This window comes from Trichococcus ilyis (assembly GCF_900109135.1).
GTDB classification, from domain to species: Bacteria; Bacillota; Bacilli; order Lactobacillales; family Aerococcaceae; genus Trichococcus; species Trichococcus ilyis.
In genome coordinates this window covers 1-103,704 of sequence record NZ_FNYT01000008.1, presented here as the reverse complement: position 1 = coordinate 103,704, position 103,704 = coordinate 1, and the positions used below count along the sequence as shown (strand labels likewise).

At 50.2% G+C, this 103,704-nt stretch carries 84 protein-coding genes, 2 tRNA genes, 1 pseudogene and 1 riboswitch; of the genes and pseudogenes, 58 read left to right on the top strand and 29 right to left on the bottom strand.

Annotated elements, in window-relative coordinates:
- Window positions 1-199, bottom strand: a 199-nt coding sequence (locus tag BMX58_RS05700; protein WP_093088799.1) for a helix-turn-helix domain-containing protein, incomplete at its 3' end; no start/stop codon positions are given.
- 260 nt (window positions 200-459) lie between these two features.
- Here BMX58_RS05700 and yidD point away from each other — a divergent pair.
- The 6 genes from yidD to BMX58_RS05670 all read left to right on the top strand — a co-directional run bounded on the left by yidD (window position 460) and on the right by BMX58_RS05670 (window position 3,393).
- Window positions 460-741 (top strand): membrane protein insertion efficiency factor YidD, encoded by a 282-nt coding sequence (gene yidD, locus BMX58_RS05695; RefSeq protein ID WP_068623040.1) that lies wholly within the window; start codon window positions 460-462, stop codon window positions 739-741.
- Window positions 742-786: 45 nt separating this feature from the next.
- Window positions 787-1,068: a phasin family protein gene (locus BMX58_RS05690; RefSeq protein WP_068623039.1), complete on the top strand. Its 282-nt coding sequence runs from the start codon at window positions 787-789 to the stop codon at window positions 1,066-1,068.
- Between the two features lie 28 nt (window positions 1,069-1,096).
- Window positions 1,097-2,680 (top strand): ABC1 kinase family protein, encoded by a 1,584-nt coding sequence (locus BMX58_RS05685; RefSeq protein ID WP_068623038.1) that lies wholly within the window; start codon window positions 1,097-1,099, stop codon window positions 2,678-2,680.
- Between the two features lie 127 nt (window positions 2,681-2,807).
- Window positions 2,808-2,891 (top strand) — tRNA-Tyr (locus BMX58_RS05680).
- A gap of 1 nt (window position 2,892) precedes the next feature.
- Window positions 2,893-2,964 (top strand) — tRNA-Gln (locus BMX58_RS05675).
- Between the two features lie 228 nt (window positions 2,965-3,192).
- Entirely contained in the window at window positions 3,193-3,393 is a 201-nt protein-coding gene (locus BMX58_RS05670; RefSeq protein WP_068623037.1) for a hypothetical protein, read from the top strand.
- Between the two features lie 68 nt (window positions 3,394-3,461).
- On the opposite strand, the gene BMX58_RS05665 is transcribed toward BMX58_RS05670, so the two are convergent.
- Window positions 3,462-3,884, bottom strand: coding sequence for a cupin domain-containing protein (locus BMX58_RS05665; protein WP_068623036.1), 423 nt, complete (start codon window positions 3,882-3,884; stop codon window positions 3,462-3,464).
- Between the two features lie 222 nt (window positions 3,885-4,106).
- Between BMX58_RS05665 and cdaA the strand changes: the two genes are divergently transcribed.
- The 10 genes from cdaA (at window position 4,107) to glmS (ending at window position 17,744) form a co-directional block, all read left to right on the top strand.
- On the top strand, window positions 4,107-4,949 hold the full coding sequence (gene cdaA / locus BMX58_RS05660; protein WP_068623035.1) for a diadenylate cyclase CdaA: 843 nt from the start codon (window positions 4,107-4,109) through the stop codon (window positions 4,947-4,949).
- On the top strand, window positions 4,946-6,055 hold the full coding sequence (locus tag BMX58_RS05655; RefSeq protein ID WP_068623034.1) for a CdaR family protein: 1,110 nt from the start codon (window positions 4,946-4,948) through the stop codon (window positions 6,053-6,055). Before cdaA ends, BMX58_RS05655 begins: the two co-directional genes overlap by 4 nt.
- 57 nt (window positions 6,056-6,112) lie before the next feature.
- The gene (gene glmM / locus BMX58_RS05650; RefSeq protein WP_068623033.1) at window positions 6,113-7,465 is read left to right on the top strand and encodes a phosphoglucosamine mutase; all 1,353 of its coding nucleotides are present in this window, start codon (window positions 6,113-6,115) and stop codon (window positions 7,463-7,465) included.
- Between the two features lie 210 nt (window positions 7,466-7,675).
- Complete coding sequence (locus tag BMX58_RS05645) at window positions 7,676-9,367, top strand: PTS transporter subunit EIIC (RefSeq protein ID WP_068623032.1); 1,692 nt, start codon at window positions 7,676-7,678, stop codon at window positions 9,365-9,367.
- A complete protein-coding gene (locus BMX58_RS05640; RefSeq protein ID WP_068623031.1) occupies window positions 9,351-11,384 on the top strand; it encodes a BglG family transcription antiterminator in 2,034 nt (677 codons plus the stop codon). Before BMX58_RS05645 ends, BMX58_RS05640 begins: the two co-directional genes overlap by 17 nt.
- Window positions 11,385-11,401: 17 nt before the next feature.
- The gene (locus tag BMX58_RS05635) at window positions 11,402-11,836 is read left to right on the top strand and encodes a PTS mannitol transporter subunit IIA (protein WP_068623030.1); all 435 of its coding nucleotides are present in this window, start codon (window positions 11,402-11,404) and stop codon (window positions 11,834-11,836) included.
- A gap of 293 nt (window positions 11,837-12,129) precedes the next feature.
- On the top strand, window positions 12,130-13,884 hold the full coding sequence (locus BMX58_RS05630) for a PTS mannitol transporter subunit IIBC (protein WP_068623029.1): 1,755 nt from the start codon (window positions 12,130-12,132) through the stop codon (window positions 13,882-13,884).
- Between the two features lie 16 nt (window positions 13,885-13,900).
- Entirely contained in the window at window positions 13,901-14,338 is a 438-nt protein-coding gene (locus BMX58_RS05625; protein WP_068623028.1) for a PTS mannitol transporter subunit IIA, read from the top strand.
- 12 nt (window positions 14,339-14,350) lie between these two features.
- A complete protein-coding gene (locus BMX58_RS05620) occupies window positions 14,351-15,499 on the top strand; it encodes a mannitol-1-phosphate 5-dehydrogenase (protein ID WP_068623027.1) in 1,149 nt (382 codons plus the stop codon).
- 436 nt (window positions 15,500-15,935) lie between these two features.
- A complete protein-coding gene (glmS, locus tag BMX58_RS05615) occupies window positions 15,936-17,744 on the top strand; it encodes a glutamine--fructose-6-phosphate transaminase (isomerizing) (protein ID WP_068623026.1) in 1,809 nt (602 codons plus the stop codon).
- Between the two features lie 350 nt (window positions 17,745-18,094).
- Here the strand turns inward: glmS and BMX58_RS05605 are convergent, their stop codons facing one another.
- Both BMX58_RS05605 and BMX58_RS05600 read right to left on the bottom strand, forming a co-directional pair.
- Window positions 18,095-18,361 carry a Txe/YoeB family addiction module toxin gene (locus tag BMX58_RS05605; protein ID WP_068623024.1) on the bottom strand — a complete coding sequence of 89 codons (267 nt, stop codon included), beginning with the start codon at window positions 18,359-18,361 and terminating at the stop codon, window positions 18,095-18,097.
- Window positions 18,346-18,600, bottom strand: a complete 255-nt coding sequence (locus tag BMX58_RS05600) for a type II toxin-antitoxin system Phd/YefM family antitoxin (protein WP_068623023.1) — start codon at window positions 18,598-18,600, stop codon at window positions 18,346-18,348. Before BMX58_RS05600 ends, BMX58_RS05605 begins: the two co-directional genes overlap by 16 nt.
- Window positions 18,601-18,833: 233 nt before the next feature.
- A riboswitch (TPP riboswitch) is annotated at window positions 18,834-18,960 on the top strand.
- A gap of 145 nt (window positions 18,961-19,105) precedes the next feature.
- Here BMX58_RS05600 and tenA point away from each other — a divergent pair.
- Genes tenA through BMX58_RS05580 form a run of 4 tightly spaced genes read left to right on the top strand, consistent with a single transcriptional unit; the run spans window position 19,106 to window position 22,659 of the window.
- On the top strand, window positions 19,106-19,780 hold the full coding sequence (gene tenA, locus BMX58_RS05595; protein WP_068623022.1) for a thiaminase II: 675 nt from the start codon (window positions 19,106-19,108) through the stop codon (window positions 19,778-19,780).
- 34 nt (window positions 19,781-19,814) lie between these two features.
- On the top strand, window positions 19,815-20,393 hold the full coding sequence (locus tag BMX58_RS05590) for an ECF transporter S component (protein ID WP_068623021.1): 579 nt from the start codon (window positions 19,815-19,817) through the stop codon (window positions 20,391-20,393).
- A gap of 14 nt (window positions 20,394-20,407) precedes the next feature.
- Window positions 20,408-21,895, top strand: a complete 1,488-nt coding sequence (locus tag BMX58_RS05585; protein WP_068623020.1) for an ABC transporter ATP-binding protein — start codon at window positions 20,408-20,410, stop codon at window positions 21,893-21,895.
- Complete coding sequence (locus tag BMX58_RS05580) at window positions 21,892-22,659, top strand: energy-coupling factor transporter transmembrane component T family protein (protein ID WP_068623019.1); 768 nt, start codon at window positions 21,892-21,894, stop codon at window positions 22,657-22,659. Before BMX58_RS05585 ends, BMX58_RS05580 begins: the two co-directional genes overlap by 4 nt.
- A gap of 285 nt (window positions 22,660-22,944) precedes the next feature.
- Here BMX58_RS05580 and BMX58_RS05575 read toward each other — a convergent pair whose 3' ends face one another.
- Complete coding sequence (locus tag BMX58_RS05575) at window positions 22,945-23,301, bottom strand: hypothetical protein (protein WP_068623018.1); 357 nt, start codon at window positions 23,299-23,301, stop codon at window positions 22,945-22,947.
- A gap of 167 nt (window positions 23,302-23,468) precedes the next feature.
- On the opposite strand from BMX58_RS05575, the gene BMX58_RS05570 reads away from it, so the two are divergent.
- Window positions 23,469-24,170 (top strand): response regulator transcription factor, encoded by a 702-nt coding sequence (locus BMX58_RS05570; protein ID WP_068623017.1) that lies wholly within the window; start codon window positions 23,469-23,471, stop codon window positions 24,168-24,170.
- Window positions 24,160-25,701, top strand: coding sequence for a sensor histidine kinase (locus BMX58_RS05565; RefSeq protein ID WP_068623016.1), 1,542 nt, complete (start codon window positions 24,160-24,162; stop codon window positions 25,699-25,701). The genes BMX58_RS05570 and BMX58_RS05565 overlap by 11 nt, the downstream gene beginning before the upstream one ends.
- Before the next feature lie 35 nt (window positions 25,702-25,736).
- Here the strand turns inward: BMX58_RS05565 and BMX58_RS05560 are convergent, their stop codons facing one another.
- Window positions 25,737-26,318, bottom strand: coding sequence for a GNAT family N-acetyltransferase (locus BMX58_RS05560; RefSeq protein ID WP_068623015.1), 582 nt, complete (start codon window positions 26,316-26,318; stop codon window positions 25,737-25,739).
- 112 nt (window positions 26,319-26,430) lie between these two features.
- Between BMX58_RS05560 and BMX58_RS05555 the strand changes: the two genes are divergently transcribed.
- On the top strand, window positions 26,431-26,982 hold the full coding sequence (locus BMX58_RS05555; RefSeq protein ID WP_084253913.1) for a P-loop NTPase family protein: 552 nt from the start codon (window positions 26,431-26,433) through the stop codon (window positions 26,980-26,982).
- 59 nt (window positions 26,983-27,041) lie between these two features.
- On the opposite strand, the gene BMX58_RS05550 is transcribed toward BMX58_RS05555, so the two are convergent.
- Complete coding sequence (locus tag BMX58_RS05550) at window positions 27,042-27,854, bottom strand: helix-turn-helix domain-containing protein (protein WP_068623014.1); 813 nt, start codon at window positions 27,852-27,854, stop codon at window positions 27,042-27,044.
- A gap of 1,014 nt (window positions 27,855-28,868) precedes the next feature.
- Here BMX58_RS05550 and BMX58_RS05545 point away from each other — a divergent pair.
- Window positions 28,869-30,272, top strand: coding sequence for a hypothetical protein (locus tag BMX58_RS05545; RefSeq protein WP_068623013.1), 1,404 nt, complete (start codon window positions 28,869-28,871; stop codon window positions 30,270-30,272).
- Window positions 30,273-30,661: 389 nt separating this feature from the next.
- Here the strand turns inward: BMX58_RS05545 and BMX58_RS05540 are convergent, their stop codons facing one another.
- The gene (locus BMX58_RS05540; RefSeq protein ID WP_068623012.1) at window positions 30,662-32,683 is read right to left on the bottom strand and encodes an ABC transporter ATP-binding protein/permease; all 2,022 of its coding nucleotides are present in this window, start codon (window positions 32,681-32,683) and stop codon (window positions 30,662-30,664) included.
- Window positions 32,684-32,776: 93 nt separating this feature from the next.
- A complete protein-coding gene (locus BMX58_RS05535) occupies window positions 32,777-33,439 on the bottom strand; it encodes a TetR/AcrR family transcriptional regulator (RefSeq protein WP_068623011.1) in 663 nt (220 codons plus the stop codon).
- Window positions 33,440-33,600: 161 nt separating this feature from the next.
- Here BMX58_RS05535 and BMX58_RS05530 point away from each other — a divergent pair, with 161 nt between their 5' ends.
- The 7 genes from BMX58_RS05530 to BMX58_RS05505 all read left to right on the top strand — a co-directional run bounded on the left by BMX58_RS05530 (window position 33,601) and on the right by BMX58_RS05505 (window position 41,141).
- The gene (locus BMX58_RS05530; RefSeq protein ID WP_068623010.1) at window positions 33,601-34,584 is read left to right on the top strand and encodes a lactate/malate family dehydrogenase; all 984 of its coding nucleotides are present in this window, start codon (window positions 33,601-33,603) and stop codon (window positions 34,582-34,584) included.
- A gap of 218 nt (window positions 34,585-34,802) precedes the next feature.
- Window positions 34,803-35,735: an ABC transporter ATP-binding protein gene (locus BMX58_RS05525; RefSeq protein WP_239420552.1), complete on the top strand. Its 933-nt coding sequence runs from the start codon at window positions 34,803-34,805 to the stop codon at window positions 35,733-35,735.
- On the top strand, window positions 35,732-36,553 hold the full coding sequence (locus tag BMX58_RS05520) for an ABC transporter permease (protein WP_068623009.1): 822 nt from the start codon (window positions 35,732-35,734) through the stop codon (window positions 36,551-36,553). The genes BMX58_RS05525 and BMX58_RS05520 overlap by 4 nt, the downstream gene beginning before the upstream one ends.
- A 56-nt stretch (window positions 36,554-36,609) precedes the next feature.
- Window positions 36,610-38,418 (top strand): DUF4153 domain-containing protein, encoded by a 1,809-nt coding sequence (locus tag BMX58_RS05515; protein ID WP_068623045.1) that lies wholly within the window; start codon window positions 36,610-36,612, stop codon window positions 38,416-38,418.
- Between the two features lie 294 nt (window positions 38,419-38,712).
- Window positions 38,713-39,933 (top strand): MalY/PatB family protein, encoded by a 1,221-nt coding sequence (locus BMX58_RS05510; protein WP_068623008.1) that lies wholly within the window; start codon window positions 38,713-38,715, stop codon window positions 39,931-39,933.
- A gap of 33 nt (window positions 39,934-39,966) precedes the next feature.
- On the top strand, window positions 39,967-40,095 hold the full coding sequence (locus BMX58_RS15000; RefSeq protein WP_275425220.1) for a hypothetical protein: 129 nt from the start codon (window positions 39,967-39,969) through the stop codon (window positions 40,093-40,095).
- A gap of 155 nt (window positions 40,096-40,250) precedes the next feature.
- On the top strand, window positions 40,251-41,141 hold the full coding sequence (locus BMX58_RS05505) for a DMT family transporter (RefSeq protein ID WP_131814049.1): 891 nt from the start codon (window positions 40,251-40,253) through the stop codon (window positions 41,139-41,141).
- A gap of 272 nt (window positions 41,142-41,413) precedes the next feature.
- Here BMX58_RS05505 and BMX58_RS05500 read toward each other — a convergent pair whose 3' ends face one another.
- From BMX58_RS05500 to BMX58_RS05455, 9 genes are all read right to left on the bottom strand, one after another.
- Complete coding sequence (locus tag BMX58_RS05500; protein ID WP_068623007.1) at window positions 41,414-41,785, bottom strand: hypothetical protein; 372 nt, start codon at window positions 41,783-41,785, stop codon at window positions 41,414-41,416.
- Between the two features lie 411 nt (window positions 41,786-42,196).
- Window positions 42,197-43,054: a MurR/RpiR family transcriptional regulator gene (locus tag BMX58_RS05495; protein WP_068623006.1), complete on the bottom strand. Its 858-nt coding sequence runs from the start codon at window positions 43,052-43,054 to the stop codon at window positions 42,197-42,199.
- Window positions 43,055-43,218: 164 nt separating this feature from the next.
- Window positions 43,219-44,139, bottom strand: a complete 921-nt coding sequence (locus BMX58_RS05490) for an exonuclease domain-containing protein (RefSeq protein ID WP_068623005.1) — start codon at window positions 44,137-44,139, stop codon at window positions 43,219-43,221.
- Window positions 44,140-44,192: 53 nt separating this feature from the next.
- The gene (locus tag BMX58_RS05485) at window positions 44,193-44,483 is read right to left on the bottom strand and encodes a hypothetical protein (RefSeq protein WP_068623004.1); all 291 of its coding nucleotides are present in this window, start codon (window positions 44,481-44,483) and stop codon (window positions 44,193-44,195) included.
- Window positions 44,484-44,753: 270 nt separating this feature from the next.
- Entirely contained in the window at window positions 44,754-45,464 is a 711-nt protein-coding gene (locus tag BMX58_RS05480) for a Crp/Fnr family transcriptional regulator (protein ID WP_068623003.1), read from the bottom strand.
- An 84-nt stretch (window positions 45,465-45,548) separates the two neighbouring features.
- Window positions 45,549-47,423 (bottom strand): heavy metal translocating P-type ATPase, encoded by a 1,875-nt coding sequence (locus BMX58_RS05475; protein WP_068623002.1) that lies wholly within the window; start codon window positions 47,421-47,423, stop codon window positions 45,549-45,551.
- Window positions 47,424-47,803: 380 nt separating this feature from the next.
- Window positions 47,804-49,198, bottom strand: coding sequence for an L-cystine transporter (locus BMX58_RS05470; protein ID WP_068623001.1), 1,395 nt, complete (start codon window positions 49,196-49,198; stop codon window positions 47,804-47,806).
- 594 nt (window positions 49,199-49,792) lie between these two features.
- On the bottom strand, window positions 49,793-50,014 hold the full coding sequence (locus tag BMX58_RS05460) for a heavy-metal-associated domain-containing protein (protein WP_068622999.1): 222 nt from the start codon (window positions 50,012-50,014) through the stop codon (window positions 49,793-49,795).
- Window positions 50,015-50,098: 84 nt separating this feature from the next.
- Window positions 50,099-51,484 (bottom strand): alanine/glycine:cation symporter family protein, encoded by a 1,386-nt coding sequence (locus BMX58_RS05455; RefSeq protein ID WP_068622998.1) that lies wholly within the window; start codon window positions 51,482-51,484, stop codon window positions 50,099-50,101.
- Window positions 51,485-51,961: 477 nt separating this feature from the next.
- Between BMX58_RS05455 and BMX58_RS05450 the strand changes: the two genes are divergently transcribed.
- On the top strand, window positions 51,962-52,945 hold the full coding sequence (locus tag BMX58_RS05450) for a hydroxyacid dehydrogenase (RefSeq protein ID WP_068622997.1): 984 nt from the start codon (window positions 51,962-51,964) through the stop codon (window positions 52,943-52,945).
- Between the two features lie 361 nt (window positions 52,946-53,306).
- Here BMX58_RS05450 and BMX58_RS05445 read toward each other — a convergent pair whose 3' ends face one another.
- Together BMX58_RS05445 and BMX58_RS05440 are read right to left on the bottom strand one after the other, a co-directional pair.
- Window positions 53,307-53,663: a YtxH domain-containing protein gene (locus tag BMX58_RS05445; protein ID WP_068622996.1), complete on the bottom strand. Its 357-nt coding sequence runs from the start codon at window positions 53,661-53,663 to the stop codon at window positions 53,307-53,309.
- A gap of 136 nt (window positions 53,664-53,799) precedes the next feature.
- A complete protein-coding gene (locus BMX58_RS05440; RefSeq protein ID WP_068622995.1) occupies window positions 53,800-54,672 on the bottom strand; it encodes a MurR/RpiR family transcriptional regulator in 873 nt (290 codons plus the stop codon).
- Window positions 54,673-54,837: 165 nt separating this feature from the next.
- Between BMX58_RS05440 and BMX58_RS05435 the strand changes: the two genes are divergently transcribed.
- From BMX58_RS05435 to BMX58_RS05410, 5 genes are all read left to right on the top strand, one after another.
- The gene (locus tag BMX58_RS05435) at window positions 54,838-56,247 is read left to right on the top strand and encodes a glycoside hydrolase family 1 protein (protein WP_068622994.1); all 1,410 of its coding nucleotides are present in this window, start codon (window positions 54,838-54,840) and stop codon (window positions 56,245-56,247) included.
- Window positions 56,248-56,299: 52 nt separating this feature from the next.
- Window positions 56,300-57,637, top strand: coding sequence for a PTS sugar transporter subunit IIC (locus BMX58_RS05430; protein WP_068622993.1), 1,338 nt, complete (start codon window positions 56,300-56,302; stop codon window positions 57,635-57,637).
- Window positions 57,638-57,691: 54 nt separating this feature from the next.
- A complete protein-coding gene (locus BMX58_RS05425) occupies window positions 57,692-59,182 on the top strand; it encodes a glycoside hydrolase family 1 protein (protein ID WP_068622992.1) in 1,491 nt (496 codons plus the stop codon).
- Window positions 59,183-59,511: 329 nt separating this feature from the next.
- Window positions 59,512-59,844, top strand: coding sequence for a hypothetical protein (locus BMX58_RS05415; protein WP_068622990.1), 333 nt, complete (start codon window positions 59,512-59,514; stop codon window positions 59,842-59,844).
- 445 nt (window positions 59,845-60,289) lie between these two features.
- A complete protein-coding gene (locus BMX58_RS05410) occupies window positions 60,290-61,720 on the top strand; it encodes a 6-phospho-beta-glucosidase (RefSeq protein ID WP_068622989.1) in 1,431 nt (476 codons plus the stop codon).
- Window positions 61,721-62,018: 298 nt separating this feature from the next.
- Here BMX58_RS05410 and BMX58_RS05405 read toward each other — a convergent pair whose 3' ends face one another.
- Window positions 62,019-62,699: a response regulator gene (locus BMX58_RS05405; RefSeq protein ID WP_068622988.1), complete on the bottom strand. Its 681-nt coding sequence runs from the start codon at window positions 62,697-62,699 to the stop codon at window positions 62,019-62,021.
- The gene (locus BMX58_RS05400; RefSeq protein WP_068622987.1) at window positions 62,699-64,267 is read right to left on the bottom strand and encodes a Spo0B domain-containing protein; all 1,569 of its coding nucleotides are present in this window, start codon (window positions 64,265-64,267) and stop codon (window positions 62,699-62,701) included. The genes BMX58_RS05405 and BMX58_RS05400 overlap by 1 nt, the downstream gene beginning before the upstream one ends.
- 235 nt (window positions 64,268-64,502) lie before the next feature.
- Between BMX58_RS05400 and BMX58_RS05395 the strand changes: the two genes are divergently transcribed.
- A complete protein-coding gene (locus tag BMX58_RS05395; protein ID WP_420855198.1) occupies window positions 64,503-65,801 on the top strand; it encodes a 2-hydroxycarboxylate transporter family protein in 1,299 nt (432 codons plus the stop codon).
- A 51-nt stretch (window positions 65,802-65,852) separates the two neighbouring features.
- A complete protein-coding gene (locus BMX58_RS05390; RefSeq protein WP_068622986.1) occupies window positions 65,853-67,025 on the top strand; it encodes an NAD(P)-dependent malic enzyme in 1,173 nt (390 codons plus the stop codon).
- Between the two features lie 262 nt (window positions 67,026-67,287).
- On the opposite strand, the gene BMX58_RS05385 is transcribed toward BMX58_RS05390, so the two are convergent.
- Complete coding sequence (locus BMX58_RS05385) at window positions 67,288-68,010, bottom strand: Fic family protein (RefSeq protein ID WP_068622985.1); 723 nt, start codon at window positions 68,008-68,010, stop codon at window positions 67,288-67,290.
- Window positions 68,011-68,254: 244 nt separating this feature from the next.
- Here BMX58_RS05385 and BMX58_RS05380 point away from each other — a divergent pair, with 244 nt between their 5' ends.
- Complete coding sequence (locus BMX58_RS05380; protein WP_162268620.1) at window positions 68,255-68,938, top strand: RraA family protein; 684 nt, start codon at window positions 68,255-68,257, stop codon at window positions 68,936-68,938.
- 428 nt (window positions 68,939-69,366) lie between these two features.
- Window positions 69,367-70,464 (top strand): DgaE family pyridoxal phosphate-dependent ammonia lyase, encoded by a 1,098-nt coding sequence (locus BMX58_RS05375; RefSeq protein ID WP_068622984.1) that lies wholly within the window; start codon window positions 69,367-69,369, stop codon window positions 70,462-70,464.
- Between the two features lie 502 nt (window positions 70,465-70,966).
- Here BMX58_RS05375 and BMX58_RS05370 read toward each other — a convergent pair.
- From BMX58_RS05370 to BMX58_RS05360, 3 genes are read right to left on the bottom strand one after another with little or no spacing between them, the layout of a single operon-like run.
- Window positions 70,967-72,592, bottom strand: coding sequence for a glycoside hydrolase family 13 protein (locus BMX58_RS05370; RefSeq protein ID WP_068622983.1), 1,626 nt, complete (start codon window positions 72,590-72,592; stop codon window positions 70,967-70,969).
- Window positions 72,589-74,214 (bottom strand): glycoside hydrolase family 13 protein, encoded by a 1,626-nt coding sequence (locus tag BMX58_RS05365; RefSeq protein ID WP_068622982.1) that lies wholly within the window; start codon window positions 74,212-74,214, stop codon window positions 72,589-72,591. The genes BMX58_RS05370 and BMX58_RS05365 overlap by 4 nt, the downstream gene beginning before the upstream one ends.
- Window positions 74,215-74,256: 42 nt before the next feature.
- On the bottom strand, window positions 74,257-76,020 hold the full coding sequence (locus BMX58_RS05360) for a glycoside hydrolase family 13 protein (RefSeq protein WP_068622981.1): 1,764 nt from the start codon (window positions 76,018-76,020) through the stop codon (window positions 74,257-74,259).
- Between the two features lie 295 nt (window positions 76,021-76,315).
- Here BMX58_RS05360 and BMX58_RS05355 point away from each other — a divergent pair, with 295 nt between their 5' ends.
- From BMX58_RS05355 to BMX58_RS14645, 7 genes are all read left to right on the top strand, one after another.
- The gene (locus BMX58_RS05355; RefSeq protein ID WP_068622980.1) at window positions 76,316-77,590 is read left to right on the top strand and encodes an extracellular solute-binding protein; all 1,275 of its coding nucleotides are present in this window, start codon (window positions 76,316-76,318) and stop codon (window positions 77,588-77,590) included.
- 80 nt (window positions 77,591-77,670) lie between these two features.
- Window positions 77,671-79,020 (top strand): carbohydrate ABC transporter permease, encoded by a 1,350-nt coding sequence (locus BMX58_RS05350; protein ID WP_068622979.1) that lies wholly within the window; start codon window positions 77,671-77,673, stop codon window positions 79,018-79,020.
- Window positions 79,021-79,023: 3 nt separating this feature from the next.
- Entirely contained in the window at window positions 79,024-79,896 is an 873-nt protein-coding gene (locus tag BMX58_RS05345; protein WP_068622978.1) for a sugar ABC transporter permease, read from the top strand.
- Window positions 79,897-80,131: 235 nt separating this feature from the next.
- Window positions 80,132-80,965: an AraC family transcriptional regulator gene (locus tag BMX58_RS05340; protein WP_068622977.1), complete on the top strand. Its 834-nt coding sequence runs from the start codon at window positions 80,132-80,134 to the stop codon at window positions 80,963-80,965.
- Between the two features lie 96 nt (window positions 80,966-81,061).
- A complete protein-coding gene (gene melA / locus BMX58_RS05335; protein WP_068622976.1) occupies window positions 81,062-82,372 on the top strand; it encodes an alpha-glucosidase/alpha-galactosidase in 1,311 nt (436 codons plus the stop codon).
- Between the two features lie 382 nt (window positions 82,373-82,754).
- On the top strand, window positions 82,755-82,991 hold the full coding sequence (locus BMX58_RS05330; protein ID WP_131814047.1) for a hypothetical protein: 237 nt from the start codon (window positions 82,755-82,757) through the stop codon (window positions 82,989-82,991).
- Complete coding sequence (locus tag BMX58_RS14645; protein ID WP_157077228.1) at window positions 82,991-83,164, top strand: hypothetical protein; 174 nt, start codon at window positions 82,991-82,993, stop codon at window positions 83,162-83,164. The genes BMX58_RS05330 and BMX58_RS14645 overlap by 1 nt, the downstream gene beginning before the upstream one ends.
- A gap of 520 nt (window positions 83,165-83,684) precedes the next feature.
- Here the strand turns inward: BMX58_RS14645 and BMX58_RS05320 are convergent.
- Together BMX58_RS05320 and BMX58_RS05315 are read right to left on the bottom strand one after the other, a co-directional pair.
- Window positions 83,685-84,503: an endonuclease/exonuclease/phosphatase family protein gene (locus BMX58_RS05320; protein WP_068622973.1), complete on the bottom strand. Its 819-nt coding sequence runs from the start codon at window positions 84,501-84,503 to the stop codon at window positions 83,685-83,687.
- A gap of 15 nt (window positions 84,504-84,518) precedes the next feature.
- A complete protein-coding gene (locus BMX58_RS05315; protein ID WP_068622972.1) occupies window positions 84,519-86,189 on the bottom strand; it encodes a PTS transporter subunit IIBC in 1,671 nt (556 codons plus the stop codon).
- A 244-nt stretch (window positions 86,190-86,433) separates the two neighbouring features.
- Between BMX58_RS05315 and BMX58_RS05310 the strand changes: the two genes are divergently transcribed.
- The 7 genes from BMX58_RS05310 (at window position 86,434) to yghU (ending at window position 100,871) form a co-directional block, all read left to right on the top strand.
- Entirely contained in the window at window positions 86,434-88,710 is a 2,277-nt protein-coding gene (locus tag BMX58_RS05310; protein WP_068622971.1) for a glycoside hydrolase family 65 protein, read from the top strand.
- 23 nt (window positions 88,711-88,733) lie between these two features.
- Window positions 88,734-89,408: a beta-phosphoglucomutase gene (gene pgmB / locus BMX58_RS05305; RefSeq protein ID WP_068623041.1), complete on the top strand. Its 675-nt coding sequence runs from the start codon at window positions 88,734-88,736 to the stop codon at window positions 89,406-89,408.
- Window positions 89,401-90,414, top strand: coding sequence for an aldose epimerase family protein (locus tag BMX58_RS05300; RefSeq protein ID WP_068622970.1), 1,014 nt, complete (start codon window positions 89,401-89,403; stop codon window positions 90,412-90,414). The genes pgmB and BMX58_RS05300 overlap by 8 nt, the downstream gene beginning before the upstream one ends.
- A gap of 37 nt (window positions 90,415-90,451) precedes the next feature.
- Entirely contained in the window at window positions 90,452-91,465 is a 1,014-nt protein-coding gene (locus BMX58_RS05295; RefSeq protein ID WP_068622969.1) for a LacI family DNA-binding transcriptional regulator, read from the top strand.
- A gap of 717 nt (window positions 91,466-92,182) precedes the next feature.
- Window positions 92,183-94,978, top strand: a complete 2,796-nt coding sequence (locus BMX58_RS05290) for a hypothetical protein (RefSeq protein ID WP_068622968.1) — start codon at window positions 92,183-92,185, stop codon at window positions 94,976-94,978.
- Window positions 94,979-94,993: 15 nt separating this feature from the next.
- Complete coding sequence (locus BMX58_RS05285; protein ID WP_068622967.1) at window positions 94,994-99,724, top strand: DEAD/DEAH box helicase; 4,731 nt, start codon at window positions 94,994-94,996, stop codon at window positions 99,722-99,724.
- 358 nt (window positions 99,725-100,082) lie between these two features.
- Complete coding sequence (yghU, locus tag BMX58_RS05280) at window positions 100,083-100,871, top strand: glutathione-dependent disulfide-bond oxidoreductase (RefSeq protein ID WP_068622966.1); 789 nt, start codon at window positions 100,083-100,085, stop codon at window positions 100,869-100,871.
- A gap of 663 nt (window positions 100,872-101,534) precedes the next feature.
- Here the strand turns inward: yghU and BMX58_RS14640 are convergent.
- Complete coding sequence (locus tag BMX58_RS14640) at window positions 101,535-101,696, bottom strand: hypothetical protein (RefSeq protein ID WP_157077227.1); 162 nt, start codon at window positions 101,694-101,696, stop codon at window positions 101,535-101,537.
- A 110-nt stretch (window positions 101,697-101,806) separates the two neighbouring features.
- Here BMX58_RS14640 and BMX58_RS05270 point away from each other — a divergent pair, with 110 nt between their 5' ends.
- The 3 genes and pseudogenes from BMX58_RS05270 to BMX58_RS14910 form a co-directional block, all read left to right on the top strand.
- Complete coding sequence (locus BMX58_RS05270; protein ID WP_068622964.1) at window positions 101,807-102,859, top strand: AraC family transcriptional regulator; 1,053 nt, start codon at window positions 101,807-101,809, stop codon at window positions 102,857-102,859.
- A gap of 272 nt (window positions 102,860-103,131) precedes the next feature.
- Window positions 103,132-103,422 (top strand): MFS transporter, encoded by a 291-nt coding sequence (locus BMX58_RS05265; protein ID WP_068622963.1) that lies wholly within the window; start codon window positions 103,132-103,134, stop codon window positions 103,420-103,422.
- A gap of 123 nt (window positions 103,423-103,545) precedes the next feature.
- Window positions 103,546-103,704 (top strand): annotated as a pseudogene (locus tag BMX58_RS14910) (IS5/IS1182 family transposase); the annotation flags it as partial.

The window sequence follows — 103,704 nt, the reverse complement described above, 5'->3', positions numbered from 1 at the left end:
ATTGGCGATGGATGCAGCGATTGGGGACGCGGCCCTGGCCCACGTAATATCTACTCTGGCGGTGCCGTCTGACTTCTTTTGAAATGGAGGTCGGGTCTTTGTCCAGGGAGCGGGCTATGGTGCGGAAGGAGTGGCGTTTTTCAAGTGAGTGTTGAATGGCGTAACGATCTTCAAGGGTTAAATGTTTCTGTGTTGTCATAGGTGAACACTTCCTTCTTTTTGTAAGTGAGGAAGCAAAACATTATCCACCTTGAATTATAGGCTGTTTGCAGGAGTGAATTCCACTCCCAGCTTTGCAGAAGTTAATTCCGTATTTTGAACCAGTCAACTGGAATTTAGTTTTTCAAATAACACGAAAAAAAATAGCGCCAGCGGGATGCCTTTTGTAGCATCGTATTATTTTATTTTGCGGAGAAAAAGGGTAAAATAGCAGTATAGAGCCAGAAAGGACAGCGCGCCATGAAGAAATTATTTATCGGTTTGATACGCGGTTACCAGAAAGTGATATCCCCTTTGTTTCCGCCGAGCTGCCGGTATTACCCGACCTGCTCGAACTATGCGGTCCAAGCCATCCAAAAACATGGCGCAATCAAGGGCAGCATCATGGGGATCGCACGCATCCTAAGATGCCATCCTTTCGTCAAAGGCGGGTATGATCCAGTGCCGGAGCAATTCAGCATCCGCCGCAACAATGAAGATGCAGACAGTCACTCAGAACACGAACATTCCCATGAGCACTAAGATTTTTCGGATTTTCCCATTTCAGCAATCAAAGGAGCGATTAAAATGGATGAATTAAAGAAGATTTTCTTAGCAGGTGTCGGTATGACCTCGACTTCGATCGAGAAGGCTGAAAAGCTGATCAACGAGATGGTCGAAAAAGGGCGCGTTACGGTCCAGGAAGGAAAAGAACTGCAGACGGAGCTGACCCGGAAAGCCACAGGCCTCGTGCCGGCAACGAAAGCGGAGCTTGATCAGCTGCCGTTCGCCAAAAAAGAGGATGTGGAGGCGCTGGAAGCCAAGATGGATGCCATCAACGCCAAACTGGATCAATTGTTGAGCAAATAAGCAATCGGAAGATGAAGGAGGGATCAGGATGGCAAGAGACGAACGGTTGCATGAAATAGTCCGGATCTTGTCCTCCTACGGGCTTCAATTCCTTTACCATAACCAGGTGAAGCCCAGCCAAAAAGATCAGGATCCGGAGAACCTTCGTCTTGCTTTCGAAAAATTGGGACCGAGCTTCATCAAAATCGGACAGATCCTATCCACCCGCATTGATATTCTCCCGCAGGCCTTCGTCGAAGAACTGGCGCACCTGCAGGACAAAGCGCCGGAATTTCCGTTTGCGGAAGTCGAGCGCATTTTTATGGAAGAAACCAAACTGTCACTGGGCGAAGCTTTTTTGTCCATCGACGAAAAACCGCTCGCCAGTGCCTCGATAGCACAGGTCCATCGGGCGGTTCTCCGGACCGGGGAGGAAGTGGTCGTGAAAGTGCAGCGCCCGATCATCGATGATCTGCTGATCCGCGACCTGGACATCCTGATCCGTCTCAGCCGGAAAATCCCGAAGGAACTGGTCGAGGTGGTCGATCCCAAGGAAGCATTGGAACAAGTGAAGGCGAACACATTGATCGAACTGGACTTCCGCAATGAAGCCCAGCTCCTGCAACGTTTCCGCGATCTCAATGCCAACATTGCTTGCGTCGGAGTCCCAAAAATCTATCCCGGACTGACGACGCGCCGGATCTTGGTGGAAGAGTACATCGAGGGCACGAAAATCACGAACCGCGACCAGTTGGACTTGCTTGGCTATGATTCGGACGACATCAGCCGCAAATTGATGCTGGCCTATCTGAAGCAAGTATTCCACGACGGCTTTTTCCACGGAGATCCCCATCCCGGCAACCTGATCATCAAAGAAGGCAAAATCTATTTCATCGATTTCGGCATCATGGGGGATCTGTCGGAGACCACGAAAAAGTCGCTGAACGATATTCTCCAAGGATTGGCCTCAAAGGATCTCGATCGGATGGTGAAAGTCTGTCTGGAACTGGGGACTCCGAAAGGCAGGGTGGACAAACGCAGCCTTTATGCCGACGTTGAGATGCTGTTCGATATGTACCTTTCGAACAACATGCTGAATGTGAATATGGGCACTTTCATTACGGACTTCATCCGGATGTTCAAACGCCATAACATCGCCATTCCGAGTGATCTGACGATTCTCGCGAAGTCTTTGTCGATACTGGAAGGTGTTTTTCAGGAGATTTCCCCTGAATTGAACCTGATCTCGATTGCGAAGGACTATCTGAAGGAAAACTTTACGCTCACAACGCTGCTGCAGAAGTTTTCTGCGGAAAAACTGGCTTTGAGGGGGTATGCCTTCCTCAAGGACAGCAGCGAAATTCCGTCGAGTCTGCTGGCTTTATTGAAGCAGACGGCAAGCGGCAGGACCATGCTTCGGATCGATGTCGATCAGCTGGATGACAAATGGAAAGATGTCAAGAAGATGTCCAACCGAGTCGTCATCTCCTTGGTTGTTGCCGGCTTGCTGTTGTCATCCGCCATCATGTCCGGTACACCGGGCGGGCAATTTCTTGGGCAAGGAGGCTTTGTGATTGCTGGCCTGTTCAGCATCTGGCTGCTGATTTCCATTTTCCGGTCCGGGAACCTGTAAGTGCAAAAGTAGCCGCTTTTTCTGGCGGACCCCTGAATTAGAAACTGGTAAAAATTGAAAATCGCCTCTTGAAAATCGCTGGCTGCTGTTATATTATATGTTGGTCAGCTTTTCAAGGAAAGCGCACGGAGGGATAGCGAAGTGGCTAAACGCGGCGGACTGTAAATCCGCTCCTTCGGGTTCGGCAGTTCGAATCTGCCTCCCTCCACCATTGGGCTATCGCCAAGCGGTAAGGCAACGGACTTTGACTCCGTCATTCGTTGGTTCGAATCCAGCTAGCCCAGTAAGAAAAGCGGAGAAGCGTTCCGGAATCATACTGATGATTTCCGGAACGTTTTTTTTAACAGTCAGCATCGGCGACAACAAGCAGGAGGTTGGGCAATCGGTCCAGTCTTTTTTGAGATAAAAGTTCATAATTTGGAAAAAAGTTTCATCGTAAAAACGTGATATGATGGATGAAGTGGTTGTTCCAAAAAAGTAGACATTATCGAAGAGAAAGCAGGGGAAATACGATGGCTAAATGCACAGATTGCAACGTTGATTTGATTGAAGGCTTAGGTCTGTATTCGCAAGGGGTTTACCTTGTTGAACTGGCGAAAGAAAAAACATTGAACGGATATGCAAAGGCGGCTTTGGAAGCGGCAGTATGCCCACAATGCGGCAAAGTATCATTCTACATGCCGGAAGAGCAATTAGCGAAACTGGTAGATTGATTCTTAATGATTATAACCAAAAAACGGAGCTGTCGGCAGATGATGCGACAGCTCCGTTTTTTGGTTGTTTAATGTTCGTTTGGATCGTTTTTTGCGTCCTCATGAGTCGGGTGTACCGTTCCGGGCAAGTGGTCAGGGCCTGCATAGATTGTATACAGTTTGAGCGGTTTATCCCCGGTATTTGTGATGTTGTGCCATTTGTCGGCAGGGACAAAGACAGCGTCATCATCGGAAACTTTTTGTTCGAAATCCAGATTGTCCTCCGAATCGCCCATCACGCACAGACCGTCCCCTTCTTCGATGCGGATGAATTGGTCGATGCCATGGTGGACTTCCAAGCCGATGTCATCGTTCGGCTGGATGGTCATGACGGTCACCTGCAATTTTTTGCCGGTCCAGATGGTTGTGCGGTAGTTCTCATTCTGTAGGGTTGCATCCTCGATGTTGACTACGTAAGGTTGTTTTCCGTGATCTTTAAAATCGATACTCATTTGAACTCCTCCTAATTTAAATTAATCATCTTGTTGTAATTATTATAAACTAAGCATAACAAAGTGAGTCGGATTTGCAAACGATACGCTTCAACTGGGATCGGTTGCCCATCTTCTTCCATTGTAACGCGCATCAAGCGTTTTCTCAAGGAAACAATACCGTAGGGTCAGATTATTTGTGATATAATTGACGATAATAACTTTGAACGTGGAGGTGCGCATGTGTCAATCGATTGGGGAGAAGTGATCACTTGGAGCAATGCCTTTAATATAGTGGATATCCTGTTGGTGTGGTATCTGGTGTACAAGCTGATCATGATTTTTAAAGGTACGCGATCCATTCAGTTGCTGAAAGGTATCGGCATCATCGTGCTGATCAAGTTGGCCGCGGTCACGCTGCAGTTGCAGACGATCGACTGGATCATGAACCGCGTCATCCAATGGGGCGTCGTGGCAGTCATCATCGTATTTCAGCCGGAAATCAGAAAAGGATTGGAGCACCTCGGAAAAACGGGATTCAGGAAAAAAACCAAGCGCTCCGTCAATACAAGCGAGCATTTGGTAATGGAGTTGGACAAAGCTGTCCAATATATGGCGAAACGAAAAATCGGCGCTTTGATTTCCATCGAACAGCAAGACCTGCTGGATGAGTATGCAGCAACAGGGATAAAAATCGGCGGAGAGGTAACCAATCAGTTGTTGATCAATATCTTCATCCCGAATACGCCTTTGCATGATGGAGCGGTCATCATCCAGGATTACAAAGTTGCGACGGCAGCCAGCTATCTGCCGTTGTCGGAAAGTTCGTTCATCCCGAAGGAATTGGGGACAAGGCATCGTGCCGCAATCGGCCTCTGCGAGGTCAGTGACGCCATCACGATCATCGTATCGGAAGAGACCGGGGGCGTCAGCATTGCCCATAAGACAAGTCTCTTGCGGGAAATGAGCCGTGATGATTTTGTGGCCTATCTGACGGATCAACTGGTTGTGGAGGAAGAGGAAGAAAAGACTACCAATTTCATTCAGGATTTCTTTGACAATACGAAGTGGGGTGGTTCTGAATGAAGAAGCAACAAGATGATAAGTTCCTGGAGAACAAATGGGTCGTGCGTGGCCTTTCTTTCTTGATTTCCTTATTGTTGTTCGCCTATGTCTATTCAGAAAATTACGGCTGGTCCACAAGCACGAGCAACAGTTCCATCAGCACCAGCAAGCGCGAAACCATCTCAAATGTGCCGATCCAAGTGAACATCGACACGGACAAGTATTTCATTTCAGGATTGCCGGAAACGGTTGTGTTGACCCTGACCGGGCCGGAGAGTGTGCTCGTGCAGACGATTTCCGCTGCCGATTACCGGATCGTCACAGAAGACCTGGACGAACTGGGGCCAGGCAACCATACGATCCAATTGACCGCTGAGAATCTGTCGAATGAAATCGATTATGCGATAACGCCGTCGCGCGTGAATGTCGTCGTCGAGGAACGGGTTGCCATCGAGAGCCCGGTCGAAGTCCGCTTCGATGAATCGTTGGTCGATCCGCAATATCAGGCAGGCGTTCCGGAGCTGAGCGCGGATACGGTAACGCTGACCGGGCCGGCTTCGACCATCAAGCGTGTGGACAGTGTTTACGTGACGGTTGCGGCTGAAAATGGCTTGACAAATACTGTGAATATGAATACTGTAGTACAAGTAGTGGACTCGGGTGGGAACAAGCTGAATGTTTCCGTCGATCCCCAGGAAATTTCCGTCAGGATCCCGATTTCTCTGTATGGAAAAGAAGTGCCGTTGGTCATCCAGCAAATCGGCGTTCCGCTTGAGGGCAAAATCTATACGATCGAAGTGGACGGGAAAGCCAGTGTGACCTTGACGGGTGATAAGTCGGTGCTGGCTGGAATCGAGGAAGTGATCCTGCCGGTGAGTGTCACCGGGGTGGAGAGCAACACGACCCAAACACTCACGATTCCGGTCCCGAATGATGCTTTGACGGCCACGCCGACCACAATCAAGGTGAACATCCGCGTCTCGGATGCTTCCGCGGCCGCAACCGATTCGGAGGAAACCGCTGATGAAGGCGCATCCTCTTCTTCAGACGAAGCAAGCAGCGCAATCGCTTCTTCGATCCCGGACAGTGCGGGCAGCGGGACGGGTCAATCGGAGAGCAGTTCATAAAAATAAACCAATCCATGAAAAGAAAATAAATGAAAAATCTAAAGGAGATTACAGGTAATGGGTAAATATTTTGGAACAGACGGTGTCAGAGGCGTTGCTAATAGCGAATTGACGCCGGAATTAGCTTTCAAACTAGGCCGTTTTGGAGGATATGTCTTAAGACAGCATGCTAAAGATATCGCGCATCCGCTTGTTTTGGTTGCTCGTGATACAAGAATTTCAGGTCAATTGTTGGAGTATGCGCTGGTTTCCGGTTTGTTGTCGGTCGGCATCGAAGTGCTGCAATTGGGCGTCATCCCGACACCCGGCGTTGCCTATCTGACACGCATCCAAGGCGCTGTGGCCGGCGTCATGATTTCGGCGTCACACAATCCGGCCGGGGACAACGGCATCAAATTCTTCGGGGCGGACGGATTCAAGCTGTCGGATGAACAGGAATACGAAATCGAAGCCTATTTGGATCAAGAAGGCGACGACTTGCCAAGACCATCCGCGGACGGTTTGGGCACAGTGGATGAATATCCGGAAGGTGTCCTGAAATATGCCCAATACTTGCAGACGACCATCCCGGATGACCTTTCCGGCATCACAGTCTGTCTGGATGCGGCAAACGGGGCAGCCTCACCGGTCGTCAATCGTTTATTCGCGGACTTGGAAACAGACTTTTATACAATGGGTGCAAATCCGGACGGCATCAACATCAACAAAGGCGTCGGGTCCACACATCCGGATGTCCTGGGCAAATTTGTCGTCGAGAAAAAAGCGGATGTCGGCTTGGCATTCGATGGCGACGCCGACCGTTGTATCGCAGTGGATGAGAATGGGCGCATCATCGACGGCGACCGGATCATGTTCATCTGCGGAAAATATTTGAAGGACCGCAACAAACTGAACCAGAACACGATCGTCTCCACTGTCATGAGCAACTTGGGTTTCCATTTAGCCGTGGAAGCTGAAGGCATGACTGCCTTGAAGACGCAAGTCGGCGACCGTTATGTCGTGGAAGAAATGCGCAAGAATGGTTACAATTTGGGCGGAGAACAATCCGGACACGTTGTCTTCCTTGACATGAACACGACCGGGGACGGCCTTTTGACCGGGATCCAACTGCTGAACGTCATGAAACAGACCGGCAAAAAACTTTCCGAATTGGCTGATGAAGTGACCATTTACCCGCAAGAATTGGTGAACGTACGCGTTTCCGATAAAGAAGGCGTAATGGACATCCCGGCTGTGAAAGCTGTCATCGAAGAAGTCGAAGCCGAAATGGCCGGCAAAGGCCGCATTTTGGTGCGTCCGAGCGGAACCGAACCGTTGCTGCGCGTCATGGCTGAAGCCGAAACGGATGAAAAATGCCATGAGTACGTTATGCGCATCGTCGATGTCGTAAAAGCGGAAATCGGCATCTAAGATTGAGAGCATTTAAATAGATCCGTTGCCGTGGAACACCGCTGTCAGGTGTTCCACGGCTTTTTGTTGTCAGCCATCCGCTCAGATAAGGCATGCGGATATATACAACCGCATGATTATATGTATAATGAGTTAGAAGCATCACCCGGAGTGTAAGCGGAACCAAAAGGGTCCGGCCTGTCGGGATGGACTGGGGAAGGAGGGCTGATCATGGGGAAAAGGGAACAAACCTCTGCAAAAGAAGAACTGTTTGAGTTGCCGAAAATAAGGCGGGTGGGTCATTATCTCAGCGGCATGATCATGCCGAATGTGAGTGTCTTCATCACTTGGGGAATCATTACGACGCTGATCCAATACATTCAAGGGCCTCTCCAGCAGTCCTTTATTGAAATGGATCAGCTCATGATCCGCTTCCTTCTTCCGATGCTGATCGCCTACACCGGCGGCCGGATGATCCAGAAGAGGGCTGGGGTCGTGGCGGCCATTGCGGTGATCGGAATGCTTGTGGATTCGGGGGACCCGCAAATATTGGGGGCCATGGTGATAGGCCCTTTGATAGGCTGGAATGTGTTTCTTTTCGACAAATATGTTTTGCCGAGAGTCAGGCCAGGCTATGAAATGCTGGTCTGCAATTTTTCGGCGGGAACCTTTGGCATGCTGTTCGGCTATTTAAGCTTGCTCTTTATCGGTCCGTTTATTGCGGGTGTCACGAAACAGATCAGCCTGTTTGTCGGATGGCTGATCCAGCGCAATCTGCTGCTGTTGACGAATGTTTTTATTGAACCGCTGAAAGTGTTGTTCCTGAACAATACGCTCAACCACGGCATCTTGACGCCGCTGGGCATCGAACAGGCTGAGGATGCCGGGACATCGCTGCTGTTCCTGCTCGAAACGAACCCCGGTCCGGGACTGGGGATCCTGTTGGCTTTCATTCTGTTCAGCCGGAAGGATCTGAAGGCCACAGCCAGTGGGGCCTTCATGATCCACCTGTTTGGCGGGATCCATGAGATCTACTTCCCGTTTGTCCTGCTGAACCCGAGATTGTTCGCGGCGGTCATTTTCGGCGGGATGAGCGGCACTTTGGTTTTTGAATTGTTCCAAGTGGGCTTGAAAGTTCCGGCATCCCCGGGTTCGCTCGTGGTGATTTTGGCCAACACGCCGCATGAGATGCTGCTGGGAGTTGCCAGCGGCATCGCGGTGAGCACACTGATCAGTTTTTCGCTAGCGGGCATTGTGCTCAAGAAAGATCACGCCCACAAAGAAATTTCAGAAAAGGTGACGAAAGTGACGGAAATTCAGAAGATTTTGTTCGCCTGCGATGCGGGCATGGGTTCAAGTGCGATGGGGGCGAGCCTGATGCGCCAACAACTGAAAGAGAGCGGTCTTTCGATTCCGGTGGACTACACGTCAATTTATCGCGTGCAGGATGACCCGCATCTGTTGCTGATCACCCAAAACGAACTGAAGCATTTGGCGGAAATCCAAGCCCCTCACGCCCAACTGGTCACCATCGGAAATTTTTTGGATCAGGAGGAGTATGCGAAAGTTGTGAGGCTGCTGACGGATGGGCAAGAGCAGCCTGCCGCTACGGAACAGCCGGAGGATAAACTGCCTTATCAAAAGATCGTCTTTCTGTATGCGGACGGCGTCAGGGGTTCACAAACGATGGCAGTCCAGGCATTCCGCAATTTGGCTGAAAAGCATGCTGTCCGGATTGACGTTGAAAAGCAACCCTTGGAAGGATTGGAAGGGGATCAAAGCAATCTGTACATCGTCTCCGAAGTTTTTGCTTCCGGACACATGTTGCCAAAAGCTCCGGTTATGATCGTCGAACATCTTATCGCAACGAAGAAATACGAAAAATTATTGAGGGGGGACTTGTCGGATGTTTCTGACGCCTAGAGAAACCATCATTTTGAAAGAATTGCATCAGAGCGGATCGCCCGTAACCGTCGAACGTTTGATGAGCCTGCTGAAAATCAGTAAGCGCACCGTTTACCGCGAATTGGCAAACCTGGAGCTTTCTTTGGAATCCATCGGCGCCAAACTGGAGAAAGCCGGCAGGGGCCGCTTCCAGCTGGTTGCCGGAGATGCGGCCAAGGCGGAAATACTCTCCATCGTCTCTGAGGAGGAACCTTCCGAATTATCCGCACTGGAGCGGCAGCATGCCATTTTGCTGCAGCTGTTGAACAGTGAGGAACCGATCAGCATGCAGACTTTTCTGGATGAATATCTGATCAGCAACACGACATTCTTTGCCGACATCAAACAGTTGGAAACACGCTTGGCGCACTTGCCGCTGACGATCACAAGAAACCGCGGCTATGCGCTTGCCGGCAACGAAAAGCACCGCAGGCTCCTGTTGGCAAATATTTTAGGAATAGAAATCAACGAATATCACTTTTTCCATTTTTCGGAACTGAAGGACAAGGAAAGCTTCTTCCTGCAGTTCGTCGATCAGGAGCATCTGCTTTTTGCGCAGGAACTGGTGCGCGACATAGTAGAGCCACGCTTTCCCGAGTTGAGCGACCGGAAATTGGAATTTTTGATTCTGATGCTGACCCTTTCCATGGATCGCGTTCCGCGGGACTGCCAGCTGATGGAAGATTCCTACGCCGGCCAGATCAACAAAGAGCTTCTGGATTTGGCGAAGCAGATTTTCGCCAAAATCGCGGCGCGCACGAAGCAACTGTATGCGGTCAGCGAAGTCGTCTTCTTCGCGAACCTGTTGGGCGATTTTTCCAATTCGTTGGACAGTGATTTTTTTAATGAAAGCTTTGACACGCGTTTGGCCTATCAAGTGAAGCAACTGATCGAAATCGTCAGCCGTGATACTGAAGTCAATTTCTTTGAGGATCCCAATCTTTACAAAATGCTTTTGACGCATCTGTCCGCAGCTTTGAGCCGCGCCATCCTGAATCAAGGCAGCCTCAATAATCCGATCCTGGAACGGATCATGGACCAGTATTCGGAGGTTGCCGGTGCGATCCGCAACGCCTTGCCGAAAGTTTTCCCGCAGCAAGAATTTTCCGAAGAAGAGGTTGCCTACATGGTGCTGCACTTCGCCAATTCGCTGGAACGCAGCCCGAAAGTCATTGCAGTGGATATCGCCGGCATTTCCCCGAGCGGTCTGGCCTCGACGCGGATGCTGGAAATGCGCTTGCGGAAACATTTTCCGTTCATCAATGAGATCGTCTTTTTCCGCATCGCCGATTTGGGAAAACTGAATCTGGAAGAGAAATTCGATTTGACCATCTCGACTTCATTGTTGCCGGGATACAGTGGCAAGTACCTGTTGGTTTCTCCGCTGCTGTTGGAGGACGAGATCAAGCAGCTCAAAGAAGCGTTCCGCGCAATCGATCATACAAAGCGACATGTCCCATCCGCTCCAAAGCCGAGCTTGCCCGAAAATGACGATTATCAGGAAGTCATGACGTTCATTGATGAAATCAATCAACTGTTGCGGTATTTCTTCGTCAAACCGTTGGAAAACAGCGCCAACATCTCCGAAACGGTCGCTTTGGCGGTGCAGAGCATTTCGGCAGATATCATCGCGGATCCTGCAAAAGTCCAGAATAAATTGATGAGCCGGTACCAGCAAGCTCCGATCGGGATCCCCAATACCCATTTTGCCTTGTTCCATGCTTCCCATGCTGCGGTCCGGCAGCCCTGTTTTTGTGTCTTCGATCTGCACACGCCTTTGGAAATAGTCGGTATGGATAAGGAGCCGATGACCTTGACGCGGATGTTGGTCATGCTGGCGCCTGATCCGATCGAAGAGAATGTCGCCAAGATGCTCGGGAAAATCAGCGGAGCGATCATCATGAATGATTTGGGCATGGAAATCTTCAATTCCGGCAATGAAGCGATCATCTATCAGTTGCTGTCCGCCCTTTTGATCGAAGAAGTAAAAAAATGAAGAAATGAGGGATCATGATGATTGCAATCAAAAAGGAGCATATTCTGTTGGACCAGACCTACAATACTGCTGAGGAAGCGATCATCGCCGCCGGGGAATTCCTTGTTGCGCAAGGCCTGGTTTCCCCGCCGTATATCCAATCGATGCTGGCGCGCCACCGGAAAGTCAGTGTCTACGTCGGCAATTTTGTCGCTCTGCCCCACGGCGACAGCGAGGGGCAGGTGCATATTGAAGAAGAGGGCATCTGTCTGATCCAAGTGCCCGACGGCGTCAACTTCGGCAATGACCTGGACCCGCAGATCGCCACGGTGCTTTTTGTGGTGGCCCTCAAGGAAAGACAACTGGAAGCTCTGCAGGACATCGCTTTTTTCTGTTCGGACATCGAAAACGTGATGGCGTTGAGCGATGCCAAAGATCTGCAAGCAATCCAGGACATTCTCCAAAACAGTTAGTGCAACCAAATCCAAACAAAGGCAAGTGCCGTCTCAAAACGAGGCGGCACTTGCTTTTTTTTTACGCCCGCAAGTTGCCGGCCGGAGGAGCGCGAAGGAATGCATCCTGAACTCCGGCGAAGCCTCCGTTCGCCGGAGAAAAACAGTGCGGATCCTGGCACCGGCACCGGCGCGCCGAATTCGCCGATCAAGTCCTGGCACAAATAAACGTGCCAAAGCACGACTATAAACCGGATGCGGAAGCGCATACAATAAAGACATCAAAAGAAACAGTCTGAAGGGAGAAACAAAAAATGGAACAGACACAACAAGCCTCGCTGAAGGCAAAGGTTCAAAAGTTAGGCAGTACGCTTTCAAGCATGGTGATGCCGAATATAGGGGCACTCATCGCTTGGGGAGTACTGACCGCGTTATTTATCCCAGATGGTTATTTGCCGAATGAGGCCTTCGCTTCGATGGTCGGCCCGATGCTCGTGTATTTGATTCCCTTGTTGGTCGGCTATACAGGCGGGAAAGTGATCGCAGGCGACCGCGGTGCAGTAGTCGGTGCCATCGCAACGATGGGTGTGATCGTGGGGACAGAGATCCCGATGATCTTGGGTGCCATGATCATGGGGCCGTTGGGCGGTTTCGTGATCAAGAAATTCGACGGTCTGTTCCAGAACAAAATCAAGACCGGATTCGAAATGCTGGTCAACAACTTCTCGGCAGGCTTGATCGGCTTCGCTTTGGCGCTTGTAGGCTTCCAGGCGATCGGCCCGGTAGTGGACAGTTTGACAAAAGCGATGGCAGCCGGCGTTGAAACAATCCTGAACGCACAATTGATTCCGTTGACAAACATCTTCATCGAACCGGCAAAAATCCTGTTCCTGAACAATGCGATCAACCACGGTATCCTGACACCGTTAGGAACGGAACAAGTCACCGCAACTGGACGTTCGATCCTCTTCTTGCTGGAAGCAAATCCTGGACCAGGATTAGGCATCCTGCTGGCATTCACGTTGTTCGGTAAAGGTTCAGCAAAATCGACAGCGCCTGGCGCAATGATCATCCACTTCCTTGGCGGGATCCACGAAATCTATTTCCCGTACGTCATGATGAAACCGCTGTTATTCCTGGCGGTCATCGCAGGCGGCGTTTCCGGAAGCTTTGTGTTCCAACTGTTAGGTGCAGGTTTACGGGCTCCGGCTTCACCAGGTTCGATCATCGCAATTTTGGCCATGACACCGATGGGTTCGTACTTGCCTGTCATTTTGGGAGTCATCGCCGGTGCGGCAGCATCCTTTGCGGTAGCGGCAGTCATCCTGAAAGCCGACTCCAAAGAAGCAGTCGATACTTTTGAAGAAAGCGTCAAAGCGACCCAAGCAGCAAAATTAAGCGCAAAAGGTTTGGCGGGACAATCAAGCTTGACGAGCACGAACATGGCCGGCATCCAGCACATCATCTTTGCTTGCGATGCAGGGATGGGATCCAGCGCAATGGGCGCCTCGATCCTGCGCAAAAAAATCACTGCAGCCGGTTTGCCGCAGGACGTAACGAACCGTGCAATCAACAATCTGACGGATGCGGCGAATACACTGATCGTCACCCAGGAAGAACTGAAAGTAAGAGCCCAACAAAAAGCACCGAATGCAACGTTTGTGGCGATCGAGAACTTCCTGAACTCGCCGAAATACGATGAAATCGTGGCAACTTTGTCCGGCACCGCGCCAAAAGAAACAGCCGCTGCAACGCCGGCGCCAGTCCTTGACTTTGATTTGGCGAACATCAACGAAATCGTGCTGGTCCACGATGACCGCAAAGGCTCCGCCACGATGGGCCAAAAAGTAGTGGAACGGATTTTGGAAAGGGAAGCATTGGAAATCCCTTTAAGAAAAATGCACATCAATGAACTGCAAGCGTCGCCACAAACGTTGGTGATCAGCAAAAACAGTCTGACGCAAGCGGCCCAGCAAAAAGTTCCTGCAGCCGTCCATCTGTCAGTCGACAGCCTGATCACGACACCTAAATACGAAAGCGTCGTTGCCAACTTGAAGCAGATCGCCTAAGGAGAGGAAGAATAAAATGAATAATTTGGATACGGAAATGATCGTTTTGAATAAAGCTTTTGCCTCGAAAGAGGAAGCCATCCGCTTCTGCGGCCAAAAACTGGTGGATGCCGGCTGCGTGGATACGGATTATGTGGAGGCAATGGTGCAACGCGACCAGCTGCTGTCGGTATACATGGGGAATTTCATCGCGATTCCCCACGGCACCGATGCCGCCAAAGAGCACGTGAAAAAATCAGGTATTTGTGTGGTGCAAGTGCCTGACGGAGTCGATTTCGGCGACGAGCAGGAAGAAAAAGTGGCAACCGTTTTGTTCGGCATCGCAGGAGTCGGGGATGACCACTTGGAATTGATCCAGAAAATCGCGCTGTATTGCAGCGATGTAGATAACGTCGTTACTTTGGCGGACGCTTTGACAAAAGATGAAATCACTGGCAGCTTAGCCATTGCATAGGGAGAGATGAAAATGAAAGCAGTACACTTTGGTGCCGGAAATATCGGCCGCGGCTTTATCGGGGAAATTTTGAATCACAACGGGTACGCAATCACTTTTGTGGATGTGAACGATACAATCATCGAAGCTTTAAAAACACGTGGCGGCTATACGATCGAGTTGGCTGACGAATCCCGCGAACAGATCCAGATCGCGAATGTGACCGGACTGAACAACGCCAAGGAAGCCGACAAAGTCGTGGAAGCGATCGCGGGAGCAGACCTTATCACGACCGCCATCGGTCCGAATATTCTGCCGAGAATCGCGCAATTGATCGCGGAAGGGATCGCGGCGCGTGCCGCCCAAAACATCAACCAGCCGATCGACATCATCGCCTGCGAAAACATGATCGGCGGCTCGACGTTCCTGGCGGCGGAAGTCAAGAAATATTGCACGGATACGGCTTATCTTGACGCCTACGTAGGCTTCCCGGATGCGGCGGTCGACCGGATCGTTCCGATGCAACAGCATGCGGATCCGCTCTTTGTGCAAGTGGAGCCCTTCAGCGAGTGGGTCGTGCAAGGGACTGCCTGCAAGAGCCCGATCCGTCTGGAAGGCGTCGCCTATGTGAACGATCTGGAACCGTATATCGAACGCAAGCTGTTCAGCGTCAACACCGGCCACGCTACAGTAGCCTACACCGGCGCGCTTCAGGGTTATGAAACAATCGATGAAGCGATGCAGGACAATCTGGTCGTCATCCAATTGCGTTCGGTTTTGCATGAAACCGGCAAATTGCTGATCAAGAAATGGGGCTTCGATGAAGCTGAGCACGAAAAATATATCGAGAAAATCATCGGCCGTTTCCAAAACAAATACATTTCCGATGCGATTTCCCGGGTGGCGCGCACACCATTGCGGAAATTGGGCAACCACGAACGCTTCATCCGTCCGATGGTCGAATTGACCCAAATCGATGAAATGCCGTTCCACTTGCTGGAAACGATCGGCATGGTCTTCAACTATTTCGATCCGGAAGACGAGCAATGCCAAGAACTGAAGCAAATGATCCTGCAAAAAGGTCTGGATAAAATCATTCCGGAAATCACCGGGATCGACAACCAAAAGATCCTGGGCAGCATCAAACAGAACGTCGAGAAGTACGCCTATAAGGTGGCTTGATCGTCGTCTGGCAATTTTGGTATACGAACTGTACTCGTTGGGCGGGTTGAATCGGTCAAACCGGTCAAACCGGCCAACGAGTATAAGTTTTTCTTAAAACGCGCCCCAAACCGGCGCTGCAACTGAAAGAGGATTAAAAACATTTTGACAATGTCACTGTTTGTAGGATAAAATGCATGTATTCTGGAAAATAAACAGCAAGGAGGATAGAGGAAGAGCAAACGGATAGCGCCAGACTTCAGGGAGCACAGGAACAACGGCCCTGAAGTGACGAGGATTGGGTTTATCGAAGATTCGGCGGATGACCCAAGGCACGTGTAGTCTACAGGATTGAAGCAAAAAAGACCCTTCTGCGGCCCGAGCGCCCGGATCGGTCTTACAGAGATCAATCCCCACACCCAGAAAAAAACCAAAATAAAAGGGGATTTTTACGCTTATGTGTGGAATAGTTGGATATGTAGGAAAAGGCAATGTACAAGAGATTTTATTGCATGGATTAGAGAAATTGGAATACCGCGGTTACGATTCGGCCGGCATTTTTGTCGTGGATGCTGAAAACCAAGGCCATGTCTTCAAGGAAAAAGGCCGCATCGCGGATTTGCGCGCAATCGTCGACAGACAGATCGATGCACATGTCGGTATCGGACACACAAGATGGGCAACGCATGGCGTGCCGAGTGCAGAGAATGCGCACCCGCACCAATCTGCGGATGGACGCTTCACTCTGGTACACAACGGCGTCATCGAAAACTTCAAAGAAATCAAAGACGAATACTTCCCTGGTGTGACTTTCGTCAGCCAAACGGATACGGAAATCGTCGTGCAACTGATCGGCAAACTTGCCGCTGAAGAAAACCTGGACGGAAAAGAAGCTTTGCGCCGCGCTTTGTCGATCGTAAGAGGTTCTTACGCTTTCGCGTTGGTGGATGCAAAGACCCCGGATGTCCTTTATGCAGCCAAAAACAAGAGCCCGTTGCTGATCGGCTTGGGCGATGACTTCAATGTCGTTGCCAGCGATGCGATGGCTACTGTCCAGATCACAAGCCAATACGTGGAAATCCATGACGGCGAAATGATCACCTTGACGGCTGATGGCGTCACTATCGAAACTCTGGACGGAAAATCATTAACACGCAACGCATACACAGCCCAAATCGATGCCAGCGACCTGGAAAAAGGGACTTACCCTTACTACATGCTGAAGGAAATCGACGAACAGCCAGCAGTCATGCGCAACATCGTGCAAAAATACCAAAACGAAGATGGCCGCTTGACGGTTCCTGAAGATTTGGTTGCCGCTATGTTGGATGCGGACCGTATCCATATCGTGGCCTGCGGAACGAGCTACCACTCCGGTTGGGTAGGCAAACATTACTTGGAAAAAATTGCACAGATCCCTACGGAAGTGCACGTCGCCAGCGAATTCTCCTACAACCCGCCGTTGTTGACAGGCAAGCCGTTCTTCATCTTCCTAAGCCAAAGCGGGGAAACTGCGGACAGCCGCCAAGTGTTGGTGAAAGCCAGAGAGTGGGGATACCCGGCTTTGACGATCACGAACGTTGCCGGTTCGACATTGTCGCGTGAAGCGGATTACACATTGCTGTTGCATGCAGGTCCGGAAATCGCGGTTGCTTCGACAAAAGCCTACACAGCGCAAATCGCCGTATTGGCTGTCTTGTCGGATGCTTTGGGAGCAAAACTGGGTCATGACATGGGCATCGATATGGTCCATGAATTGGGTATCGTCGCAAATGCGATGGAATCGATCATCACGCAGAAAGAATTGATCGCCGAATTGGCTGACATCTACCTGCCGAACACCCGCAATGCTTTCTACATCGGACGCGGTTTGGATTACTTTGTATCGATGGAAGCTGCCTTGAAACTGAAAGAAATTTCTTACATCCAGACAGAAGGCTTCGCTGCCGGCGAATTGAAGCACGGCACGATCGCTCTGATCGAAGAAGGCACACCGGTATTGGCGATCATCACCCAAGCTGACGTCGCCAGCCATACGCGCGGAAACGTCGAAGAAGTGCGTTCGCGCGGCGCGAACACTTGCGTCTTCGCGATGGAAGGTTTAGCCAACGAGAACGACCAGATCGTTCTGCCTGCTGTTCACCCGGCGTTGGCACCGTTGTTGACGGTCGTACCGACACAATTGATGGCTTACTACGCAACACTTCACCGTGGTTACGATGTCGACAAACCACGTAACTTGGCCAAATCGGTTACGGTTGAATAAAAAAACCAAAATTTGTCGCAATTGAATGAACTGACTTGAGCAGTACGGAACCCTTTCGGGGGATCCGCACTGCTCTTTTTTTGTTTGCGGTTCGGGGCCGACTGCGCTTCCCGGAGGAGCGCGCCGGGTGCGGGCCCCAGCTCCGGTAAGCCGCCGGCCGCCGGAGCACACCGGTAATAGTCAGCCGCAGCTCCGACGAAGCTTTGCTCATCGGAGCAGGCAAAGATGACTAACAGCGGAACTCCGGCGAGGCCTGCGTTCACCGGAGGACACCACCTGGTTACCCGTTAATCCGATCCCGGGCGAAGCTTCAGACAAAAAAGATAGTAGCTGCCTTGATGCGGCAGCTACTATCTTTCGTAATGCGTCCAAGCAGACCAGATAATGACTTCTTTTGTGTCAACGTCGACAGAATAGACTACCCGGTGTTGGATATTTAACCGTCGTGAATATTTATCACTCAAATTTCCGACTAATTTCTCATAAGGCGGTGGATTTTGAAAGGGATTCTCTTTCAAAACATCCATTAACCCGATGAATTTCTGATCTAAATGAGCGGCTTTTAAATTTTTTAGGTCTTTCATAGCGGATTTTGCTATTTTTACAGAGTATTCCAATCGATATCCTCCAGTGCAACAAATTCATGTTCTTTTTCACGTTGTTGGACGACATCGGCTACTCCGGAAGATTGAAGGTACAGAGTTTCTTGAATAGCGTCCCAATCTTTTTTGCTGACCATAACCGCTTCGCTTTCTTCCTTTTTACCTGATATGTAGACGGGTTCATGGGTTTCGTTGACATCTTTCAGTAATTGATAAAAGACTTTGCGTGCCTGACTTGGATTTACGATAGACATAGGATTTCCTCCTTTTAAGTTTCTTACATTATTATAGCGTACTTGATTAAGTACGTCAAAGAGGTGCGAATAATGTAATCAATCCTGTTTATTCTGTTAGGTATTCTGTCGTTTTTTGATAAGTTTCCCGCATTCCTATTTCCGTGTTGAAAAGCAAATCTGCTCAAGTTCGGTTTGACTTCCGGGAAAATTATGATACGATTAGAACAACAGCAAACAAACTGAATATTCTTTTTAACCACTAGGGGTGCTTTACCGGCGGATGACTGTCCGCCAAAAAGCTGAGATCGAAGTAGGACTTCGAGACCCTTAGAACCTGATCTGGTTTGTACCAGCGTAGGGAAGTGGCGGCCTCTTTTGGCCAGGTAAGTCCCTGTCAACTAAGGAACGTACAACCACTTTTTTCCGTTGGGAAGAGAGTGGTTTTTTGTTTGCAAAAAAATAAGAGCGGCCGTCCGGATGGATCGGAACCTGGCGGATGCTCCCAACATATGGAGGGACAGCAATGACTTTTTCAGCAGAAATCCGCCAGGCGGTCGAACCGATCTGGGCGGCCAGCATGGTGCATCCGTTCGTCAAAGGGATGGGGGACGGCAGTTTGCCTTTGGAGAATTTCCGTTTCTATATCCAGCAGGATTCCTATTACCTGACGCGCTTCGCCAAAATTTTGGCGCTCGGCGCGGCCAAAGCGCCGGATATCGCGACGACCAATCAATTCGCCGACTTCGCGAAGCATACGTACAGCGCCGAAATCGGCCTGCATGAACAATTTGCAAAACGGCTGGGCATCACCGCGGAGGAAAAAGAGTTTTTCAAACCGGCACCGACCACTTACGCCTACACTTCCCACCTTTACCGGGCCGGACACGCGGGCCATCTGGGGGACGTCATCGCCGCCGTGCTGCCGTGCTATTGGCTCTACGCCGAGATCGGGGACGCCTTCCAGAACGCGGCGCCGGAAGAGCCGATCTATCAGGAATGGATCGCTACCTATGGCGGGAAGGATTTTCAGGACCGGGTGGATGAGCAGATCGCGCATCTGGATAAGATCGCTGCAGCGGTGAGCGAAGCGGACCGCGAAAGGATGAAAGAGCATTTTATCATCAGCAGCCAATACGAATACGCTTTTTGGGAAATGGGCTACCGGATGGAGACCTGGCCGGTGCCATTGGAAAAATAACCGACAAACAAAACGACGATAAGGGGACAAAAAAATGAAAAAAGAATTGAAGCTTACAGATATTTTGGTGACGATCGTCATCGCCATCGCATTCGGAATCGTCTACATCCTTTGGGGAACGGTCTATTACGCCGTGCAGCCGTTGGGTCTGCACCTTGATCAGCTGCTTTACGGCATGTGGTTCATCGCCGGAACTGTCGCCTATTTCATCATCCGCAAACCGGGTGTGGCGCTGTTGGCGGAAATCGCTGCGGCTTCAGGCGAATTCCTGTTGGGTTCGCCTTGGGGGTTGACCGTTTTGCTTTCCGGCGTGGTGCAAGGCTTGTTTGCGGAATTGGTGTTCATGGCCTTCCGCTACAAACGCTTTGACCTGAAGGTTGCCGCTCTGGCTGCCTCGGCGTCTTGTGTGGGATCGCTGCTGGTGGATGCGTTGAACGGCCAGATCGCCGAGCTGGCTCCATGGAACTTGGCGCTTTACCTGTTGGCCCGCTTTGCCGGCTCGATTTTCTTCGCTGGCGTGCTGGCTTATTACCTGGCGGAAGTCCTGGAGGACACTGGCGTGACGAACCTTGTCCGCCCGTTGACGAGTGAAGATTTCACAGAGTTGGATTAAGGAGGATGACGGAAATGGGCAAGCAAGCTTATGTCGAGAAACTGAAGCTGAAATTTCCCGGGGATGCCGATTTGCTGTTCCGCGACTTGGACTTTTCGGTCGCTGCCGGCGAGAAAGTGCTGCTGTTGGGACCGAGCGGCTGCGGTAAATCCACACTGCTGCAGGTGCTGAGCGGGCTGATTCCGCAATCGATCGAAGTGCCGCTGAAGGCCGACAAGATCGTTACGCCGGCTTCCTGGGGCTACGTTTTCCAGGATCCCGACAGCCAGTTCTGCATGCCCTACGTTGATGAAGAGCTCGCGTTCGTGCTCGAAAATCTGGCGGTTCCGCGCGCGGAGATGGAGGCCAAAATAGATTTTGCGCTCCGTCAGGTCGGCTTGGATTTGGCGGACAGCCACATCCCCATCGCGAGCCTGTCCGGCGGGATGAAGCAGCGGTTGGCGATCGCCTCGGTCCTGCTTTTGGATCCGGAAGTGCTCTTTTTGGATGAACCGTCCGCCATGCTGGATCCGCAAGGGACCGAGACGATCTGGGAAGTGCTGCAGGAAGTCTGCCGGGACAAAACCGTCGTCATCGTGGAGCATAAAATCGATCATGTGCTCGCCTTCGCCGAACGACTTGTTTTGTTCGATGCGTCCGGCCGCATAATCGCCGATGGACCGAATGCAGCAATCTTCTCGGCCTGCAAGGAGGAGATGAAGGAGCAGGGCATCTGGTTTCCGGGCGTATGGGACCGGCATTTGGCAGAAACGCCTTTGCAAAGGGGGCACGAATCTTTTGAATTGCAGAGTCCGCTATTGGAGCTGCGCGATTTCAAAGGCTTCCGCAACGGGGAAACAAAGATCAGCGGAGCCGAACTGGCGGCCTATCCTGGCGAATGGGTCATTATCCAAGGCCAGAACGGAGCTGGGAAAAGCACCTTCCTCCATGCGGTCATGCAGTTCATCAAAACGAGCGGGCGTTGTGAGCTGGAGGGCAAGCCGATCAAAAAAGTGAAGAAGCTGGCGGAGCGGATGGCTTTCGTCTTCCAGAATCCGGAGTACCAGTTCGTGGCGAACACGGTTTATGAGGAGATGGCCTATTCGCTCCGGCTGGACGGGAAAGTCCAAGCAGAAATCGACCGGCTGGTGGAGGAATACCTGGAGCTTTTCCAGTTGAGCGGTCAGCGGGAGAAGAACCCTTTTCAGCTGTCGATGGGCCAGAAGCGGCGTTTGAGTGTCGCGGCGACAATCATCCAAGGGCAGCAGCTGATTCTTTTGGATGAACCGACTTTCGGATTGGATTCCAAAAACACCTTCGCCTTGTTGGGGTTTTTGGAGAATTACCGGAAAAAAGGCGCTGTCATCCTGATGGTGACGCACGATGAAGTGATCGCCCGGAATTACGGAACGGCATTTTGGCAGGTTGTTGACGGTGAAATCCGTGAGACCACGGGATCGGCTACAGACAGGCGGACCGCAGTCTCCGCCGATCTGCGGCTGGAAGGGGGGCTCTGCGGATGAGGGAATGGGAAATGGTCAAAGAAACCTGGCTTCACCGGGTCAATCCCAGCCTGAAATTGGCCGTGGCGCTGCTGACATGCATCGTTGTGCTGTTTGTCCGTAATCTTGAGTTGATGGCATTCATCGGCAGCGGGCTTTTGCTCCTGTTCCTGCTGTTTACGGGGCAGCCGCTGAAGCGGATCTTGTTGCTGCTGATCCCGTTCTGTGCGATTTTCGTATCGACAGCCAGCGCCATGATCCTGTTTGGGAACGGACAAACGCTTTGGTTCGAATGGGGATTGATCCGCATCACCGAAGAAAGTTTCCTGCGGGGCATGCTGATCGGCCTGCGCGCGCTGGTCTTCGCTGTTTTGGGCCTGACCTTCGCCTTGACGACCCGGCCGGTCAACCTGTTTTATTCGTTGATGCAGCAACTGCGGCTGGATCCGAAATACGCCTACAGCTTCATGGCGGCGCTGCGCTTGATCCCGATCATGACGGAGGAATTCGAAACGATCCGCAATGCCCGCAAGGTGCGCAGCGGCGAAAGGGTGAAGGGAATGCAGGGCATCCTCTTCAAGATGAAAGTCTATACCATCCCACTGCTTTCCGGCAGCATCCGGCGCGCCCACCGCATCGCCGTGGCGATGGAAGCGAAACGTTTTTCCGGCAAGGAGAGCCGAACCTACTATTATGATATCGGCTTTTCCGGTAATGATGTCCTGTTCCTGGCTTATATGATGATGCTGGGGATCGTGGTCTACTGCGCGAAGGAGTTTTTCTGAAATTACAAGGAATGGATGCTCTGAACAAAATGCCAAAAAGACTTTGGCGGCGAGAACCACCGACAGTTGCGTGATCTCTCGACAATCTGCGGTACCGTCCTGGGCGGATGCCCGACAAAAGGACGCTCCGTCAGGTTTGATGTGGTTTCCTGTGATCGTTTAGTCGACAGATGCGCGCTCTCTCGGGTTTCCGTTCTGCGAATGCAAAGAAATACCAGACAGAGGGGCGGTCTCGAAACGAGACCGCCCCTCTGTCTGGTATTTTCGTATTGCCATGATGAGCTGTTATTCCGCTTGGCAGGATTGATCGCGGACGCCGTTTTTGCCGTCATTTTCTGCATCGGCTGTGCCGTATTGGTTGCCGTCGCCGTCAGTCTCGCCTGTGGCATTTTGATTGCCGTCCTGGTTGGCTTGGGCACCAGTTCCGTCGCACGTTCCGCTTTTCTCGCGGGCGCGTTTCATGGTTGCTTCTTCATTGCCTTGTTTTTTGGCGCCTTCGTTTATGCATTCGCCTGACTTGATCTGCTCTTGGGTGGCGGTTCCGTTCTGGACTGCTGTGTCGCTCGCTGCCAACACCGGTGCGGCACCTCCTACAAATAAGCCTGCAACGGATAGGATAGTCATGATTCTTGTCTTGTTCATTTTTGTTTCCTCCTGGAATGTTTTTTTGTTATTTATTTCTTGAACATAGAATAATCAAAAAGTATGGCAGAAGCGTGTTTTTAATGGCACGTTTGTATGGTATTATCGGGGTGAAAACATAATCTTGCCATATTTTTCCAGTATGATTTCCATGAGGAGTGATTACGATGGTAAAGCTATTGATTGCGGATGACAATAAACAGATCACGGCCATCCTGAAGGAGTACGCAGAGAAGGATGGCTACGAAACGGCCGTCGCCTATGACGGCGAGCAGGCGCTGCAGGCATTCGGGAAAGGCAAATTCGACTTGATTCTGCTGGATGTGATGATGCCGAAAAAGGACGGTTTCGAGGTATGCCGGGAAATCCGCAAAATTTCCTCGGTCCCCATCATCATGGTGACGGCGCGGGGGGAAGACTTCGAACGCATCATGGGTCTGGACATCGGGGCGGACGACTACATTGTCAAGCCGTTTTCGCCGGGCGAAGTGATGGCGCGCGTCCGGGCGATCCTGCGGCGGTTGGACCAGACGCCGGAAAATAAGGATCAGCATAAACTCTACGTCCATGAAGACTTGGAAATCCGGCTGGACGAGTTCATCGTAAAGATTGCCGGGCATCAGGTCCATCTGACGAAAAAAGAGATCGAGCTGCTGTGGATCTTGGCGACGAACCGGAACAAAGTCTTCAGCCGCGACAATTTGTTGGACAGCGTCTGGGGCTACGACTATTTCGGCGATAACCGCACGGTCGATTCGCACGTCAAACGCCTGCGGGCAAAAATCGACCAGATTCCCCATCCGGCTTGGGACATCAAAACAGTGTGGGGAGTCGGTTATAAATTTGAGGTAGAAACGGATGAAATATAAGATTACCCGCAAGCTGGTCCTCTATTTCACATCCGTCATCCTGCTGTTTTCCTTGGTTGTCGGAGGGGCCTTCCTGTTGCTGTTCACCCGGCATACCGAAGAGATTTATCGGGCGGATATGCAGGAACGGGCTGAGGCGATCGCGGCCGGCGTAGCCGATTATCTGGAAGACGGGAGTCCTGCTTTAGATGAGGTTGCGTTCGCTGCCAAGGGCAATGCCATCGGAAAGCAAACAGGAAATAATGCTCTGTTCGCGCAAGGTGGTGCCACGGGTACGACCGGGCGCAACAATGTGAACGGATACAACGCCTATATCACGGCCATTCAGGATATCGCGATGGGCGAGGTGTGGATTGTCGATCAATCCGCGGAGACGATCAGTGTCGGGACCGGCAAAAAAGAGATCACCTATGGGGAACTACCAGGCGCTGCACTGGCGCTTGTCGATGAGGTGTTCGAAGGGGACGTCGCCTTCAGCGAAGGCTTCAGCCCGTTATTGGAGGATACCTCCATCACGGTCGGTGCGCCGGTGCTCTCCGCAGAAGGGGAGGTTATCGCTGCGGTCCTTTTGCACGACTATATCGCAAACATGCAGACTGCCGTGCGCTCGGGGCTGTCCACCTTGGGGATCAGTGCAGCGGTGGCCTTGATCGCTGCCATCGGGATAGCGTTCCTGTTGGCGAAACGCTTCATCGAACCGCTACAAAGGATGGAAGAAACGACGCAGCAGTTGGCGGACAACCATTATGAAGCTCAGACAGGCATCAGCCAGAATGATGAAATGGGCTCGCTTGCTGCCAACATCGATATTCTGGCGGACAAGTTGGCGGAAGCCGAACAAGCAAGCGCCAAATTGGATAAGATGCGCAAGGACTTCATCACGAGCATCTCCCATGAATTGCGCACGCCGGTCACGGTCATCCGCGGTTCATTGGAAGCCTTGAACGATCATGTGGTCGAGGATCCCGCCAAAATCGATGAATACCACCAGCAGATGCTGACCGAAAGCATCCATCTGGAGAGGATGATCAACGATCTGCTGGAACTGTCGCGGCTGCAGAACCCGGACTATCAAATGGAGATGAGCTCTCTGAATTTTGTGGATGTCGTCGAAAATGCCATCCGTTCCGTGCGTTATATCGCCAGGGAAAAGGGGATTACGCTGACATTCTCGAAGGAGTTGCTTTCGTTCATGATGATGGGGGACTACACCCGGCTGCGGCAGATGCTGCTCGCCGTGATGGAGAATGCCGTCAAATTTTCCGCCGAAAAGGGCGAAATCCGGATCACGCTGACCGCATTAGATGCTGGTTGCAGATTGGCTGTCACCGACAACGGGCCGGGCATCGCTGAAAAGGACCAACCGTACATCTTCGAAAAGTTCTTCAAATCAAACGAAGAAAGCAACAAGCAAGGCACCGGCCTGGGCTTGGCCGTCGCCAAGCAGATAGCCGATCGCCACGGCATCGTTTTGTCTGTCGAAAGCCAACCGGGAAAAGGCTCCACCTTCCTTTTTGATCTGAAACAATAAAAATCAGCCGCAACATTACTGTTGTGGCTGATTTTTTAGTTGCTCAAGACCGCATCTTTGAGTTCCCACTGCATATGGTCGTAGGCATGCCCGCTCAAAATCCGCTCGGAAACGGTCCGGAAGCCGACTTTTTCATAGAGTTTTTTTGCCTGCAGATTGTCCTTCTCGCAATTCAGGCCGATGACGGTTTCGCCCGCGGCCAAGGCGAGTGTCGGCAGTGCTTGCAGTAATTGGTGAGCGACACCTTTTCCGCGCGCTGCCTGCTTCGTCACGATGGAATCCAGATACCATTCTCCGGCAAATGTTTCGCTGTCGGGGAAAAGCCTTGGCGCAGTGACCTGCATTTCCTCAAAAGCGGTCCGGAGTGCGGCATCGATGACCGGTTCGGACGCTCCCGGGTAGCCGAAGCAACAGCTGAGTATTTCTCCCTCTTCTTCGTAGACGAGGCCGTTAAGGTAGCTGAAACGGTAGACTTCCTCGTGCATGGCCCGGACCACCGCGGCTTTCAGGACATCCGGTTCCAGCAAATCGAGCAGCGGCAATTCCATATCAACGAAAATTTCGTGGATCAGATCATACAGCTCCGGGCAATCCTCTTTTTGTGCTTTGCGTATCATCCGCATCGTTCCTTTCAGGTTTATTAACTACAGTATAGCATTGTCCGCTGCATGTCCGCTGTGCTAAACTGGTCGATAGAAGCGAGCGTCTCGTCCAAAAGGGGGAATCGGTTTGGAAAAGTTGAAGGACAGCGGGAGTGAGCAAATTGGCAAGCGGATCGTCGTAATCGGCTGCAGCGGATCGGGAAAATCCACTTTTTCGCGCAAGTTGCGTGAAATTACGGGGGAACCTTTGTATCATCTCGACAAACTGTATTGGCTGCCGGATTGGGAACTGCGCTCCGGCGAGGAACAGGACAGGATCCAACAAGAACTTGTGCAACAAAGGGAATGGATCATCGACGGCAATTACCAACGGAGTCTGCCGCTCAGACTGGCGCTTGCTGATACGGTTTTCTTTTTCGACTACCCAAGAAGATTATGCCTTTACCGCGCGCTGAAACGTATTGCTTTGAACCGCAAGCGCACCCGTCCCGATATGGGGGAAGGGTGCCCGGAGCGCTTCGACTGGGAATTCATGAAATTCATCTGGAATTTCAACAAAAACAACCGGCCGGGCTTGATTGCCTTGCTGGATCAGGCGCCGACCGGCATCAAAATCCATCATTTTCACAGACCGCGCGAGGCGGAAGGCTATTTGCGGGTGTTGGGATTGGAAAACTAAGTGGATAGACCACAAAAAGAAGAAGTCGCATAAAGTCGCGGCTTCTTCTTTTTGTTGTATTATTGGTTTCCTTGACGGCGGTACTGTGAAGGCGTGCAGTTCGACAATTCCCGGAATGTTTTCGAGAAGTGTGATGGTGACTGGAAGCCGACCAAGTGCGCGATATCGGCGATTGCGATATTGGTGTTGCGCAACATTTTTTGCGCTTCGTCGATACGGATATGGATCAAGTAGTCGATCGGCGACATGCCGACTTCCTGCTTGAAGATCCGGATCAGGTAGAATTTGTTGATGTGGACCAGATCCACCAAGTCATCCAAAGTGATGTTCTTGTGGTAGTTCACTTTCATGTAATTCTTGACCGTTTGGATTTCTTTGTGGTTCTTTTTGTTCAGCGAGTTGCGGATCGAGAATTCTTCCAGACGCAACAAGTGGATCAGGATGATCTCGACGAAACGTTTGCTGACTTCTTCGTAGCCTTGATTGCGGGTGCTCATTTCATCCAGCAATAAATTCAGGAAAGTCGCGGTTTCTTTTTCACCGTCGTTGTGGCGGTAATAAGAGAAGTCGCTCTCTGCGTCCCCGACTTTCGAGAACTCCAGGCCGTGGATGCCGACTTCGATGATTTCTGCTGCTTTATCTCCTGTCAGATTCCAATAGTACTCTACATTCGGATTCAATAAGATCAACTGATCCTTTGAAAGCTTTTCCGTCGTTTCTTTCATTACTAAAGAAACATCCCCAGATGTAACGTAGAAAAGTTTAACATAAGGGAATTTTTGGTAGTTAGTAGGTTGGGACGCTGTGATCGTATTCTTTTCGGCGAGTACAATCTTTAAGGAGAGGTTTTTTATGTTGGACATGGTATACATAGTTATCCTCCTAACGTGATATATGTGATAGCAACGGTTCGACAATTTGAAAATTAATTGACTCAAATTCCATATCATCCGAACGAGCCAATAACAATAATAATATACTATTTTTTTGGTTTGTCTAGTATATTTTATAAAAATATAAAAATTTAATCCTTGTCATAAAAAGGCTTATTTGTAATATGTCTGTAATTAAATCTGACATGTACAAGAGGGAGGTTAGAAATGATAAGCTTATTGCGGAAAGTATGTTGCCGTTAACGAAAACAATTTATTGATGCCATGCAGGGGACAAATATTTTTCCATTAAAGCACATGGATTGAGGAATCGGCTCTGCTCCTCCCGATTGCGGCCGATTGCAAAAAAAGTGTCGGGCTGAAGGGAACGCTATCCATTTTGTCATGCAATTTAATGGCCAATCCAGCATGCTTTTTCGGCCGTAGGACAACGGGAAAATATAGCGGTGGATAATCGACAAAAGATTTGTTTTTGTCGATTAAAAACAGGGCGGAAAACAAAATAACTACATCGAATTTCAAACATACGCTTGCCTATAAGCGTTTTTCGGGAAATGCATACATAAAATCCGCAATATAGCTGATGTAAAAATATTTATTTTTTCGGATGCAGTGATTTCGTATCGTGAAAAGGTGAGTGACGGGAGCGAATGGGAATGGGTGTTTTTTTGAAAAACCTTATACATTGGGAATCTGGCGATGCTGTGCCATGTTTGTACGAAAATAAGACGAACGTTATTTCATGTATAGTATAGCACCATCGCGCGAAAACGTCATCCGATAACTGAACATTTTTATATCAATTGAACGGAATTTGTATAAATTTTTACAAATTCAATGTAGGATGCTTGTTTCAGCTTTCCGGTAATTGTACAATTTTCCTTGTTTCGCAGCCGGGGTTGTTACGTGAGCAGGCTTTCTTGCCTCGTTTTGTAGGCAATATGGTAAAATGGGGTTAGAATTGTAAGGGATTACGGTCCGGAGGTGCCAAAGATGAAAGGCGATTACGATCTGTTTTTTGAGTATTATTACGCGATATATGATTATGTGCTGGCTGACAAGGTCGCGGTGACGGAGCATACGCTGCATGACTTCCTGCATACGCAGCAATATTATCGATTGTCCCATGAAACGCAACATTTTGCGAAGCGGTTTGCGGAAGAGGACATTTCTGTGGATCGGCTGTTGCTGAACGGACAAGAGGCGCATGACTGGTATTTTTTCTATTATAAGCAAAATTTTCCGGCGGGATATCCCTTCAATCATGCGAACGTGGAATTCATGGAAGGGGAATATGAGCTGAAGGATTTTTCGCCGATAATCGGTCCCCTCGGCCACCAGCCCTTGCATGCGGGGATTTTGCGCAAACGAGTGAACGAAGACTATTTGATATTCCCTTACTTCAGGAATCACGCGAAACTTTCCCATCTCGTTCTCAGGCCCATTGTAAACAAATTAATGAAAGAAAACAAATATAACGTCAGGAAGTCGATCGAACTCGTCCAGTTGTTTGAAGCGGAGGCGATCGCATCAGGCTGGGAGCCGGAAAGGATCAAAACGCAGATGGAGGAAGTGTTGCGGCAACAGTTACACTATCGCGTCAGCTATTCTGACATAAAAAAACTGTGGCTGCAGATGATTTTCATCAGCTTCCGTTATGAAAAGGGCGAGGCAAGCTATATCCAGTGGCAACGCCACGGCTATGCGGATACCGTCCGAAAACTGGAGAACTTTGCGGCGGTTTTGGATGGCAATCCGGATATCCAACTGACTGCTGAGGAAGGCGCCTTGCTGAAATGGGTCCGTTTCGTCATTTTCCGCTCCCGCGGTATGCATGACAGCGCGAAGGAAGAGGCGCACAAGTTGTTGGATCGTGAAGAATTGGTGGTGGGTGCAAGCCGCAAGCCGTTGTACACTAAGTTGGACATTGTGCCCGTCAATGATACGTATAAGGATTTGGTTGTCCGCAAGCTGTCCATCGATTTTCGGGATATTTTGGTTTCCTATTTGCTGGACAGCTACATTGCCGACCGGAAATATGAAGCGGCTTTTTTTCTGCTGCAGCAGTCCGACCCCTATTTCAAGCACTTCATCCCACGTTATTACCGCAGTGCCAACCGCAACAGATGGATGCCGGGGGAAAATGAGGTTTCGACCGAGCAGCTTTTCCGGGAGCAGTTCCAACGGGTGCGGATTGTCCTTGGGGATCATTGGGTCGATTCCTTGCACAAAGAGATTGAAGAAGAAACGAAGGCAGGGGTTACCCTGAAGAAGGACGCGTTTGATTGGTTGCTGCGGTATCTTTACAATGTGATGAGCGTCTTCCATGAAATGCAGGAGAATGAATTGGCCGAGCAGATGAACGCCTTTTATGCGCAGATCCGCCTTGCGGAATAAACAAAAGAAGCAGCCGACACAAAGTCCGGCTGCTTCTTTTTGGGTGCATTTTTTTTGTGGGATTCATCGTATCCTTGTAGTTGAGTTCTGATTCGCAGATACCACTACCGTTTTGTCATGACTCTTGCGATTTCAATCGCTTAGAGACATGATACACTTGACCGTTTACGGTCACAGTGCATCCTTACGATGTGAACAAAAGAGGTTCACTTCGTGGGGTGCTCCAACGTACGGGTATCTAAACGCGAATCATCACATCCTTGTAGTTGAACTCTGAATCCCAGAAATCTCCGCCTAAGCTGAAATCCCCGCCTCGACCAAAACCCGGTCGCGGTGGGGATTTCCTCTTAGTGCTCGATTTCTAGAGTGGGATTCATCGTATCCTGTTCTTAGTCATGTCTTAGTGCTTCTACTGGGTCGAGGCGGGCTGCTTTTTGGGCGGGCATCAGGCCGGCGACCATGCTGATGATCACGCTGGTGATGATGCCGAATGCTGCAAATCCTGGGGTCATGTTCAGGATGGCCGTATCAAACAGATTCTCCACAACGATATTGCCGACAACAGTGATGAGGTAGGCGATGCCTACGCCCAGCAAGCCGCTGAACAGGCCGATCAGGAAGGACTCGGAAACGAAGATGCGGCGGATGTCCTTTTTGCGGCCACCGATCGCTTTGATGACGCCGATTTCCTGGGTGCGCTCGACGACGCTGATGTAGAGCACCGTCAGGATCATGATGGCGGACACGAACAGGGAAATGCCGGCGACACCGGAAAGGATGTAGGTGAAGATATCCAGCATCTGCGTGAAGGTGGACGCTAGGGCGTCGGCTGAAGAACCGCGGTAACCCAAAGCGGCTACTTCATCTTTGATGGCTTGGGTATTTTCAGGATCATCGGATACCAAATACACAACATTGGGTTCCACTTGCATATTGTTCTCGGCTGTCAAAGCCTCGAAGGATTCGGGTGACATATAGACGGACTCGAATGCGCCGATGGCTTGGCCGGCTGTGTAGATGCCGCTGATGACGTAATTTTTTTCCAGCGATTCGCCGTCGATCGTGACATCCACGGTCACTTCTTTGCCGATCGCTTCTTCCGCGGTGGCAGCCATTTGATTTGCGACACCTTCCGTGATCAGGATTTCGCCTGCTTCGGGGAAAGCCCCGTACAGGATGTTCGAATCGGTCATGCCCGATGTTGTCCCGAAGTTCATGAAGGAATATTTTGTCCCTTCATAGATGATATTGTCGCTGCCGATCGTCAGCGAAGTGTAAGCCAAGTTGACTTCAACGACATGCGGGATGTTCCGCAATTCCTCGATATTCTCTTCTCCGAACGGATCGGACTGCGTCACGCCGGCTGGAGGACCCGATGGCGCGGAGCCGGCAGGGATCTCAGCACCGGCTGGTGTCATAATCATCATCGAGGAATCGGCGTTTTCGCTGTTGTTGGTTTCGATGACGATGGGCATCCGCACTTCGCTGACCAAAGGATTGACGTTGGCGTTCATCGTCTCGGTCAGGTAGTCATTGACGCCTTCGCCAAGCGACAGCATGACGATGATGCTCATGATGCCGATGCTGCCGCCCAGCGCGATCAGGATGTTCCGGGCCAACTTTTCCTTCATATTAAGAAGGGCCAGGCGGATTGCCGCAAAAAAAGTGAGATTTTTGCTTTTGGTTTTTTGCTGCAGCCCGAACGCGTTGTCGTGCAGTGCGAGCTCGCCTTGGCGGACATCGCCGATGATTTTTCCGTCATCGATCGTGACGACGCGCGTGGAGCGGGCGGCCACTTTCTCCGAGTGGGTGACCATGATGACCAGTTTGCCGGTCTTGGCGATGTCCTGGATGATGTCCAGCACCTGATCCGTCGTCTGCGAATCCAAAGCCCCGGTCGGCTCGTCCGCAATGATGATGTCCGGATCGTTGACGAGCGCGCGGGCGATGGCCACGCGCTGTTTTTGCCCGCCGGAAAGCTGGCTTGGTTTCTTTTTGTAGTGACCTTCGAGGCCGAGCTGCTTCAGGACTTCCCGTGCCCTGGCGACCCGCGCCTTTTTGTCGACGTTCGACAGCGTCATCGCCAACGTGACGTTATCCAGCACGGTGAGGTGGGAAACGAGGTTGAAGCTCTGGAAAACGAAGCCGATTTTCTCTTTGTGGTAATTCACGAAATCCTTTTCCTTGAATCCGCTCATTTTCTGGCCATCGACGGTTATTTCGCCCGAGAACTGGCTGTCCAGACCGCCCAACAGGTTCATCAAGGTCGATTTGCCGCTGCCGGACTCGCCGACGATCGACACCAATTCGCCCTTGTCCAGGGAAAGGTTGACGTCCTTCAGTGCCTGGAAGTCTTCCGAGCCGCTGATGGGATAATATTTATTCAGATTTTTCAGTTCGACAAAAGCCATTGCAGATGATGCCTCCTTATTGTTCCACCAAAAGATGAGTGAGTATTTACTCACGATTAGGTTGTTTAAGTATAGCGATTCGGAATCGGGCTGTCAATGCTGGTGTTTGTCCGGTTTCAGGCCTTTGACGATCTGCTGGGTCAGATAAGTGATTTCGGCTTCCTTGTCGCGTTTTGTATCGGTGAAAAGGACATAATGGGTCAGGTGATTGCCGAACAGGACACTCATGATGTATTGCCAGATGACTGGGTTCGGCCAATCGACGATCTCATTTTTTTCTTTGTAGCCGTCGAGGATAGCGTAAATACCTTCTATCAAATCCTTGGGGATCATCTTGATGAATTTTTTATAACGCTCTTTGTCGTACATCATTTCGCTGATAAAAATCTTGCCCGATTGGAAATGCTCTTCCGGCATCATGACGTCTTTGCGCACAATGAATTCCACGAACTGTTCAAATGGTGCATTCTCTGCCGATTTGCGGAACTGCTGCACTTGGGCGAGCGCTTCCGTCGAGATGATGTCGCGCAGAATCGGAAAAATCGTGGCGTAAAGCAAATTCTCCTTGGTCCCGAAGTGCTTATAGATGGTCCCTTCGGCAACATTGGCTGCTTTAGCGATGTCCTTTGTGCTGGTGTTGGAGAATCCTTTTGTCGAGAAGAGCACGACGCAGGCATCGAGAATATCCTGCATTTTGGGCGACAAGCCCTCTTTGCTGCGAATTTTTTGTTTTAAAGCTTCCACAAACTTTTCCATTAGACGAATGCTCCTCTTTGAGATGTTGCCTCCATAGTACTTGCACTCTGGGATTATTGCAAGCCGCCAATTTGGCCGGCATGTGTCATTTTTCTCGAAACCGTGATAAATCAGCGAAAAGATGCTAAGATGAAAGTATGATGAGAATTGGAGGGGAAAAGATGCACAAAAATAAACTTGTGGTCGTAGGCGTGGGGCATGTCGGCTCGTATGTATTGGCGGATGCGATGAAATTGAGGCTGTTTGCGGAGATCGCCACGATCGATATCCTGGAGAATGTTGCTTATGGGGAAGCACTTGATCAGGCGCATGCGACCGCTTTGACTTATATGTCCAATGTGGATGTCCACGCCGGCGACTATTCCGATTGCGCAGATGCGGATGTCATTATCATCGCGGCCGGTCCAAGTGTCCTGAAGGATGACAACAATCCGAATGCCATTCCGGACCGCGCGTCTTTGACGATCAAAAACGCAGCCGTTATTCGGGAAGTGATGGCCGGCATCACGAAATACACGAAGGAAGCCATCATTATCCTGATCACGAATCCACTGGATACGGTAACCTATATTGCTGCCAGCGAATTTGGTTATCCGGAAGGGCGTATTTTTGGAACCGGCACGATGCTGGATTCGGCCCGCCTGCGGAAAGTGATTGCGCAACAGTACGGTGTCGATCCCAAGAGTGTGACGGGCTATATGATGGGAGAGCACGGCTTCACTGCCTTCCCGGTGGTGAGCCGCCTGGCCATCAACGGCATCCGCTATGAGGAGTTCGGAACTTATTTCCCGGAAACAGAAACATTGGATCCGGAGTCGATCGGTGCGGCCGTCGTGCAGTCGGCCTATGATGTCCTGAACGGGAAAGGCTGGACGAATGCCGGAGTCGCGCAGGCCGCCATCACCTTGGCGCAAGCGGTCCTGTTGGATGAAAAGAGCGTCCATCCGGTCTGCACGATTCTGCGCGGGCAGTATGGCCATGACGGCGATGTGGCCTTGAGCATGCCCTGCCTGATCGGCCGCAACGGCGTGGAAAAACAATTCGGTGTCGCTTTGGACGATTGGGAGACCGCCAAACTGAAGGCATCCATCGACTACATCCAACTCGCGATGAAGGATGCGAAGACCGGACCTTTCAGAGCATAAGCGAAGCGGCAGACAAAAAAGCTGGGAGAGCAAAACTTGTTCCCGGCTTTTTGTTTGGTGAATGTGCCGGGAAGCCTTTCGCAAAATTTGACAAATGAGAGGCGAAATATACATAATTATGTTGAGGGGGTTCACGCTTCATTGCGTGCGATTCCGTTGAACTGGCCCCGCTAGAGGGTCTGTAGGCTGCTTGTGTCATGCATAGGAAAGTCGGTGAAATGATGTCAGCCATTATTGTCGTGAAGGATTTTTCGAAATGGTACGGAGATTATCAAGCTGTGGAAAAGGTCTCTTTCGAAGTGGAAGAAGGGAGCAGCTTCGCTTTCCTTGGACCGAATGGTGCAGGTAAAAGCACCACTATCAATACGTTGTGTACGATGATCGATAAGACCAGCGGGACGCTTTTGATCGACGGAAAGGACGTTTCAACGCAGAAAAATGCTGTTCGTAAGGCCATCGGCATTGTTTTTCAGGAGCCGACGCTTGATCAGAAGATGACTGTGCAGGAAAACCTATATTCCCACTGCATTTTTTATGGAGTGCCCAGAGACGAAATAAATGGACGCACCGACGAGCTGCTAAGGCTTATGGACTTGATCGAGTGGCGTGGACAGTTTGTCTCGACCCTTTCCGGAGGGATGAAACGGCGCGTCGAGATTGCCAGGGCGCTGATCCATTATCCGAAAGTGCTATTTTTGGATGAGCCGACCACCGGATTGGATCCCCAGACTCGGAATCGGATATGGGAGTACATCATGAAGCTGCAGAAGGAAAAAGACATCACCATTTTTTTGACTACCCATTATATAGAAGAAGCGGAGGTATGCGACCGCGTAGCCATCATGGATAACGGGAAAATCGTCGTCAATGATACTCCCCAAGCCCTGAAAGGAAAATATACGAAGACCCGCTCGAGATTGAGGGTGAAGGACAACCGGAAAGCGGAAATCATTCTGCTCCAGCAAGAAGTCGCATACGCGAAAAAGAATGGTGATTTTCATATCGAAGTGCGGGATATGGCGAACTTTATCGAATTGATCCAGCTCTTGAAGGAGGATATTCTGGACGTCGAAATCATGAAAGGCACCTTGAACGATGTCTTTCTGGAAATCACGGGTAAGCAGATCCGGGAAGGCGGCGATGCAAGATGAGCGCTGTCTGGATATTATGCTTACGGAATCTGCGGCACTTCATGCGGGATCGTGTGCGTTTGTTGATCACCATCCTGACGCCATTCGCTTTCATTTATGTGCTGTCCTCCCTTTTCCGGCAACAGCTCCAAGGCAATCCGATCCAGCATATCATTGCGGGCGTGACGATTGCCACGGTATTCCAAACATCTTTGAATATCGCGGCCACCACAATCGAGGACATCAGTTCGGGATTCATGAAAGAAATTTTGGTCAGCCCCATCAATCGGTTTCAAGTAGCGTTCGGGCAGATTTTGGCTGGTGCGATCGTTGCGACTTTGCAGGGATTCATGATTTTCTTTATTGGCATGTTCACCGGATTGGGATTCGAAAAGCCGCACACAATCGTGCTTGTTTTCCTGTCGATGTTTCTCGTGGGCTTAGTGTATTCGGCGCTCGGCCTGCTGATGGCGACGCTCGTGCGGGATGCGCAAACTTACCAGATTGTCGAACAGGCGGTCGTTCTGCCGTTGGTTTACCTTTCGGGAGCGTACGTCCCGGTCTCCCTTTTTCCCGCTCTGCTGCAAAAGCTGTCCATTATCAATCCCATGACTTATACGACCATGTTTTTTCGGGCGATTGTCCTGGAGAACAATGGGACCGATGCGGAAATGGTGAAGAATGGTTTGGCGTTTTATGTGAATGGCTCGGTTTTTAAACCTTGGATGAGCGGTCTTGTGGTAGTCGGATGCGGCATTTTGTTTTTGTTCTTGGCGACCGTCACGTTTCAACAGGCAGATTTTACTCATGAACACAAGCGCAGAAAGAATACAAAATAACGGACAGCAGCCCGGTTTTAACCGGTGAATGCTTTCGTTGAAAGGGTGTAATGAAGATGAAATTAAAGGACTCATTTCGGAAAGCCTACAAAGGGATGGGGCGTTCCATCAGCCGTTACCCGCTGACCGTGCTTTTTCTGATCGCGGTCGCAGTATTGAACAGCTTCATGATCGAAAACCCGCGCGAGGATTACGCCCGCTATCTGTTTACTTTTTTGGTCGGGGCCATGCTGAGCATTGTTGGCCAAATGGTTTATGAACGTTTCTTTACGCAACGGAATGCCCGCTACCTGCTGATGGGCGGAGCCGCCGTGCTTGCAGTGGGCTACTACTTCGCAGTCGGACCGCAGACGCTTTACAATATCGCCATCAACGTCAAAACCGGCGTGGCGCTGTTTGCGCTCATGATCGCCTTCATTTGGATCCCGTCGATAAAGAGTGTGAAGGTGCTGTTCCACCGGAGTTTTCTGTCGGCATTGAAAGCCTTCTTTACGACCGTGCTTTTTTCAGCAGTATTGACGGCCGGAATCAGCGCGATTTTTTACGCCACTGATTACTTGCTCTTCAATCTTGATTTCAAAATTCTCACGCACCTTATGAACATCGTAGGATCGTTATTTGCGCCGATTTACTTCTTGTCGATGACGCCGCTCTACCCGGGCAAGCGCGAGGAACTGATACCGGATGAGGCATGGGCGAAGCGCGGTGAAACGCTGGACCGCCAATTTATGGTGCCGCGCTTCCTGGAAATCCTGATTTCCTACATCATCATTCCTTTGACGGCCATTTACACGCTGATTCTTGTGATCTATGTCGTCCTGAACATCCGCGGGGAATTCTGGACCGACAATCTTTTGGAACCGCTGCTTGTTTCCTATGCGATCATCGTCATCGTCGTCTATATCCTCGCCTGCAATCTCGACAATAAATTTGCCGATCTGTTCCGCAAGATTTTCCCTAAGATCCTGATTCCGATCGTCGTCTTCCAGACCATCGCCTCCTTCCTGAAAATCAGGGAGATGGGCATCACGCATGGCCGCTACTATGTCATCCTGTTCGGAATCTTCGCGACGATAGCCGGAGTGATCTTCAGCTTCATGAAACCGAAGCATAATGGCTTGATCGCCATCGCGCTGCTGGTGCTGTCGGCGATTTCCATCATTCCGCCGATCGATGCCTTTACCGTCAGCAAGAACAACCAGATCAGTTTCCTGGAACGAAAATTAAGGGAAAACGATATGCTGGTGGATAACGCAATCGTGCCGAAAAGCGACGTTTCCCTCAGCGACAAGATCGTCATCACGAAGGTCGCTTCCTACATCGACAGCATGGGCTACAACAAAGAGGTGGCCTACCTGCCGAGCGACTTCAATGTCTACAGTGATTTCAGCGATACCTACGGATTTGATATGACCTATTCCGAAACGGAGTATCCGCAAGGCGAAGGCGAATTCGTCTACCTGAACTGGGATGCCGATCCCGTGGTCGGAATCGCAGGCTTCGATATCATGATCCATCAGTATCTCTACTATTCGGTGGCGGAACCGGGTTCGTTGGAAAGCACTGATTTTGAGGTCGATGGGCAAACCTATCTTCTGGAGAAAAAAATAGTGGATGACTATTATGTGCTCACGCTGAAGGATGCGGCGGGGGATGAGTTGCTCGCTTACGATACAAAAGAATTGTATGATGTGATTTTCGAAGAAGCCGCAACTTCAGGCTTCGACAAAGGCAACCTGAAAGTCGATGATGCGACGGTAACCACCGAAAATGACCGCGTCCGAATGAATATTTTGGTCAATTCCTTGGAACGCACAGCCGATTTCACTGGAGGGGATCTTTACCTCTTCATAGAATTCAAATAATGGTGCCAGCAAGAATGATTCTGAAGCCCCGTTTACGTTTCTGCAGCGTAGATGGGGCTTCTTTTTCGCGTGATTGAACATGTGAGGATTAGTGACGCGGAATGCATTTTTTTATGGATTCTGCAGAGAGGCGTCCAACCCGTGTGAGGAAATGTGACGGGTGTTGTTATGGGAAAGTGGACAATGTTTCAGAATCAGCTTATAGTTAGTTTCAAGATTGAAGCGCGCCGGTAATTAAGGCGCCGGTCCGGATTTCGTGTGATCAAACCTTACGTAAAAGGAAGGGGAGCTAGTATGGTGTATGGAACGGAAATTGAACGCAACAAAAAAATATATGATTTCGAAACGATCATCAGCAGAAAAGGCAAAGGCTCCGTGAAATGGCAACAGATGTACCAATGGATGCCGGATGTGCCGGATGACGTGGTGCCCCTTACGGTGGCGGACATGGAGTTCAAAAATGCGCCCGAAATCATCAAGGGCTTGCAGCAATATTTGGAAGACAACATATTGGGGTACAGTGTACCCACTGAAGGATACTATCAAGCCGTCATTGACTGGCAAAGGCGCCGTCATAACTTTGAGGTGGAAAAGGAATGGATCCTCAACAGTCCGGGCGTCGTCTCCGCGTTCTATGCAGCAGTCAGAGCCTATACCAAACCGGGGGAAGGGGTCATCGTTATGACGCCGGTCTATTATCCGTTCTTCGAAGCTATCGAAAACGCCGGACGCAAAGTCGTCAGGAATCCGCTCCTGAACCGCGCGGATGATTACACAATTGACTTCAAAGGGCTGGAGCATCTCTGCCGCAAGAAAGAGAACAAGCTGATCATTTTCTGCAGTCCGCATAATCCGGTCGGAAGAGTCTGGACGGAAGAAGAGCTGGCGCGCTTGGCGGATATCGTGCTTCGCTACGACATGATCATCGTTGCGGACGAAATCCACCACGACTTGATCATGCCGGGCTATGAGCATAAGGTATTCCAGACGCTTTCGCCGGCGGTTGCGGAAAGGACAATCACCTGCACGGCCCCTTCGAAGACCTTCAATTTGGCGGGATTGTGCAATTCCAATATCATCGTCAAAAATGAGGTTTTGCGTCACCAGCTTACCGAGGCGCTCGGAAGCGTCGCATCCGGCATGGTCGGGACGCTGGGGTTGGAAGGCTGCCGGATCGCCTATGATGAGGCGGAACAATGGCTCGATCATCTGATCCCGGTCATCGACAGGAACCAGCATCTGGTGCGCGACTTTTTCGCTTCAAATTTCCCCAAGATAACCGCACCTTTGGTTGAAGGGACTTACCTGCAATGGGTTAACTTCAAAGCATTGGGCTTGTCGCCGGAAGAGCAGGAAAGGTTCATGCGCGAAGAGGCGCACTTCTTCACCGATGAAGGCTATATCTTCGGGGAAGAGGGAGAAGGCTATGAACGCATCAATCTGGCGGTGCCGACCACGGTGATCGAGGATACGCTGAATCGTTTGGGAGAGGCCTTGTATAAAATCTATCGTTAGCCAGCAAGTATCGTGAGGAAGGGGAGCAACACTATGGGAAATTTCATGAATTGGGAATCCGTTGTCCGTTATTTCGCCGGAAAGAAAGTCCAAAGGGTAAAGAAGCCAAAAAAAGTGGAAGAAATCAGGGAAGCTTCCATCATCACCGCGGCAGTCGATTAGTCTGAAACAAACTTTCATAAAGAGGGATTTGAAAATACGGAACGCGCATGCAACCTCGCGCTCCGTATTTTTTTGCGCGGAAAGCATCCCGGCCGGTAAACTCTGTGATATGATGGGTGTACTATTTTCATCTAATAAGGAAAGGTGTGGGGTTGTTGTCGAAAGGAAAAGGAAAAGTGATGCTGTCGATGCTGATATTCGGAACAATCAGCATCTTCGTGAAAAATATCGATTTGGCCTCCAATCAGGTCGCCTTCTTCCGGGGCGCTTTAGGGAGCCTGTTCCTCTGGGGGACTTTGCTGATGCGCAAAGAAAGGATTCCCTCGGCGCTGATCCGGAAGAATGCCAAATTCCTGTTGCTTTCGGGTTTTGCAGTCGGCATGAACTGGATTCTGCTGTTTGAAGCTTTCCGCTACACGACAGTATCGAACGCGACGCTGAGCTATTATTTCCAGCCGATCTTCATGACGCTGTTGGCGCCGTTCGTTTTCAAGGAATCCTTGACCGCGAAGAAGATCGCCTGCGTCCTCCTGGCGATGATGGGCATGTTTCTGATCATCGGTGTGAGCCCTGCGGAGGGTTCCTACAATCATCCGATCGGGATCGGTTTCGGGTTGGCTGCTGCTTTCTTCTATGCGGTAGCCATAATGTCCAACAAAAAAATCACCTGTCTGGCAGGCACTCCCTTGACAGCTTTGACGCTCGTCATTGCGACGGTGATCCTTACCCCTTATGTCGCCCTTACTTCCGGTTTCGGTTTAGGGCAATTGACGGGAGGCTCGATTGGCAGTCTGTTGGCTTTGGGGATCGTCCACACGGGGATCGCCTATGTGCTGATGTTTGCGGGTGCGCAGGCGGTCGAGAGCCAGACGTTCGCTGTGCTCAGCTATGTCGATCCGGTGACGGCGATTGCGGTTTCGGCGCTGTTTCTGAAGGAGGAACTGCTGCCGATCCAGCTTGCGGGAGGCGTGCTGATTCTGGCTGCTGCTTTCCTGAACGAATTCGTAGGCAACAAAGAGAATCAAATTGCGACCAACGAAGAGTAGCGGAATGGTACGGTATCCGCAGCTCCGGCGAAGGGGCGGTTCCCCGGAGGACGACGGCAACAATCAGCCTGAACGCCGATGAAGCCGCGCTTATCGGAGAACGCAAACGGAACGCATCCTGTTCTCCGGCGAAGCCTTCGTTCGCCGGAGAACAATCATGCAGCGCTCATTTTTTGAGGGCGATCGAACAGCAAGTGACCCTGTGACGGCACAAAGGACTGGCTCTGAATAAGTGAGCCAGTCCTTTGTGCCGTTCGGCGCACATTCAGTTTTTAAGCGATTTTTGTCATGCGTTTCAGGACGGCTTGCTCCCATCGGTCGTAGTGATTGACCGCGAACTTGTAGCGGGTGCCGTCTTTCCTTTCGATGACCAACGCTTTGCGGAAACCATAAGTTCCCGGGCTGACGCTCTTGATGTCATCGCATGGGATGGCGATGTCATAGACGCCATCCGCGAATGCATTTGAAAAAGGTTTGAAGAAAATTTTGGTCATGAGTTTGGCTATTTCGGGCATGTCAAAGCGGAGCTGTTTGTCCGTCAGAAAACCATAGCCGTCCAAGGCTGCCTGTTCACTGCGGCACCAACTCATCCTCCCGCTGTACAACGTGACTTCCCCGGATCTGTCTCCCGTTTTTTTGAACATATTGATTCCTTCTTCCGCAAACAAAAAGTGGCAACTATCCTGACCTCATTATACCAAGAAGCATTCTGATGGACCTAAATATGCACACAAAAAACCCGGACGCATTTGTCCAGGTTTTTTCGAGCAGAATGCCTCGCTACGTATGGCAGTACATAGGCGTGGCCGGTTCTTCTCAAGGATGGCACTGATTGTTGCCGACGCTTCCGGATTGAGCGATCCTGCGCCGAGAGGAGGATCCTGTCATCTGTAATGAAGGCCCTCGTTTATGGATGAGTTCAGTATAAGCCAAAAAGCTGCCGAGCAAAAGATGCTGGCCCCGGAATGAAAAAAACCTCTCAGAGGATGAAGACGATCTTTCCGTAAGGCTGATAGATTTGTGTCAGATCGGGCGGTTTTGGGCCGTCCAGCCCCTCATTGGGGGGTGTACCGGCTGATGATGTTGTAGTAGTTCATCTTCAGCGCGACATTTGTCTCATAGTCGAGCTTGAAATAGCTGGTATACAGGCAGTCCAGCAAGAACAGCAAAGACAGCCTGGTCGAAAAGGAAGAAATCTTGTTGTAGTGGCTTTCGTTCGAACTCAGATAAAGATGGTGGAGCGCAGCCGCCGCGAACGGAATCTCCTCGGTGGAGGAAATCAATACAATAGGCGATTTCCTTTCCCTTAAGATATTCACGATTTCGGGAATGACCCGTCCTCTCCCTCCATAGGAAACGATGATGGAAAGATGCGAAGGACCGCTGGCGGCCGCCGCCAAGCGTTGCTGGTATTCCTCGATCGGGACATTGATGAATCGGCCGATTTCCTGCATCTGGAACTTGAAGTTTTCGGCGAAGAACAGGTTGCCGGCGGAAGTGTAGATATCGATGACCGGCAGCTTTTTCATCAGTGCCGCCGCCTGCCGCAGCTGCTCCAGATCGAGATTGTTGAGCGACGATACAACGGTCTGCTCATAGAGTTCCTGCATCGTGCGGGTAATCTGGTACTGCGTTTCGTTCGGATGGATCGGATAGTTGAAGTCCAGGGTCGTCTGCTCTTTCAGGTAATCACCCAATGAAGCCGATACCAAAATTTTTAATTCGGAAAGCCCGGCCAATTCCATTTTTTTGCACAAACGATAGATCGTCGCGTTTGAAATGAAAATGGCTTCGCTGATTTCCGAGGAAGTCATTTTTACGAATGCTTCCGGATTTTCTTTTATGAATGATACCAAAACTTTCTCGTTTTCGGTCAGATTTACTAAGTTGTCCATTTTGTTGAAAATGTTCATGGCCGTCACCTCATCGCTATTATAGCCTACTTCCTGTTTTTGGAATAGCTTACATTTTGATTTTGCCGTTATAGGCTATGAAAAAACGGCCATCTGAATCCTGTGTCGGATCAAGATGGCCGTTCTTTTGTTTGCTGGTTATTCTGCAACTTGCCGGCTTTCCGCTATTCCTTCAGAAAAATGCGCAGGAAATCCGATTCGGACAGCAGGGTCAGGTTGTGGCCGCTGCCCTGGAGTTCGCGCACGGCCTGGATTTTGCGGCTTTCGCCCGGTGTGCCGATTTTGCGCCAATCGCTGTCGGCGACGACCAGGTAGAGCGTCTCGTAGCTCAGGTTGGCGTCGAAATGGCCGCCGACATCGACGACGAGCTGGGCAAGATCGTTGCGCTTCAGTTTCTGGAACCGGCCGGTGAAGCAGACGTGCTTGTCGTAAAAGACGTGCTCCTTGTCGAACAGCAGGTTTTTCGGTTTCAGCGGTGCCGCCTTGGCTCTGCCGGCTGGCTTGCGGGCACCGCCTTTCGCGACGCCGAAACTGTGCGAAAATAATTTGCCCATCCGGTACTGGTATTCGTCCAGAAAACCTTGGATATCATAGTCGTATTGCGCCAGCATCCTGCTGGTGATCAGTCCGCAGGCGACCGCGTCCTCGCCGGCATTGTGGTGGTTGTCGATCGTCATGCCGAAATAATCCAGCACGGTCGGCAGCCGGTTGTTGTGCAGATCGAGCATGCGCTGGGCCATTTTGCAGGAACAGAAAAACTCGTTCTGCATCTTCGGCAGCCGGTGCGTTTCGATCGTCTGCTGCAGGCAGCTCATGTCGAACTGGGCGAAGTGGGCCACGAGCGGATCTGCGCCGATGAAGGAGCGGATCGCCGGATAGAGCTCGGCAAAGTCGGGCTCGGCGGCGACCATGGCCTCCGTGATGCCGTGGATCTGGATATTCCCGCGGCTGAAATATTGGCGCGGATTGATGAGCGCGTAGTAGCGGTCGACTTCCTTGCCGTCGGAAAACCGGCTCAGGCCGATGGAGCAGACGCTGTCACCCCGGCTGTTTGCCGTCTCGAAGTCGATGGCGACGTAATCCATGTGCATTCTCCTTTGTTTGGGTTGAGTTAAATAGGTTCGGGCTGCGCCAACATTTACTGCTGTTGCATTTGCATCACTTGTTGGTAATAAGGGATCATACTGCCCAGAGCGGCACCGATGATGAAGAACAGCAGCATGCGGATCAGCATATAAGCCCAACTTTCCGAGTAATCGCGCCCCGGATTTTTATTGGAGCGGCGGAAGAGGAAGAACATCCCAATCCCCGCGATCCAGCCGATGCCCGACAGGAGCGCCTGCGAGGTGGCCGGATTCAGGTAGCCGATCACGAAGCCGACAACCACAGCAAAGGCCAGCAGAATCCGCTGCTTTATTTTTTCTGTCATCAAAATTTCCCCCTTTTTCGTAAACCTATTCTACCACAAAGCCGGCGCAAGGAATACGGGGATAAGCCGGCAAAAGGGGGTGTATCTGCTGAGTGGATGAATGCTCAAAAAAACCGCCGAAACCACTTCGGCGGGGAAAATCAATTCAAAATACATTCAGAAAACCCGTCGAAACCACCTTGGCGGGGAAAAACGTCCGACGACAACATGATATTCCCCGCCAACACCATTTCGGCGGGGAATATCGGCACGAACTCGAATCCTGGGTGATCACAGGAACAGCAAGCCATCCAGATCGAGGATGATGATTTCGCGGTGATTCAACTGTTTGATGAGATGCTGGTCCTCCAACGAACCCATTTTGCGGCTGATTGTTTCCGGCGTCGTCCCGAGATAGGACGCCAGATCCTTCTTCGCCATCGGCAGCGTGATGGTGTCGCCGTCCTTCGTGGCCAATTCAGCGAGGTAAAGGGCCAAACGGGATTCGACTTTTTCGGTCGCCACGTAAGTCGTCTGCTTTTCCGATTTTTCCAGACGGTTGGAGAATTCCTGCAGCAATTTCAAGGAAATCGCCGGATATTTCAATAAAAAGTGCTGCAGATCGCTCCTTTGCATCCGGCAGACTTGGGTATCCTTCACCGCTTCGGCGTAGGCTTCATGCTTCGATTCGCTGAACAGGGCCAGTTCACCGGTGAAATCGCCCGGATTGAGGAAGCGCACAAGCTGCTCTTTTCCGGATTCGGCCAGCCGGTAGATGCGGATCAGCCCGGAGTGGATGATGTAGAGCGTATCCGAGGTGTCTCCCGGACGATAGAGCAGTTCACCTTTTTTGTAGTGGGCCGGATGGGTCACGGACATGATTTCGTCCATCTGATCCGGTTCCAGATGGTTGAAGATCGGCACGAGCGAAATGCAGGAACGGTGCGCGTTGCAGGCGCAGGACGCATCGCAATCGTGCGCGTTTTTTTGGGTATGGTTCATATGTGAAATCCTCCTTTTCGGAACGGGATAGGCAGTTGTTCGGTCATTTGAATTGTACCGCAATCCAGGGTGAGTCTGCGAGTTTTAGCTTGCAGCAACAGATTTCTTCCGTTTGAAGCCGATCAGGCGCATGGCGTTCAGGATGACGGCCAGGATGCTGGCTTCATGGATGAACATGCCGCTGGCGAGATGGACGGAGCCCATCAGGACGCCCGCCAAAAGCACAATAACGACTGCGACTGCGATGGTGATATTCTGCTTCATGTTGCGCATCGTCGCCTTTGACAGCGAATAGGCATGGGAAAACTGCAGCAGCTTATCGGCCATCAGCACGACATCGGCCGTCTCCATCGAAATGTCGGTGCCGCCTTCGCCCATGGCCAAGCCGATGTCGGCGGTGGCAATGGCTGGTGCATCGTTGATGCCGTCCCCGGCCATCGCAACGATGGCGCCGTCCGCTTGCAGTTGTTTGACAAAACGCACTTTGTCTTCCGGCAGCAGCTCGGCATGGAAGGCGTCCAGTTTCAGTTGCTCGGCAACCGCTTCGGCGGTATGCTGGTTGTCACCCGTCAGCATGATGATCTGTTTGATTCCGTCGCGGCGCATCTCGGCCAAAGCCTGCGGTGCGTCCTCGCGGATTTGGTCGGCAATCGAGAAGAGTCCGGCGAGGGTGCCGTCGATGGCGACGAAAACGACGGTATTGCCGGTTTTTTCGCGTGCAATCGCGTAACTTTCTGCGCTTTCGCTGATCAGTATCCCGGATTGGGCCATCAGTTTGCGGTTGCCGGCGATAAGACGACGGCCAGCAACCGTCGCTTTCAGACCGTGACCTTTGATGACTTCCGGATCCGTCGGTGCGGTTGGCGTTTCCAGCCCCTGCTGGTATGCGTATTTCACGATCGTCTGTCCGAGATGGTGTTCGGAAATGCGCTCAGCAGCGGCAGTCAGGCGCAGCAATTCATCGCGGCCGATGTCACCGGTGACGTGGATGTCGGTCACTTCCGGTCGGCCTTTCGTCAGCGTTCCGGTCTTGTCGAAAACGAGCGTGTCGACTTTTGAGAAGCGGTCCATGACCTCGCCGCCTTTCACCAACACACCATGCTTGGCGCCGTTGCCGATGCCGGCCACGTTCGAAACCGGCGCTCCGATCACAAGCGCACCCGGACAAGCGATCACAAGGAACGTAATGGCAAGATGCAAGTCGCGCGTCCAAAGATAGACGATGACGGAAAGCGCCACAATGGCAGGCGTGTAGAAATTGGCGAAGGCATCGAGGAAGCGTTCGGCCTTGGATTTGGATTCCTGCGCCTCCTCGACCAACTCGATGATTTTCGCGAAAGTCGTGTCATCGCCGACTTTTTCGGCGATCATTTCGATGTAGCCTTCGTCCACCAAAGTCCCCGAAAAGACTTTGGCGTCCACTGTTTTGTTGGCAGGGACCGATTCGCCCGTCACAGCGGCTTCGTTGATGGCGGCTTGGCCCTTCACGATGATGCCGTCGACCGGGATTTTGCCGCCGGGCTTGATCAGCAAGCGGTCGCCGACAGAAACTTCCTCCACCGGCACCACCGTCTGGACATCCCCTTCCAGAATGGTGGCTTCCTGCGGCGCCATGTCAACCAAAGAACGCAGCGAGGAACGCGTCTTCTCCAAGGTGCGCGCCTCCAGAAAATCACCGAACAGGAACAGGAAGGTGACCACCGAAGATTCCGTATATTCGCGGATGAACAGTGCACCGATGACTGCAATCGTCACCAGCAACTCAATGCTGAAAGCCTTCATCCGCAGCGCCAGGTAGGCTTTGTACGCGATCGGCACCACCGCGATGAGCGTCGCAAGGATAAGCGCGTAGTCGGCTGCGGCAGCGTATCCAAAGGTCTTCAGGATGAAACCGAGCGCAATCAGGATTCCCGAGAACGCGGTGATGCGATTTTTGTATTTATTGATCCATTTGATCATTTTAAATGACCTCCTCTTGTATTTCCTATAGCCTAATCATACGCCATCAGGCAGGAAAACGACTTGATGATGGTCAAGCTTTGGATGTGGAAATGTGTGAGGCGGCTGAGGAGGGGCGGCGTGGCGAATTAGGAGGTGCCTCTTCTCCGGCGAAGAGGCGCTCGCCGGAGGTGCGCGACTGGTTGGGGACTGTTCTTCGATGAGAACATGCTCGCAGGAGAAGAGCCCGCCCATTACCGCTGATTTCCGGTGTGGGAAGCCTCACCGGAGGAACGCACCGTCCCCGGCCATTCAATGGCATCCGAACAAAAAAAGCTGCCCGCAGATTGCAGGCAGCCGAGTCCTTCGTCAGGACAGGTAATTATTTATAGAAGAAAAGACTAGATGGCATCCCCATCAACTACAGCAGCATCGTCATTCAGCACAGCGGCGTTGAATTCCCCGATGTTGCGGGAAGAAACGACGCCCGCCAACATGCTGTCGTTCACGTTCGTCAGTGTGCGCATCATGTCGATGACCGGTTCTACCGAGATGACAAGTCCTGCGATCGTGACAGGCAAGTTCATGGCGCCCAGAACGATCAGCGCGGCGAAAGTCGCGCCGCCGCCGACACCGGCAACCCCGAAGGAACTGATCGTCACGACCAGGATCAGCGTCAGGACGAAGCCGATGCTGGTGACGTCGATGCCCAAAGTCGGTGCCACAATGGTTGCCAACATGGCAGGGTAGACGCCCGCGCAACCGTTCTGGCCGATCGACAGGCCGAAGCTGGCAGCGAAGTTGGCTGAGGCGTCATCGACGCCCAAAGCTTTCGTCTGTGTTTCAACGTTCAGAGGCAATGCGCCGGCGCTGGAACGGGCAGTGAAGGCGAAGCTCAAAACAGGGAATGCTTTCTTGAAGTAGCTGATCGGATTGACGCCGACAGCAGCCAGAATCAAGCTGTGCACCAGCAGAACAACAAGCAAAGCGGCATAGGAAGCGACCACGAACAGTCCCAAGTTGATGATGGCTTGGTAGCTGGATGTCGCCATCATTTTCGTCATCAAAGCCAGGATTCCGTAAGGCGTCAGGCGCAGAACCAAAGTGACGATGCGCATCACGATGGATTGGATGACCTGCAGGCCTTTGTTGAACAAAGCGGCATTTTCAGGCTGTTTTTTCTTGATGCCCATATAGGCGATTCCGACAAAAGCGGAAAAGATTACGACGGCGATCGTGCTTGTGCTGCGCAGACCGGCCAGATCCTGGAAGATGTTGGTTGGGATGAAGCTGAGCACTTGACCAGGAATCGTCAAGTCAGCGACTTGCGTCTGTTGGGTGGTCAAGGCTTCGATCCTTGCGGTTTCCGCGGTACCTTGCGTGAATTGCGCGCCGTCAAGATTGAAGAGAATGACGGATGCCCAGCCGATCAGGGCAGCGATGGCGGTTGTGCCCAGCAAAGTGCCGAGCACGGATCCGCTGATTTTGCCGAGATTCTTCGTTTCCTCGATGCGGGTGAATGCACCCACAATCGAAACGAAGATCAACGGGATGATCAGCATTTGCAGGAAGCGGACGTAGCCGTTGCCGACGATATTGATCCAATCGATGGCGGTCAGTGTGATCGTGCTGTCCGGTGCGAAAAGCAGCTGGATGGCCGCCCCGAAGACGACCCCGAGAGCCAACGCGATGAAGACGCGTTTTGAAAATTTGACATGTTTGGCGCCCAAGCGGTAAAGCGCGAAAAGCAATGCCGCAAAGACAACTAAAATAGCGATAATGGAAATGGTTTCCATAAAAAAATTCCTCCTTTAAAATATGCTGCCTGACTGAAAACAGATGCCGGATGAAGTAGAAAAATGAGTGCCATTCGCATCCCTTTTCCGAGAACCAAAAAAGCCCTCGTCCCTATACTCCAAATGCTTGGAATACAGGGACGAAAGCTCTTCGTGATCCACCCTAGTTCGCACGACCCTCGCGAATCCTGCCTCATGAAGTACGCAGAAAAAGCCATACTTCTGTACGCTATCGGGTACAAACCGAAACGGCACTAACGCACCGCTTTGCTCCGAGACGCATTTTCGCTATCCAGACCATGCCTCTTCCCACCGACCGAGGCTCTCTTTGATGACCGTGAAAGGTACTTCTTCTCTTCAACGCGTAACTTGTTTTCATTTGTGTTTTCATGATAGCATGCTTATTTTTCAAAAGCAACTGATATCCCTCGGTTCGGGAATAAACGGATTCATGGTTGCGGTGGTTGCCGATGGAAAATATGGATGATTGGCCGATATCCATGCCCACCCAAACCAGCCCAACAACCCACGCTACCGGCAACAAAAAAAGCAGGTGCCGCCTCGCGAATGAGGCGGTCCCTGCTCTATAACAAGCTAGGATTCCTTGACCGATTGGACTTCGTAACCCAGTTTTTGGATCGTTTCGCTGATGTCGGCGCCGGAAGTCTTGTTGCCGTCGAACTCGGCTTTGACTTTGCTGGAGTTGAACAGCACTTTGACGTTTGCGACGCCATCGATTTTGCTGACGGCGGATTCGATTTTCTTGATGCACGATGGGCAAGTGACGGGTCCCAATTGGATAACGGCTTGGCTCATGATTCATTCCTCCTGTTGTCTGTTATGACTACAGTATAAGCCCAAACATCCGGAAAGGACTTGACCGGCATCAAGTATTCGGAATCATTTTACGTCGTAATCGTAGAAGATGCGGCCTTCCAATTTGCAGCGGTCGTAATCCTCCAGAATGCCCTTGACTTGATTGGACAGGTAGAAGAGACCGAACAAGTTGGGGATGACCATCAGGGCGTTGAACGTGTCGGCAAGCATCCAGACGATGTCGACTTCCTGCAGCGCACCCAGGAAAATGAAGATCGCCACCAGAATCTGGTAAGGCAGGACGCCTTTTGTGCCGAAAAGATATTTGATGTTCGATTCGCCGAAGTAATACCAGCCGACGATCGTCGTGAAGGCGAAGAAAGTCAGGCAGATCGCCAACAGCACGGATCCGCCGCCTCCGAAGGCGATCGAGAAGGCGGCTTGGGTCACTTGCGCACCCTTCAAGGCAGGATCCAGATAGGATTCGGTCACCAAGATGATCAGTGCCGTAGCGGAACACACGACGACGGTATCGATGAAGACTCCGACCATCGCGGCCAGGCCTTGCTGCACCGGGTGATCAACGTGCGCCACAGCATGCGCGTGCGGCGTCGAACCCATACCGGCTTCGTTCGAGAACAAGCCGCGCGCCACGCCTTTTTGGATCGCCGCTCTGACGGAAGCACCGGCGATACCGCCGATTGCGGCTTGCGGCGTGAAAGCCCCGACGAAAATCATCTCGAAGGCAGGGACAATGTTTTCGCGGAACAGGAACAAAATGACCAAGCTGGCCACGATGTAAACGAGCGCCATGATCGGAACGACCAATTCGGCGAAGGAGGCGATGCGCTTCATGCCGCCTGCAAAAATCAGGATGGCCGCCAAAGCGACCAGGAAACCGGTCACCCATTCTGGAACGGCGAAGGCGGTCGTTACGGCCGATGCGATCGAGTTCGACTGCACCATGTTGCCGATGAATCCCAACGCAACGATGATCGAGACTGAGAAAAATTTAGCCAAAGCGTTGGAGCCGACCCCTTTGGAAAGGTAGAAAGCCGGTCCGCCGACGAGGTCTCCCTTGTTGCGGTCGCGGACCCGGTAGACTTGCGCCAGGATGGCTTCGTTGAATATCGTGCCCATGCCTAGGAAAGCGGACACCCACATCCAGAAAATCGCGCCCGGTCCGCCGCCGAGGATGGCCGTTGCCACACCCGCAACGTTTCCGGTCCCGACCTGCGCGGCAACAGCCGTCGCCAAGGCCTGGAAGGAAGACATCGAACCTTCCTGGGTAGCGTCTTTTTTGAACAATTTACCGAAAACTTGCTTGAAAGCTTCCCACATGCGCGTGACTTGCGGGAACCCGAAGCGGAATGAGAAGAACAACCCCGCGAACAGAAGGCCGTACGTCAGGAAATAATCCCATAAGAGAACATTCACATAGTTGGCCAAAAAACTATATATTGCATCCATAAAATACCAAATCCTCCAATAAGTGCATCCACACCATTTTTTTATGTATCTTTGATATTCTATCGATATCACATGGCCATGTCAATGAGATTGTGAAACTTTAATTAGAAAAAAAGCCCGCAAAAAAAGGATTCGATTAGATTTTTGTGACTAAAAACACATGTTTTGGCTCGGGATATATGTTTGTGTAGGTTGATAGGTTCATTTTTCCGGAGATATGATTAGAAAATGATGAGAATATACCTTGGGGCAACCGTTCTGGTTTTTTGTTTTGCGGAACAACAAACGCCTGTTGAAAACGGTCTATTCTTATTTTCCGGAACATAGCATTGCGGATGTGGTTGGCCTATACTAATGACATCAATTCGCAACCGGAAAGTGCGCCACATCCGCATTCCGGAGCGTTTGGAACGACCTTGCAGGCAACAGCAACGCGTGTTTTTGCGGGTCCATCATAACGAGAAAGAAGGAATCATTATGGCCTACAAAGTTGTCATCCCGGAAGATATCAGTGCATTAGGAAAAGACTTTCTGCAGGACAAAGGGTACGAGATCGTTGTCGGCAACGGAAACATCAGCATCGAGTACCTGAAGGAATTGGTTGCGGACGCCGATGCGATTCTGGCCAGGCCGAACGCGCCCTACCCGGAGGAAGTCCTGTCAGCCGCCAAAAAACTCAAAGTCATCGGTGTCCATGGAGTCGATTACGGCAATGTCGACACACAGCACTGCGCTAAACGCAGAATCGCCGTCACAACAACGCCGGCAGCGACTTGCAATGCGGTCGCGGAACGGACTTTGGGCTTCATCATGAGCCTGGCGCATCAGATACCGTTCATGGACCAACAAGTGCGCCACGACAATTGGGGCGCCCGCTACGAGCACAAAGGAACGGAGCTCAAAGGCAAAACGCTCGGTCTGATCGGGCTTGGGCGCATCGGCTCGCTCGTTGCCCGCAAAGCGACGCACGGCTTCGACATGAAAGTGATCGCCTATGATGAATTCCTCGTGAAAAATGAATATGCAGGCTTCGTGACATGCGCTGGCTCGATGGAGGAAGTGCTGGCGAAATCCGACTTTGTCTCCCTGCACGTCCCTGTCACAGCGGAAACAACAGCGATGATCAATGAGGAAACGCTGCGCTTGATGAAACCAAGCGCCTACCTGATCAACTGCGCCCGCGGAGAACTCGTCAATGAAGAGGCGCTGTATGAGGCTTTGAAGAACGGCGTCATCAACGGGGCCGCACTGGATGTCTTCCTGGAGGAGCCGGTTGCGCAGGATCATCCGTTCTTCGGGTTGGACAACCTGATCATGACACCGCACAACGCGATCATCACGCAGGAAGCGATGGATCTGATGGGCTACCACGCAGCCGTCGGGATCGACGACGTGCTGAACGGCAGACAGCCGCAATGGCAGGAACGCCTGCAGCAGGCAGTTTTGGCGGAACAGGTGTAACGGAACAGTATTGCCTATCTTGAATCCAGCTGGAAGGGCGCTCCTGACGGGGCGTCTTTTTTGGCGTGCGAGGGTGGAGAGGCGATCGGAATTGTCGAATAGGTGAGGAACATTCGACAATCTGATTCCGTATCGGGCCGAAATTGTCGAATGCCAAGCAACATTCGACAATTTGATTCCGCGCCGGCCCCAGATTGCCGAATACCTGAGCAGCATCCGACAATTTGCCACTGCAGTTAAAAAACAGACGCAACAATCAAACGTAAAGCCAGGCGGCCTGTGCATTTTCGGCGCGCCAATCGAGCGCAAACGGCAAAAGAAGAGGCTGCCCCGTCTAAATAGGGGCAGCCTCTTCTTGCACTCACAGTGTCTTCAGCGCTTCCTCGATCGGATCGAGCTCGTCGGCTGCGGGCGCCGGCGCTTCGCCTTCCGTTTCGGCATCGAAGCGCTCTTCGGATTCGGGAACTTTGGCGGCGAATTTCTGCTTCATGGTGTCGGTCGTTTCCTGGGCTTTTTCTTTGGCGTGATCGACGGCCTCTTTTGCCGCTTCCTTCGCGGTTTCCGTTGCTTGGTCGGCGTAGTCCATCACCTTGTCCAACGCTTCATCGGCTTTGTCGGCCAAATCTTTGCGGATATCCTTGCCGGGCTTCGGCGACAGCAGCAGGGCGATCCCACCGCCGATCACAAGCCCTTTGACGAAACTGGAAAATTTTCCCATTGTCGGTTCCTCCTTTATTCACTACGGATACTCGATGCAAAAGAACGGATTGGATGCATAAAAATAAAACGACGATTTTACACCTTCAGTATAAGCCACGCCCAAGCTGAAACAAAACGAAAACCACTGGCTGCCGCTAACTGTCGCCCATCTTGCTGTTGATCTGGACCAAGCTCAGGCGGCCGGTGTGCTCCAGCATGTATTCGTAATTGGCCAAGTAATCCTGCTCGAAAATGCCGCTGTAGAAAAGGTCCAGGACATAGCTGAAGCCGGCCGAGGAGGCGAATTGGCCGATTTTGGAATAATATTTTTCCCACGGCGGGATAAAGAAGTTGTGGTCGCAGGCTTCGCTGAGGCTGTTCTCGCCGAATGACGTGACCGAAATCGTCTTCGTTCCGCCGTAGCGGCAGAGCCTGGCGTCGCCGATCGTTTCCCGGGTTTCGCCGGTATAGGAAAGCAGGATCGCCACATTGTCTTCGGAGGAACGGCTCGCGTAGTAGTCCTGTTCGCCCGGACCGCTGGCGACGATGACGCGTTTGCCGATGCGCATGCAATGGTATTGGAACTCCTTGGCGTGGGCGATCGTCGAGTGCGAGCAGTAGACGTTGATGGTGTCCGCGGCGATCAGCAGCGCGATGACCTCCTGCAACTCCCCGTAGTCCAACAGGTTTTTGGTTTCTTCGATGGCGGCTTCCTTCAAGGCGGCGATATTGGTGGCGATCGTCTGCACGCCGTCGCCGCTCTGGATCGGGAAGTTGGCGTCCAATTTTTCGGCCGCTTGGAAATCCGACTTCTGTTCCGTCAAATATTTCAGTTTGAAATCATTGAAGCCTTTATAGCCGAGCTTTTGGCAGACCCGGACGACGGTGGCGTTCGACGTGAAGGTGTGCTTGGCCACCTGTAACGTCGTCATGTCGACGACGTTGTCAAAATGGTTGATGAAATAGTCCACTACTGCCTTTTCCGTATCGGAAAAGGGCTCCGAAGCAAGCTTCGTCTGCAAATCCATTTTGCTGATCACTCCATTCGAAATCGTTCTTTGTAATGCCGTTACAAGCAATCGGCACGATAAAAACAAATTATGTAACCGCTTTCCGAAAGCGTTCGGAAGTGTATACGCGGCTTCCCTTAATGGTTATCATAGCATTAATGAACCGATTAGAGGAGGAGTAAAATGACGAGATTCCCAAAAAATTTCTTGTGGGGCGGGGCCATCGCCGCGAACCAGGCGGAAGGCGCGTATCTGGAAGACGGCAAAGGTTTGGCCATTTCCGACTTGTTGACGGAGGGGTTCCTGACCGAGCCGGATCAAGCGGTCGACCCGGCCAAATATTATCCGAGCCACGAAGCGATCGACTTCTACCACCGATACAAAGAGGATCTGCAGTATATGGAAGAAATGGGCTTCAAAGCGTTCCGGACCTCGATTTCCTGGGCGCGCATCTTTCCGACCGGGGAGGAAGCCGATCCGAACGAAAAAGGGCTGCAGTACTACGATGACTTGTTTGCTGAAATGCTGAAACGCGGCATGGAACCGGTCGTCACCCTGTCGCACTACGAAACGCCTTACGCTTTGACGGAGAAATACAACGGCTGGGAAAGCCGCGAGCTGATCGGGCTGTTCGAGAAATATTGCCGCACCGTGTTTGAGCGCTACAAAGACAAAGTCAGTTATTGGATGACCTTCAACGAAATCAACAACATGCACACGATCCCGTTCGCGGCAGGCGCCGTCATCCTGGACGAGTCGGACGAAAACGAAAAGCTGCGCGTGATCTACCAGGCTTCGCACAACATGTTCGTCGCCAGCGCCCGGGTCAACAAGCTTTGCCACGAAATCATGCCGGAAGCGCAAATCGGCTGCATGCTTTCCTTGAGCGCGGTCTATCCGAACACCTGCAAGCCGGAAGACATTTTCGGGGCGATGTCGTTGCGGAGACGCTCGTTGTTCTTCAGCGATGTGATGCTGCGGGGAAAATACCCGTCTTACGCTAATCGTATTTTTGAAGAGTACGGCATCCAGTTGGAAATGGAGGACACCGACCTGGCGGAAATCGCCGCTTACCCGAGCGACTACTTGGGCTTTAGCTATTACCGCAGCACGACCTACAAGGACGGCATGAAGATCCTCGGCAACACGGGCGGCATCATCGGCGAGAAGAACCCGTACCTGGATGAAACGCCTTGGGGCTGGCAGATCGATCCGCTGGGGCTGCGTTATGTCTGCAATGAGCTCTACGACCGCTACCAAAAACCGCTGTTCATCGTCGAAAACGGGATGGGCAACAACGATGAGGTGACGGCGGACAACAAGATCCATGACGACTACCGCATCGATTACACCAAAAAACATCTGGTCGAAATCGCCGAAGCCTTGAAGGACGGCGTGCCGATCATGGGCTACACCTACTGGGGACCGATCGACATCGTCAGCGCCGGCACCGGCGAAATGAAGAAACGCTACGGCTTCGTCTACGTCGACAAGGACAATGCCGGCAACGGCACGCTGCGGCGCCTCAAGAAGGACAGTTTCCATTGGTACCAGCAAGTCATCGCCACAAACGGAGAAAGCCTGTTCGGATAGGACAGGTTGATCATAAGCAAGACAGCTTGAAACAGTTGAAGGAGGAATTTTAATGAGTTTCATGGACAAACTTAGCTCAGGGATCGATGTCGTCGCCGAAAAGGTCGAGGGGAACAAATATCTCCGCGCCATCAAGGATGCGTTCACCGCCTACATGCCTTTCATCATCATCGGCTCGTTCGCGCTGCTTTTCAATGTGCTGTTGACCAGCCCGACGACCGGACTTGCCCAGTTCGCGCCGTTCAGCTTCCTGACCGCATTGGCGCCGGCATTCAGCACGATCAATTTCGCAACGATGGACATCATGTCCCTGCTCATTCCTTTATTTTTAGCGTCAAATCTTGCAAAAAGCAATAATACCAATCCATTGATCACAAGCGCGGTCGCCTTGATCGCCTACGTCATTGTGGTCCCGCAGTTCTTCACGACGACAGTCGACGGTGTGCAGCAGGTCGTCAAAGGCTTGCCGGCCACCAGCACCAATGCTTCCGGTCTGTTCATCGGCATGATCCTGACAGTCTTGGTCGTCGAACTGTTCACGAAGCTCTCTAACGTGAACGCTTTGCGCATCAAGATGCCGCCGAGCGTGCCGGGCGGAATCGTGGCATCGTTCAATGTGCTGCTGCCGATTTTCGTGACGTTGATCATCGTGGCGATGGTTGCCCAATTGTTCCTGAACACTACCGGCATGTACATGAATGAATTCATCTACAAAATCGTGCAGGCACCGCTGGAAAGATTGGTCCAAAGCCCAGGCGGCATCATGCTGCTGGTCATCGTCAGCCAAATCTTCTGGTTGGTGGGCATCCACGGCGGCCTGATCATTTCGCCGATCCGCAACCCGCTGTTGATCGCCGCTTTGGCCAACAATATCGCCGCTGTCCAAGCCGGTGAGGCCGCAACGAATCCCGTCACAATGGGTTTTTGGATGTCATTCATCGTTCCCGGAGGTGCCGGTTTGACGCTGTCGCTATTGATCGCCATCCTGATCGCTTCCAAACGCGATGACTTCAAGGCCGTCGCGAAAGTGTCCTTCATGCCCGGCCTGTTCGGCATCAGCGAACCTGTCGTTTTCGGTCTGCCGCTGGTTTTGAACCCGGTGTTCGCGATTCCGTTCGTTTTTGCTTCCAGCATCGGCACGGCAATCGCCTTGTTCTTCAACCAGATCGGCTTCCTGCAGCCGAATACGGTCGATGTGCCGTTCGGCTTGCCGATCGGGGCCGGCGCATTTCTCGGCTACGGCATCAACGGTGTCATCGTCCAGTTGCTGATTTTGGCCTTGGGCGTCGTGATGTACTTGCCGTTCGTTTTGGCCGCCAACAAAAAGGCCGTCGTGACTGAAGAAACCGAAGCGGAAACCGCAAGCCAAATGGCCGCAGAAAAAATCTGAGCACAACCCAAAACAAAATCTAAAACACAATCAGAACAAAAAGGGGACTGAAAAATGAAAAGTTACTATCCGAAAGATTTTCTCTGGGGCGGCGCCATCGCCGCCAACCAGGCTGAAGGTGCCTGGAACGTGGACGGCAAGGGTATATCGGTGGCCGATGTCGCCCGCTTCAAGCCTGACATCTCCGTCGAGGACTACAAATCGCAATGGCACGTTTCCTTGAAGGACATCGCTGTCGCAAAGGAAACCGATGACACCATCTATTATCCGAAAAGAAGGGGCATCGACTTTTTCCACCGCTACAAGGAAGACATCGCGCTGTTCGGTGAAATGGGCTTCAAGGTGCTGCGCGTTTCGATTGCCTGGACGCGGATTTTCCCGAACGGCACCGAAGCGGAGCCGAACCAAAAGGGCCTGGATTATTACCGGGACTTGTTGGAAACGTTGCGTGCGCACAACATCGAGCCGCTGGTGACGCTGTCGCACTATGAGATGCCGCTCTATCTGGTGGACCACTATGACGGCTGGGTTTCGCGCGAAGTCGTCGGTTTCTTCACCAAATTCAGCGAGACGGTCTTCCGCGAATACAAGGACTTGGTGAAGTATTGGCTTACCTTCAATGAGATCGACAGCGTCTTCCGCCACCCGTTCACGACGGTCGGCGTCGTCGAAGAGAAATATGCCGACAAGAAAGCCGCCGAAGAAGCCATCTATCAAGCCTTGCATCACCAGTTCGTGGCCAGCGCCGAAGCGACCAGACAGCTACGGGAAATCATCCCGGGCGCACAGATGGGCGCGATGCTGACGAAGACGATGACCTATGCCGAAACCTGCGATCCGGATGAAGTGCTGATGGCGCAAAAAGCCAACCGCGACAACCATTTCTACGCGGACGTGCAGATTTTCGGGGAATATCCGAAGCACGTGCTGAACTATTTCGAAGAGAATGACTTCCAAATCGCCTGGACGGATGCGGACCTGCAGCTGTTGAAGGATTACACGGTCGATTTCCTGTCCTTCAGCTACTACATGTCGATGGTCGTGTCGAAAAATGCGGACAAGCGCGAAAAAGTCGGCGGCAACCTGACGACCGGCGTCAAAAATCCGTATCTGGACACCTCCGAGTGGGGCTGGCAAGTCGATCCGGTCGGGCTGCGCATTTCGTTGATCGATCTCTATGACAGGTACCGCATCCCGCTGTTCATCGTCGAGAACGGCATCGGCTCGAGCGACGTGCTGACCGCGGACGGAACGGTCGAAGACGATTACCGCATCGCCTATTTCCGCGATCATTTCGAACAGATGAACCTGGCCATCAAGGACGGCGTCGAGCTGATGGGCTATACTTCCTGGGGCTGCATCGACATCGTCAGCGCCTCGACTTCCCAGATGGCGAAACGCTACGGCTTCATCTACGTGGACGCCGACGACTACGGCAACGGCAGCTACGACCGCTACAGGAAAAAATCGTTCCACTGGTACAAGGACGTCATCGAAACGAACGGCGCCAGCCTGTACGCCGAACCGCAGACCGCAACGAAATAACCAGCAAAACCCTATCGGGAGGCCGATAGGGTTTTTCAAAGCAATTGCATGTATGTTCTGGTCAGAAATAACCCGCCGAAACCCGTTCCGGAGGGGGAAATCCGGTCAAATCGCAGTCAGAAAACCCGCCAAAACCAGCTTGGCGGGGAAAAACGTCCGCGGACGTTACGGGATTGCCCGCCGAAACCATTTTGGCGGGGAATTCCGGCTATCAGAATCCGAAAAAATTGTATCGCCGTTTTGCCGGGCGTTTAATCGAGTTGAGGGAATTACCTGAGAATGCAACTGCAGCGTGTGTCTGTTTCGGTTCGGGAAAGAAGGTAATCTTTATGAAATTTCCGATTCTGCCAAAGACGTCCAAAGGGAAATGGACAGTGGTTTTGTTTGTAGCCGCCTTGGTGCTGGGGGTTGCGGGTAACCGGATTTCCGACGCGATAGGGAATACGATCGAATACCCCAATCCGATCAACAGCCCCTTGCTGGGGAGCGTGATCTATCTTACCTTTGCCGCGGCGATACTGGCTTCGGTAATGGGGATCCTGGCCGTAAGGAAGGAGCACGAACGCTCGCTGCTGGTGTATCTGCTCATATTGCCCGGCCTGTTCTTTGCGTTCGTCATCGTTGGCTTTCTGATTGCCAATCTGATCGGCCCGCCGGACTGATCCGATAGTTAAGGCGCCCTTTGCGGAGCGTCTTTTTGTTTGGGGATGTGGATGCGCCCCGGGGATTAACGTGTTACGCCTCGATCCAGCTTGCCCAACTCCGGTGAGCGCCTGCTGGCCGGAGCTGGATGCATTGCGGAGGTCCGTTCTCCGGCGAAGCCGCCGTGGTCGGAGGTGATGAGCTTTTGGGATCTCCTCCTCCGGCAGAGCGGGTGCTCACCGGAGGAAAACGTCGCACTCTATTTTTTTGCCTGTGCGTCCACAATAATTCGATTCCTTGTCTAACAATATTTACATTATCCCTCCAAAAGTGATAGTATTATTAATGTAACCGATACCTGGAAGGTCCAACCGAATGGCAGCGGTTGCTGAAAGCTTTTGCAAAAGCAAAAGTGATGATACTGTATTCAATTTTCATGTATAAAAAGATCTAGGAGGATGGCAAATGGCTTTAAGAGAAGACTTTTTATGGGGCGGCGCGACTGCTGCCAATCAATGCGAAGGTGGATACAACGAAGGCGGACGCGGTTTGGCGAACGTTGACGTAGTTCCCGTCGGCGAGGACAGAGGGGCCGTCATCACAGGCAAAATGAAAATGTTCGATTTCGACGATGAGCATTTCTATCCTGCATTGGAAGCCATCGACATGTACCACCGCTATAAAGAAGACATCGCGCTGTTCGGCGAAATGGGCTTCAAAACCTACCGTCTATCGATTGCATGGACACGCATCTTCCCTAACGGCGACGAAGCGGAGCCGAATGAAGAAGGCCTGAAATTCTACGAAGACCTGTTCAAAGAGTGCCACAAATACGGGATTGAGCCGTTGGTGACGATCACCCACTTCGATTGCCCGATGCACCTGATCAAAGAATACGGCGGCTGGCGCAACCGCAAGATGGTCGGCTTCTATGAGAATCTGTGCCATGCCATTTTCAACCGCTACAAAGGTCTGGTCAAATATTGGCTGACTTTCAATGAAATCAACATGATCCTGCATGCGCCGTTCATGGGCGCCGGTTTGTACTTCGAAGAAGGCGAAAACGAAGAGCAAGTCAAATTCCAATCCGCCCACCACGAGCTGGTTGCCAGCGCCATCGCTACCCGCATCGCGCATGAAGTCGATCCTGAAAACCAAGTGGGCTGCATGTTGGCGGCAGGAAATTACTATCCGTACACTTGCGCTCCGGCGGATGTGTTCAAAGCGCAGGAAGAAGACCGTGAAAACTACTTCTTCATCGACGTGCAATCACGCGGCGAATATCCTGCTTACGCATTGAAAAAATTGGAACGCGAAGGCATCGAAATCGTGATGGAGGAAGGCGACAAAGAGCTGCTGAAAGAGCACACAGTCGATTTCATTTCCTTCTCCTACTACGCTTCCCGTGTGGCTTCCGCTGATCCTGAAGTGAACGCGAAGACAGCCGGAAACATCTTTGAATCCGTCAAAAACCCTTACTTGGATGCGAGCGAGTGGGGCTGGCAGATCGATCCGCTGGGACTGCGCATCACGATGAACGCGATGTACGACCGCTACCAAAAACCATTATTCATCGTTGAAAACGGTTTGGGTGCCGTCGACGTTCCGGACGAAAACGGCTATGTCGAAGATGATTACCGCATCGCTTACATGGCTGCACATATCGAAGCCATGAAAGATGCCGTGAACTTGGATGGCGTCGATCTTTTGGGCTACACAAGCTGGGGCTGTATCGACCTTGTCAGCGCGGGAACAGGCGAAATGAAGAAACGTTACGGTTTCATCTACGTCGACCGCGACAACGACGGCAACGGCACACTGAAACGCACGAAGAAAAAATCGTTCGACTGGTACAAACAAGTCATCGCCAGCAACGGGGAAGATTTGTCGTTCTAAGAGTCGAATTGTTCGCTTGCTGACGCAAGCGGAAATTTTAGAAGACATAAAAACAGCAGCAGCGAGGCAAAAAATGCCCCGCTGCTGCTGTTTTTTTGGCGTTTCCGCTGTGTGTGTTTGCCAACTCCGGCGAGGGGCTGCTGACCGGAGTTGACGGCCGGATTCTGGCTCCCAACTCCGGCCAGGGCCGGCTCCCCGGAGGAGACGGCCGGAATCGCATCGTCAGCTCCGACGAGGACCCGCTCACCGGAGCTGACGAGTGATACCGAAAATCCAGCTCCGGCAAGGCATCCCGCATTTATTTTTTCCGGTAAAACGCGGTCGGCCTGCCGACCGTTCCGTATTCCAGCCGCATTTCGATGACCTGTTTGTCCTCGAGATAACGCAGATACTTGCGGACCGACACATGGGACAAGTTCGCCAGACTGGTGATGTCGTTCACGGTGAAATCGCCTTGCTGTCGGTCGATGCACTCCAAAATCACATGCAGCGTCGAAGGCGCCAGGCCTTTGTCGATGGCATCATCTTCCTTATCCTCCGGCTGGCTATCCAGCGAGCGGATCTGGTCCAGCTGCTTTTGCGTGATCGGTTTCGATGAATGCAGCAGTTCCTGGCGCTGCACGAAGGCTTCGATGCTCTTTTCGAAGCGTTTGAACTGGAACGGCTTGAGGATGTAATCGACGATGCCGCACTGCAGGCCGATCCGGATCGCTTCCTGTTCGCCGGCCGCCGTGATCATGATCAGCTCGGCCGGGTACTCGCGTTTGCGCAGGGCGCGGATCAGATCCAGACCGCTCTTCCCTTGGATATTGACGTCAACGAGCAGCAGGTCGTAGGTGTGCTTGCTGGTCAAACGGATCGCGTCCTCGTAGCTGCCGCAGGTTCCCAATACAAGGAACCCGGGGATTTTTTCGAGATAGCGGCGGTTGATCGACAGCACCATCGGATCATCCTCCACAAGCAATACATGATAAACCATCAGTTTTTCTCCTCTCGGTACGCTGTTTTCAAAAATATCCTGACGCGGCGCGCATTGCTTTCGATTTCCAGCCGGCCGTCGACTTTCTTCAGCAGCTGGGAGATCATCGGCGCATGCAGTTCTTTCGCCAGCCGCTCCTGCATCGCGGGTTCCACCTGCAATTCGTAAACGGTCTCCAACCGTTCGTTCCAGAAGCCGAAATGGATCTGCAGGTCATCCGCCAACTGGTTTTCCAGAATGAATTGATTCAGGAAACGGATGATGTTGATCCAGCATTGGACCGCCATGTGATCGGTCGTCGGCGGCACATCCGGGTAGACTTCGATCATGAACGGGTAGTTCCGCTCCGTGAATTTGCTGCGTTCGCCGATCAGAAATCCGGCGATGACGGGATTTTTGACAAGAAAAATCATGCGGTGGGAGAACTCCTGCGCCGGTTCGAGGATCTTGCCGAGGTAATCGTTCAGTTCCGCGTACTCTTCCAGCTCGGCCAGGCCATAGATGACATGCAGCTTGTTCAGGAAGTCGTGCGACTGCGTCTGCAAAGTGGTCGCGTAGGTGGCTGCGTTGAACAGCTGATCCGTCAGCAGATAGAGTTCCGTCGCATCCCGCATCAGGACAATCTGGCCGACGGTTTTCTTCGAAACGGTGATCGGCGCGACCGAAAGCAGGTAATCGACGCCGTCCAGGTGGTAGATGCGGTCGGTCGGTTTGCTCGGACCGCCCAATGCCTGCAAGTCCTGGGCGACGGGCAGCAACGACTGGAGCGGCAGGCCGACGAGGTTCTCGCTATCGCCGCCGGTTCCATCCGCCTGCAACGGATGGAACAGTTTTTTCGCTTCCAGGTTGGACAGGACGATCTTGTTGTTTTTGTCGGTGACGAGGATGGCGTCCTTCGTGTTCTCCAGCATCGCGTTGCGTTCCTCCAGCAGCCGGGCGATCTCGATCGGCTCCAGATTGTACATCTGGGTTTTCAGCTGGAAAGCCGTGAAGATGGCGGCGGCGAAGCCGAACAAGAGGCTGACCGCAAAACTGACGGAGAAGGGCTGCATCGTTTTTTTGGCGATCGAAGCGAGCGTGGTCGTCTTGATGCCGATCGCGACGACGCCGATCTCCGTGTTTTCGGCAGCGAAGACCGGGACAAAGGCGCGCAGCGATTGCCCCAACGTGCCTTGCGCAATCGAAGTCGTTTCCTGACCCGCCAGTGCCGCCTCCTCGTCGCCGCCCTGGAACGGTTCGTTGATTTTCGCCGGATCGGGATGGGTGAGGCGGATGCGGTCCATCGTCATGACCACGACGAAGTCCAATTGATAGGTTTCGGTGATCTGGTCGGCGTAGGCCTGCACTTCCGGGTTGGTGGCTCCGTCATTCAGCGTTTCGATCACCAACGGCTGGGCCGCCACGATTTCGGCGATGGACAGCAGCTGCTCCTCTTCCTGCGTCTGCGTCGCTTCATAGATGCGGTTCGTCAGGAGCAGATAGAGCACGCTGACCGTCAAAGCGACGGTGATCAGCACCATGAACGTGAGTTTCACCCATAAACGCTGGTTTTTCCATTTATTTTTCATAGATTGGATTCCCTTCTTCTTTACACTTGCCATTATATCAAACGCAAAGAAGGCGTTCTCAATTAATTTAATTGAATAACGCTTAAATTAATTAAATAATCTATTTTAATTTTGGAAGCGGTAGCATAATGAAACCAAGTTAAAGAAAGCGCTTCAAGGAGCGCGGGTAATCAAAAGGAGGAGAAGGAAAGTGAGAGACACGACAAAAGAATTGGAGCTGGAACAGCTCCCGGGCATTTCGGAGTTGACGGTTTTCGACAGATTCAAGAATGCAAAGGTAGGCGCAATCCCGTTGCCGACTTATCTCGTGATGTCAGCCATTATAATAGCTTCTGCGTATCTGGGCGAATTGCCCGTCAACATGCTGGGTGGTTTCGCGGTCATCTTGACTTTGGGTTGGCTGTTGGGAAGGATCGGCGCCAGCATCCCGGGACTGAAGAACTTCGGCGGATCGGCCATCCTGTCGCTGATGGTGCCGTCGATCCTGGTATTCATGAATGTATTCAACCAAAACACGCTCGATGCAGCCAATATGCTGATGCGCCAAGCCAACTTCCTGTATTTCTACATCGCCTGCCTCGTCTGCGGGAGCATTCTGGGGATGCACCGCAAGATTCTGGTGCAAGGCTTGATCCGCATGATCATCCCGATGGCTGTGGCGATGATCGCCGCTCTGATCGTCGGAACTTCAGTGGGAACTTTGTTGGGACTGGGCTTTGAGCATACGCTCTTCTACATTGTGACACCGATCATCGCCGGCGGAATCGGCGAAGGCATTCTGCCATTGTCGCTCGGCTACAGCGCCATCACCGGCATCCCGAGCGGGGAATTGGTCGGCCAACTGATTCCGGCAACGATCATCGGCAACTTCTTCGCGATCATCTGCTCCGGTGTTTTGAACCGTTTGGGCGAAAAATATCCTGAGAAAAGCGGCAAGGGTCAACTGATCAAATTCGGCGCCAACGATGATATGGCTGATGCCATGCAGGAAGACAAGAGCCCGCTGGACATCAAATTGATGGGCGCCGGCGTCCTGACGGCCTGCACACTGTTCATCGCCGGCGGACTTTTGGAAAGATTGACGGGCTTCCCTGGACCGGTGCTGATGATCCTCATCGCTGCAAGCATCAAATACTTGAGCCTGTTGCCTAAAGACGTCGAAAAAGGTTCGAAACAGCTGTACAAATTCGTTTCCGGCAACTTCACTTTCCCTTTGATGGTCGGCCTGGGTTTGTTGTATATCCCGCTTAAGGACGTCGTCGGCATGCTTTCTTGGCAGTATTTCGTGGTCGTGATCTCGGTCGTGTTGACAGTTGTCCTGACCGGTTTCTTCATCGGCGGCAAAATGAACATGAACCCGATCGAAGCAGCCATCGTGACGGCTTGCCAAAGCGGTATGGGCGGAACCGGCGACGTTGCCATCCTGTCGGCTTCCAACCGCATGAACCTGATGCCGTTTGCCCAAGTAGCCACACGTTTGGGTGGCGCCATCACCGTCATTTCGATGACAGCCTTACTGCGTTTCCTGTTCTAAAAACATAAAAATACAAAAACTAAAAACTAGAAGAAAGAGAGTGTGTTCACTATGACAGATGTAAAAGAAAAAGCATTGGCAATCAGCAAAAAATTCGGCGGTAAACTGGAGGTCATTTCGAAAGTTCCGATCGAAACGATGGAAGACCTGAGCATCGCCTACACACCGGGTGTCGCAGCCGTCTGCATGGCAATCGCGGGCAACAAAGATGACGTCTACACCTATACAACCAAAAAGAACCTGGTTGCTGTCGTGACGGACGGATCGGCTGTCCTGGGCTTGGGCAACATCGGACCGGAAGCAGCGATCCCGGTCATGGAAGGCAAAGCGGCCTTGTTCAAACGCTTCGGCAATGTCGACGCTGTGCCGATTTCCCTGGATACGCAGGATGTCGAAGAGATCATTTCGCACGTCGCCGCCATCGCACCTTCCTTCGGCGGCATCAACCTAGAGGACATCAGCGCGCCTCGCTGCTTCGAAATCGAACGCCGCCTGAAAGAGATGCTGGATATCCCGGTCTTCCATGATGACCAACACGGCACGGCGATCATCGTGCTGGCTGCTCTCTACAATGCGTTGCGCCTGACCGGCAAAAAAATCGAGGAGATCCAAGTGGTCATCAACGGCGGCGGCGCCGCAGGGATCGCCATCAGCCAAATGTTCCTTTCCGCCGGCGTCAAGAACCTGATGGTCGTGGACCACACCGGCATCATTTCCGAAACCGATCCTGAATTGGCCGAGCGCCATGTGGAAATCTCCAAAGTCACGAACCGCAGTTTCCGGACCGGCACGTTGGAGGATGCGGTTGTGGGGATGGATGTATTCGTCGGCGTATCCGCGCCGGGCGTCCTGAAGAAGGAATGGATCGCAACGATGAACGAAAAACCGATCATCTTCGCGATGGCGAACCCGACGCCGGAAATCTTCCCGGATGAAGCCAAAGCAGGCGGCGCCTACATTGTCGGCACCGGCCGCAGCGACTTCCCGAATCAGATCAACAACGTGCTCGCTTTCCCTGGGATCTTCCGCGGCGCCCTGGATGCGCGCGCCAAAGACATCACCATCGAAATGCAATTGGCGGCCGCACGCGGCATCGCCAGCATCGTCAGTGACGAGGAACTGAACGTCGACTACATCATGCCGGACGTCTTCACCCCGGGCGTGGCCGACATCGTAGCCGCCAGCGTCATGAATGCAGTCAAAAAAGAAGAAGTGCTTGTGTAAAACGTACGCTGCTAACCGGAGCTGAACAGCAGGATTGGTGCGTTTCTCCGGTAAGGGTTCCGCCACCGGAGAACGTCGGTATTTTCCGCGCTCTCCTCCTGCGAACCTGTTCTCATCGGAGCACAGATCTGATGTGTGAACCCTCCTCCGGCGTAAACTCAGTTAGCCGGAGGAGGACGTTCTGATCAGAAAAAAGAGAAGAAGGATGCCCGATTCGATCAGGCATCCTTCTTCTCTTTTGCAGTGTTGGCGCACTCTCGTGTTACTCAACAAGTTTGATTTGCTCTTGATCCATGTTTTGAAATGCTTTCATGCGCTTCTTCTCTTTTGCTAATATTTCCTTGGCAAAAGACATAAACCCACCTAAATCTTGCTTTGCCAGCAATTCTATATAAATTGCCTTTGCTTCTTTCTCGATAATCAGAGGTGGGAACCCCTCTTGCAGCAAAGAGTAGTTCATCAGCATACGTCCTGTGCGTCCGTTACCATCTGAGAATGGGTGGATCCGCTCAAATTGAATATGTGTATCTAAAATTCCCTCTAATTTTACTTCGTCAATCGCTGCATTTTCCAGCCTATATTCCAGATTATCCACCAACTGTTGGACCAGAAATGGCGTTTCTCCTGGTGAATCAGTTTGAAATTCTGCCCCTATAATCTGGTTTTCGTTCTTTTTGAACTGTCCTTTATCATATTGAAGCCGATCGGTTAAATCGGCATGAAGCTCCTTGATGATGGATACTGAGAGCGTATCGTTACTCTCCAAATGATCCAGCATGTTGGAAAAGGCATGTTTATGGTTTTCGATTTCATAAAATTCGCGCACAGTCGCCCCGCTACTGATTGGGAGAGTACCATTCAAAATAATCGAGACTGTCGCCGGCAACGAAATCGTATTTCCTTCTATCCCTGCTGAGTGGTGGGCAAGACGCACTAACATATCATCTAAATAGTTTTGTGGTATTTCATTCAAAAATCCGCTCATAAAACCCAGCCTCCTCTTCTTCGTGTCCCAACACTATCATACCTAAATGCTATCTCGATGTACAAACGTTTCTCCATCAAAATGGTACAAAACAAGTATGTTCACCCGTTCGTCTCCCCCATAATGTTAAAGTGGTAGAATGGTACAATGGTATAATGGTACAAATATACAAAAAGACGCTTAATCTGATATAGTTGAGTAAATAATTTGATTTTTTGACAAAATGAAAAATGGAGGCGTGACCATGAGGGAGAACAATCAACGAATGGGTTTCAGAATCATCACAGAGATTCCGAGGCCGACACCCGAACTGCTGGAAAGACTGAACAAATTCACTGTGCCGGAGCTGTGCGACGGGATGGATGTTTTCCGGGCGATGGACTATCAGATCAAGCCGATGGTGACTACGCAAAAAATCATCGGTCCGGCCGTCACGCTGCAGTTGATGCTCGGCGACAGCCTGATCGTGCCGAAAGCTCTTGAGGCCGCGCAACCGGGTGACATTATCGTCATCGATGCGAAAGGCAGCTGCAACAACGGTGTCTGGGGCGATAACCGCAGCCGCGTCGCCAAAGCGATCGGCCTTGCCGGCGTCGTGATCGACGGGGCTTTCCGCGATATCGATGAAAACGAAGCGATCGGCTTCCCGATCTACGCCCGGGCTAACACCTGCGGCCGCAGCACAAGGGGCGCGAAAGGCGAAGTCAATGTGCCGATTTCCTGCGGCGGCGTTTCCGTGCGTCCTGGCGATATCATCGTCGGCGACCGCAATGGGGTCGTCGTGATTCCGCTGGAGCATGCCGAGGAAATCATCGAAGCTGCGCAGGAACAAGTCGACAAGATGGAAGCGCAGATCGCCAAATTCGAAGAAACCGGACAGATTGTGCCGGCCAGCCTGGAGATGGAATTGAACCGCTTGGGCTACTAGAGCAAAACAACAGCGGATGGACCGCCCTTGATCGGGCGGCCATTCGCTGTTTGTGTTTGCGGTATGCGGTATGCGGTCGTTCTCCTCCGGCGAACGGAGGCTACGCCGGAGGTCGGCCCACATAAAAATCTTGTGCTCCGACGAGGACGGGCTCGCAGGAGGAGAGAGCGAAAGTTACCGGTGTACTCCGGTGGCGGAAGCCTCACCGGAGCAGGGCGCACGATCCAGGTAATCAACTCCGGTCAACTTGCTGGTCTGTCGAACTGGGGTTGATTGTACATCAGCGAATCGCTGATGTATGATGATGTTGGATAACATTATAGAAGGAATCAGCTTACGGCAGCCCGTTTTTTGGGTTGGCGAAGGAAATCGAGCAGATGCAACAATTAATCCAACGATCCAAATAATGATTACTGGGGGACAAGGCGATGACGGTCAGTTATGAAAAATTTGATTTGAAGGAAGTAATCAACGCTTCCGGTCGGATGACGATTTTGGGCGTATCGAAAGTATCACAATCGGTGCTGGCTGCCCAGCGATTTGGGGGCGAACATTTTTTTGAGATGGAAGATTTGGCGGTGAAAGTCGGGGCTTACTTGGCGGATCTGCTCAAAACCGAAGACGCTCAAGTCGTGTCTTCGGCTTCGGCGGGCATCGCCCAATCCGTGGCAGGGGTCATCGGCAAAGGCAGTTTATTTCATGCGTACCATCCTTATGCGGAAAAGATCACGCAACGGGAAATCATTTTGCCGAAAGGCCATAATGTGGATTACGGTGCGCCGGTCGAAGTCATGGTTGCTCAAGGCGGCGGCAAAGTCATCGAAGCGGGATACGCAAACATGTGCACCCCGGAACACGTGGAAATGCTGATCACCGAGGATACGGCGGCTCTCCTCTATATCAAAAGTCACCACAGCGTGCAAAAGAGTATGCTGACGGTGGAAGAAATGGTGGCTGTCGCCCGGAAATACGACTTGCCGGTAATCGTCGATGCCGCAGCGGAAGAAGATCTGTTCGGCTATTATGCAGCAGGCGCGGACCTGGTGATCTATTCGGGTGCGAAAGCGATTGAAGGTCCGAGTGCCGCCTTGGTCGTCGGCAAAAAAAGCGCGGTTGAATGGGTGCGGCTGCAAGGCAAGGGGATCGGCCGGGCCATGAAGATCGGCAAAGACAATATTCTGGGCTTCGCCCAAGCTGTAGAGGATTATCTGGCTAACGGCAGCGAAAGCGGCGAGTCGATGAAGGCGCGTTTGGTTCCGTTTATCGAAGCAGTCAACCAAATACCCGTTTTGCAGGCTACCATTGTGCAAGACAGTGCCGGCAGGGAAATCTATCGGGCCAGTGTCAAAGTGACCGGGGCAATCAGTGCCAAAGAAGTCATCCGACATTTGAAAACGCAGAATCCGGCGATCTATACGCGCGAATACCAGGCCAATAACGGCATCATTGAGTTTGATATCCGTTCCGTCGATCAGACCGAAATGACGAAGATTGTGCAGCGATTGCGGGAAATAGTGGAAGACTAAGGAAAAAAGGACTCCCGCGGACATTACCATCAAAACCAAAATAACAGCGAATGGATCGCCCCAGACTGGGCGTCCATTCGCTGTTTGTGTTTGCGGTATGCGGTATGCGGTCGTTCTCCTCCGGCGAACGGAGGCTGCGCCGGAGATCGGCCCACATAAAAATCTTGTGCTCCGATGAGGCCGGGCTCGCAGGAGGAGAGTGCAAAAATTACCGTCGTCCTCCGGCGGGCGGCAGCCTCACCGGAGCAGGGCAGCCGTTTCCATCGCTCAACTCCGGTCAGCGGCGCGCGCCCTCTCTCCTCCGGCGAACGGAGGCTTCGCCGGAGATCGGCTCACATATAAATGTTGTCCTCCGACGAGGCCGGGCTCGCAGGAGGAGAACGCAAAAGTTACCGTCGTCCTCCGGTTGGCGGAGCTTCACCGGAGTTGAGGCTCCCCCCCGATTCCGGGCCGCTCACCTCCGTCCACCGGCAGGCACTCCATAGCCACTACACCGATCGCTTCAGCCGATCGCCTCAAACACCCAAGCATCGTACGGCTGCATCCAGATCCGCTTCTCCACCGTCGCCTGCTCCGCATTCGTCGACAGCATCCGCCAGTTTTTGTTGGCCACCCGCGTCGGCAGGTCGATCCGGCAAGGTTTCCGGCTGATGTTCGTGAGCACGAGCACCTGTTTTGTGTCGGTTTTCCGCAGGTAAGCGAACACTTGCGGATGGTTTTTCAGGATCAGTTCGAAGGCGCTGTCGGCAAAGAAGGGCTGCTCCTTGCGCAGCTGGATCAATTCCTTGTAGTGATTCAAAACGGACTGCTCGTCCTTTTCCTGATCAAAAATGTTCACCTGCGCGGTGTTGGAGTTGACCGCCATCCAGGGCAGCAGCTCGGAAAAGCCGCCGAACATGCCGCCATCCCACTGCAGCGGCGTGCGCGAATGGTCGCGGGTCCAGTGGGTGACGTTCCTTAACGCTTCCTCCGGCGAGGCGCCGCTGTCCAACAACAGTCGGTAGAGGTTGTGCGAATCTTGGGCATCGACTTGCTCCATCGACTCGAAAGCGAAGTTGGTCATGCCGATCTCCTGGCCCTGATAGATGAAGGGTGTGCCTTTCAGCAGCATGTACATCGTCGCGATCGCTTTGGCGGATTTCGGCGATTCGTCCCCGAGGATCGAGGCGATCCGCGGATTATCATGGTTCTCCACGTAGAGGGCGTTCCAGCCGTTCGATCCCAAGTCCTTTTGCCAGCGGGACAGCACCTTTTTGAAGCCCAGCAGATTGAGCCGTTCCGCGCCCGGCTGTCCTTCGCGCACGTTGTGTTCCAGCTCGAAGATCATGTTCAGATAGCCGTCCTCTTTGGTCCAGTGCACGGCTTTTTTGCTGGAAACGCCGCTCGCTTCCCCGACCGTCATGATCGGGTAGGCATCAAAAATTTCCTTCAGCTCTTGCATATAGACTTCGATTCCCGCGACATTCATGAAGGGAGCCCAGGGGTTGTCGCTGATTTTGAAATCCCACGGTTCTTTTTGGATATGGCTGATGGCATCCAAACGGAAGCCGTCGATCCCCAGATCCAGCCACCAGCGGATCATCCGGCAGATTTCTTCCCGCACTTGCGGGTTTTTCCAGTTCAGATCCGGCTGTTCCGGCGCAAAGACATGGAAGTAGGCCTGGCCCGAATTTTCATCGTACGTCCAGGTCGAGCCGCCGAAGAAACTTTGCCAAGCATTCGGCATTTTATTTTCGGTGGCGTCCGCCCATAAATAATAATCGCGGTACGGGTTGTCTTTGCCTTTTTTCGCTTCCAGAAACCAGGGATGCTGATCGCTCGTATGGTTCACGACCAGATCCATGATGATCTTGATGCCTGCCGCATGGGCTTTTTCCAGCAGTTCCGCGAAGTCGGCCATCGTCCCGAAATCGGGATGGATATCCTGGTAATCGGAGATGTCGTAGCCGTTATCGACGTTCGGTGAAGCGTAGACGGGATTCAGCCAGATGAAATCGATGCCCAGCGACTGCAGATAGGGCAGCTTTTCGATGATGCCCTGCAGATCGCCGATGCCGTCGTGGTTGGCATCGCGGAAACTCCGCGGGTAAATCTGATAGCCTACCGCATTTTTCCACCATCCGTTCATGCGGTCACCTTCACCACGAAGGCTTGCCATGGAAGCAGCTGCAGGTCCTTCAGATCGCTGAGCGCCATTCCGTAATTATGGATGATGACTTCAACTATTTCGTCATCCACCGAAAACGGCTGCGCGGCATCGGAGAAGTTGGTGACGACCAGCCAGCGCTCGCCCGCGTACTCCCGGTAATAGCTGATGACCTCGTCGACCGTATCGACCAGCTCGAAATCGCCCCAGACCACGATCGGGTTTTCCTTGCGCAGGCGGATCAGCTTTTGGTAAGTGTAGAAAATCGAATCCGGATCGGCCAGCGCCGCTTCCGCATTGATGGTCGCGTAATTCTCATTCGCGCCGATCCAAGGCGTGCCGGCCGTGAAGCCGCCGTGCAGGGAAGCGTCCCACTGCATCGGGCGGCGGGCGTTGTCGCGGCCTTTGGCGTTGATCGAAGCCAGGATATCCGCTTCGGAATAGCCTTTCGCCAGGCGTTCGCGGTGCATATTGAGCGTTTCGATGTCCCTTGCTTCCGCGATGTCAGCGATTGGCGTGTTGGTCATGCCGATTTCCTCGCCCTGGTAAATGTAGGGCGTGCCTTTCAGCATATGCAGCAGGATCGCCAGCATTTTGGCGCTCTCGATTCGGTGAACCCCATCGTTGCCCCAACGCGAAAGCATCCGCGGCAAATCGTGGTTGTTCCAGAACAAGGAATTCCAGCCGTCGTGGCCGAGTTCGGTCTGCCATTTCGCCAGAATCCGTTTCAGTTCGGCCACTCGCATCGGCTGCAGATCCCATTTCTCGCCGTCCAGTTGCTGGTCGAGGCCGATGTGCTCGAATTGGAAAACCATCGATAGTTCGTTGCGTTCAGGAGCGGAATACAGTTTGGCGATCTCAGGGGTCGCGCCCCAGGTTTCGCCGACGGTCAGCAGGTCGTGGGCGCCGAATGTTTCCCGGTGCATTTCCTGCAGGAATTCATGCAGATGCGGGCCGTTGCCGGTGATGCCCTCTTCAGGGATCTTCCCGATCAGGTCGATGACGTCCATGCGGAAGCCGCCGATGCCTTTCGCGATCCAGCGGTTCATCATCGCGTAGATGTCCCGGCGCATCTGCTCGTTCTGCCAGTTCAGGTCCGGCTGTTTTTTACTGAAAAGATGCAGGTAATATTGACCGCTCTTTTCATCCCATTCCCAGGCCGGGCCGGAGAAAGCCGATCCCAATCCGTTCGGCACGCCGCCATCTTCAGCCGGATCCGCCCAGACGTAATAGTCGCGGTAGGGATTGTCCTTGCCTTTTTTGGCTTCGACGAACCAGGCATGCTCGTCCGAAGTGTGGTTGACCACCAGATCCATCACGATTTTGATGTTGCGCTTGCCGGCCTCCGCGATGAAATGCTCCATCTCCTCCATCGTCCCGAACTCATCGAGAATGGCTTCGTAGTCGGAAATGTCATACCCGTTGTCGTCGTTCGGCGACTGGTAGACAGGCGAAAGCCAGATGGCCCCGATCCCCAATTTTTCCAAGTAGTCCAATTTTTCGGTCATGCCGGCGATATCGCCGATGCCGTCGCCGTTGCTGTCCTTGAAGCTCCGCGGATAGATCTGATAAACGACGACCTCTTGCCACCAATGTTTTTCCATGCTGCAACCTCATCTCTTGTTTGTTGTCTTCAATATGCAGGGCTATTCTTTCATCAACACAAAACCTTTGCGCTCCAATTCGACAGCTCCGTCCGACACGTCCGCCAGATTTGCGAACAAAGCATCGCCGATCAGCTCAACCCGGGCCGCGTGTTCGCCGGTGTTGAAGGCACCGCGGATGACCTCGCCGCCGAGCATGCGCTCAAAGATGATCACGCCCGATTCCTCGGAAACCTGGCGCCAATAAACGGTTCCTTCCGAAAGGATTTTTTGCTGCGTTCTGCGCAAGCCGTTCAGTTTCTTCACGAAGGCGTGCAGATCGCGGTCCTGCTTGTCTTCTTCCCAGACCATGCACTTACGGCAATCCGGGTCCATCCCGCCGGTCAGGCCGATTTCGTCCCCGTAGTATAGACAAGGCACGCCGGGCTGGATATAGGTGAAGGCCATGGCTTGTTTCATGATGTCCTTGTCCTCATTGGCCTCCGTCAACAGGCGCGGCGTATCATGGGAATCCAAAATGTTGAACTGCATCTGGTTCGTCTGATCACGGTAGAGCATCAATTGGTTGTTCATTTCCGACACCATTTTACTCAAGGATAGTTCATTCTTCACGAAGTAGCCCATGATCGCATCGGTGAAGGCGTAGTTCATGACGGCATGGAATTCATCGCCCTGCAGCCAGTTTTGGGAGGAATGCCAAATTTCACCAAGAATATAGAAATCTTTTTTTGCTTCATCGCAGACGATCCGGAATTTTTTCCAAAACGCGTGGTCGACTTCGTTCGCGACATCCAGGCGCCATGCATCGATATCGAAGGCTTCGATCCAATAACGGGCGATGTTCAGCAGATAATCCTGCACTTCCGGATTGGCCGTGTTCAGTTTCGGCATGTGCGGATTGGCCGCAAAGACATCGTAGGTGATGTCGTAGGCATCTTCAAAATTTTCGCCGCGTTTGTAGGAAACCGGAAACTCATTGATGTGGAACCAGTCGACGTATTGTGAATCTTCCCCATTTTTAAGGACGTCCTGCCATTGCGGCGAGGAATCGCCGATATGGTTGAAGACGGCATCCAGCATGACTTTCATGCCGCGCTTGTGGCATTCGTCCACGAGTTTTCTGAATGTTTCGGCGTCACCGAAGGCCGGATCGATCTTCAGGTAATCGATTGTGTCGTATTTGTGGTTGGAAGCCGCTTCAAAAATCGGACAGAAATAGATGCCGTTTATGCCCAGGTCCTCCAGATAATCAAGCTTGTCGATGACCCCCTGCAGGTCGCCCCCGAAGAAGTTCTCCCGACTGGGATCTGCCGATCCCCAAGCCAATGTGCCTTCCGGATCATTACTAGAATCCCCGTTGGCAAAGCGCTCCGGGAAAATCTGATACCAGACGGTTTCCTTGACCCATTCCGGCGTATTGAAGCGATCGACTTCATGGAAGAAAGGCATCCGGAAATAATTGTTCGGCATCCGCAAATATTCTTCCTCTAATGGATAAACGCCGTGATCGCCGTAAAAGACCGAAATGCCGTCAAAGCCCTTCAAGGCGAATGCATAGGCCAAACGCTTCAAGGGAGCCTTCACTTCCACGAACCAATAATCGTACAGATCGGTGGAAAGGGTTTTGATCATCTGCAGCGGTTTGCGGAACCATTCTTCTTTGTCCAGGAAATAAGGGTCTCCGTATAGTAAGGCCATCTCCCTTACGTCTCCGCGGGCAGTCCGCAGCCGGACGTGCATCGTTTCATGGTCATACAGATAGGCGAATTCGCTCTCGGGGCGATGGTAAAGTGCGGAAGTGTTCATATAAAATCGGCTCCTTTTATTCTTTGTTTTCCCACATTGTGGCACAATGCCTAATCGGTTGCAAGAACTTTTAGCAATCGGTTGCATTTTATTTTTAGAGAGGGAAATGCGGTCCGTTGACCTTCGGATGATCGCAAAACCTTGGTAATCCTATATAAACAAGCTTTTTACAAGCAATCGGGCAGCTCGTCGGAATAAAACGTATTCTTTTTTTGAGAAATAAAGCTTGACTATTTAAGCAATCGGTTGCATAATCAAACCTGTAATCGAAATTCATTTCAAGGGGGACACACAAGTGAGAACAAATTGGAAAAGATATTTTGGAAGCGGTTTAATCTTGGGAGCATCTGCTTTAATCTTGGGCGCATGCGGCGGCACAGCTGATACAAGCGATACAGGCTCAGCTGAAAACACATCCGGAGAAGTCGTTGTGGAAGGCGACGTCAAATTGTGGGTGGACACAGATCACGTGGAAGTCTTCAAAGGGATTGTAGCAGAGTTTGAAAAAGAATTTCCTGAAGTTACGGTTGAAGTGGCAGCAGGAAGCTCAGCTGATGCAAAGAAAGATGTCTCGAAAGATCCAAAAGCAGCGGCTGACGTTTTCATGATGCCGCACGACCAAGTCGGTCAAATGGCTGAAGCAGGTCTGTTATATCCGAACACAAAATATGCAGATGAAGTAAAAGCAAATAACGTGGAATCGGCTGTCGAAGGCGTAACGTGGAACGATGAGCTTTACGGCTACCCATACGGCGTTGAATCTCAAGTTCTCTACTACAACAAAGCGAAACTGACTGAAGACGATGTGAAGAGTTGGACGACATTGTCTGAAAAAGGCAAAATCGGCACAAACTTTGCTGAAGCCGGCGCCAACTATATCTTTGGACCGCTGTTCATGAGTAACGGCCTGCACTTGTACGGTGAAACCGGCGAAGACCCAAGCGGAACCGACTTCAACAGCGAAAAAGGTGCTGAAGTGCTTGCGTGGATTGCAGCTCAAAAGAACAATCCAGGCGTGATCCAATCCGGCGCGGAAGCTTTGGCCAACTTGGAAGCAGGCGTTTCCGATGCGTTCCTTTCCGGTCCTTGGTCCAAAAATGATGTCATCAAAGCCTTGGGCGAGAACATGGGCGTTGCGGCTTATCCGACAGTCGATTTCGGTAGCGGCGAAGTTCAAATGAAAGCTTTCTTGGGAGTCAAATTGTTTGCGGTCAACCAACAGACAGATGCTCCTTTAGCATCCATGGCTTTGGCAAACTACCTGTCCAATGAAACTTCCCAAATGACTGAATTCCAGGAAATGGGCGTCATCCCATCAAACAAAGTCGTTCAGGCAAATGCGGAAGTGCAAGAAGATGTTGTAGCAAAAGCGGTCATGGAAATGTCCCAATCCACTCATTCAGTCGTAATGCCTAAAGTTCCGGAAATCGTTTCGTTCTGGCCAGCGATGGATGCCATCATCAATGATGCATACAAAGGCAACATCACCGCAGACGAATACATGGAAAAACTGGACAAACTGGTCGAAGACACATCCAAAGTAACGGAACCTAAGGAAGAAAAAGAATAACAAAAACACAAAAAGGGAGGGCGAAAGATTACGCATCTTTCGTCCCTCTTATTTAAATCAAGAAAGTGAGTGGGGAAGCCATGTTCAAGAAAAAAAGTTACGGCCAGCAGATGACCTTTCGGGAATTGTTCAAAGAAGGGGACATCGCAACAAAACTTTCCTTTGTTGTCATGGGGGCCGCCAATCTTGCCAATAAACAATACTTAAAAGGTTTGATTTTCCTGTTATCGCAGATCGCCTTCTTCTATTGGCTGATCCGCAACGGACTGCGGGCGCTGGCCATGTTGGCGACGTTGGGCACCCGGGAGCAAGGGCTCGTTTTTGACGAACGCCTAGGGATTGAAGTGCTGCAAGAGGGCGACAACTCGATGTTACTGCTATTATTCGGCATTGCTGCCATTGTAATCTGTGTGGTCCTCGTCGGCTTGTACGTCATCAATCTGAAAAGCGCGCGGCATCTCCATGAACTGAAGCAAGCGGGCAAAAAGATCCCGAGCACGATGGATGATCTGGGAAGCTTGCTGAATGAACGTTTCCACGCCACCTTGATGACGATTCCGTTGTTGGGCGTGCTGCTGTTCACGATCCTGCCGCTGCTCTACATGATTTCGATCGCCTTCACAAACTATGACCACACGCACCTGCCGCCGAAAAACCTCTTCACGTGGGTCGGCTTGGTGAATTTCGGCAACGTCATTTCAGGGAATATGGCAGACACTTTCTTCCCGGTCTTGGGCTGGACGCTGATCTGGGCGACGCTGGCGACGGTCACTTGCTTTTTCTTCGGCATCCTGCTCGCGCTTTTGATCAACACCAAAGGCCTGAAATTCAAAGGCGTTTGGCGCACGATTTTCGTCATCACGATGGCTGTGCCGCAGTTCATTTCGCTGTTGGTCATGCGCAACCTCTTGAACGGCGCGGGTCCGATCAACGCAACGCTGCTGAACCTAGGGCTGATCGATTCCGCCATCCCGTTTTTGACGGATCCGATTTGGGCAAAAATCACGGTCATCGTCGTCAACATGTGGATCGGGATCCCGGCAACGATGCTGGTTTCCACGGGTATCATCCAAAACCTGCCGACCGACCAGATTGAGGCGGCGCGGATCGACGGCGCGAACAAGCTGCAGATTTTCCGCAACATCACCTTCCCGCAGATCCTGTTCGTGATGATGCCGGCGTTGATCCAACAGTTCATCGGCAACATCAACAACTTCAACGTCATTTTCCTGCTGACCGGCGGCGGACCTTCGAATTCCGACTTTTACGGCGCGGGTTCGACGGATTTGTTGGTCACTTGGCTGTACAATTTGACCGTCAATACGATGGACTACAACTTGGCGTCCGTCATCGGCATTCTGATCTTCATCCTGTCGGCAGCTTTCAGTTTGTTGGCTTACACAAGAACGAATTCATTCAAGGAGGGCTAAAAAATGGCAAAAGCAAAGAAAACAACAGGATACAAAGCGCAGCGGCGGTATTCGCTTGCTGCAGTCTACGCCATCCTGGCTGTCCTGTCGGTCATTTGGCTGTTCCCGATCGTTTGGATCGTTCTGACCAGCTTCCGGGCAGAGGGCGGCGCGTTCGTCCCGTACATCATCCCGAAATCGTTCACTTTGGAAAACTATAAAATTCTGCTGCTGAACACATCCGGGAACTATCCGTTTGTCCGATGGTTCCTGAACACGCTGTTCGTTTCCGTAATCAGCTGCATCCTGTCGACCCTCATCACGATCGCCATGGCCTACGCCCTGTCGCGTCTGCGCTTCAAAATGCGCAAACCGTTCCTGAAAGTCGCCTTGGTGCTGAATATGTTCCCCGGCTTCATGAGCATGATCGCCGTCTACTACATCCTGAAAGCCCTGAACCTGACCGAAAGCCTGCTTGCCTTGATTCTGGTCTATTCCGCCGGATCCGCGCTCGGCTTCTACATCGCTAAAGGCTTCTTCGACACGATCCCGATGGCGCTCGACGAATCGGCCATGATCGACGGCGCCAACAAGTGGCAGATTTTCACGAAAATCACGCTGCCGCTGTCCAAACCGATCATCGTGTACACGTCGTTGCTGGCTTTCATGGGGCCGTGGATGGACTTCATCTTCGCCAAAATCATCATGGGCGACAACATCCCGAATTACACAATCGCGATCGGCCTGTTCACGATGATGACCCGCACAACCGCCAACTCGCTGTTCATGGCGTTCACCGCCGGCTGCGTGCTCATCGCCATCCCGATCACGATCCTGTTCATCTTCATGCAACGCTTCTACGTTGAAGGCGTGACATCGGGGTCGGTCAAAGGATAAGAATGTTTCAGTAAATAAACCCAAAAAGCGCCCTCGCGGGGGCGCTTTTTGGGTTTCTCTGATTTTGTCGTGCGCGAAACATGGATAATGCGGATTTATCCATGTTTTGGGCGGCACTTGGGCCCGAAAAGATGAATAACGCACAGATATCCATCCTTTCGCCATCGTCAGCGGGTGTGCTACAATCTATCCATATAACAATAATGACACATAAACAGACAGCAGAGGTTACGCCATGGACGAAAAACACTTAAAGGATCTATATTTCAAAGAATATTATTTCTCGGATTTCTATTTTTTCAATGTAGGATATGAGAAGTGCAAGAGTAGGCATCGATTTGGCCCTTCGTTGCGGGACAACTATATCGTGCACTTTGTGATAAGCGGAAAAGGGCGGTATATCGTGAACGATACAACGCATCGCTTGGGTACGGGCGATTTTTTCCTGATTCGGCCGAATGAGCTGGTCGATTACGAAGCGGATGCGGATGATCCTTGGGAATACTATTGGATAGGCTTTGCAGGCAACAAGGTGAAAGAAATCCTGCATACGAACGGCATCGGAGCGAAAGACTACATAGGCCAAGTCGACACGAAAGAAGAGCTGCAGGGGAAATTCGCGCATTTCATGCAATCCGATTTTTTTGACGATTCCAAGAAACTGGCGAATCAGGCCCTCTTTTGTGACATTTTTTCTTTCTTCAAAATCCATAATGAAAATATTGAAACGGACATCCGAATCAGCCGAACGAAGAAATACAGCGAAGCCTTTTTGTTGTACGTTGAAAATAATTATTATCGTGAGGATTTGACGATCGAAGAAATTGCGAAATCGATGTACCTTCACCCTTCCTACTTTAGCCAGGTCATCAAAGAGGAGTTGGGCTTGACCGCCCTCAAATATTTGAACCTGTACCGGATGAACAAGGCCGGCCAGTTGTTGAAAACGACCGAATTGTCGGTTGAGGAAATAGCAACCGCAGTAGGCTATCAGAACCGGCATTCTTTTTCACGGGCCTTCAAAAACAGGTTCCACAGTTCGCCGACCGGATATAAGGCTGGAAAATAAGACCTATAAAATTGTACCCTGCAGCTAAAACCATGCCCTTCTTATTCAGTAGGAATCAACTATACTGGAGACATTAAATGGAAAAGGAGCATGGACATGGTTAAAATTTGTTTTATCGGTGCAGGGAGCACAATTTTCGCAAAGAATGTTTTGGGGGACGCGATGTTGACGCCGAGCCTTCAGGATGCAGAAATCGCATTATACGATATTGATGAAAAACGCTTGAAAGAATCCGAACTGATGCTTCAGACCATCAACAAAAACTCGAACCAAAACCGCGCCAACATACAGTCTTTCAGCGACAGGAAAGAAGCTCTGAAGGACGCGAATTTCGTCATCAATGCGATCCAAGTGGGCGGATACAAACCGAGCACTGTGATTGATTTCGAGATTCCGAAAAAATACGGCTTGCAGCAGACGATCAGGGACACTACCGGTATCGGCGGTATTTTCAGAGGGCTGCGCACGCTTCCGGTTATGTTTGACATCGCCAAAGACATGGAAGAAGTATGTCCGGATGCGTGGCTGTTGAACTACACCAATCCGATGGCCATTTTGACGATGGGCATGCTGAAAGCGACGAAGATCAAAACGGTCGGCTTGTGCCACAGCGTCCAAGTCTGTGTGCCGGAACTGTTCGAACATCTGGGCATAAAAGATCAATATAATCTGGATGAATTCCAATGGAAAATCGCCGGCATCAACCATATGGCCTGGCTGTTGGAAATCAACCGGAACGGAAAAGATTTTTATCCCGAAATCCGCAGCCTGGCTGCAAAAATCGCTGATCCCCATAAGGATTCTGTGCGCTTTGAATTGATGAAACACTTTGGTTACTACATCACGGAGTCCAGCGAGCATAATGCAGAGTACCATCCTTACTTCATCAAGAAAAATTATCCGGAATTGATTGACCAACTGCAGATTCCGCTTGATGAATATCTGAGAAGATGCGTGAAACAAATCGCTGATTGGGAACTTCAAAGAGAAGACATCGTCAACAACGGCTCGCTGGAACACACAAGAAGCCGCGAATATGCCTCTTACATTATGGATGCGATTACAACCGGAACGCCAACCATGATTGCCGGGAATGTTCTCAACAAAGGTCTGATCACGAACTTGCCGGAAAATTGCTGTGTGGAAGTGCCGTGTCTGGTGGACAAAAACGGCGTTCAACCTACCTATGTGGGCGATCTCCCTACGCAACTGGCCGCATTGAACCGGACAAACATCAATGTCCAGGAGTTGACGGTGGAGGCTGCAATGACGCTAGAAAAAGACAAAATTTATCAAGCCGCCTTGATGGATCCGCATGCGAATGCTGAACTGTCCATTTCGGAAATAAAAGCAATGGTGGACGAACTGATCGCTGCCCATGGCGATTACCTGCCGGCTTATAAATGAGAAAAGACAGGAGCCGTCCCAATTTTCGGGGCGGCTCCTGTCTTTTTAGGACTGGGGCGAGTTTTTCCCGCGAGAAACATGGATAATTCAGAGTTATTCATGTTTTCAATCAACGTGCCACCTTGGTGCCCGTCAGCTACGGCCAGAGACGTGCTGCCCGGAGTTGAGCGACGCGCCGGACGATCAGCATCGGCAAGCGAATGTTAGCCGGAGAAGAATGATTTCCAGGCAGCCGAACCCCGGCGAAGCCGAAGAAGCCGGAGGTGACAGTTTATTATCTGTTACTTTCCGCCCAGAAGTGCCCCGCGAAGTGCAGATATGGTAAACTAGAGGTACATAAAGTGCAGTGCTAAAAACCTATATCATTGGTGAGGTGTTAGTGATGGTAAGCAGAGAATTGAAAGTAACCATGTTGGAAGCAGTGGATAATCAATTGAGCATGAACGAACCAAAATGCACAAAGGATACTTTTGAACGGCTGATTGCTTCAGGATACAGCCCGCAAGAGGCGAAAGAAAGCATCGCTGAATTTCGCAATCCCAGCTTTGGTGAGCCTATGGTTGCCTGTATCGATAAGTGCAATTTTCTGACTTTTGCACTACATTTATGTGTTCTTTGATGTATAAAAATCAAAAAAGCGGTGAGTGCTATGGAGGCAAATCAAAAGAAATTAATGGAGCTCTTGGCGTACGAGGTAGAGAAAAACCACGGCGTTGTGTTCTTGGCTACGTTGAAGGAGAGTGGCTTTCCGAATCAGGGCTCATTGAATCTTTTGAAAAAAGAGGGCTTTGAAAAGATCAGCGGGGGGATTTATCTCCGCTTTACTTTGAGGATGAAATGTATGTTTTTCAAAGGCGGTTTGCGAAAGGCGTATACTCCCATGAAACGGCGCTTTATTTGCATGGTTTGTCCGACGTAACTCCATTTGTCTATACGATGACTTTCCCGCAAATAAAATTGATGAGTTAGTCATTGCTTTGACGCATCTATAATAAGTCGCCTCAAGCAAAAATAAAAAACAGAATGTTAAAAAACACAAAAAGCAGGAGCCGCCCCGATATAGAGCGGCTCCTGTTTTTTTGGGGGACAGATGTCGGATTCTTAAGAGTTATCCGACAAGCAAGCCGTGACCATTTGTCTGGATGTCGGATTCTTAAGAGTTATCCGACAATCGAGCCGTGATTAGTTGTCTGGATGTCGGATTCTTAAGAGTTATCCGACAACCTGGCCCGACGAGAACTCTATTCAACAAAAAAAGCTGCCTCATCATTACATGAGACAGCTTTTTTCTCTTATTCATTAACATTTATCATCAAACATACGTCACAGCAACCCCATAATGGTCCGACACGCAAGCCAACTTTTTGCCATCGAACTTGACTTCGTAGCTCTCGACCGCTTGCGGTCGGTCCGAGAAGATGTAGTCGATGCGCAGCGGCACTTCGTTTCCTTCCCAACCGGCGATCGCCGGTGGAACGGTTGCGGAACCCTCACGGACTGCAGCGACGGCGTAGGCATCCTGCCAACCGGTCTGCGTGATCAGGTCGTAACCTTGGTTGCGGACATCGGCCGGATTGTTGAAGTCGCCCATGACGTAGATGGGCTTCTTGCCGCGCAAGTTTTTGACGGCTGTTTCCACGGAAGCCCACTCCCTCAGGAACGGATTTTCTTCTTCCTCTTTCCACCAGGACAGGTGGACGGAGACGAACGCGGCCGATTCGGTCTCGAGGACCAAAGCGCGGCGTGTGTGGATGCTTTCGAAATCATTGCTTGCTGAGAGTTGGACGTGTTCCACTGACTGAATCGGTGCTTTGCTCAGTAGGGCGATGCCTTCATCGTAGACATCGTAGCCTACATGGCACGGTACCCAGGACCACTGATACGCAAGGCCTTTTTCTGCCAACGCCTGCACGAGAAAATAAGCGAAGTTGTTTTCCTTGATCGGGATTTCATTCTGCGTCGCGTGGTAGCCTTCCGGTTCGTTGATGACCGGCCCGTTCGAAAGCTGATTCACTTCCTGCAGGGCGATCGCATCGTATTCATTTTCCAGAATGTCGGTGATCAGGGGGGCATAGACGCTGTCATCGTCCGTATCGATCCAACTGTACGCATTCAAAGTCAGTAGTTTCATGTGGTCCTCACCTTTCTATTTTCCTAATACATCTATTATATCAGATTTTAGGACATCCGCTTGCGGACCGTACACGACTTGGATGCCTTTGCCTTTGCGGATGACGCCGCGTGCGCCCAGCGTGGACCATTTTTTGTCTTCGGCCACTTTCGTTTCGTCCTTGACTGTGACGCGCAGACGGGTCATGCAGGCATCTACTTCGGAAATGTTTTCCTGCCCGCCGAATGCGTTGATGATGTTCCAAACAAGCGAATCGTTGTCGGACGCACCCGCATCGCCTTCTGGAATCGCAGCGGAAGCAGCAGAATCTTCCGTTTCGCCGTCAAAATCTGTGTAATTGCCCAAACGGCCTGGCGTTGCGAACTTGAAGCGCTTGATCATGAAATTGGCGACGAAGTACATGATGACGGCGAATGCGATCGTCACCCAGATGTAGTTGACGACATCCATCCACAAGCCGGCTTTCAAAGACATCGGGATGCGAGTCAGGAATTCCAGCGTACCGAAGGAGTGGACGCGCAGGCTGATGATGTCGGCCATGGCGAATGCGACCCCTTGCAGGACTGCGTAGACGCCGTAAAGCAGCGGTGCAGCGAACATGAACATGTACTCGAGGGGTTCAGTAACACCTGTCAGGAAAACGGCAATGGCTGCCGAGAAGAACATGGATTTGTATTTCGGACGTTTGTCGACATCGACATTGCGGTACATAGCGTAAGCCAAGCCCATCAGGCTGCCGGCTGCGCCGATCATTTGGCCGACTTTGAAGCGGGCCGGAGTGAATGCATTCAATAATTCGCTGTAGGCGGCTGTGTCACCTGTGTTGTTCAGGTTCACTAGGTCGCTGGCCCAAGCCAACCAAAGTGGATCCTGGCCGAATACTTGCGAACCTGCGGCAGCGCCTGTCAAAATTGTGTAAGTTCCGCCCAAAGATGTGTAGTTCATCGGAATCGTCAGCATATGGTGCAGACCGAACGGCAACAACAGACGTTCCAGCGTACCGTAGACGAACGGCGCCAAGATCGGTGCGGTGTCGGCGGAATCGGCGATCCAAATCCCGAAATTATTGATGCCGGTCTGAACGACTGGCCAGATGATTGCCAAGACAAGGGAAATGAGCACGGACCAACCGATGACGACGAAAGGTACGAAGCGTTTGCCGTTGAAGAAAGATAACGCATCAGGAAGTTTGCGGTAGTTATAGTACTTATTGAAGATTACCGCACCGACAAAACCGGCGATGATCCCGACGAAGACACCCATATTCAAAGCAGGTGCGCCCAAAACGTTAGTGAAGTAGCCGTTCACCAGGATGTCCTGGCCGAACAAGGTTTTGGTAGTCGCTCCGTCCGTAGCCAACATATCTCCGGTCACTGCGAAAAGTTTACCGGTTGTGCGGTTGATCAGGATGAAAGCAAGCAAAGCAGCGAAGGCTCCGCCGGCACGTTCTTTCGCCCAAGATCCCCCGATGGCGACAGCGAAAAGGATATGCAAGTTGACGATGACAGCCCAGCCCAGATCCTCGATAACCCCAGCCGTTGTCAGCAACAATTGGAAATCTCCAGAGAACATAGCGATCATCTTGCCGATACTGATCATCAAACCAGCTGCCGGCATGACCGCGATGACGACCATTAAAGCCTTACCGAATTTTTGCCAAAAATCGAACGTAAATATTTTTTTCATTTTAAATCTCCTCTCAAAATTTATTGGTGCAATCGATTGCAATGTTTACGATTCGAAGTATAGACCATATCCAGAAATTATGCAAGCGTTCTATTTCAGAATAAAATCGAACTTTCGTGCATAGAGGAAGGAAAGCGCGGCGAACCAAGAAAAGTAGCCGACGGAAATAATAATGCAACTTATGCATTGACAATGCAACCGATTGCACGTAAACTATGGGGGAAGAACAAATAAGGGGGAACCAATGATGACGCAACAAATTTTTGAGATCAATCCATGGAAAGTGACAACCAAACAATTAGACAAAGAAAACCGCCGCCTGCAGGAAAGTTTGACCAGTCTCGGCAACGGCTATATGGGCATGCGCGGCAATTTCGAGGAAGCTTACTCGGGCGACCACCATCAAGGTACGTATCTGGCGGGCGTCTGGTATCCGGACAAAACCCGCGTCGGCTGGTGGAAAAACGGCTATCCGGACTATTTCGGCAAAGTGATCAATGCGATGAATTTCATCTATATGCATCTCTTTGTGGACGGTGAAGAAGTCGATCTTTATAAGGATGAGCTGAAAGATTTTGCCTTGACGTTGGACATGCAAAAAGGCCGCTTGGAACGCTTCTTTACGGTAGTGAAGAACGGTAAAGAAATCACCGTCCATTTCACGCGTTTCCTTAGCATCGACATCAAGGAACTTTGCGCGATCAAAGTGGAAATCACAGCTTCAGAAAAGGCCGCGATCCGTATCGAAAGCGCTCTGGACGGGAATGTCCAAAACGAGGATGCCAACTATGAAGAAATGTTCTGGGAATGGGTGGAACAAACGGATGATACCTTGGTCGTCGAAACGATCCCGAACAACTTCGGCATCGAACGCTTCAGCGTGGCTGCAACGATGCACCACAAAGTGACAGGATTCACGTCTGCCGGCGCCAACAGCAAAGAGCTGTTCGTCTCCCAAGTGTTCGAAGGGGAAACCGAAAAAGGCCAAGTCCTCTCATTAGAGAAATACGTGACGCTGACAACGAGCCGCGATCATGCGAAGGATCAGCTGGCAGCAACCGCTGAAGAAATCTACGCCACAAAAGTAGCGGGCCAAAGCTTTGAGGAGTTGGAAGCAACGCAAGCGAACCAGTGGGCGAAACGTTGGGAACTGGCGGATGTTGAAATCGGCGGAGACGACGAAGCGCAACAAGGGATCCGTTTCAACCTGTTCCAGCTGTTCTCCACCTATTATGGGGAAGATGAGCGCCTGAACATCGGACCGAAAGGCTTCACCGGCGAGAAATACGGCGGCGCTACCTACTGGGATACGGAAGCTTACGGCGTGCCATTCTACTTGGCGGTCACCGAGCCGGAAGTTACCCGCAATCTTTTGAAATACCGCCACAACCAATTGCCGGGCGCTTTCCATAATGCGAAGCAACAAGGATTGAAGGGCGCGTTGTATCCGATGGTTACCTTCACCGGCGTGGAGTGCCACAATGAATGGGAAATCACGTTTGAGGAAATCCACCGCAACGGGGCGATTCCTTATGCAATCTACAATTACACCGCCTATACAGGCGATGAAAGCTACCTGGCCGAAGAAGGGCTGGAAGTGCTCAGCGCCGTCAGCCGTTTCTGGGCGGACCGCGTACACTTCTCACAAAACAAGCAATGCTACATGATCCATGGCGTGACCGGACCAAACGAGTACGAAAACAACATCAACAACAACTGGTACACAAACCGCTTGGCTGTCTGGGTGCTGCGTTATACTTTGGAAAGCCTGGAGAAATATCCGGAACGCGCAGAAGCGCTGGGCATCACCGCAGCCGAAAAAGCAAAATGGCAGGACATCATCGACAACATGTACTTCCCGTACGATGAAGAGCGCCAAGTTTTCGTGCAGCACGACACTTTCCTTGACAAGGATCTGAAACCGGTCAGCGCTTTGGACCCGGCCGATCTGCCGTTGAACCAAAAATGGTCATGGGACAAAATCCTGCGTTCCTGCTTCATCAAACAAGCGGATGTGCTACAAGGCATCTACCTGTTCGGTGACGAATTTACGCTGGAAGAAAAAGAACGCAACTTCGACTTCTACGAGCCGATGACTGTGCATGAATCAAGCTTGTCACCATGCATCCACGCCATCCTTGCCGCCGAACTGCACAAGGAAGAAAAAGCTGTGGAACTGTACCAACGCACCGCCCGCCTGGATTTGGACAATTACAACAACGATACCGAAGACGGTTTGCACATCACTTCGATGACCGGCAGCTGGTTGACGATTGCGGAAGGCTTCGCCGGCATGCGTGCCAAAGACGGTCTGAGCTTCGCGCCGTTCTTGCCGAAAGACTGGACGCACTACCAATTCCACATCAACTACCGCGGTCGCTTGATCCTGATTGCAGTGAGCGAAGAACACGTCAGCCTGACCTTGGTGAAGGGCGAAGCGTTGCCTGTCCGCATCTATGACGAAGCGCTGCAGCTGAAAGATGAAATCAAAGTCGCACTGAAAAAGACCGTGTCCGCATGAGCGACATCAAAGGAGAGAATGAAATGTTGAAAGCAGTATTGTTCGACTTGGATGGTGTCATCACCGACACCGCCAAGTTCCATTTTTTGGCCTGGCGTGATCTCGGCGCGGAGTTGGGTATCACCGTCGACGAAGCCTTCAATGAAGAGCTGAAGGGCGTCAGCCGGATGGATTCGCTGGAGCGCATCTTGGCATTCGGTGGTTTGGCGGATAAATATTCCACAGCTGAAAAAGAAGCTTTTTGCACAAAGAAAAATGACCATTATCTGGAACTGATCCAAGAAATGACACCGGCGGACATCCTGCCGGGGATCCTGCCGCTGTTGGAAGAATTGCGCGAAGTGGGTCTGAAGGCGATCGTGACTTCCGCCAGCAAGAACGCACCGGGCATCTTGGAGCTTTTGCAGGTCAAGGACTACTTCGACGGCATCGTCGATCCAGCTTCAGTAGCTGCAGGCAAACCCGCTCCGGACATTTTCTTGGCCGGTGCGGCACTTGCGGGTGTGCAACCGGCTGAGTGCATCGGCGTGGAAGATGCCGCTTCCGGCGTGGAGGCCATCAAAGCGGCAGGCATCACCGCGGTCGCAATCGGCGACGCCGAAGTGCTGGCGCAAGCCGACCGTGTCTTGGCGGACACGAGCGCATTGTCGCTTGCTGTCCTGCGCGATGCCTGGGAGAAGGCGACGGCCAATGGCTAGCATCACTGTCCGCGAATGGGGCAGCATCGGCACGGAACAAGTCATGCGCATCGATTTGAGCCAGCCGAACGGCATGTCCGTCAGCTGCATCAACTACGGTGCCCGGCTGATCCGCTTGCTGGTTCCGGACCGGGAAGGCCAGAGCGAAAACATCGTCCTCGGCCTGGCCAATGCGGAAGCTTACGGGAACGACCGGGCTTCCTTCGGCGCGACCGTTGGACCGGTCGCCGGCCGCATCGCTGGAGGCAGATGGGGCGAAGTGCAGTTGGAGCAGAACAACGGCGCGCACCATATCCACGGCGGCAGCCGCGGTTGGGGCCAGCAGTTCTGGGACTTCACGACCGAAGCGACGGCGGAAGCAGTGAGCGTCACCTTCACTTTGGACTCGATGCCGGAAACGGTCGGCTATCCCGGCCGGCTGCAGGCGAAAACCAGCTATTCCCTCGATGCGGAAGGCTGCCTGACGATTACGATGACAGGCGAAAGCTCTGAAGAAACGCTGTTCAATCCGACTAGCCATATCTATTTCAACTTGAGCGGCGATGCCAAGCGTCCGATCACCGATCACACCTTGCAGCTGGCCTGCGAGGAAGTGCTGGAGCTGGATGCCGACAAGCTGCCGACCGGAGAAAAGCTTGCCGTGGCGGGAACGGCGTACGATTTTCGTGAACCGACCCTTATCGGCGATGCCATCCAAAGACGGCCGGAAGGCTTTGACGACGTGTTCCTGATGCACCCGGACGAACAAACGCAGCTGGTCCTCGGCGATGCGGGCAGCGGCCGGGAAATGGCGCTGTCCAGCAACCGCAGCAGCATCGTGCTTTTTTCGACGACCGGCATGGACGAACCTTACCTTGTGAACGGCCGTCCGATGCGGAGCCAGCTCGGTTTGGCGATCGAAGCGCAGGAGGTGCCCGACGCCATCCACCATCCCGGCTGGGACAATATCGTCCTGGCGCCAAATACTTTAACGACAAGGGTTCAAAAGTACGCTTATAAATGGTAATCTAGAGTTACAAAAATGAACTCCGAGGAAAATGCCCATGACCGTTACGATAAAAGATGTCGCCAGAGAAGCCGGCGTCGCGACTTCAACCGTTTCGCGCACGTTGAAGGACAGCCCGCTGATCAGCGAAAACACAAAAGTGAAAGTGCGCCAAGCGATGCAGAAACTGGGCTATACGCCCAACTTCGCCGCCCAGAACCTAGCCAACAAGTCCACACGAACAATCGGCGTGATCCTGCCGGTGGGGACGATGGGGAATCCTGCGCAGAATCCGCTCTTCCTCGAGATGATCCAGGAAATCGGCGTCGTCTGCAACGAACAGAAATACATGATCTCCCTGGCGACCGGGAAAACGATGGCGGAACTGAAGGACAGCGTGCGCCTGATGCATCAACGTAAACTGGTCGATGGCTTCATCCTGTTGTATTCGGAGGCGAAAGATCCGATCCGCAAGTTCCTGCATGATGAGAAGATACCATACGCACTGCTGGGGAAACCGGATGTCTACGAGAACGAGACGATCTACATCGACAACGACAACCGCCTGTCCGGCAAATCGGCGGCCGACTGCCTGATCCAGCATGGACACCAGCGGATTGGCTATGTCGGTCTGACGCCTTCCCAAGTCGTCGATAAGGAACGCTATAAAGGCTATTCCGATGCCTTGCGCGACGCCAAACTGACCGTCCATCCGGAACTCTATTTCGAAACGCCGACTGATTTCATGGCTTTCCAGGAGTTCCTCGAAGAGACCAAACCGACCGGACTCGTCGTCGGCGATGACCGCCTGGCCTTGCGCGTCCTGCAATATCTGCAGCTGGACAAGTACAAAGTGCCGGACGACATCTCGCTGATCAGCTTTAACAACTCCGTCTTTGCGACCCTGTCCCACCCGTTCCTGACCACAATCGACATCCATGTCCAGGAACTGGCCCGACAAGCCGCCGCCCTCCTGATCCGCCACATCCACGAACCAAGCGCCCTGCTGCCGAAGATGATCGTGCCGCATGAGGTGATTGAGCGGGAGACGGTTATGCAGGTGCAGGATTGAGTGGGATTTATTCATTTCGACGGCCGAATTACCGGTGACAGCTTCCTCATCGGGAAACCGACTCATATTGAAAGCTGAATTTCCGGTGAAAACATCTTCGCCGGGAATTCCGTTCATTTCGGCAATCGAATTCCCGATGACAGCTCCTTCCCCGGGAATTCGAGCATTCGTGAAGATGACGTTTTCGAGATAAAATTGTATGATTTCTAAGATGATGACAATGAAAAAAGATCAGGTTGATCTCTTAGGAGGTTGCCTGATCTTTTTTGTATTGCACTAAAATTTTATAGCGCTGGTGTCGACTACATCTCCTGCACCTTGACCTATTGAAGAGTGCAATCCGCGGAATTCGCCGAACAACACAAAATACAGACGAGCATCCTCGTCGGAGTCAGCGTAAAACGGTATCGGCTGCGTCTTAAGAGTATCAAACATAAACATAGGAATAGTTATTCTGAGTGCGGGGATAATTTTATAATCGGACGGAACAATCGGATTATGGAGTTATTTCCGCCTTTTTGTGGATACAATAAAGAGTATCGCAATATATTTAAAAAATACTTTCGATATCATCTAGGTAGGGTTATAATATTCTTATATGAAAATTTGATTACTATCATACAATAATATTCCTTTTTTTCATCTACACCACCAAATGAAAGCCTTTACAATTCGAATATCTATTTTACAGTTTATATTAAAGCGAGGTGCTTGATATTGCAGCTTCAGGATAGAGTGAATAAAATTACTGAAAAATATGAGAAGAAGGCCCTTCTGGGATTAGTTTCAATAACTCCGGAAGAATTTAGCAATTTGTCCGATGGTTTTAGAGAAATGATTCAGCATCCATCTCGATTTAAAATTCAAGAAAAGCGGCAACTTACCACCCTGACTCTTATAGGTTTCAATATGTATCATTTTTCAGGTCAAAGATTCTGGGAAGAACTGGCTTCGTATTTTGGTATTGATAAAGTACAGTCATTAAGAAACGAATGTGTAATAAATGTTGAAGGATTCTGTAAAGCAAATAGATTCCGCCTGTACAAAACTAATCAACAAACTTTATACAGAGAAACTATTCAAATGCATTCCATCATTGCAAATCATCAATTCAACAAATTTATTCAGGTTCTTTTTGATTTGTACATAAAGGATCTGGAGGAAGATGTGAACGATGACATTGTAAAGGAATTGCTTAAGTATCTATATAAACTATTCGCAAGTTATCAAAATGATGAAGATATCGTATCTGAGTACCGGGGATCAAAGATGACGGTGACCAACCAACAATTGCCGAAATCCTTTAAAAAAGCTTTCCTCGTTAACGGGAGTAGAGTAGCGGGCTTAGTAAACCGATATTTTCTATATTTTGATCTACTGATGAGAGAAGAACCACTTTCATTTAAATCAAACGATTATTACGATCATTTGTTTGAGCAGCATCTTACTGAAATCGGAACCCAATTAGAAATTCAAAAAAGTTCCCCTGCTAGAAGTGGCGGAAAGAAACAATATAAGAAACCATTTTTTAAATTGGAGGAGACGTATACTGGCGCACAGCTATATCTGACCATCCCTAAACAGTTAATTTTACCCTCTGATATTGGGGAAAGCATTGAAATAACTTTTTTCAATGATAAGAAAATGCTATGGAAAAAGGAATTAGATGCAATGCCAGGCGCCCTTTTTTGGAAAACATTGCCTTCTCAATATCACCTTGATGCGTTTTACCCCCACCTTACATACAAAATCACTTCAGGGAATGTCCCTATTTTTGAATCCAAAAACATTATGTCTAATAACTTTCTACTATTTAATTCAAAAGGAGATCAACTCTTACCTTCCAAAATTAAGAAGGACGAGACATACTTTATCATCACAGAGGAAGGTGCTGAAGTAGAGCTAATAGGGATGAGATCCGAATATTCATATCGGAAAAATGATTACGTCCGTTATGAAGTAATTTTTAATGAGGATTCAGAAATGTGGATAGATGGTGTATTGCTGTCAGCATCATCAAAAGTTCAGCCGGACGGTTTTCCTAGCACGACAAAATATAAGGGAGCCCATCTATTATCAGACAACAAAGAATATGCAGCAGTCAAGTCCGCATCCTACTTCAGTTTTACCTACCCGCAAAATAGTGCGCTTAACAAATATCGTTTTTCAGTCAATGGGATTTTGTTGGATGAACAAGCGATAGTTAATATGGGGGAGGTATCAACCTTAGGCGATGGCACTGGCAGATCGCAGTGCATTTTAGATTTCAGTGTTTTTTTGAGACAAGGTGAAAGAATATTAGAAATTGGGATTCGCAAAAAGGGCGATTTTGCGCCGGTATTTGAACAAAATTATGTGATCATAAATGATCTGGAATGGGCGTTTCAAAAAGAATTTTATGTGGATGAAGCTTCAGCGCAGATTTGCTCTTTAGAAAGCAGAGATCTGTCTATAACTCTGAATCCTCACAACAATCATTACGTGGATATGAAGGCAAAGAATTATCGACAATCTTTTAATCTGCAAGGGCGCCAATTTTGGATTGAAGTCGCTATCCCGCTCATTTCGATTGAAAGTAGGGCGGATCGCAGCAAAATATCTTTAGATAAAAAGTATTATTTTGAAAGTTGCCCATTGGAAGAGTTGATCATCAATATTCCCGGTCAAGTTTATGAGATGCAGTGCTCTATGGGGAATCAAACTAAAAAACTAAATATCAAACGCCAAGGAGATACTTCATCAGTCAATGTAAAACCGTACATATCCTCTCGTCAAGCAGATGTTCATGAATTCAGTCTTAGGGTGGGTAATAGGGACTATCCTCTTTTTCAGGTTTATTACGAAGAACAACTGGAGGATGTGGATTGCAAATATGCTACTCCGAATAAGTTGATGGGTGGACTGTCTTTGACGGGTGAATATATTGGGAGCAGAAAATTGTATTTGGAGATTACGGATGAGCAAGGTCAAAGCAGAAAAATCTACGATAATATCCGGCTCCCTTTCTACGATCCAAGCTTAGAATTGGCTTTTGATGTATACCATGTGCAAGTGTATACCACTTCGCCAAGCTTTTTTGGCGAGCATGATGAGAAGAACATACTGTTTGAGGACAAGCTTATTCATGGGGATGAATTTATCTTAAAGAGCCGCCGTAGACTCGTTCAAAGTGTAGCAGCTGTTTCTAATGGAGAGAAATTTACAACATCAAAGTTGTGTTTTTCAGGGATTGGATACGATCCCTATAAGGAAGAGTATAAAGCTCGGGCATACTTCTTTTATACTGATCGCTATACCGGGGAGGAAAAAAAGGCCTATCTGGATCAAAATCCCATCAGGTTCAAAGAAGTGATTCCTATGAATGAGGAATATATTATTAGTCCGGAAGATGCGCAAGGAGAATGGATGATAATAGACACCCATACGGGAAATATCAACCCTCGAGCAGCAGATTCATCACATGACTATCAAAGGTACAAGGTAATTGAAAATCTAGTAATACGAATTTTATGAGAGGAGGATTATTTGATGACATTTAACCCTATTACTGGCTCACAAAATATACTGAATCATTATCTATCTTACATTACTTCGACGTTCTACATAAAGGATGAAGAAATTAGGAATAAATTTGAAGAAGCTTTGGGGGGGATGGAGATTGGGAAAGGCCCGTACATTGACTTCACGGATTCCTTCCGGACAGGGAAATCGCTTCTGGAGCTTGTTGAAGAAGGCGTGGTAACCCAAGAGTTTAAAAAAATCGCCTATGAAGGAGAGGGGGCAATCAAGTTAAGCCGCCCTTTGTACGCCCATCAAGAAGAAGCTATTCGCAAGGTGAAAAATGAGAGAAATATCGTCATCACAACTGGGACCGGTTCAGGAAAAACAGAAGCCTTTTTATACCCGATATTGAACAGTCTAACGAGTGAAAAAGAGAGCGGCAAACTGACGCATGGGGTTCGTGCGCTGTTGATCTATCCTATGAATGCTCTTGCGAACGACCAATTAAAAAGAATGAGAGAACTCCTGCGCCATTATCCTGAAATAACATTTGGATCCTTCACTGGGGAAACTGAAGAAACCGAAAGAAACGCCTTAGCAAAGTACAAAAAATTGAATAACGGAGAAGTTCCTATAGTTAACGAACGCATTTCCCGAGAAAGGATGAAGTCAGAACCGCCGCATATCCTTATTACAAACTATGCAATGCTAGAGTATCTCCTAATCAGGCCGGATGATAATGTGTTCTTTGACGGACGGCATTCCAATAAATGGCAATATATTGTCTTGGACGAAGCCCATACTTATACAGGCGCAACGGGTATTGAGGTATCCATGCTCATGTCCCGCTTGAAGGATCGGATTTCCAGAGGGACACAAATCCAATTTATCCTCACAAGTGCAACTTTGGGTGAGGAGAAGGACAATCCCCATATAGTAGAATTTGCCCAAAACCTTTCGGTCAGGTCAAAGTTTGAGGAACAGGACATCATAAGGGCAAAACGCCATTCCTTTGACAATGTACTTTCTGAGGAAGAGGTAGATATTGATTTTTACAAAACTTTGTATCAAATCATAACCGAGGATCCAACGGACTTATCGGAAAGGCTGAATCTAGTGATTGATAGCTATTTCCCGCAATATGAGAATCAGAAAAATTATCAAGAAAAGTTATTTGAAATCGTTCAGCATGATCAGAGGTATATTCAAGCAAGAAGGAGCCTTCAAAAGAAACCACTTGATGTAAAAAAATTAGCCCAAAAAATGAGTACAGCGGAAAAGGATTTAGTTGCTTTCGTAGAGGTGGCAAATAAAGCCAAGAAAAACAATGTCATGCTGTTGGATGCCCGATACCATATGTTCATCCGTTCGTTGGAAGGTTGTTACAGTACCCTTGATGAAAACCCCAAAGTCTCTCTGATACCACGAAAACGCGGTGAAGCAATCGCGGGCCAAGATGATAAGTATTATGAAATCTCTGTGTGCCAATTCTGTGGTGAAGTCTATCTGCTAGGAGGTATAGATTCAGTAACGAAAGAATTTATACAGTTAAAGAACCAGAAAAAACAATCTTTTATGTTGGTTAAAGATAAGAAAGACCTAGCCCCTTATCTTAATGTGATTTCCTCGAATAAAGAGAAGGATGAGGAAGAGTCTTTTGTTGTTTATGATTTTAACGTACAGACAGGTATTACACGCCAGTATAATGGTCAAAGTTTTGGAGATAAGGCACACCACCGTTATCTAGTGAAAAATGAGAAACAACAGGAAACGGATTTAAAAACTTGTTATTCTTGCAATAATACCAACAAAAGAACAGGTGTGCTACGTGATTTTTATATCGGTCAAGCTGCTGCTACGAGTGTGCTCGGGACAAGCATTTATGAAGAAATACCAGGTTATAAGGTAAAAGTTACTCAAAAAACGTTGGAAGCTTCTGAAGAATTGGATGATTTTTTTGGAACTCCTGTAAGGGGATACCAGAAACAAGAAGAGAGTGAAGAGTTGCTTAAGAAACAACTTCTTGTTTTTTCTGATAGTAGACAAGAAGCTGCTTATTTCGCAAGTTATTTTGATGTGACGTATCACAATATCCTTCGCCGCCGGATGATGGTTGAAGCTATACGGGAAACCAGAAATACAAGAGGCATGGATGCGGAGGGTTATGAATTAAAACATATAGCCGACCATCTTGAGAATATCATTCGCAAAAGTGGCTATGAAGAGGAGGAAGACCCAAAGAAAGAGGCATGGAAAACAATATTGTATGAAATGTCCACTAATGAAAGGAACAGTCTGGAAAAACTGGGACTCATCCACTTCAATTTTGTTGACAACCTAGGCGTGAATGCAATCGGTAAGTATAATGGGAAAGATGCTGCTACTTTATATAAAATAGTGTCAGAAGCATTTAAAAATGATGGGATGATTGAATTCCCTCTTCAGAATCAATTTACGGAAGAGGATTACTCCTACTTCATATACTCAGGAAAAAGACAATACATAACACTTGAACCAGCGAATAAATACGATACCTCATTTGTCCCTAAAAGATACAATAAATGGACAAAGTACATAAGTAAGACTGCAGGGGTTGATTTAGAACTAGCGAAAAACTATTTAAGAAATATTTGGAAGGGCCTTTACGAAAAACATGAAATCCTCGATTTTGGGGCTGGCGGAAGTAAAGCTTTACTGAAAAATGGTTGCTTTAAAATACAGTTGACTGAAGATAATACTATACAATGGTATAAATGCAGCAAATGTGGAACTCTAACACCCCATAATATTTATGATTGTTGTCCTCAAGGGGCATGTGATGGCAAACTAGTTCAAGCTTCTCCTTTGGAGGAACAAAAAAGTAACCATTATATGAGTTTGTATCAAGAACTTTCTTTGAACCCAATGAGAATCAAGGAGCATACAGCCCAATTAAGTCCCGAAAAGGCAAAACAATATCAGGAAGAATTCATATTGAAAAAAATCAATATTTTGAGCTGTTCCACTACTTTTGAAATGGGTGTGGATGTTGGTGATTTGGAAACAGTTTTTATGAAGAATATGCCGCCCTCACCTGCAAACTATACGCAAAGAGCTGGTCGCGCAGGCCGTAGAGCAGACTCTGTTGCATATGCTTTGACATTCTGTAAAGTTGGATCGCATGATTTAACATTTTTCAAAGAACCAGAAACAATGATTAGAGGGAAAATCAGGCCGCCTAAGTTCAATATACATAACGAGAAGATAGTGAAGCGTCATATGCAATCTTTTCTGATAAGCAGCTTCTGGAGACATCACCCAGCTCTATATAAAGATGTGCAAACTTTTTACGAAGCGGATAACTTTTCTAACTTTATGGGGTATATACGTGAGAACAAAGAGAATATGATAACCCATCTGCAGAGCATTATACCAATTGGGTTACATAATAAAATAGAGGACTGGTATAGTACGTATCTTTCCGATCATAGTATTTTTATGGAAGATCGAAGCCAATACTTAGCTGAGGTGGAGGAACTCGTTGAAGCAATGGAGGAGTTCAAACAGGATGACAATAGATTGTTCCTTGCAAATCGAATCAGTTTTTCTTTGCGAAAAATAAGGGAAAAGAACATCTTGAATTACTTATCGGCACGCAATATTCTGCCTAAATACGGATTTCCTATCGACAGTGTGGAGTTGATTACGGATCCTTCTTCAGTAGAAACTACTTTTGCCCAAGGGGAGCTACGCTTGCAACGAGATTTGATGCAAGCTATTTCAGAATATGCACCGGGATCACAAGTCATTGCTGATGGAAAACTCTATACGAGTCAGTATATTAAGCGTCCGCCTCAAAAAGTTAAAGAGTGGGATGAATGGGATTTTGTTCAGTGTGAAAATCCCGAATGTGGACATTTAAACTTGCACAGGCACTATCCTGGGGCGCCCACGATGGACAAGTGCGGCATCTGTCAGCAACCTCTGTCTCAACTGAAAGTCAAAACGATGATTAAGCCAGAGTATGGTTTTATCATATCCCCTGAGGTGAAAAAGGCAGGATCAAAAAAACCGATAAGGACTTACAGAGGAGATATCTACTATATTGGAGAGCAAAAAGAATTGTTGGATGAGCGAAGTTTATCGATAGGGCTTGATTTAAAATCAATGTCTAATGATGAGTTGGCGGTCGTGAACCGCAGTCAATTTATGGTTTGCTCTTATTGTGGGTTTAGTGAGGTATCCTCAGATTTTTCTAAACAAAAAATCAAAACCCACAATGCCCCCAATGGGAGAAAATGCCTTAATGAAACATTTACCCGGAAGTCGATAGGGCACACATTCAAGACAGATGTTACAACCTTATCAGTTAATGATTATTTGTCTTGGGAACAGGCTTATTCTATCTTGTATGCGATGCTGGAAGGTCTTTCGAAAGCTTTCTCTATTGAACGAAATGACGTTGATGGTACTATAGACTATATTTACAGTCGCTCGGGAAACAGTAGCACCCGATTCATTCTCTTTGATACAGTTCCTGGGGGAGCCGGACATGTCAGAAGATTGGGTAAAGCGACTGAAGAAGAAATCCTGGATGTATTCAAAGTATCATATGATTTGGTAAAAGATTGCCATTGCGATGAAAATACCGCATGCTACTCGTGTCTGCAAAATTATCGCAATCAGGCGATGCATGATTCTTTGGAACGCAGATTCGCAGTAGATTTCTTTGAACGGGTTTTTTATGATAATGAAAAAATTCGATCCATCCAGATGTAGTAATTACGGGATTTCAAAATTAAGACTGATTACCGAGGCATCAAAAGGAGATACAACGTTAGGAGTAAAAGGTCAGAGTGTTTGTAGTTATTGTGTTTGATTAGATCCTTTTCTTGGGGCGTAATCATAAATCTAAATTCTTTGACCATTGTTTTGATTCCTATCTATATGCGATACTTCAAATTCGCGGAGAAGGATTACCTGTAGCAAGGTGTACGTCACTTGTTGCGTCGGGGTTCATCTTCGCTTTTTTTGTAGCGAAAATTTATAGTATCATAAGTAAGCTAAAATTTGGGCATTTTGATGGACGAGTAGTATGATGAAATTACAAATACATATTATTATGAGGAGTGGTAGGATGACAGCATATGAATTACCAAAAGTGTGGCAGTGGGAAGAAGAGAATTCAAAAAAAGCCGGCAATCGTCCAACAGCCGGGAGTCGATTTGAACAAAAATTACCAGTCGGAGAAGCTCCGTTCCAACTATATTCATTAGGAACACCGAATGGCATTAAAGTCACAATCATGTTCGAAGAGCTGAAAGAATTGGGTGTAGCTGGCGCAGATTATGACTTGTACACTATTAATATTGGAGAAGGCGACCAATTTGGTTCGGATTTCGTTGAAATAAATCCTAACTCTAAAATTCCAGCCCTCGTTGACCAAAGTCTAACTCCTCGTTTGGAAATATTCGAGTCAGGATCCATCCTTCTTTACTTGGCGGAGAAATTTAATCAACTGATTCCGACAGACATTCACGGTCGGACGGAAACCCTTAATTGGTTATTCTGGCAAATAGGAGCAGGCCCTTATGTTGGTGGAGGATTTGGCCACTTCTTTGCTTATGCGCCGGAGCCTATGCAATACCCGATTGATCGCTTCACGATGGAAACGAAACGTCAATTGGATTTGCTCGATAAAACCTTAGTGCAACGACCTTATATAGCTGGTGACACCTATACCATAGCAGATATTGCCATCTGGTCTTGGTATGGTCGGCTAGCTTTAGGAAAATTATACGAAGGATCATATGAATTTTTGAATCTGGATGAATACCCTCATCTCTTAGAATGGTCTCATCGCATTGCAGAACGACCAGGCGTTCAAAAAGGTCTGGCAGCGAAGTCTCAACCGCTTGAGAAGTAGTTCAAGAAAACAAAGCATTGCGTTTTCTCCTTCCGCAGAACCAAAACCTCATTTAGACAGGGTGCGGAGAACCGATTAAAATGTTGAGCCGAGAAAAGCGTTGTTCTATCAGGGATTATTCCATAAAATTTAAAACAAGCAAGCGCCAAGTTTCCGATCGTATATCGGAGACTTGGCGCTTGTCTTTTCTGCCGGACGATAAGTTTTTCTTTATTCATTAGTTTCGTTGGATCAGTTGGCCAACTACTTCGGAACTGCCTGGCATCAGCATAATCAATGCAACGACAATAAACAAAACCCCGATAACAAGCGACATACTTACAATTTTAACGGAGCGTGAAACATCCTTATTTCGCAGTCCTACCACAAGAAGAGCGATGCCTACAAAGAGTATCAGAAAATACCATAAACCCATGCTATCTCCTACTTCCTTTTGTTATTCTTGAGGTAAGTATACCATTCGAGTTCTTATGAATTCATATAGTTATGTCTATATTTTCATTAAGATGTAAATAATATTATCTATACAACAAAATTTAAACCGAGCAAGAGCCAATTTTCCAAAAGATAACGGAAAAACGGCGTTTATTTGTTTTATGCGAAGGTATTCTTTATAGAGGAACTGAGCCAAAAAACTGACAGAAAACCGCTCAATAATGTAAATTAAGGGTCAGCGATAATGGAGAGCATGTGCTGTAATGTATCCTGCAGAGGAGTTGCCAGACGCTGAAGCAAGGTTTCCAGATCCGCGCTGACGACTTCCATGGCGCCGATCCGGACTGCGGCTTTGTCGCCGACCGACAATCTGATTTCGAGTTGATGCAAGAGAACAGTAATAGGTCATTATCCAGTGATGTTATTAGAATTAATATGCTACATAGAAATTTATGCTAGACTGTGAATAAAAGACAGCAAAATTGGTTGAGGTGAGGAAAATGAAATCAGAACAGTTTCATTTAAATGAAGTTGAGAGAAGGAACAAAGAAATTTATTTATCCGAAAAAAATAAGGAATTGTATACCGCTCCTATGAGCTACGAAGAATATTATCGCTTAGTATCAACCAACACACAAATAGAAGACTTACGGGCCTTTTATCGAGACACAACTAAGAACGGTACAGGGTTAACGATTGTACCTAATAAAATCTACGCTCAGACGAATATTTTTTTAGCACTTCACGGAAGATACTCTTATCCAATTCTTCACAATCATGATTTTGTTGAATTAATCTATGTTTTGAAAGGTTCTTGTACAAATTTTATTAATGGGAAAGCAATCATAATGAATACAGGGGATTTTTGTTTTATGGCACCTTCTACAGTTCATGCGATGTTAGCTGTAAATGATAATGATGTAATCTTTAATGTATTGTTGCATGAGGACAGTTTTACTCAGTACTTTCCTCATATTTTAACTCGTAGAGACAGGATTGGTAATTTTTTTAAAAATATTTCTGTGGCAAATAATGCAACACCGTATTTGTTGTTTAAAACAAAGGGTAACGAAAAAATTATGAATCGTATGGTACAATCATTTCACGAATTCACAGATAAAAATTTATTTTTTGAGGACTTGATTGGAGCCTATGTGAATGAAATTTTTATTGAGCTCAGTCGCTGTTTTACACCTGAAACCCTTATTGAAAATTCTGAAAAAAATGCAGCTGCGTTTATACATCCAATTTTGAATTTTATTAAGGTGAATTATAACACTGTCACCTTGAAAGGACTATCTGATATATTTTCATATAGTGAAGCGTACTTAAGCAAATTGATAAAGAAGAATACAGGCCAAAATTTCAAGCAAATTGTTGAAATAGCTCGTTTAGAAGAAGCTAAGTATTTAATGCAAAATACGGATTATACTTTAACGGAAATCAGTCAGAAAGTCGGTTATTTCGATTCCAGCCATATGAATAAAAATTTTGTAAAATTAGTTGGTCTGCCACCGAACAAATGGTTAAAACAAAGTAAGAACGAAATTTAAAAAACAGTGCGCCTTTTGGTGCGTAGCCTCAATAACCGGATACTGTGCGATTTTTTCGCGAGTATCCGGTTATTTTATTTGTCGCGACATGTTGCTTGGATATTTTTCGATCATGGAATAAACTGCTTCGGCTGTGCGTACAAAAAATATCATTGTTTCTCTATGGCAAATTATTACTGACTTTATATGTTTTTTTTACAATTTTTATTTAGCCAGACCATTTACTATGTATATAAGTAAAGCGCATACAAAAAAGAGAGAGGATGTTTTTTATGGAACAGGTAGTAGGAAAAACAATTGAAACAAAGGAGAAAACAAAGAAGTCTACAGCAATTTTTTACAGTTTTGGTGAGGTCGGGAACCAACTGAGTTGGTACATGATTAATACTTATCTAATGATTTTTTATACAGATATTGTAGGTATGGCTGCAGGAGCTATCTCAATCATAATGTTAATAGCTAGGCTGTGGCAGGCAATTAACGGTCCTGTTTGGGGTATGGTTCAAGACAGAACATATACAAAATGGGGGAAATTTAGACCTTATTTAATGTCTACTGAATAATTTATAAACCTTATTGTGACAGCGTTTTTCGATGTTTTTTGGTATAATAGATGCATGGAATCTAGGGGGAAACACCAAAAACCCGTGCACTTTTTTCAAAAATGATACGAAGAGGCGATGAAAATGTACAAAAAGCAGACGAATCGGCAATTGACCATTTATGACTTCGATCAGCCATTGGGCCTCACAATGAATCCAGAAAACCGTTGGGTCAAAAAGGCAGCTTCGATTCCCTGGTCAGTCATTGAAGATAAGTACGCTGCTCTGTTCAACAGTGACAGA

What these genes read in the sequence shown, in the direction of transcription:
- BMX58_RS05370 (WP_068622983.1), bottom strand. Translation starts at nt 72,592, where the DNA reads ATGAACGGATGGTGGAAAAATGCGGTAGGCTATCAGATTTACCCGCGG.
- BMX58_RS05665 (WP_068623036.1), bottom strand. Translation starts at nt 3,884, where the DNA reads ATGAGTATCGATTTTAAAGATCACGGAAAACAACCTTACGTAGTCAAC.
- BMX58_RS05270 (WP_068622964.1), top strand. Translation starts at nt 101,807, where the DNA reads ATGAAATCAGAACAGTTTCATTTAAATGAAGTTGAGAGAAGGAACAAA.
- BMX58_RS05415 (WP_068622990.1), top strand. Translation starts at nt 59,512, where the DNA reads ATGAAATTTCCGATTCTGCCAAAGACGTCCAAAGGGAAATGGACAGTG.
- BMX58_RS05525 (WP_239420552.1), top strand. Translation starts at nt 34,803, where the DNA reads ATGATGTCAGCCATTATTGTCGTGAAGGATTTTTCGAAATGGTACGGA.
- BMX58_RS05300 (WP_068622970.1), top strand. Translation starts at nt 89,401, where the DNA reads ATGGCTAGCATCACTGTCCGCGAATGGGGCAGCATCGGCACGGAACAA.
- glmS (WP_068623026.1), top strand. Translation starts at nt 15,936, where the DNA reads ATGTGTGGAATAGTTGGATATGTAGGAAAAGGCAATGTACAAGAGATT.
- BMX58_RS05625 (WP_068623028.1), top strand. Translation starts at nt 13,901, where the DNA reads ATGAATAATTTGGATACGGAAATGATCGTTTTGAATAAAGCTTTTGCC.
- BMX58_RS05585 (WP_068623020.1), top strand. Translation starts at nt 20,408, where the DNA reads ATGGGCAAGCAAGCTTATGTCGAGAAACTGAAGCTGAAATTTCCCGGG.
- BMX58_RS05430 (WP_068622993.1), top strand. Translation starts at nt 56,300, where the DNA reads ATGAGTTTCATGGACAAACTTAGCTCAGGGATCGATGTCGTCGCCGAA.
- BMX58_RS05365 (WP_068622982.1), bottom strand. Translation starts at nt 74,214, where the DNA reads ATGGAAAAACATTGGTGGCAAGAGGTCGTCGTTTATCAGATCTATCCG.
- BMX58_RS05460 (WP_068622999.1), bottom strand. Translation starts at nt 50,014, where the DNA reads ATGAGCCAAGCCGTTATCCAATTGGGACCCGTCACTTGCCCATCGTGC.
- BMX58_RS05530 (WP_068623010.1), top strand. Translation starts at nt 33,601, where the DNA reads ATGCACAAAAATAAACTTGTGGTCGTAGGCGTGGGGCATGTCGGCTCG.
- BMX58_RS05565 (WP_068623016.1), top strand. Translation starts at nt 24,160, where the DNA reads ATGAAATATAAGATTACCCGCAAGCTGGTCCTCTATTTCACATCCGTC.
- BMX58_RS05545 (WP_068623013.1), top strand. Translation starts at nt 28,869, where the DNA reads ATGAAAGGCGATTACGATCTGTTTTTTGAGTATTATTACGCGATATAT.
- tenA (WP_068623022.1), top strand. Translation starts at nt 19,106, where the DNA reads ATGACTTTTTCAGCAGAAATCCGCCAGGCGGTCGAACCGATCTGGGCG.
- yidD (WP_068623040.1), top strand. Translation starts at nt 460, where the DNA reads ATGAAGAAATTATTTATCGGTTTGATACGCGGTTACCAGAAAGTGATA.
- BMX58_RS05600 (WP_068623023.1), bottom strand. Translation starts at nt 18,600, where the DNA reads ATGTCTATCGTAAATCCAAGTCAGGCACGCAAAGTCTTTTATCAATTA.
- BMX58_RS05535 (WP_068623011.1), bottom strand. Translation starts at nt 33,439, where the DNA reads ATGGAAAAGTTTGTGGAAGCTTTAAAACAAAAAATTCGCAGCAAAGAG.
- BMX58_RS05635 (WP_068623030.1), top strand. Translation starts at nt 11,402, where the DNA reads ATGATTGCAATCAAAAAGGAGCATATTCTGTTGGACCAGACCTACAAT.
- BMX58_RS05475 (WP_068623002.1), bottom strand. Translation starts at nt 47,423, where the DNA reads ATGATCAAATGGATCAATAAATACAAAAATCGCATCACCGCGTTCTCG.
- BMX58_RS05640 (WP_068623031.1), top strand. Translation starts at nt 9,351, where the DNA reads ATGTTTCTGACGCCTAGAGAAACCATCATTTTGAAAGAATTGCATCAG.
- BMX58_RS05265 (WP_068622963.1), top strand. Translation starts at nt 103,132, where the DNA reads ATGGAACAGGTAGTAGGAAAAACAATTGAAACAAAGGAGAAAACAAAG.
- yghU (WP_068622966.1), top strand. Translation starts at nt 100,083, where the DNA reads ATGACAGCATATGAATTACCAAAAGTGTGGCAGTGGGAAGAAGAGAAT.
- BMX58_RS05560 (WP_068623015.1), bottom strand. Translation starts at nt 26,318, where the DNA reads ATGATACGCAAAGCACAAAAAGAGGATTGCCCGGAGCTGTATGATCTG.
- BMX58_RS05490 (WP_068623005.1), bottom strand. Translation starts at nt 44,139, where the DNA reads ATGGATTACGTCGCCATCGACTTCGAGACGGCAAACAGCCGGGGTGAC.
- BMX58_RS05360 (WP_068622981.1), bottom strand. Translation starts at nt 76,020, where the DNA reads ATGAACACTTCCGCACTTTACCATCGCCCCGAGAGCGAATTCGCCTAT.
- BMX58_RS05485 (WP_068623004.1), bottom strand. Translation starts at nt 44,483, where the DNA reads ATGACAGAAAAAATAAAGCAGCGGATTCTGCTGGCCTTTGCTGTGGTT.
- melA (WP_068622976.1), top strand. Translation starts at nt 81,062, where the DNA reads ATGGTTAAAATTTGTTTTATCGGTGCAGGGAGCACAATTTTCGCAAAG.
- BMX58_RS05645 (WP_068623032.1), top strand. Translation starts at nt 7,676, where the DNA reads ATGGGGAAAAGGGAACAAACCTCTGCAAAAGAAGAACTGTTTGAGTTG.
- BMX58_RS05520 (WP_068623009.1), top strand. Translation starts at nt 35,732, where the DNA reads ATGAGCGCTGTCTGGATATTATGCTTACGGAATCTGCGGCACTTCATG.
- BMX58_RS05620 (WP_068623027.1), top strand. Translation starts at nt 14,351, where the DNA reads ATGAAAGCAGTACACTTTGGTGCCGGAAATATCGGCCGCGGCTTTATC.
- BMX58_RS05440 (WP_068622995.1), bottom strand. Translation starts at nt 54,672, where the DNA reads ATGGATTTGCAGACGAAGCTTGCTTCGGAGCCCTTTTCCGATACGGAA.
- BMX58_RS05470 (WP_068623001.1), bottom strand. Translation starts at nt 49,198, where the DNA reads ATGGAAACCATTTCCATTATCGCTATTTTAGTTGTCTTTGCGGCATTG.
- BMX58_RS05375 (WP_068622984.1), top strand. Translation starts at nt 69,367, where the DNA reads ATGACGGTCAGTTATGAAAAATTTGATTTGAAGGAAGTAATCAACGCT.
- BMX58_RS05425 (WP_068622992.1), top strand. Translation starts at nt 57,692, where the DNA reads ATGAAAAGTTACTATCCGAAAGATTTTCTCTGGGGCGGCGCCATCGCC.
- BMX58_RS05445 (WP_068622996.1), bottom strand. Translation starts at nt 53,663, where the DNA reads ATGGGAAAATTTTCCAGTTTCGTCAAAGGGCTTGTGATCGGCGGTGGG.
- BMX58_RS05455 (WP_068622998.1), bottom strand. Translation starts at nt 51,484, where the DNA reads ATGGATGCAATATATAGTTTTTTGGCCAACTATGTGAATGTTCTCTTA.
- BMX58_RS05315 (WP_068622972.1), bottom strand. Translation starts at nt 86,189, where the DNA reads ATGAAAAAAATATTTACGTTCGATTTTTGGCAAAAATTCGGTAAGGCT.
- BMX58_RS15000 (WP_275425220.1), top strand. Translation starts at nt 39,967, where the DNA reads ATGGGAAATTTCATGAATTGGGAATCCGTTGTCCGTTATTTCGCCGGA.
- glmM (WP_068623033.1), top strand. Translation starts at nt 6,113, where the DNA reads ATGGGTAAATATTTTGGAACAGACGGTGTCAGAGGCGTTGCTAATAGC.
- BMX58_RS05500 (WP_068623007.1), bottom strand. Translation starts at nt 41,785, where the DNA reads ATGTTCAAAAAAACGGGAGACAGATCCGGGGAAGTCACGTTGTACAGC.
- BMX58_RS05285 (WP_068622967.1), top strand. Translation starts at nt 94,994, where the DNA reads ATGACATTTAACCCTATTACTGGCTCACAAAATATACTGAATCATTAT.
- BMX58_RS05590 (WP_068623021.1), top strand. Translation starts at nt 19,815, where the DNA reads ATGAAAAAAGAATTGAAGCTTACAGATATTTTGGTGACGATCGTCATC.
- BMX58_RS05295 (WP_068622969.1), top strand. Translation starts at nt 90,452, where the DNA reads ATGACCGTTACGATAAAAGATGTCGCCAGAGAAGCCGGCGTCGCGACT.
- BMX58_RS05320 (WP_068622973.1), bottom strand. Translation starts at nt 84,503, where the DNA reads ATGAAACTACTGACTTTGAATGCGTACAGTTGGATCGATACGGACGAT.
- BMX58_RS05390 (WP_068622986.1), top strand. Translation starts at nt 65,853, where the DNA reads ATGACAGATGTAAAAGAAAAAGCATTGGCAATCAGCAAAAAATTCGGC.
- BMX58_RS05510 (WP_068623008.1), top strand. Translation starts at nt 38,713, where the DNA reads ATGGTGTATGGAACGGAAATTGAACGCAACAAAAAAATATATGATTTC.
- BMX58_RS05350 (WP_068622979.1), top strand. Translation starts at nt 77,671, where the DNA reads ATGTTCAAGAAAAAAAGTTACGGCCAGCAGATGACCTTTCGGGAATTG.
- BMX58_RS05310 (WP_068622971.1), top strand. Translation starts at nt 86,434, where the DNA reads ATGATGACGCAACAAATTTTTGAGATCAATCCATGGAAAGTGACAACC.
- BMX58_RS05575 (WP_068623018.1), bottom strand. Translation starts at nt 23,301, where the DNA reads ATGAACAAGACAAGAATCATGACTATCCTATCCGTTGCAGGCTTATTT.
- BMX58_RS05570 (WP_068623017.1), top strand. Translation starts at nt 23,469, where the DNA reads ATGGTAAAGCTATTGATTGCGGATGACAATAAACAGATCACGGCCATC.
- BMX58_RS05450 (WP_068622997.1), top strand. Translation starts at nt 51,962, where the DNA reads ATGGCCTACAAAGTTGTCATCCCGGAAGATATCAGTGCATTAGGAAAA.
- BMX58_RS05435 (WP_068622994.1), top strand. Translation starts at nt 54,838, where the DNA reads ATGACGAGATTCCCAAAAAATTTCTTGTGGGGCGGGGCCATCGCCGCG.
- BMX58_RS05480 (WP_068623003.1), bottom strand. Translation starts at nt 45,464, where the DNA reads ATGAACCATACCCAAAAAAACGCGCACGATTGCGATGCGTCCTGCGCC.
- BMX58_RS05380 (WP_162268620.1), top strand. Translation starts at nt 68,255, where the DNA reads ATGAGGGAGAACAATCAACGAATGGGTTTCAGAATCATCACAGAGATT.
- BMX58_RS05580 (WP_068623019.1), top strand. Translation starts at nt 21,892, where the DNA reads ATGAGGGAATGGGAAATGGTCAAAGAAACCTGGCTTCACCGGGTCAAT.
- BMX58_RS05515 (WP_068623045.1), top strand. Translation starts at nt 36,610, where the DNA reads ATGAAATTAAAGGACTCATTTCGGAAAGCCTACAAAGGGATGGGGCGT.
- BMX58_RS05330 (WP_131814047.1), top strand. Translation starts at nt 82,755, where the DNA reads ATGGTAAGCAGAGAATTGAAAGTAACCATGTTGGAAGCAGTGGATAAT.
- BMX58_RS05345 (WP_068622978.1), top strand. Translation starts at nt 79,024, where the DNA reads ATGGCAAAAGCAAAGAAAACAACAGGATACAAAGCGCAGCGGCGGTAT.
- BMX58_RS05690 (WP_068623039.1), top strand. Translation starts at nt 787, where the DNA reads ATGGATGAATTAAAGAAGATTTTCTTAGCAGGTGTCGGTATGACCTCG.
- pgmB (WP_068623041.1), top strand. Translation starts at nt 88,734, where the DNA reads ATGTTGAAAGCAGTATTGTTCGACTTGGATGGTGTCATCACCGACACC.
- BMX58_RS05550 (WP_068623014.1), bottom strand. Translation starts at nt 27,854, where the DNA reads ATGTATACCATGTCCAACATAAAAAACCTCTCCTTAAAGATTGTACTC.
- BMX58_RS05630 (WP_068623029.1), top strand. Translation starts at nt 12,130, where the DNA reads ATGGAACAGACACAACAAGCCTCGCTGAAGGCAAAGGTTCAAAAGTTA.
- BMX58_RS14645 (WP_157077228.1), top strand. Translation starts at nt 82,991, where the DNA reads ATGTATAAAAATCAAAAAAGCGGTGAGTGCTATGGAGGCAAATCAAAA.
- BMX58_RS05685 (WP_068623038.1), top strand. Translation starts at nt 1,097, where the DNA reads ATGGCAAGAGACGAACGGTTGCATGAAATAGTCCGGATCTTGTCCTCC.
- BMX58_RS05670 (WP_068623037.1), top strand. Translation starts at nt 3,193, where the DNA reads ATGGCTAAATGCACAGATTGCAACGTTGATTTGATTGAAGGCTTAGGT.
- BMX58_RS05340 (WP_068622977.1), top strand. Translation starts at nt 80,132, where the DNA reads ATGGACGAAAAACACTTAAAGGATCTATATTTCAAAGAATATTATTTC.
- BMX58_RS05495 (WP_068623006.1), bottom strand. Translation starts at nt 43,054, where the DNA reads ATGAACATTTTCAACAAAATGGACAACTTAGTAAATCTGACCGAAAAC.
- BMX58_RS05540 (WP_068623012.1), bottom strand. Translation starts at nt 32,683, where the DNA reads ATGGCTTTTGTCGAACTGAAAAATCTGAATAAATATTATCCCATCAGC.
- BMX58_RS05405 (WP_068622988.1), bottom strand. Translation starts at nt 62,699, where the DNA reads ATGGTTTATCATGTATTGCTTGTGGAGGATGATCCGATGGTGCTGTCG.
- BMX58_RS05400 (WP_068622987.1), bottom strand. Translation starts at nt 64,267, where the DNA reads ATGAAAAATAAATGGAAAAACCAGCGTTTATGGGTGAAACTCACGTTC.
- BMX58_RS05410 (WP_068622989.1), top strand. Translation starts at nt 60,290, where the DNA reads ATGGCTTTAAGAGAAGACTTTTTATGGGGCGGCGCGACTGCTGCCAAT.
- BMX58_RS05385 (WP_068622985.1), bottom strand. Translation starts at nt 68,010, where the DNA reads ATGAGCGGATTTTTGAATGAAATACCACAAAACTATTTAGATGATATG.
- BMX58_RS05655 (WP_068623034.1), top strand. Translation starts at nt 4,946, where the DNA reads ATGAAGAAGCAACAAGATGATAAGTTCCTGGAGAACAAATGGGTCGTG.